This is a genomic window from Microcoleus sp. D2_18a_B4 (assembly GCF_036702475.1).
GTDB lineage: Bacteria > Cyanobacteriota > Cyanobacteriia > Cyanobacteriales > Microcoleaceae > Microcoleus.
This window is the reverse complement of sequence record NZ_JAUBTL010000020.1, coordinates 1-103,006: the sequence shown is the minus strand read 5'-3', so window position 1 is coordinate 103,006 and position 103,006 is coordinate 1. Positions and strand designations below refer to the sequence as shown.

78 protein-coding genes, 1 tRNA gene and 4 pseudogenes are annotated in these 103,006 nt (G+C 45.3%); 46 read left to right on the top strand and 37 right to left on the bottom strand.

All coding sequences use genetic code 11. The annotated features are described in order from the left end of the window. Positions 1 to 114 precede the first annotated feature (114 nt). Positions 115 to 1,308: an NAD(P)/FAD-dependent oxidoreductase gene (locus QUB04_RS14275; protein WP_333285177.1), complete on the bottom strand. Its 1,194-nt coding sequence runs from the start codon at positions 1,306 to 1,308 to the stop codon at positions 115 to 117. Positions 1,309 to 2,037: 729 nt separating this feature from the next. On the opposite strand from QUB04_RS14275, the gene QUB04_RS14270 reads away from it, so the two are divergent. Together QUB04_RS14270 and QUB04_RS14265 are read left to right on the top strand one after the other, a co-directional pair. After that, the gene (locus tag QUB04_RS14270; protein WP_333285175.1) at positions 2,038 to 5,127 is read left to right on the top strand and encodes a PAS domain S-box protein; all 3,090 of its coding nucleotides are present in this window, start codon (positions 2,038 to 2,040) and stop codon (positions 5,125 to 5,127) included. 145 nt (positions 5,128 to 5,272) lie between these two features. Next, complete coding sequence (locus QUB04_RS14265; protein ID WP_333285193.1) at positions 5,273 to 5,698, top strand: DCC1-like thiol-disulfide oxidoreductase family protein; 426 nt, start codon at positions 5,273 to 5,275, stop codon at positions 5,696 to 5,698. A gap of 41 nt (positions 5,699 to 5,739) precedes the next feature. Here QUB04_RS14265 and QUB04_RS14260 read toward each other — a convergent pair whose 3' ends face one another. From QUB04_RS14260 to QUB04_RS14250, 3 genes are all read right to left on the bottom strand, one after another. After that, positions 5,740 to 6,165 (bottom strand): hypothetical protein, encoded by a 426-nt coding sequence (locus QUB04_RS14260; protein ID WP_333285173.1) that lies wholly within the window; start codon positions 6,163 to 6,165, stop codon positions 5,740 to 5,742. Positions 6,166 to 6,441: 276 nt separating this feature from the next. Further along, entirely contained in the window at positions 6,442 to 11,901 is a 5,460-nt protein-coding gene (locus QUB04_RS14255; protein ID WP_445301057.1) for a trifunctional serine/threonine-protein kinase/ATP-binding protein/sensor histidine kinase, read from the bottom strand. A 439-nt stretch (positions 11,902 to 12,340) separates the two neighbouring features. After that, on the bottom strand, positions 12,341 to 14,722 hold the full coding sequence (locus QUB04_RS14250; RefSeq protein ID WP_333285171.1) for a GAF domain-containing protein: 2,382 nt from the start codon (positions 14,720 to 14,722) through the stop codon (positions 12,341 to 12,343). A 521-nt stretch (positions 14,723 to 15,243) separates the two neighbouring features. Between QUB04_RS14250 and QUB04_RS14245 the strand changes: the two genes are divergently transcribed. The 5 genes from QUB04_RS14245 (at position 15,244) to QUB04_RS14225 (ending at position 19,411) form a co-directional block, all read left to right on the top strand. Then, complete coding sequence (locus QUB04_RS14245) at positions 15,244 to 16,026, top strand: calcium-binding protein (RefSeq protein ID WP_333285169.1); 783 nt, start codon at positions 15,244 to 15,246, stop codon at positions 16,024 to 16,026. A 145-nt stretch (positions 16,027 to 16,171) separates the two neighbouring features. Beyond that, entirely contained in the window at positions 16,172 to 16,777 is a 606-nt protein-coding gene (locus QUB04_RS14240) for a Uma2 family endonuclease (protein WP_333285167.1), read from the top strand. A gap of 182 nt (positions 16,778 to 16,959) precedes the next feature. Beyond that, positions 16,960 to 18,453, top strand: coding sequence for a tetratricopeptide repeat-containing serine protease family protein (locus tag QUB04_RS14235; RefSeq protein WP_333285165.1), 1,494 nt, complete (start codon positions 16,960 to 16,962; stop codon positions 18,451 to 18,453). A 170-nt stretch (positions 18,454 to 18,623) separates the two neighbouring features. Further along, complete coding sequence (locus tag QUB04_RS14230) at positions 18,624 to 19,040, top strand: hypothetical protein (RefSeq protein WP_333285163.1); 417 nt, start codon at positions 18,624 to 18,626, stop codon at positions 19,038 to 19,040. A gap of 14 nt (positions 19,041 to 19,054) precedes the next feature. Continuing rightward, entirely contained in the window at positions 19,055 to 19,411 is a 357-nt protein-coding gene (locus QUB04_RS14225; RefSeq protein WP_333285161.1) for a hypothetical protein, read from the top strand. Positions 19,412 to 19,568: 157 nt separating this feature from the next. Here QUB04_RS14225 and QUB04_RS14220 read toward each other — a convergent pair whose 3' ends face one another. Together QUB04_RS14220 and QUB04_RS14215 are read right to left on the bottom strand one after the other, a co-directional pair. Next, positions 19,569 to 20,348, bottom strand: a complete 780-nt coding sequence (locus tag QUB04_RS14220) for a Tat pathway signal protein (RefSeq protein ID WP_333285159.1) — start codon at positions 20,346 to 20,348, stop codon at positions 19,569 to 19,571. A gap of 3 nt (positions 20,349 to 20,351) precedes the next feature. Further along, positions 20,352 to 20,867 (bottom strand): hypothetical protein, encoded by a 516-nt coding sequence (locus QUB04_RS14215; protein WP_333285157.1) that lies wholly within the window; start codon positions 20,865 to 20,867, stop codon positions 20,352 to 20,354. Positions 20,868 to 21,021: 154 nt separating this feature from the next. On the opposite strand from QUB04_RS14215, the gene QUB04_RS14210 reads away from it, so the two are divergent. Then, complete coding sequence (locus tag QUB04_RS14210) at positions 21,022 to 22,437, top strand: NB-ARC domain-containing protein (protein ID WP_333285155.1); 1,416 nt, start codon at positions 21,022 to 21,024, stop codon at positions 22,435 to 22,437. 281 nt (positions 22,438 to 22,718) lie between these two features. Then, positions 22,719 to 24,167: a signal recognition particle protein gene (gene ffh, locus QUB04_RS14205; protein WP_333166674.1), complete on the top strand. Its 1,449-nt coding sequence runs from the start codon at positions 22,719 to 22,721 to the stop codon at positions 24,165 to 24,167. A 260-nt stretch (positions 24,168 to 24,427) separates the two neighbouring features. On the opposite strand, the gene QUB04_RS14200 is transcribed toward ffh, so the two are convergent. From QUB04_RS14200 to QUB04_RS14165, 8 genes are all read right to left on the bottom strand, one after another. Next, the gene (locus QUB04_RS14200) at positions 24,428 to 26,332 is read right to left on the bottom strand and encodes an EAL domain-containing protein (protein WP_333285153.1); all 1,905 of its coding nucleotides are present in this window, start codon (positions 26,330 to 26,332) and stop codon (positions 24,428 to 24,430) included. Position 26,333: 1 nt separating this feature from the next. Beyond that, positions 26,334 to 29,132 carry an ATP-binding protein gene (locus QUB04_RS14195; RefSeq protein ID WP_333285152.1) on the bottom strand — a complete coding sequence of 933 codons (2,799 nt, stop codon included), beginning with the start codon at positions 29,130 to 29,132 and terminating at the stop codon, positions 26,334 to 26,336. Between the two features lie 897 nt (positions 29,133 to 30,029). Continuing rightward, positions 30,030 to 31,229 (bottom strand): LPS export ABC transporter periplasmic protein LptC, encoded by a 1,200-nt coding sequence (lptC, locus tag QUB04_RS14190; RefSeq protein ID WP_333285151.1) that lies wholly within the window; start codon positions 31,227 to 31,229, stop codon positions 30,030 to 30,032. 176 nt (positions 31,230 to 31,405) lie between these two features. Next, positions 31,406 to 32,011 (bottom strand): LabA-like NYN domain-containing protein, encoded by a 606-nt coding sequence (locus QUB04_RS14185; RefSeq protein ID WP_006631885.1) that lies wholly within the window; start codon positions 32,009 to 32,011, stop codon positions 31,406 to 31,408. A gap of 105 nt (positions 32,012 to 32,116) precedes the next feature. After that, positions 32,117 to 33,709, bottom strand: coding sequence for a methionine--tRNA ligase (gene metG / locus QUB04_RS14180; RefSeq protein WP_333285149.1), 1,593 nt, complete (start codon positions 33,707 to 33,709; stop codon positions 32,117 to 32,119). A 642-nt stretch (positions 33,710 to 34,351) separates the two neighbouring features. After that, complete coding sequence (gene hrcA, locus QUB04_RS14175) at positions 34,352 to 35,494, bottom strand: heat-inducible transcriptional repressor HrcA (protein WP_445301058.1); 1,143 nt, start codon at positions 35,492 to 35,494, stop codon at positions 34,352 to 34,354. Between the two features lie 301 nt (positions 35,495 to 35,795). Beyond that, positions 35,796 to 36,665: an alpha/beta hydrolase gene (locus tag QUB04_RS14170; protein ID WP_333285145.1), complete on the bottom strand. Its 870-nt coding sequence runs from the start codon at positions 36,663 to 36,665 to the stop codon at positions 35,796 to 35,798. 974 nt (positions 36,666 to 37,639) lie between these two features. Next, positions 37,640 to 38,365 (bottom strand): hypothetical protein, encoded by a 726-nt coding sequence (locus tag QUB04_RS14165; RefSeq protein WP_006631881.1) that lies wholly within the window; start codon positions 38,363 to 38,365, stop codon positions 37,640 to 37,642. A 148-nt stretch (positions 38,366 to 38,513) separates the two neighbouring features. Here QUB04_RS14165 and QUB04_RS14160 point away from each other — a divergent pair, with 148 nt between their 5' ends. The 7 genes from QUB04_RS14160 to QUB04_RS14130 all read left to right on the top strand — a co-directional run bounded on the left by QUB04_RS14160 (position 38,514) and on the right by QUB04_RS14130 (position 43,708). After that, positions 38,514 to 38,666: a hypothetical protein gene (locus QUB04_RS14160; protein ID WP_333285144.1), complete on the top strand. Its 153-nt coding sequence runs from the start codon at positions 38,514 to 38,516 to the stop codon at positions 38,664 to 38,666. Between the two features lie 205 nt (positions 38,667 to 38,871). After that, on the top strand, positions 38,872 to 39,423 hold the full coding sequence (locus QUB04_RS14155) for a GNAT family N-acetyltransferase (RefSeq protein ID WP_172187348.1): 552 nt from the start codon (positions 38,872 to 38,874) through the stop codon (positions 39,421 to 39,423). 426 nt (positions 39,424 to 39,849) lie between these two features. Further along, positions 39,850 to 39,923 (top strand) — tRNA-Pro (locus QUB04_RS14150). Between the two features lie 152 nt (positions 39,924 to 40,075). Next, on the top strand, positions 40,076 to 40,930 hold the full coding sequence (locus QUB04_RS14145; protein WP_333285142.1) for a Tic22 family protein: 855 nt from the start codon (positions 40,076 to 40,078) through the stop codon (positions 40,928 to 40,930). A 275-nt stretch (positions 40,931 to 41,205) separates the two neighbouring features. Then, positions 41,206 to 42,093, top strand: coding sequence for a peptide chain release factor N(5)-glutamine methyltransferase (gene prmC / locus QUB04_RS14140; RefSeq protein ID WP_333285140.1), 888 nt, complete (start codon positions 41,206 to 41,208; stop codon positions 42,091 to 42,093). A gap of 60 nt (positions 42,094 to 42,153) precedes the next feature. Continuing rightward, positions 42,154 to 42,747: an L-threonylcarbamoyladenylate synthase gene (locus QUB04_RS14135; protein ID WP_333285138.1), complete on the top strand. Its 594-nt coding sequence runs from the start codon at positions 42,154 to 42,156 to the stop codon at positions 42,745 to 42,747. A 25-nt stretch (positions 42,748 to 42,772) separates the two neighbouring features. Continuing rightward, positions 42,773 to 43,708, top strand: a complete 936-nt coding sequence (locus QUB04_RS14130) for a sensor histidine kinase (protein WP_333145144.1) — start codon at positions 42,773 to 42,775, stop codon at positions 43,706 to 43,708. Between the two features lie 349 nt (positions 43,709 to 44,057). Here QUB04_RS14130 and QUB04_RS14125 read toward each other — a convergent pair whose 3' ends face one another. Together QUB04_RS14125 and hemB are read right to left on the bottom strand one after the other, a co-directional pair. Continuing rightward, the gene (locus QUB04_RS14125; protein WP_333285136.1) at positions 44,058 to 44,546 is read right to left on the bottom strand and encodes a GNAT family N-acetyltransferase; all 489 of its coding nucleotides are present in this window, start codon (positions 44,544 to 44,546) and stop codon (positions 44,058 to 44,060) included. 499 nt (positions 44,547 to 45,045) lie between these two features. Then, positions 45,046 to 46,029: a porphobilinogen synthase gene (gene hemB / locus QUB04_RS14120; protein WP_333285134.1), complete on the bottom strand. Its 984-nt coding sequence runs from the start codon at positions 46,027 to 46,029 to the stop codon at positions 45,046 to 45,048. Between the two features lie 374 nt (positions 46,030 to 46,403). Here hemB and QUB04_RS14115 point away from each other — a divergent pair, with 374 nt between their 5' ends. The 3 genes from QUB04_RS14115 to QUB04_RS14105 all read left to right on the top strand — a co-directional run bounded on the left by QUB04_RS14115 (position 46,404) and on the right by QUB04_RS14105 (position 48,281). Beyond that, on the top strand, positions 46,404 to 47,396 hold the full coding sequence (locus QUB04_RS14115) for a DUF1517 domain-containing protein (protein ID WP_333285132.1): 993 nt from the start codon (positions 46,404 to 46,406) through the stop codon (positions 47,394 to 47,396). Between the two features lie 61 nt (positions 47,397 to 47,457). Further along, positions 47,458 to 47,688: a hypothetical protein gene (locus tag QUB04_RS14110; RefSeq protein WP_333285130.1), complete on the top strand. Its 231-nt coding sequence runs from the start codon at positions 47,458 to 47,460 to the stop codon at positions 47,686 to 47,688. A gap of 38 nt (positions 47,689 to 47,726) precedes the next feature. Then, entirely contained in the window at positions 47,727 to 48,281 is a 555-nt protein-coding gene (locus tag QUB04_RS14105; RefSeq protein WP_333285128.1) for a cyclic nucleotide-binding domain-containing protein, read from the top strand. A gap of 364 nt (positions 48,282 to 48,645) precedes the next feature. Here the strand turns inward: QUB04_RS14105 and QUB04_RS14100 are convergent, their stop codons facing one another. Together QUB04_RS14100 and QUB04_RS14095 are read right to left on the bottom strand one after the other, a co-directional pair. Beyond that, positions 48,646 to 49,092, bottom strand: a complete 447-nt coding sequence (locus QUB04_RS14100) for a hypothetical protein (protein WP_333145148.1) — start codon at positions 49,090 to 49,092, stop codon at positions 48,646 to 48,648. Positions 49,093 to 49,445: 353 nt separating this feature from the next. Then, entirely contained in the window at positions 49,446 to 50,216 is a 771-nt protein-coding gene (locus QUB04_RS14095) for a hypothetical protein (protein WP_333285126.1), read from the bottom strand. Positions 50,217 to 51,251: 1,035 nt separating this feature from the next. On the opposite strand from QUB04_RS14095, the gene QUB04_RS14090 reads away from it, so the two are divergent. From QUB04_RS14090 to QUB04_RS14050, 9 genes and pseudogenes are all read left to right on the top strand, one after another. Further along, complete coding sequence (locus QUB04_RS14090; RefSeq protein ID WP_333285124.1) at positions 51,252 to 51,950, top strand: class I SAM-dependent methyltransferase; 699 nt, start codon at positions 51,252 to 51,254, stop codon at positions 51,948 to 51,950. Between the two features lie 194 nt (positions 51,951 to 52,144). After that, a complete protein-coding gene (locus tag QUB04_RS14085) occupies positions 52,145 to 52,771 on the top strand; it encodes a 7-carboxy-7-deazaguanine synthase QueE (RefSeq protein WP_333285122.1) in 627 nt (208 codons plus the stop codon). A 299-nt stretch (positions 52,772 to 53,070) separates the two neighbouring features. Further along, complete coding sequence (locus QUB04_RS14080; RefSeq protein WP_333285189.1) at positions 53,071 to 53,514, top strand: retroviral-like aspartic protease family protein; 444 nt, start codon at positions 53,071 to 53,073, stop codon at positions 53,512 to 53,514. Positions 53,515 to 53,587: 73 nt separating this feature from the next. Then, positions 53,588 to 56,551, top strand: coding sequence for an excinuclease ABC subunit UvrA (uvrA, locus tag QUB04_RS14075; protein WP_333285119.1), 2,964 nt, complete (start codon positions 53,588 to 53,590; stop codon positions 56,549 to 56,551). 116 nt (positions 56,552 to 56,667) lie between these two features. After that, positions 56,668 to 57,270, top strand: a complete 603-nt coding sequence (locus QUB04_RS14070; RefSeq protein ID WP_333285117.1) for a hypothetical protein — start codon at positions 56,668 to 56,670, stop codon at positions 57,268 to 57,270. A 16-nt stretch (positions 57,271 to 57,286) separates the two neighbouring features. Then, positions 57,287 to 57,760 (top strand): hypothetical protein, encoded by a 474-nt coding sequence (locus QUB04_RS14065; protein ID WP_333285115.1) that lies wholly within the window; start codon positions 57,287 to 57,289, stop codon positions 57,758 to 57,760. 149 nt (positions 57,761 to 57,909) lie between these two features. Next, on the top strand, positions 57,910 to 58,230 hold the full coding sequence (locus QUB04_RS14060; RefSeq protein WP_333285113.1) for an element excision factor XisI family protein: 321 nt from the start codon (positions 57,910 to 57,912) through the stop codon (positions 58,228 to 58,230). A 190-nt stretch (positions 58,231 to 58,420) separates the two neighbouring features. Beyond that, positions 58,421 to 58,639, top strand: a pseudogene (locus QUB04_RS14055) (type II toxin-antitoxin system HigB family toxin); the annotation flags it as partial. A gap of 14 nt (positions 58,640 to 58,653) precedes the next feature. Then, on the top strand, positions 58,654 to 59,031 hold the full coding sequence (locus tag QUB04_RS14050; protein WP_333285111.1) for a transcriptional regulator: 378 nt from the start codon (positions 58,654 to 58,656) through the stop codon (positions 59,029 to 59,031). Positions 59,032 to 59,122: 91 nt separating this feature from the next. Here QUB04_RS14050 and QUB04_RS14045 read toward each other — a convergent pair whose 3' ends face one another. Continuing rightward, the gene (locus QUB04_RS14045) at positions 59,123 to 59,617 is read right to left on the bottom strand and encodes a GAF domain-containing protein (protein WP_333285109.1); all 495 of its coding nucleotides are present in this window, start codon (positions 59,615 to 59,617) and stop codon (positions 59,123 to 59,125) included. Between the two features lie 139 nt (positions 59,618 to 59,756). On the opposite strand from QUB04_RS14045, the gene QUB04_RS14040 reads away from it, so the two are divergent. Together QUB04_RS14040 and QUB04_RS14035 are read left to right on the top strand one after the other, a co-directional pair. Next, a complete protein-coding gene (locus QUB04_RS14040) occupies positions 59,757 to 59,957 on the top strand; it encodes a hypothetical protein (protein WP_333285106.1) in 201 nt (66 codons plus the stop codon). 47 nt (positions 59,958 to 60,004) lie between these two features. After that, a complete protein-coding gene (locus tag QUB04_RS14035) occupies positions 60,005 to 60,877 on the top strand; it encodes an alpha/beta hydrolase (RefSeq protein ID WP_333285104.1) in 873 nt (290 codons plus the stop codon). A gap of 153 nt (positions 60,878 to 61,030) precedes the next feature. On the opposite strand, the gene QUB04_RS14030 is transcribed toward QUB04_RS14035, so the two are convergent. Then, complete coding sequence (locus QUB04_RS14030; protein WP_333285102.1) at positions 61,031 to 61,480, bottom strand: pyridoxamine 5'-phosphate oxidase family protein; 450 nt, start codon at positions 61,478 to 61,480, stop codon at positions 61,031 to 61,033. Between the two features lie 822 nt (positions 61,481 to 62,302). Between QUB04_RS14030 and QUB04_RS14025 the strand changes: the two genes are divergently transcribed. The 3 genes from QUB04_RS14025 (at position 62,303) to QUB04_RS14015 (ending at position 69,712) form a co-directional block, all read left to right on the top strand. Beyond that, a complete protein-coding gene (locus QUB04_RS14025; RefSeq protein ID WP_333285100.1) occupies positions 62,303 to 63,670 on the top strand; it encodes a hypothetical protein in 1,368 nt (455 codons plus the stop codon). A gap of 295 nt (positions 63,671 to 63,965) precedes the next feature. After that, positions 63,966 to 64,220 carry a hypothetical protein gene (locus QUB04_RS14020; RefSeq protein WP_333285098.1) on the top strand — a complete coding sequence of 85 codons (255 nt, stop codon included), beginning with the start codon at positions 63,966 to 63,968 and terminating at the stop codon, positions 64,218 to 64,220. After that, positions 64,220 to 69,712, top strand: a complete 5,493-nt coding sequence (locus tag QUB04_RS14015; RefSeq protein WP_333285096.1) for a response regulator — start codon at positions 64,220 to 64,222, stop codon at positions 69,710 to 69,712. Before QUB04_RS14020 ends, QUB04_RS14015 begins: the two co-directional genes overlap by 1 nt. Positions 69,713 to 69,927: 215 nt before the next feature. Here the strand turns inward: QUB04_RS14015 and QUB04_RS14010 are convergent, their stop codons facing one another. Together QUB04_RS14010 and QUB04_RS14005 are read right to left on the bottom strand one after the other, a co-directional pair. Beyond that, entirely contained in the window at positions 69,928 to 70,635 is a 708-nt protein-coding gene (locus QUB04_RS14010) for an ABC transporter ATP-binding protein (RefSeq protein ID WP_006631855.1), read from the bottom strand. A 61-nt stretch (positions 70,636 to 70,696) separates the two neighbouring features. Continuing rightward, positions 70,697 to 71,476 carry an ABC transporter ATP-binding protein gene (locus QUB04_RS14005; protein WP_333285093.1) on the bottom strand — a complete coding sequence of 260 codons (780 nt, stop codon included), beginning with the start codon at positions 71,474 to 71,476 and terminating at the stop codon, positions 70,697 to 70,699. 293 nt (positions 71,477 to 71,769) lie between these two features. Here QUB04_RS14005 and dpdE point away from each other — a divergent pair, with 293 nt between their 5' ends. The 5 genes from dpdE to QUB04_RS13980 are packed head-to-tail and all read left to right on the top strand — an operon-like array spanning position 71,770 to position 82,385. Continuing rightward, positions 71,770 to 75,138, top strand: a complete 3,369-nt coding sequence (dpdE, locus tag QUB04_RS14000) for a protein DpdE (RefSeq protein WP_333285091.1) — start codon at positions 71,770 to 71,772, stop codon at positions 75,136 to 75,138. Then, positions 75,138 to 77,684, top strand: coding sequence for a protein DpdF (gene dpdF / locus QUB04_RS13995; protein WP_333285089.1), 2,547 nt, complete (start codon positions 75,138 to 75,140; stop codon positions 77,682 to 77,684). The genes dpdE and dpdF overlap by 1 nt, the downstream gene beginning before the upstream one ends. After that, positions 77,681 to 78,568 carry a protein DpdG gene (gene dpdG / locus QUB04_RS13990; protein WP_333285087.1) on the top strand — a complete coding sequence of 296 codons (888 nt, stop codon included), beginning with the start codon at positions 77,681 to 77,683 and terminating at the stop codon, positions 78,566 to 78,568. Before dpdF ends, dpdG begins: the two co-directional genes overlap by 4 nt. Then, entirely contained in the window at positions 78,565 to 81,672 is a 3,108-nt protein-coding gene (dpdH, locus tag QUB04_RS13985) for a protein DpdH (protein WP_333285085.1), read from the top strand. Before dpdG ends, dpdH begins: the two co-directional genes overlap by 4 nt. A 5-nt stretch (positions 81,673 to 81,677) precedes the next feature. Beyond that, positions 81,678 to 82,385, top strand: coding sequence for a hypothetical protein (locus QUB04_RS13980; RefSeq protein ID WP_333285083.1), 708 nt, complete (start codon positions 81,678 to 81,680; stop codon positions 82,383 to 82,385). A 119-nt stretch (positions 82,386 to 82,504) separates the two neighbouring features. Here the strand turns inward: QUB04_RS13980 and QUB04_RS13975 are convergent, their stop codons facing one another. Next, on the bottom strand, positions 82,505 to 83,341 hold the full coding sequence (locus QUB04_RS13975) for a class I SAM-dependent methyltransferase (protein WP_333285081.1): 837 nt from the start codon (positions 83,339 to 83,341) through the stop codon (positions 82,505 to 82,507). A 143-nt stretch (positions 83,342 to 83,484) separates the two neighbouring features. Further along, positions 83,485 to 85,050: an ABC transporter permease subunit gene (locus QUB04_RS13970; protein ID WP_333285079.1), complete on the bottom strand. Its 1,566-nt coding sequence runs from the start codon at positions 85,048 to 85,050 to the stop codon at positions 83,485 to 83,487. A 311-nt stretch (positions 85,051 to 85,361) separates the two neighbouring features. Here QUB04_RS13970 and QUB04_RS13965 point away from each other — a divergent pair, with 311 nt between their 5' ends. After that, a complete protein-coding gene (locus QUB04_RS13965; RefSeq protein ID WP_333285077.1) occupies positions 85,362 to 85,934 on the top strand; it encodes a Uma2 family endonuclease in 573 nt (190 codons plus the stop codon). Between the two features lie 630 nt (positions 85,935 to 86,564). Beyond that, positions 86,565 to 88,187, top strand: coding sequence for a glycosyltransferase family 39 protein (locus QUB04_RS13960; protein WP_333285075.1), 1,623 nt, complete (start codon positions 86,565 to 86,567; stop codon positions 88,185 to 88,187). 327 nt (positions 88,188 to 88,514) lie between these two features. Here QUB04_RS13960 and QUB04_RS13950 read toward each other — a convergent pair. The 3 genes and pseudogenes from QUB04_RS13950 to QUB04_RS13940 form a co-directional block, all read right to left on the bottom strand. Further along, positions 88,515 to 88,730 (bottom strand): annotated as a pseudogene (locus QUB04_RS13950) (IS701 family transposase); the annotation flags it as partial. Positions 88,731 to 88,843: 113 nt separating this feature from the next. Further along, positions 88,844 to 89,920, bottom strand: a complete 1,077-nt coding sequence (locus tag QUB04_RS13945; protein ID WP_333285073.1) for a branched-chain amino acid ABC transporter permease — start codon at positions 89,918 to 89,920, stop codon at positions 88,844 to 88,846. Positions 89,921 to 90,158: 238 nt separating this feature from the next. Further along, positions 90,159 to 91,520, bottom strand: coding sequence for a branched-chain amino acid ABC transporter substrate-binding protein (locus tag QUB04_RS13940; RefSeq protein ID WP_333285071.1), 1,362 nt, complete (start codon positions 91,518 to 91,520; stop codon positions 90,159 to 90,161). A gap of 328 nt (positions 91,521 to 91,848) precedes the next feature. Here QUB04_RS13940 and QUB04_RS13935 point away from each other — a divergent pair, with 328 nt between their 5' ends. The 3 genes from QUB04_RS13935 to QUB04_RS13925 are packed head-to-tail and all read left to right on the top strand — an operon-like array spanning position 91,849 to position 93,083. Continuing rightward, positions 91,849 to 92,145 (top strand): DUF1778 domain-containing protein, encoded by a 297-nt coding sequence (locus QUB04_RS13935; protein WP_333285069.1) that lies wholly within the window; start codon positions 91,849 to 91,851, stop codon positions 92,143 to 92,145. Continuing rightward, positions 92,136 to 92,648, top strand: a complete 513-nt coding sequence (locus QUB04_RS13930) for a GNAT family N-acetyltransferase (RefSeq protein ID WP_333285067.1) — start codon at positions 92,136 to 92,138, stop codon at positions 92,646 to 92,648. The genes QUB04_RS13935 and QUB04_RS13930 overlap by 10 nt, the downstream gene beginning before the upstream one ends. A gap of 39 nt (positions 92,649 to 92,687) precedes the next feature. Beyond that, complete coding sequence (locus QUB04_RS13925) at positions 92,688 to 93,083, top strand: nucleotidyltransferase domain-containing protein (protein ID WP_333285065.1); 396 nt, start codon at positions 92,688 to 92,690, stop codon at positions 93,081 to 93,083. 83 nt (positions 93,084 to 93,166) lie between these two features. Here QUB04_RS13925 and QUB04_RS13920 read toward each other — a convergent pair whose 3' ends face one another. The 9 genes and pseudogenes from QUB04_RS13920 to QUB04_RS13885 form a co-directional block, all read right to left on the bottom strand. Continuing rightward, positions 93,167 to 93,655 (bottom strand): hypothetical protein, encoded by a 489-nt coding sequence (locus QUB04_RS13920; protein WP_333285064.1) that lies wholly within the window; start codon positions 93,653 to 93,655, stop codon positions 93,167 to 93,169. A 129-nt stretch (positions 93,656 to 93,784) separates the two neighbouring features. Further along, positions 93,785 to 93,916, bottom strand: a complete 132-nt coding sequence (locus tag QUB04_RS13915; RefSeq protein WP_333285062.1) for a hypothetical protein — start codon at positions 93,914 to 93,916, stop codon at positions 93,785 to 93,787. Then, a pseudogene (locus QUB04_RS13910) lies at positions 93,903 to 95,172 on the bottom strand (RNA-guided endonuclease InsQ/TnpB family protein). The gene QUB04_RS13915 and the pseudogene QUB04_RS13910 overlap by 14 nt, the downstream one beginning before the upstream one ends. Next, the gene (locus QUB04_RS13905; protein ID WP_445301056.1) at positions 95,163 to 95,636 is read right to left on the bottom strand and encodes an IS607 family transposase; all 474 of its coding nucleotides are present in this window, start codon (positions 95,634 to 95,636) and stop codon (positions 95,163 to 95,165) included. Before QUB04_RS13905 ends, QUB04_RS13910 begins: the two are co-directional and overlap by 10 nt. A gap of 4 nt (positions 95,637 to 95,640) precedes the next feature. Beyond that, positions 95,641 to 95,763, bottom strand: coding sequence for a hypothetical protein (locus QUB04_RS32530; protein ID WP_445301055.1), 123 nt, complete (start codon positions 95,761 to 95,763; stop codon positions 95,641 to 95,643). 43 nt (positions 95,764 to 95,806) lie between these two features. Beyond that, on the bottom strand, positions 95,807 to 96,721 hold the full coding sequence (locus QUB04_RS13900) for an AAA family ATPase (protein WP_333285060.1): 915 nt from the start codon (positions 96,719 to 96,721) through the stop codon (positions 95,807 to 95,809). After that, complete coding sequence (pnuC, locus tag QUB04_RS13895) at positions 96,718 to 97,389, bottom strand: nicotinamide riboside transporter PnuC (RefSeq protein ID WP_333285058.1); 672 nt, start codon at positions 97,387 to 97,389, stop codon at positions 96,718 to 96,720. The genes QUB04_RS13900 and pnuC overlap by 4 nt, the downstream gene beginning before the upstream one ends. Positions 97,390 to 97,410: 21 nt before the next feature. Then, positions 97,411 to 98,862 carry an NAD(P)/FAD-dependent oxidoreductase gene (locus QUB04_RS13890; protein WP_333285056.1) on the bottom strand — a complete coding sequence of 484 codons (1,452 nt, stop codon included), beginning with the start codon at positions 98,860 to 98,862 and terminating at the stop codon, positions 97,411 to 97,413. 128 nt (positions 98,863 to 98,990) lie between these two features. Next, a complete protein-coding gene (locus QUB04_RS13885) occupies positions 98,991 to 100,022 on the bottom strand; it encodes a glycosyltransferase family A protein (RefSeq protein ID WP_333285054.1) in 1,032 nt (343 codons plus the stop codon). A 609-nt stretch (positions 100,023 to 100,631) separates the two neighbouring features. Between QUB04_RS13885 and QUB04_RS13880 the strand changes: the two are divergent. Together QUB04_RS13880 and QUB04_RS13875 are read left to right on the top strand one after the other, a co-directional pair. After that, a pseudogene (locus tag QUB04_RS13880) lies at positions 100,632 to 101,096 on the top strand (glycosyltransferase family 2 protein). 14 nt (positions 101,097 to 101,110) lie between these two features. Further along, positions 101,111 to 101,734 (top strand): hypothetical protein, encoded by a 624-nt coding sequence (locus QUB04_RS13875; protein WP_333285052.1) that lies wholly within the window; start codon positions 101,111 to 101,113, stop codon positions 101,732 to 101,734. A gap of 232 nt (positions 101,735 to 101,966) precedes the next feature. Here QUB04_RS13875 and QUB04_RS13870 read toward each other — a convergent pair whose 3' ends face one another. Beyond that, positions 101,967 to 102,506: a Dps family protein gene (locus QUB04_RS13870; RefSeq protein WP_333285051.1), complete on the bottom strand. Its 540-nt coding sequence runs from the start codon at positions 102,504 to 102,506 to the stop codon at positions 101,967 to 101,969. A gap of 185 nt (positions 102,507 to 102,691) precedes the next feature. Between QUB04_RS13870 and QUB04_RS13865 the strand changes: the two genes are divergently transcribed. Next, positions 102,692 to 102,898, top strand: coding sequence for a hypothetical protein (locus QUB04_RS13865; RefSeq protein WP_333285049.1), 207 nt, complete (start codon positions 102,692 to 102,694; stop codon positions 102,896 to 102,898). Positions 102,899 to 103,006: the final 108 nt, after the last annotated feature.

Sequence of the window (103,006 nt, the reverse complement as noted above, 5' to 3'; positions counted from 1 at the left end):
TCCACAAGAACATTGAATTTTTTTGGAACGGGCAAGATGCCCATTCCACAAGAACATTGAATTTTTGTGGAACAGGCATCTTGCCTGTTGCCAATCTATTTGAAGAAGCATCGATTAACTTTTAAGCAACTCCTGAATCGGCCTGCTAATCCAATTGAAACCAACTTTTAGTTGATGGTCAAATGTTGGCATCCGATAGAGATAAGCTAAGCGGCGAGCAATGTGGGCTAGTTGTCCGTCGAGTTTAATTCCTAAACCGGCCAGGGTGGCGTTGTCAATTCCTAATGTCATCATTTCTCCTAGCGGCTGATAGCGGAAAGGAAGTAAAGGACGGCCGGTGAGGGATGCCCAAATGTTCCATGCGGTGTAGTCAGCTTGCTGGAAGGCTGTTTGGGCTGTTCCGGGGACTTTTTGACCATTTGCATCGTGACATTCTGCTAAGTCTCCCAAGGCAAATATATCTGGATGGTCGATAATTTGCATTTGCGAATTGACTGTTAATTGACCGCGCTGGTTTTGTTTGAGGGGTAGCGATCGCACTGCTTGACTGACTTGAGTTCCTACTGTCCACAGCACTATGTCTACGGGGAGAACATCTAATTGTCCTTTGTAAAGTAAGGATATTGTGTCGGCTTCGATCGCCTCTACTTCTGTTTCTAAGTCGATCCACACTTTCCGTTTTTCTAATGCTTGGGTGGCGGCTTCGCGGTTAAACTCCGGTGATGTCCGCAGAATCATGTTCCCTTGCTCGACTAACCGCACGCGACCTTTTTCTCCGAGTCGATCGGCTAATTTACAAGCTAATTCTACTCCCGCATAACCGGCGCCGACGATCGCCACCCGAATTTTGTCGGTATTGCTGGCTTCTAAAAACCGCAATCTTTCTTCTAAGCGGTAGGCGTCGTCGAGAGTGCGAAATGAGTAAGCGTATTCAACGGCACCTTTGACCATATCTAGGGGGGTTTCGCCGCCTAAAGCTAAAACAAGGCGATCGCACGGAATTTCTGGCCCGTCGTGCAACTTCACTCGCTTTTCCTCTACATCGATGCCGGAAACAGTACCTTGACAAAAGCGCACGCCTGTGTTTTCCAAGAGTTCGGCAAACGGTGGGGCAATTTCCCAGGTTTGGAGTTCGCCGGTCAGGAGTTCGTACAGCAGGGGAACGAACAAAAATCGATCGCGGCGGTCAACTAGGACTATTTCGGGTTTTTCGGTTTTGGAGAAGGGTAACTGACTCAAGCGCAGGGCTGTGTAGAGTCCGCCGAAGCCTCCGCCGAGAATGCAAATCCGGGGTTGTTGTTGAGTCATCAGAACTATGGGTTTGAAACCCCGTCCTTTTAGGACGGCTTTACATTGAATTGAATCCCCTCGCGGGGTGGAGGGGTATGGTTGCCCCAAGGCGTGAGGTATGGTTGCCTCAATCTCTTTTCGGAGTAAAGTTAGCACGCGCCTTTGTTTAGTGAGCTTGTTAGGTTGAAAGCACTGTTCCTGTTACCTGAGAACTGTTTAACTCTCAACGACAGAGCAAAGGACTAGCTACGCATCCCAGGGTGTCATGACTCGAAAAACGTAGTCAGTTAAGACTGAGGCCCGTCAGAACGGCTTGTTAGATTTCTCCTTCAAGCCTCATGCCTAAAGGCTGAGGTTCCTGACGGTGTTTTGTTTGAGGGGCGATCAGTAACAAGGCCACTTATCTTATTGTAACGAGAGTGAGGGAGTGGGGGAGTGGCAGAGGGAGAGATGGGGAGAGAGGGGGAGTGGGAAAACGAGAAAGGGGAAAATCTTCCCTGTTTCCCTCGAACCTCAACATACATACGTTAAATGCGTTCAATCCGTTAGATAATGCGTTTCCGAACTGTTTTCTATATCTATAGCCTTGATTAGCTTTACCTATTACCCGCCCTCAAATTTTCTGAATGTTCGCAGAACTAATTTTGTACTATATTAGTTTATAACGAATTATTTCGCAAATTTAATTCACTTTTTATAGGGCCATCTACTCTAACACTTGCCTCCGCACTCACAAGTGAAAAAATCATGCAAATTTCCTCGAATTCTTCTAAATTTAAGAACGGCGATCACAATAACGAAGACGGCTCATCTTTGTTAAAAAGCGAAGAAAAATATAAAAATTTAGTAGCTAATATTCCCGGTGCTGTCTACCGCTGTACCTGCGAGTATACGGAGGACGGGGAATTAACACGGACAATGGCGTTTTTGAGCGAGGCGGTTCAAGAAATATCAGGCTATCCATCTTCTGATTTTATCAACGATCGCGTCCGTTCCTTGGCAAGCATTATCCATCCTCAAGACCGCAAAAATGTGGATGCTACTGTCAAAAAAAGTGTAGCAACTAGAACTCCGTACATCCTTGAATACCGGATTGTCCGGGCTGACGGCGGCATTAGCTGGGTTTACGAAAAAGGCAAAGCTGTTTGCTGCGAGGCGGACGAGGCGAGAGGAAGACAAGAGGGACAAGGGCAAATTGAGGACTTTTTGTCGGCTGTGGTTTCGCCGGTTTCGCCGGTTTCGCCGGTTTCGCCGATCGCAAATTCTCTGTGTCGGGTTGTCTATCTCGACGGAGTAATTTTGGATATTACGGAACGAAAGCGAGCTGAGGAAAATTTGCGAAACACTCAAGATTTTCTGAATGCGGTACTGCAAAATCTGCCGATTAGCGTCTTTATTAAAGATGCTGTGGAACAAAAATTTATTTATTGGAATACTGCTAGCGAAGAATTGTTTGGCTATTCCAGGGATGAAGTGATCTTAAACAATGCTGCTGACTTGTTCGAGTCAGATCATGCCAATTACTTGCAAGCACAAGATTTAGAAGTGCTGGCCACGAGAAAAGGCGTCGATTTGCCCGAACAAACTATCGAACTTCCGCACCGAGGAAAGCGGATTTTGCACACGAAAAAAGTTCCTTTGTTTGACGATTCGGGCACACCTAAGTACATTCTGGGTATTGCTGAAGATATTACGGAAAGCAAAAAAACTGAAACAGAATTGTCGCGCTTGGCCATTGTGGCTCAAAAAACGCAAAATGGTGTGATTATTACTGATGCTCAAGGCTGCATTGAATGGGTGAATGAAGGATTTACTCGGATTAGCGGTTATGTGCTCGCAGAAATACAGGGAAAAAAACCGGGTGATGTACTGCAAGGCCCTGAAACAGACCCGCTAACTATTGCTCAACTGCGATCGGCTTTGGCTGCAGGCGTGCCGTTTAATCAGGAAATTTACAATTACAAAAAGGATGGAAGGGGTTATTGGGTGGCGCTTTCGATTGCCCCAATTTATCAAGAAAATGGGGAACTCGAAGGTTTTATTGCGGTGCAAACTGATATTACGGATCGCAAGCAAGCAGAGGCAACAGTCAGGGAGAGGGAGAATTATTACCGCTGCATTGTCGAGACGGCTTCGGAGGGCGTTTGGATGTTTGACAGCGAAAGTACCACGACTTTTGCTAACTCTCGGATGGCCGAAATGCTGGGGTATACTGTGGAGGAAATGCTGGGGCGATCGCTATTTGAGTTTATCGACTGCGAGTCTAGGGAAATAGCAGAAAGTTATGTCCAGCGCAGGCGGCAAGGCCTTCGGGAACGCCACGATTTTAAGTTTACTCGCAAAGACGGATCTCACTTGTGGGCGATCGTGTCCGCGACGCCGATGTTCGACGGTGAGGGCGAATTTTCCGGGGTGTTGCGGATGATTACCGATATTAGCGATCGCAAACAAGCAGAAGCAGAATTGCGCCAAACTCTCCAAGAGTTGGAATTTGAAAAATTTGCTTTGGATCAATCAGCAATTGTCTCGAATACCGACGAATTCGGAGCCATTACCTATGTCAACGAGCAATTTTGCGAACTCTTTAAATACTCCCGAGAAGAACTGCTCGGCCAAACCCACAGAATTGTCAATTCTGGCTATCACCCAGCCGATTTTTTCAAGCAGCTTTGGTCAACAATCCGCCAGGGAAAGGTTTGGCGGGGAGAAATGAAAAATCAAGCTAAAGACGGCACATTATTTTGGTTGGATACTACCATTGTACCTTTCTTAAATAGCAGCGGAGAACCCCATCAATATGTAGCAATTCGCAAAGATATTACCGATCGCAAACACGCAGAAGAAGCGGTGCGGCTTTCCGAAAGTCAATTGAGGACTAAAAATGAAGAATTGGCAAAAGCCCTGCGGGACGTGCATAAAACTCAAAGCATGATGGTTCAAAATGAAAAAATGGTAAGTTTGGGGCAATTAGTCGCTGGGGTTGCTCACGAAATCAACAATCCAGTTAGCTTTATTTACGGCAATGTCATGCACGCTGACGATTACTTTCAAGACTTGCTAAAAATTCTGCAACTTTACCAGCAGGAATACCCGCACCCAACACCGATTATTCAACAAGAGATAAATGATATCGATTTGAATTTTCTGCTCAGAGATTTGCCGAATCTGCTAAATTCGATGAAAATGGGAGCCGAACGAATTCGCCAAATTGTGCTGTCACTGAAAAATTTTTCGCGATTAGATGAATCCGAACAAAAGCAGGTGGATATTCACGAAGGGATTGAAAGCACTTTATTGATTTTGCAGCACAGGTTGAAAGAAACGGCAGGGCGTCCTAAAATTGTGCTGCTCAAAGAGTTCGGGAATTTGCCCCGCGTACAGTGTTATGCAGGACAGTTGAATCAGGTTTTTATGAATATTATTGGCAATGCAATTGATGCTTTGGAAGAGGCAATGGAGACTGGACAGTGGGCAGAGGGACAACTGGCGCCTATTCCTTATTGTCCTTCCCCGACGCTGCGGATTTGTACGGATGTAAAATATGAACAGGATGCTTTGATGCAAGCAGATTCTGCTGTTTCTGATGATTCAATGCCACATCCTTCTCATATTGTGATTCGGATTGCTGACAACGGGCCGGGGATTCCGATAGATGTTCACAAAAGGCTGTTCGATCCGTTTTTTACTACGAAAGAACCTGGTAAAGGTACTGGTTTGGGGCTGTCTATCAGCTATCAAATTGTGGTGGAAAAACACGGCGGGCTGCTTAAGTGCGATTCTGCACCGGGTCAAGGGACGGAATTTGCGATCGAGATTCCTGTGGGGAATAGTCAGTAGTCAGTAGTCAGTTGTCAGTTGTCAGTTGTCAGTTGTCAGTTGTCAGTTGTCAGTTGTCAGTTGTCAGTTGTCAGTAGTTATTTACTACCAATTACCCATTTCCGATGCCCAATGCCCAATGCCCAATTCATTATTCCCCCTAACCATGAAATATAGCGTAATTTACGACGGCAATTGCAATCTCTGCGTTACCTTGGTGCAGTTACTAGAAAACTTAGACCAAGGCAAGAATTTTGAGTATATTTCCATGCAAGATTTAGAGCAATTAAATCGCTTTGGGATTACGTCGGAAGACTGCGAAATGGGGATGATTTTGATAGATGGCAACACCCCGGAACGCCGCTGGCAGGGCAGCGATGCGGCGGAGGAAATCGGACGGATATTGCCTGCTGGCGAGGTGTTTGTGGCTGCTTACCGCGCCATGCCGGGGATGAAGTGGATGGGCGATCGCGTGTACGAACAAGTCCGCGATAACCGCTATACTTTGTTTGGCAAGCGATCGACTACTTACAAATCTGTTTATCCAGTTGGCTGTAAGTCGATCGACAATTGCGATAATAGCAAGGAATAAAGTCTTTACTACAAACAGGAGATCCGTGAAAACTGAAGTCCTCAAAAAGATTGATTAAACAAACCGAATATCTCGCGGCAAAAGTCTTTGAGTTTTTGGGCTGACTCCGCAGCGGGTTCGGTTTGACCGAAAAAACTCCAATTTTCCACGGTGGAAAAGCGCCACTGCTGACCAGTATGATCGTAACCGGCTGCCTCAACGCCGATCGCCCGACGGCTTCCTTCTACCGGATCTTGGTAAAATCGGATTTGAATCAAGATGCTGCGGCTTTGCAACAAGCGGCTTCTACCGGGGAAATGGAAGCCAATGTCGATCGAATCTGGATCTACAAGTTCTCTGGTATCCTGGTCATTCATCCAAGGTTTCAAATCGACTTTTGTATCCGGGAATTCCGACTTGAATAAATTAACAACCGCAGCAATTTTGCTGGCAACTTCTATATTTTTGGCTTGTTCGGCAGCGTTCACTCGAAAAACTCCTATCAAATATAGTTATTACATTTAGCTAATAATGTAACTGCATAGTGCCGAATGTAGACTGTGAACAGCGGACTTTTTCCGAAATAATTAGGCATTGACAAATTTTAATATATGTGTTATGCCGTTTTTAGCCGAGTCTCGATCCCCCTAAATCGCCCTTAAAAAGGGGAGTAGGGGTTGACTTTGAGGATGCTCTTGTCCCCCCTTATTAAGGGGGGTTAGGAGGGCTCTCCGGGTTTTAAAACACGCCATAGTTCCATAATCTTAATTCAGGGGAAGGGCGATCGCAAATTCCGAACCTTCTCCCAGCACCGATTCGCAAGTTAGTTTACCGCCGTGGGTTTCTTCCACAATTTGCCTGCTGATAGACAACCCCAAACCCGTACCTTTCCCTACTCCTTTGGTAGTAAATAAATGGTCAAATATTTTCGACTTGACCTCCGATGACATCCCTTGACCGTTATCTTTGATTTTAATCACCACGCTGTTGCTATCCTCGGAGACTTGAGTGATAATGGCGATCGTATTCGGTAAAGCTTCAATTTCAGCGTAAGTGCGACCCTGATTGAATTCGTCAAAACACTCGATCGCATTTGCCAGCAAATTCATAAACACCTGATTCAGTTGCCCAAAATAACATTTAACTGGCGGGATATCTCCGTATTCTTTAATAATTTTAATCGCGGGGCGAGTATCTTTAGCTTTCAGACGATACTGTAAAATCATCAAAGTGCTGTCGATGCCCTCATGAATATTTGCTGATACTTTATTCGCAGTATCAGCGCGGGAAAAAGTCCGCAAAGACTTGCTAATATTGCGAATGCGCTCTGTACCTGATTTCATAGATAAAAGCATTTTTGGCAAATCTTCGATCAAATATTCTAAATCAATCTCCGATGCTTTATCTTCTAACTCATCTCCAGGATTAGGAAATTTTTCTTGGTAAAGTTGTAAGCAATCAATCAAATCTAAGCTAGCCTCAGCAGCAGCATCAAGATTGCCCGCAATAAAACCCAGCGGATTGTTAATTTCGTGAGCAACCCCTGCAATCAAGTTGCCGAGAGCCGACATTTTTTCGCTTTGAATGAGTTGCAGTTGCGCCTGTTGCAGTTCATTGAAAGATTTTTCTAACTGTTGAGATTTTTCTTTTTCGCGCGCGTACAAACCAGCATTTTCTACAGCAATAGCAACTTGAGAAATTAACACTTTGAATACTTCTACTCTCTCTGCTGTAAAAGCTCCTACTGTCAAAGCATTTTCTAAATAAATTATTCCGCGCCGCTGAGATTGATAAATAATCGGCAAACAGAGAATTGATTTGGGTTGATATTTCTGAATGTAGGTATCTACGTTAAAAGGTTCGGCAACAGTAGCATTGTCTAAAACCAGATGCTTTTGACTGCGGTGTACGTAATTAATCACAGACAGGGGTACATCTTGACGATTTTCTACGGGAATAGAGGGTAAAAGTGTCACTGTATCATCCGCAAAAGTGCCAGTAGCTTCTATGCAGAGGATCTCGTTTTTCAGCAGCAGCAGCACTACTTTTTGAGCCGCCGCATTTTCTAAAATAATTTTGATTAATTTGGTCAACAATTTTTCTAGAACAATTTCACCGTTAAGGGCTTGCGCCGACTTAATAAAAGTAGCTAAGTCTAAGAAATCGCCTAAACTACTACTGGTAGTATTTCCCGTGGCAGTGCGGGTGACATCGAGGGTTGGGGTTGGAATTGTGCGCGTCTGTGCTGCTAAGAAAGGATGTGTTGATTCTAAGTGTTTAACTTTAGCTATGGCTCCCCAATGGATATATCCATAATAGGCTTTAGTCAGATATGCTTGAGAAACTATCTCTTTACCCAAAGCTTGATAAAATTCTCCTGCTAATTCACAGGCTAATGCTTCCTCGTGAATGTAACCGTTTTTGGCGGCTCCATCAATTGCGCGATCGTACAAATCCATTGCTTGGCTATTTTGCCCCAATACTCGCGCTTTCTCGGCTGCTACCAAATCGTATTTGTGTTGATAATTCATCGGAGCATGAACTGCCCATTTTTTCATCTTATTTTGGTTTTGCAGCACTTTTTCCAGATATTGCTTTTGTTCCCCTTTGCCACTTGCTGGATACAAAGCTATGATACTGAGAGAGGAGTAAAAGTTATTCAGAGAAACCACATAAAAGCCGGCTACGGACTCCTCATGTTTCTCAAATAACCTTGAATTTTCCAAGGCTTCCGCATAGTTCCTGAAGAGATAATTAAGCTGAGTTTTGGCATAATAAACCACACCAACTAAAACAAAATTTTTAGTTTCTATTAAAACGGGGAGCATTTTTAATTCATTAAATCTCTCGCCGACTAAATGGCAGGGTTCGACAGCTTGACCGCGCAAATTGAGGGCTGTCTGCCTGCCTATACTTATATGCTGTACAGCTATTTCTAGTTGAGATTGCTGCATTAGTTTCATATATTTACCAGTCTCCTGCTCCACCAAATCTAGAGGCTCTCCTATCGACAGTTTTTTGAAGCAATATTCAGTTATAGAATAACCAGCATATTCCAACTCTCCAGTTTCGATACCAGCTTGAAAACCTTCTTTGAGCTCGTCTAATCCTGACTTGACAGAGGCGTTCCAGTGGTTAATAAAAGAACCAAAGGCTGTATAAACTCTACTTTTGATTGAACGGGAGGGAAATTTGTCTAACATCCTAATTGCCAGTTGACCGAATTGGTATGCCAAACTAATGTCCCCTAGCTTGTACATAACTACGCCATAAAAAACGTAGGCAATACTCGCATAAGGCGAATTACCATATTTAATGCACAGCTTGACCATCCTAAAGGCCAGCAGCGGTACCAGTGGGGGCTTGGCCTGAATAGCACTGCTGAGAATCCCTGATAAAATCCGCATGGCTGCTTGTTTTTCGGGATCAATCATTTGTGTCAAGTTAGCTAAATCCTCAATTCGTTTCAATCCCAAGCTCAGTTTTGTATTAATCAGTCCCGGCACAATATTTAGCGCGTTGGGGTTTTGAGGAAAAGAAATACCTAACATTTTCAGCACTTCCAGTCCTGTATTGAGTGCTTCTACAAGTCTATTTTGAGCGTTATAAGACTGGATTTGAAGTTCATAAACATTCACTTTCTCCAGTAAACTTTTAGCTTTTTGCACGACAATATCAACCAGTTTTTTTGAATCTTCATAGTTGATGTTTAAGTATTCAGCTTCTGCCGTTGACTCGTAAATTGCTAAGGTTAAGTCATAGTGGCTTTGCCAAGAATCCGCAGGCAATAGTTCCATAGCAACCCGCAAATACCTAACAGCAGCTTCATAAGCAGCAGCCGCTTTAGCCTTGCGTCCAGCAGTTAAATTTAATTGTGCCAACTGAGTTTTTTCTGAATGTTGGCTAATTGTGTCAATTCCGACATTCAACTGATTGACGATATCAAATATGTTTTCTTCTAGCTGGTCGGGGGGAGTATTCTGTAACAGTAATTGACCGATTTTTAAATGGGTGGATTGCTTTTGGTCTTCGGGAATTAGCGAATATGTGGCTTGCTGAACGCGATCGTGCAAAAATTTGTATGTTACCCGCGAAGTGTCTAACTTGAGATGGATTGATTCGGCTCGAGCGAAAACTAATGGAATGCGATAGGCATCGCTCAAGGGCAGAATTAACCCTGCTTGCAAAGCTGAATAAAGTTCAGTTGCTGTAGTATTAGCTGACTTTTCGCTAACAAGTGACAGCACATCTAAAGCAAATTTATCACCCACGCAAGCTGCTAGCTTCAACACTTCTTGCGTGGGTGTCGGCAGCTTTTCAATGCGAGAAGCTACCAGTTCCACCACACTTTTATCGGTGATTCCAATGGCTTGGATTTCATCGATACTCCAATACCAGCCCGTTTGACTTGCGTCATTTGTAATCTGATTAAATTCAAATTTCAAAAGAGAGTCTTGATAAAGTGCTTGGAGTAATTGGGTCAAGAAAAAAGGATTTCCGCCCGTTTTATTCCAGATCAAATCGGCTAGATTTGTTACTTTTTCTGGGGAAGTGTTAAGTGTTTCAGTGACTAACTCCGTCACATTTGCTAAATGCAGCGGTTGCAACACGATATTGTTGACTATTGTACCAGTTTTTTCAATTTGTTCTACAGTCTGGATTAAGGGGTGGGTCGGACTAACTTCATTGTCTCGATAGGCACCGATTAGCAACAAATATTCCTGGTCAGGGTCAGTTATCAGTATTTGCATCAACTTTAATGTTGCTGAATCTGCCCACTGCAAATCGTCTAAAAAGATAACTAGGGGGTGTTCTTTTTGGGCGAAAACGCGAATAAATTCTTTGAATACCCGATTGAATCGATTTTGGGATTCTACAGGGGCAAGTTCTGGGACTTCTGGCTGTTTGCCGATAATTAATTCAACTTTTGGAATTACGTCGGCAATTACTTGGCCGTCTGTTCCCACGGCTGTTAAAATTTTAGTGCGCCATATTTCTAATGAAAGTGTACTTTCTGTTAGCAATTGCCGCAGCAAGGAGTTAAATGCTTGGATTAATGAGGCATAAGGAATGTTGCGTTTTAATTGGTCAAATTTGCCGCTGATGAAGTAACCTTTTGACCGGGTAATGGGTTTGCTAACTTCGTTGACTACGGCTGATTTACCGATGCCTGAGTAGCCTGATACTAGCATTAATTCGCTGCTTCCTGATGGGGGCGGGTTTTGTTCTAAGGTTGTGGGTTTTTCTAACAAATTGTTAGCTAAACCCGCTCTTACACGTTCAAATGCTGCTAGCAATTCATTAACCTGATTTTCCCGACCATACAATTTTTGGGGAATTAACAATTGGCTGAGAATATCTAAGCGTCCGGGGATGAAGTCGGCAATTTGTCCGGTGGTTTCTAACTGATGCAAACAAATTTCTAAGTCTGCCAATAACCCGGACGCACTTTGATATCTATCTTCGGCATTTTTTGCCATCAATTTCATCACTATTTCTGAGATGGCGACAGGTATCTCAAAATTGATTTGATGGGGATATATGGGTGGAACTGCGATGTGGCTATAAACTATTTCTAAGGGGTCGTTGCTGCAGAAAGGCAATTTTCCAGTCAGCATTTCATATAATGTGATACCAAAGGAATAAAAGTCTGTGCGGTAGTCGAGGGTGCGGTTCATTCTCCCGGTTTGTTCGGGTGACATATAGGCTAAGGTGCCTTCGACTGAGTTGGGATTGTTAAATTGCGGGTTTTCTTTGTTGAGTTTTGTAGCAATGCCGAAGTCGGTGAGTTTTACTTGTTTTGTTTGCGAGTTAATTATGATGTTGCTGGGTTTGATGTCTTTGTGAATAATGTGCTGAAAATGCAGGTATTGTAAGGCTTTGACTATTTGGATGGCGATGTTTAAATTTGCTTGCAGGCTCAAGGTTTCTCTTTCCAGCAGTTTTGCGAGGGATTCGCCGCCAAAGTCTTCTAAAACGATTCCTAATCGGTGGTCCAATGTTTCGAGACTGATGGCTTTGACGATTTGTTCGCTGTCTAAATTTTGGCGGATTTGATATTCGTGTTTGAGCCTGGTAATGGCTTCGAGGGTGGGATATTCAGCTTTGAGGACTTTCAGAATTGCTGGGGGCGCGTCTGTCGGTGTTTGTCCGCGATAGACTATTGTTTCGACGCCTTCGTGCAGAGTAGAAGTTATTTGGTATTCTGATAAGTTTAACATCATTTAAGTTAGAAATTACAGGAGCTAATTCTCATGAGATTAACATTACTTAATCTTGATTTTGTGTGATTGCGATCGTGTATTTGGCGATTTCCAATCACACGGAATATACACTAAGTGAAAATGTGGGCTTGATCGTTGGTGTCGGGAGCATCTCAATGAAAGCCGCCCAGCTATAAATTGGAGTTTTGAGGCAGGAGGCAGGAGGCAGGAGGCAGGAGGAAAGAGGAAGAAGGAAGGAGCAAGAAGAAGTGTTTTTACAAATATGAGATGCTCCCTTGGTGTCAACAAACATCATAAATGTAATATTGGTCTTGTGTGTGAGTCCCGAATGCTTTGGCTGCACAGTTTTTCAGGGGCATGGGAGCGATCGCACTGGGCATAAAACAGCCGGAGATGGGAGCGATCGCACTCCGCCTAAAACAGGCAATTGAACGTGTCCTCAATCGCTGACTACTGTAACTTCACAGATAGTAGAAATAGATTCCGGTTCAGGCAAAATACGCACGCGGGCGAATTTTAAACCGCTGACTCCTTGCAGTGATTCTACCATGCCCGTCTGAACTTTTGGCTCTACCCAACCTTCGCGAGACAAGTAGCGCAAGTATTGTTGGTACTCTTCCCATTCGTCTTCCGCTGAATAAACTACCGTTAACATTCCGGGCTGGGTAATTCGCTCTTGTAAGTCTTTGTCAACAGCTTTTTCGATCCGCTTTTTGACAAGTTCGTAGCGGATGTCGCGAGTGCCTTTGACATCAAACATTTTTTCGGTGTTTTCGTTGTGAAAAATGTCGATCGTGGTATTCTGCACTAAGACTAAATGTGCGAGTTCCATGTTGATTTGAGACTCGGCTTGCAGGCGAAAAACTGTGCGGCCACAATCGCAAATTGCTCGCAGTTGTTCGTACCGCAAACTGTGCAGGTGAAACTGGCTGAATTTGGGGTCGATCGATTTTCCTACATAAATCATGTGATCGATGCCGTCGGTGCATTCGATGTCGCAGTAGTGGGGCAAAATTTGCTGCATTTTTTCTTGCCAGCGGGCCCAGGTTTCTTGGAGTTTGGTGCTGATTAAGTTCAGCATTTGGTCGTAGCGGGTGCGATCGCTGTAAACGCAGTTGTGTTCATTTTCACAGGCTGCTTGGTAAGCTTCAACGGCTGCCTGAACCTTGGACCCGCACTGCACAAAATAGTCAAAATATACTTCTAAATGCTCGTTTAAATACTCGGCTGCTCGCACCTCCATATCGACTGTTACTTTTTGTTTTAAATGCTCGATGTAGTCGAGCAAGTCGAGCCGCAGTTGCTCACCGAGGTGGGTAGTTTGTGTTTCGCAAACGGCATCAGCTATGACTAAACCTAAGCGGAATTGTTCGAGCAAATCAGTTTGAATGGCTCGGTTTCTTTCGTCGCTAGAACCGCGAATGTCCGAAATTCCGTACAGCGGATGAACGTCAGCAAATACGATTGTTTCTGGAGGTAGTCCCCAACTTCGCCTTTCTGCTTCTTGGGCGAACCGCCACTCGACTGCGGGATGGATGTTGTGAATGTGGGTAAACCGCTCCTGGATGGCTTGCCGCAGGGCTGCAATGAAGGCGGGAATGAGTTCTTGGGCGTGTTGAGCGTCAATGCCGTTGAAGTGGTTGGGCCGATCGCACAACAGCCCCACAACACCCAAAATCCGCTGCCCGCGCCCCTCGCGGGTGACGGATTTGACTACCAGGGGCACCAGCAGCATCGATCGAGTTCCCATTCTCCGCAAAGTTCGATCGCACTCGGTTTCGCACTCCCTACGCAAGTCTGGCACGTTCCAAACTTGATTTGCTGCTGTGGCCTTCAAAAAGTGAGAAGCTTCTAGGGAGTGCATTGAATAAAGAATCGGCTGCAAATGTTGGCCGTCTTTTGCAACTAATAGCTGTACCTGATCGTCGTCGGGCCGCAGCAGCAAAGTGCCGTCAGCATTGAAGAGCGATCGCAAACACCGATCGATTTTCTCAAATTTGTCGGGCCGCAGCATCGAATCTTGATCGATCAATAACTGAGTCAGCCGCCGAATTTGCTCCTGCACTGTGACATCAAAACCTTCTAGCAGCAGCAAGCCTTCTACGCGGTAATTATCCAACTGCAATCGATCGGCTAAATTTTCCAATTGATTCGGCTGCATCAGCCAAGCTTCCCGTTCTGCAACAGGCATTAATCTTAAAGAAACATCCGCAAATTCATCTATTTTTGAGTCAATTCGAGTAATTTTTAACTGTTCTGAACCCAGCCAAAATTCTATAAATCTGGGTTCTCGGTGTTTGGGGTTTTTTACACTCGCCGTGGCAGGTTCGTCTAGCACCCGCAAACCGTCGATGTCAATTTGATAATATTGCTTAAATACCCAGTGCAAAAGGTGGCGGCGATACAATTGTTCTGCTGTTTTGCCGCCCCACTCCTCGAACAGTTGCAGCAGAGTGATGTCGGTTTCTGCAAACAAACCGTTGGTAAATTGAGTTGCCAAGGGCGTTTCCTCCCAACCGGCCAACCGGCAAAATGCCGCGTTAGCGTAACGCAGGGCAAAAGTTCCCGGTTGCATTACTGCGATTAAAACGCGGCGATCGCCGAGAAATTGAAACAGTCGCTGTAAATCTTGTTTCCACGTTTTCAACGGTTCAATTTCAGCAGATTGACTGGGTACTTTGCCCGCCAAAGCTTCCAGTAGCTGTTCTATACTTGGTTCGCTGGGCAGATTGTTACTGTCTTGCTTTGTTGGGACGATATCTGTCGCGGGCGATTTTACGGAGTTGTTGTTTTGATGGGAAGACGATTTAGGAGTAGACATGAGTAAAACACCTGAAAGCAGTGGATTTTGCCAAAAAATGTCAGCGATCGGCGATTATGGCTTTGTAAAAAGCTTAGATCCTGTTTGTAAAGTTTGTGTGTGGGTATCGGAAACTGGGTGTTTTCTCGGAGGATGGGCCCAGGGACTTTTACTTTTATTCACAAACAACCTCTCAGTCTCGACGTTATAGGTGATATTAACGTGTTTACCACCTGGCGGGTAACACCCATTATAAGCGGTAGACAGTAGCGGATAGTGTAAGCAACTAATGCTATTTGACTCAAAGGCGAGATATATAGCCGCTTTGGGTTGAATGAGGCGTAGCCCTGGTAATTGGTAATTACCAATTGGTAATTACCAATTGGTAATTACCAATTGGTAATTACCAATTGGCAAGCAGGTTGCTGGTCACTAATTTAGTAAATAAAGTTGCGATAGAAATTACCATATAACTTGCTATTTGGCAAGGCGAGAATTAACATATATAATACAGATAACATGATTTGTGAAAGGACATAGTTATGGCTTTAACGGTTAACAATCTCATCGCGGATTCGACAGGATTTCCTGTATTTGCTGGCGGCGGACCACGTCTTTTGGGATTCGCTACACCCGATGAGATTAACGTAGCGAATGGAAATTTGGCGTCTTTTCCCTGGGGAGTTTGGGGACTCGACGGCAACGATACTATGGGAGGTTCGTCGGATTCCAACGAACGTCTGTTAGGAAATAACGGCAATGATATTATCGGCGGTGGTGGCGGAAATGACATAATTTACGGCGGGAAAGATAACGATCTCCTGGATGGAAATGATGGCAACGACGTAGTTAGGGGCGACGCCGGAAATGACCTTATCTTCGGAGGGTTCGGGAACGATATCCTGCGGGGAGGGCAAGGAGACGACGATTTAGATGGCAATGAGGGCGACGATTTCATCGCGGGCGATCGGGGAGTTGACGTGCTCACGGGAGGCCTCGGTGGTGACATATTCGTCCTCAGAAGCAACGATGAAGCATTTGGTATAGATGGAGCAGATGTCGTTACCGATTTTAACTTTGACGAGGGCGATCGTATCGGTTTGACGGACGGTTTAACAGAACAAGACCTTTTCTTTGAAGACGACAATTTGATTGCTTACGATAACGACGGAATTATCAACGACATGGTGATTCAAAACCAAATTACCGGAGACATTGTGGGGGTAGTTTTAAATGTGGATAACTTTGAACTTGTCGGTGCATTTGAACAGGCAAGTCCGTTTGCTTTGGCAGTTAACGGTTCTCAATTCCAGTTTTTGACTTAATTATTTGTAGGGAATGAGACGGGCTAGATCCCCCCTAACCCCCCTTAACAAGGGGGGGACAAGAGCGCTCGAAGTTCCCAATTTCTCCCTTTACATATTTTTATGCTAATCTAAAAGTAGAAATTCCAACTCGGGGAAAGTATATATGACCATTGCCACTCACCCCAAATTAACGGCACTCCCGGAACAGCGGTTGATTTTGCCGCTATCAATGACTTGGGAACAGTTCAAAGCTTTGGATTCATTGCTAGAGTACAGTCGCAGTGTTCGCTTGTCTTACCTCGACGGATATGTGGAAATTATGACACTTTCGCCGGAACATGAAACCATTAAATGCCTGCTGGCAGGAATGTTAATGACCTTTTTCGTAGAAAAAGATATTAGTTTTAGACCGACGGGTAGCGCTACACTCCAAGGGGAAGCAAAAGGCAGCAGCAAGGAACCAGATTTATCTTACTATTTTGGCGAAGACAGACGGCAGCGAGAAACACCCGATTTGGCGATCGAAGTTTTTTTTACTAGCGGAACTATTAATAAACTGGAATACTACCGCAGATTTAACGTAGCAGAAGTTTGGTTTTGGGAAGACGGAGTATTTTCGATTTACCAACTGAACTCGGAGGGTTACAACCTGGTTTCTCGGAGTATGCTGTTGCCGGATTTGGATCTAGAAGTGCTGGGGAGATGCCTGCAAATGTCCGAAGAAAAAGACGCTTTGAAAGTGTTTCGGGATGCAGTTCGAGCTGGTTAACCTACAAGATATACAAATAAAATATGGCCTAGTAATGCCGGCAATGGCGGAAATATACGAAATGTACGAAATGTCATAAAAATCGCAATCATCTGAAAACATCAGGGTTTCGGGTTTTCAGAAATTTTATTTTAATCTATACTATTCGGAGTATAAAAATTTTTACTCTTCAGCAATCACCTATGAATAGGGATTATTCGCGCTTTGATTCCCTCACCAGCATCCTAGCAGGAACAGTAACGGTAGCAGGAATAGTTGTTTTTGCAGCAGCACCCGTTGTCGCAAAAACTCCCCAAGAAATTGCCAAATTAGCGATTTCTGCCACCGTTCAAATTAATGGAACAACTGGTCTAGGTACAGGATTTATTATTGCTAAACAAGGTACAACCTACACTGTCCTGACAGCTAACCATGTTGTAGATGATACCAAAGCTACCTATACGATTCGCAGTCATAGGGGAAAAGACTATCCAGTAACCCGTAGTGTATTATTACAGAAAGGCCAGAATGCTCCCGATTTAGCAGTCGTAACATTTAACAGTACGGAATCTTATCCTGTTGTAACTTTAGGCGATTCCGAACAAGCGACAGTTGGAACCGAAATTTTTGTGTTTGGTTATCCAGGTATTCCAGATAGCAGAAACTACCAAAAAGAGCGCAATTTTGAGTTTGTACCGGGCTTTGTTACCAGCCGGATTTCAAGTCATCCCCAAGGGTATAATTTGCGCTACAATACTGTTACGAAAGGGGGGATGAGTGGCGGGCCTGTATTTGATGTTGAAGGGCGTGTTGTTGGGATTCACGGAGAAGCCGATCGCGATTACGATCGTGTCACAGACGGAAAAGTTATGACAGGTTTAGCCATTACTAAAACCGGGTTTAATTCTGCGATTCCTATTAACACTTTTATAGCTAAATTATCGGAGGCGGGCTTAAATCGATCGGCACTTTTAATTAATACCTCTCCAACAGCTACTGCACCTCTCAAACTGAACAATCCGCAAGATGCTAAAACTTATTACGTTCGCGGTTTAACTCGGTTTGATAAGGGAGATTTGTCAGGGGCTGTTGCCGATTTTAACCAAGCAATTCAAACTCAATCTGATTACGCGGAAGCTTATTTCTATCGAGCCCTCGCTTATTCCGATTTGAGACAAATGCCCAAGAGTATCGCTGATTATAGCAAGGCGATCGCCCTAAATGCCGGTTATGTTGAGGCTTACTACAATCGGGGGCTGGTTTTGTCGGCATTGGGAGATAAACCGGGGGCGATCGCAGATTATACTCAAGTCATCCGCTTGGATAGAAACTTTGCAGCGGCTTACAACAACCGAGGATTAGCACTTTCGGACTTGGGCGATCAAAAAGGAGCGATCGACGATTTCAATCAAGCGCTGCAAATTAATCCCGGTCGCGCCAACACTTATTTTAACAGAGGATTAGCGCTGTTTCGCATCAATAACGATCGCTCTGCATTAGCTGATTACACTCAAGCAATTCAACTCAATCCTAATTATGCAAAGGCTTTTGCTAACCGAGGAATTACGCTGGTGAGAATGGGAGATAGACAAGGGGCGATCGCAGATTTGCAACAAGCGGCTCGTTTATTTAGGGCTCAAGGAATGAATGCAGATGCTCAAAAAGCATTAGATTTGATTGGTCAACTGCAAAGGTAATAAAGTTTATGATATAGCAATCCTGAATCATTTGTAAAAATATGTAGGGGTAGTGCTACCCCTACTCCCCGTGCCTACCCCAGTCAAGGCGGGGCAACCACGGGGGGTTTGCCCCTACAAGAATTACACGAATCATTTAGGATTGCTATATATATGATATAATAGAAAATATGACCATTCTAAAAACCATGTATCAAGCAACATTAACTGATGTTTCCTTAGATCCAATATTAGAGCGCTTAACGCAACTTGCCCAACTAGAACCTGACTGGGATTCTTATGGTGCATTAGCAGTTTCGCCCGTTGCTTTTGTAAAAGCCTGTCAGTTGCTCATTCATGTCAAATACTCTCTGGCGCCTTTAGTTGGCGATCGAATTTTACCCTATGATGCAGCACCAATTGCTAATGGTAGCCTACAACTGGAATGGCGGAGTCCACAGGGCAATCTAGAAGTGGAAATTAAATCTGATATGAGTTTCAGCTATCTACTAATTAAGGGAGAGGGAAGCGAGAGAAAATTTGAGGAGAAAAACGATCTATCATTATCTGAAGTCCTGAATGTATTGTCTCAGCTATTAATTCAATAAGTCAGGATGAGATAGTGCTAGAAGAAATTGCAGATAACGATATCCTTTATCGTCGGATTCCGAATGTACATCTTTATGAGGATGGTACTGTAAAATCAGTGGCTTTCCAGGTTAGAGGAAAACCTGATAACAGCATTTCAGTTGAGTTGGCGAGGCTAACAACTCCCCAGGAAATTTTAGCTCGTGCGAGAAATCCTGACACTACTAAAGTGGGTGTTTTGGTAGCAGGATCTGCCCGTTCTTTAGGCTTCCTTATCCGGCATGACCCTTTGCAGGATAATCCCGCTCATTGTCTTATTGAGGGGGAAAACAACAAAGTCAAGTGTAAACTTTTGGCTGAGGCTACAACTATTTTAACTTTGCCTGAGTAAAGGCGATCGCGCTTTTTGACAAATTGGAATGTAAGGGCGATCGCTACTGTTAGTATAATACCAAATCCGGGTTAAATACCCCCTTGATTCTTCAGTCTCAAGCGAGAGGGACTTCGTTTGACAAGAAGCGGTTTCAACCGCCGAATTTGATTTTCCCCTAAAACCTCACCGTCACCAAAATCACCCGCCGAGGCTGATCTTCCGCTTCAATAATATACTCAACACGCCCAAAACCTTTCGGCCCCGGTTCAACTAAATCGTAGCGAGATGTCACCGTACCTGCGGCTGTATCGTATTGAGCAAAAACAGCACCGGGATTCCTCCCAGCAGACGCATCCGCATCTCCTCCCCAAGATCCCCAATCATCCAATCGCGATCGCGTTGGCAAGATAGAAGCCGCGATTTCTGGAGGCGTTAATCTTTGATCTGCTAAGACTTGTTGAGCGTTATGAATAGCGCACATTGTCGGCCCGGAAATTTTGGCATCGCTATATTGATCTTCCCATTTTTGTACAAACCCAAAACCAACATTCGGGCCGACTTTATCCTGTCTTTGCCGCCCCCACAGCCGACTGGTATCTGATGCAAAATTAGAACCGCTGCCCGTTACCGCTAATTCGGTTCTTTTGCTAGTAAAATTGCGGTTAACAAATTCTTTGTCTGCGGTGCGAATGGCGTTAGCGGCTGCTGGTTCTATTTTACTGCTAACATTAGTATTGCCTTGTACGATTGGTGAGAGAACGCCGGGGATGGGCTGTGCTCCGCAATATTTTTGAATACCGTTGAAAACGCGATCTGCGGATAAGGCACTAATCGGAAATTCTAGGGAATAAGCTTCGGCAGGTTTGGGGAAAAAGATGCCGGATGTTGCGGAAGCAGCAAAAGAAGCTCCACCCCAGATTACGATCCGGTTAAATTGACGGCGGCTAATACTCATAATTTATCTACTCCCTGGAGAGCCTGCCCCTGGTATAATAGCGAGCCAGAAGAAGTAGTACCATTTATTGCTACAATTTGTTGCCCTAGAGCAATAGATATCAACAGCCACACTTTTTCCGTTACTAACATCGACCAGCATTGTATTGACCCTTCCATCTTTTCCTACTTGGGAAGCTACTTGATTTCCATCTACATAAACATCTATTTTCGCAGGGGGTAGACCATCCCCATCCGCAACTCCATACTCTATTCGGAGAGAGGCGGGACCACCAGGAAGTTGACAAGTCCAACCAGCACCGTTACTCGCCCATATCAACAAACGACTGGTGTATATTTCTCTACCTATGGAAACATCCCGAGCTTGTTCTTGATAATTGGGAAACCCTCTATGAACACAGTTGAGTTCGAGCAAAAAGATCGGGCGCTGGGCCTGAGCCACTTGTGCGCCAACTGTCGCTAAACTAAAAGACAACACCCCAGCCGACAACAAACCGCTGAGCCACCGCACTCGCTTCATATAAATATCCTGCTAATACCTTAATCAATTAATATAAAGGATGAGCTGTGTAGGAAAAGTCCTGACTTTAGATAGATGACAAAATCCAAAATGTCACAAGTGTACGAAATGTCAGGTATAATGAATCGCGTAAACTCCAGCTTCTCCCTAATCTATGGATATTGCCGAAGTTTTGACACTGGCAGATGAGCTAATTTTTGCTAAGACGGGGAAGCATTTAGATTACGTGCAAGAAGCTATTCTGCGGGGAACTTTACAAGACACAACTTACACGCAAATTGCTCAAGAAGTTTACTCAAGTCCAAGTCATGTCAGAAATGTCGGATCACAACTTTGGAAACTACTTTCTAAGGCATTGAAAAAAAATATTACTAAAAACAATTTTAGGACTGTATTAGAAAAGGCAAGTTTTTATAATTATCAATTGGCTATTGTTGAAAATGTAACAGGGGAGAATATAACTGTTAATCATAACGTTAACATTTGTCAGGAAAAAGCCCGATCGCCCAAAACTCCCCAAAACCCCCAACCAACAGCAAAACAGCCCCGCATCGACTTAGGCGACGCACCAGAAATCTCGACATTTTTTGATCGCACATCCGAACTTTCCACCCTCAAACAATGGATTTTGGAAAACCGCACCCGTCTCATCAGCATCTTAGGATTAAGCGGAAGTGGCAAAAGTGCGATCGCCCTCCAACTAATCCAACACATTCAATATGAATTTGACTGTATAATCTGGCGAAGCCTCCGCGACGCGCCACCCCTCCAAACACTCCAAACCGACTTAATTCAATTCTGTAGGGGCGGTGCCCCCGTGCCCGCCCCCGAAGAAAGGGCGATCGCCGCCCCCGAAGAAAGGGCAACCACGGGGGGATTGCCCCTACAATATTTGCGATCGCACCGCTGTCTGATCGTCCTCGATGACGTACAAACAATTTTCAGCAGCCAACAACTAGCAGGAAACTACAAACCAGGCTATGAAAATTATGGCACTTTCTTCAAACAAATAGCCGAATCATGTCACAACAGTTGCATAGTTTTGATTAGTTGGGAAAAACCCAGAGAAATTGCAGCATTAGAAAGCCACCCGAAAAATTGTCAAACCTTGCAACTCAATGGTTTAGGCGAATCCGCGCGAGAAATATTCACAGAAAAAGGTTTACTTGAATCGGAAAACTGGTCAAAATTGATAGACATTTACCGAGGAAATCCCTTGTGGTTAAATACCGTAGCTGCTGCTATTCAAGACTTATTTAGTGGCAAAATTTCTGAATTTTTATCCTATGATAGCCTAGTTTTAGGAGACTTAGAATATTTATTGCACCAACATTTTCAGCGTTTGTCAGACTCCGAAAAACAAGTAATGTCCTGGTTGGCAAATCAAATCAAAGCAGTCGAAATCTCCAAAAAGCCAGCCCTTCTGGAATTATCCCCTTCAGAATTCCTCAAAGCCGTCGAATCCTTGAGACGGAGGTTATTAATCGAAAAAGTCCAAAAGGGCGATCGCACCCTCTTCCAACTCCAACCCGCGATCGCAGAATACATAAAAACCAACATGATCTTATAGCAGTTTTAAGAACAGGCAAGATGCCTGTTCCACAATAGATGAATTTTAGGGCAGCAGTTTTAGGAACAGGCAAGATGCCTGTTCCACAATAGATGAATTTTGTGGCAGCAGTTTTAGGAACAGGCATCTTGCCTGTTCCACAACACATTAATTTGCTTGTGGGGAGTAGGGGTTGGGCTTCTAGCCCGCCCTGAAAGGATTATTCAAAAATTAGCAAAACATTAATCCAAACAGCCCCATTTAGCCTAAAATTAAAAAGACTGACTAGCCAACAATGCCCTATGTTTGAAGCCCTTGCCGATCGACTCGAATCCACCTGGAAAAAACTGCGCGGACAAAATAAAATCTCCGAGTCCAACATCCAAGACGCGCTCAAAGAAGTTCGCCGCGCCCTCCTGGAAGCCGATGTCAACCTCCAAGTCGTCAAAAACTTCATCTCAGAGGTAGCGGCAAAAGCACAAGGCGCAGAAGTCGTTTCAGGCGTCCGTCCCGACCAACAATTCATCAAAATCGTCCACGACGAACTCGTGCGCGTCATGGGGGAAACCAACGTACCCCTCGCCACCGCAGACTCCGGGCCCACAGTGATCCTGATGGCAGGTTTGCAAGGAACCGGGAAAACCACAGCTACCGCCAAACTAGCGCTGCACCTCCGCAAACAAAATCGTACCGCACTGCTAGTCGCAACCGACATTTATCGACCAGCCGCGATCGACCAATTGCTAACCCTCGGCAAACAAATCGACGTACCCGTATTTGAATTAGGCAAAGACATTGACCCCGTAGAAATTGCCCGCCAAGGCATCGAACACGGCAAACAAATCGGCATCGATACCATCATCGTCGATACAGCAGGCCGCCTGCAAATCGACCAAGACATGATGGCAGAATTAGGTCGCATCAAACAAACAGTACAACCCCACGAAACGCTGTTAGTTGTTGATGCCATGACCGGCCAAGAAGCAGCAAATTTAACCCGCACCTTTCACGAACAAATCGGCATTACCGGCGCAATCTTAACCAAATTAGACGGCGACAGCCGCGGCGGTGCAGCCTTATCCGTGCGGCAAATATCCGGCGCGCCGATTAAATTTGTCGGCGTCGGCGAAAAAGTGGAAGCCTTGCAACCATTTTATCCCGATCGCATGGCATCCAGAATACTCGGCATGGGCGATGTCTTGACGCTAGTAGAAAAAGCGCAAGAAGAATTCGACATCGCCGATGCCGAGAAAATGCAAGAGAAAATGCTCACGGCAAAGTTTGACTTTACCGACTTTCTCAAACAAACCAGACTGTTAAAAAATATGGGTTCCCTCGGCGGCATCATGAAAATGATTCCGGGGATGAACAAACTTTCAGACGAACAAATGCGGCAGGGAGAAGTGCAGCTAAAACGCACCGAAGCCATGATTAATTCGATGACAGTTGAAGAACGCCGCAACCCCGAACTTTTAGCAAGTTCTCCATCCCGCCGCCGCCGCATCGGCAAAGGCGCAGGCTACGCAGAAAACGACGTAACTAAGCTGGTGAGCGATTTCCAGAAAATGCGTACAATGATGCAGCAAATGAGTCAAGGCAACTTTACAGGAATGGGAGGATTGCCGGGAATGCCGGGAATGCCCGGAATGGGTGGCCCCGGAATGCAGCCCGGTTCCCGTGGCTATATGGGTGCCCAGCAGAAGAAGAAAAAGAAAAAAGATAAGCCTAAAAAAGGTTTCGGACAGTTGTAGAAAATATCAAAAATATTGCACGATTGTCAAAATTTTGTAGGGGCGGGTTCACCGATCATAATTGCCTAAAACACACAATCTCGTAAACCCGCCCCACCCCGTGCGAAAGTCCTTTAACTTTTTTTTGTTGCCGAGTTCAAGCTAAAAAAAACCGGAATTAAATATGGTACAAACAATTACTCAACATTGAGTTAGCATGATGATGAGAGTAGGCTCTTGGCCCTGTCCCACAAGAGTTTCATAAAATTTGTCGCGGCAAACTAGATGTCAGGCAAGCTTGCTAGCCCTACTTTTAAGCCTAATAATTCGGTTGCCTTTTCGCTGTCTACAGGCTTAGAAAATAAATATCCTTGCCCCAACTCACACCCCAACTCTCGCAGTTTCTGTAGCTGTGTTGGCGTTTCTATGCCTTCTGCCACGATATCCATACCTCGGCTGCGAGCCAGCGTTACAATTGTCTGGATAATTTCTACGCCACTGTTGTCTAACCCAATGCGGCTCACAAAAGAGCGGTCAATCTTTAAGGTATCAATGGGAAACTCGTGTAAGCGGCTTAAAGAAGAGTAGCCCGTGCCAAAGTCGTCGATACACAACATAAGGCCTAGAGCTTTTAGCTGCTTCAACATCTTTTCTTCTCTGGATACAGTTTCCAAAATGCAGCTTTCAGTAATCTCTAGTTTTAGACAGTAACTTGGAAAGCCAGTCTGCTGCAAAATCTCCTCAATTCGATTCAGTAGGTTTGCTTGCTTTAGCTGCACGGGGGAAAGATTGACATTAATCGCCAAGGGAGGTGTGTGGGGAAACTGTTGCTGCCAAATACTGATCTGGTGACAAGCTTCCTGCAAAACAAACCACCCCAGTTCATTGATCAAACCAGTTTCTTCAGCCACAGGGATAAACTCAGCAGGCGGGTAGATTCTGCCAGATGGGTGATGCCAGCGCACCAAAGCTTCAAAGCCACTCAGTTGCCCCGTAGAAAGCGAGACAATTGGCTGGTAGTGAACGCAAAATTCTTGTAGCGCGATCGCCCTTCTCAAGTCGTTCTCCAACTGCAAGCGCGTCATCGCAATAGTTTGCATAGCTGGATCGAAAACTTCGTAACGCCCTCTACCTTGAGCTTTAGCATAATACATTGCGATATCCGCATCTCTGAGCACGTCTTCTGGGCGAGCGTAACCCATTGTGCTAACGATAATTCCAATGCTGATATCGGTAAATACTTCATAATCATTCAAATTAAACGGCTGCCTTAATTGGTTTTGGATGCGTTCAGCCGCCCTGGTTGGTTCATCAATATCTTTAATATCTTCCAGCAATATCACAAATTCATCTCCTCCAAACCGCGCAACTGCATCTGTGTGGCGTAAACAAACTTGCAGTTGACGAGCAACGCTTTTTAGTAATTGATCCCCAACCAAATGTCCGAGGCTATCATTCACTACTTTAAAGCGATCTAGGTCAATAAATAGCACCGCATATACATAATCTTCACGTCTGTACGACAAGTCGATCGCCTGTTGCAGCCGATTCATAAACCAAGCGCGGTTAGGCAACTCCGTTAGCGCGTCGTGAAAAGCATAATGTCCTAATTTTTCTTCTCTTTCCAACAACTGAACTTGAGCCTGTTGAAGCTCGTTGCAGGCTTGTCTAAGTTCAGCCGTTTGAGAAGCCACCCGTTCCTCTAACTCAGAAGTGAGTTTCTGCAAGGCCGCTTCCGCCTCTTTTCGCGCTTCAATTTCCTCTTTGAGAAGCACATTTTGCTCTTCCAGCGTCTTGGTCAAATTTCGCAGTCTCAGGTGTAGTTGCACGCGGGCTAGGACTTCCTCTTGCTGAAAGGGTTTGGTGATATAATCTACTGCTCCCATTGACAGACCTTTAACCTTATCGACGCGATCCGTAAGAGCTGTCATAAAAATCACAGGGATATCTTTCGTTGCCACCGATGCTTTTAAGCGGTAGCAGGTTTCAAAGCCATCCATCCCCGGCATCATCACATCTAACAATATGATATTTGGCGAAACTTCTTGTAACTTCTCAATAGCACTTTCCCCATCCTTAGCTACTAAAACCTTGAAGCCTGACTCCTTCAAAAAATCGAACAGAAGTTTTAGGTTATTCGGGTTATCGTCAACAATTAAAATTACATTGTCTTTTTGGTTGAGCATTTTATTCCCCCAAATGTTTTTTTACAAAAGCTAGTAGTTCTTTTTCTTCAAAATTTTTGGCAAATTGCAAGATTTTATTAGCAAAGGGTAGATAGTTACCGTCTATCTGCTTGAGTCTATTGGCTTCCTGCTCAACCACTTCAATATCGCCGATCCGAGCTGCATTAAACAGCGCTACCAGCTCTGCTGATGGCGGTATCACAAGCTCACCACTCTGAACCTTTAATAAATCAGTGAAACCTTCCTGCTGTGCGATCGCCAAATCCGCAGGTTGGTCGTAAATCCATTCTATTTGTAAGTAATTTTTTAATACTTCTAGCAATTCTTCTACTTGGATAGGCTTTGACAGGAACTCGTTACAACCTGCTTCTTGGCTATTTTGGCGATCGAATTCAAACACGCTGGCGCTGGATGCTATCAATATTACATCCTTAAAGTCTGATGACTTTCGGAAGCGCCGCGACATTTCAAATCCATCCATTACTGGCATCACTAAGTCTGTGATAATCATATCTGGTTGAAAATCACTGGCTTTATTTAAACCCTCTTGTCCATTACAAGCTTCCATGATTTTAAAACCTAGTGGTTCTAAAAAGCTTCTAATAAAACCTCTATTTTCTAATCGATCGTCTACTAACAAAATTTTATTTTTATTCCCTTTAAAACCTGTTAAATTAATTGAAGTCTTTGGCGAAGGTTGAGTAATAAATTCAGATGAGGGATTCAACTCTAAATCAAAAGAAAAAATGCTGCCTTGACCGAGTATACTTTCGACTTTTATTTCGCCTCCCATCAGTTGAACAATTTTCTGTGCGATCGCTAATCCCAACCCAGTGCCTTCTGCCTTCTGCTGGCTATTTCCGACTTGTTCAAACGGTAAAAATATTTTTTCTAACTGTTCTGGTGCCATTCCAATCCCCGTATCTTGGATATGGAAACGAATTTTAGTAAGTTGTGATTGGTCAGAGTCTTCCCCCGTACCTATTACGCCTACCTTAAAAATAACACCTCCTTTTTCTGTAAATTTAATAGCATTTCCCAAAAGGTTAATCAAAACTTGGCGCAGTCGTTTTTCATCAGCATTTACAGCGTTAGGAAGTTGATTTAATACTTGATAACTAAATGTAATTTCTTTTTGTTCAGCTCGGATGCGACACATTTCCACAACCCCGATCAAAAAGGAAGAAAAATTAAAACTTGAGCTGTCAAGTTCCATTTTACTGGCTTCAATTTTAGAAAGGTCTAAAATATCGTTAATCAGCGTGAGTAAGTGCGAACCACACTGGTGAATAATGTGGATAGCATCTTTTTGTTTAGGAGTGGTAGTTTTATCGCGCTCCATAATTTGAGAGTATCCTAGAATTCCGTTCAGGGGTGTGCGAAGTTCATGGCTCATGTTGGCGAGGAATTCGCTCTTGGCATGGTTAGCAGTATCAGCGGCAATTTTTGCCTCTTTTAGCTCACTTGTTCGTTCTTCTACTCGAGTTTCTAGCTCTGAGTTGGTCTTTTCTAAAGCAGCAAAAGACTCGCGCAATTGCTGGGCCATTTGGTTAAAAGATTGAGCGAGAACTCCCAGTTCATTTATCCCATTTACGTCTACTTTTTGGTTTAATTGACCGCTAGCGATCGCTCTACTCGCTTTACTCAAAAGAAAAATAGGATGGGTAATCCAGCGGGAGGCGAGGATTCCTAACAACGTCGCTAGCACTAACGCTAAAATGCAGAGTAGGATAGTGCTACGGGTATTGGCATTGATTTCCTCCATAAAGTCGGCTTCTGGAACGACTACAACAATCAGCCAATCAAGACCTCTACCATCTTGGAAGGGGGATACTTGCACGAATTCCCGCTGACCATCTAGCATGAAGTCTAGTTGCTGGTTGCTGTCAATTTCGGTAAAGTTACCAAAGCGTTCTATTAAATGTTGCGCTGTACCCTCGATCAAAGGTACGCTGCTCTCAATCGCTTTTAATCGTTGCGTTTTTTGGCGATTGTTGCTCTTGATAAATGGCTTCTCGGCGGTGGAAGAAGCCACTAGCAAGCCAGATCGCTCGATGATGAAAGTCTTTCCCGATCTACCAATTTTTAAACTTTGGAGAAAGTCGCTGATTTTTGAGAGAAATAGATCGGTACTTACAACTCCTCTAAAAATGCCATTTTTATCGTAAACAGGTTGGCTAGCGGAGATTCCTAGGCTAGGTTGAATATAATATTGATAAATTTTATTCCATTGGGGTTTGCCTGCAACTTTTGCAGCTTGATACCAGGGTCGAATGCGGGGATCGTAGTCTGGGTGCGTTTCCTTAAACTGAGTCGGGTTGCCCTCTCTATCTACCTTGACGATCGTATTGAGAAAATTAGTAGAGCGATCGGTTATTTCAATAACCACACTGCCATCATCCTTATATCCAGCACCCGCGTATTCTTTTTTTTCCCCTCCAAAACTGATGTAACTAACAGTGGAAAATTGCTTGAGCTGCCAGTAGAAGTAGCTTCTCATAGAACTCATATTGTCTGGATTCCATAATCCAAAGCGGCGAATGGCATCGACGCTGATGGCATTGACCAAATGGGGCGTTTCCAAGTAAGTGTTTAGTTGTTGATTGATGCGGGCGACTACCTCCGTTCGTAATTGGGTAGTAACGTTGTTGACGGCAGTTTTGCCGTTGCGTAGCGAGAGCCAACCTGTCAGTCCCACAGCGGCGAAGATTTGCAGGACGAATGGTACGACTAAGACGAGGCGCAGCGGGATTTTTTGAGGCCTTTTTGCAACTTCGTCCTCACTTGCGATTAGTGTCATGGCGGAGTCATTTTAGTATTTGGATTATTTCAATAACAACAGTCGCTCACCCTTGGTCATTTAAAGCGATCTCTATGGAAATTCTTGATTCCCTCTATATTGAGGACACCTCCATTTACTTGTAGGTCTTGACCTTAATATGAAGTGATCTAAGCATACAATTATATTCAGGGCTTACGCACTATACGGTCTGAAACCCAGAGCCATCCTGACCCCCAGAGCCACCCTTAATAAGGGGGGAACCACTCCCGGGGGACACCGCTTCAAAAAAGGGGGAACCGCTGCCGGGAGCCAATTGAAAGCCCCTTGGTCAATGCGTTTGGGGGATTTATGCGTAAGTCCTAATACTGTAGAGTGCATAGTGCCTAAATCAACCCTAAACTCAACATTGCCATTAGTTCAGGTTGAATCAGATGCGAAGCTGAAAAAGATTTGGCTGCACGGGCTCGCCGGAAACGCAGCGGGCTGAGCGAGATAGCGTTGAAATCCGCTGTTTGGCAGTTTCGTTTTTTCTTCCAGGCACACGTCTAATATCATTTCCGGTTACACTCATACATGATGTTGACGGTTGACGGTTGACTGTTGACTGTTGACTGTTGACGCCGTGAACAGTGAACAGTCAACAGTGAACAGTGAACAGTGAACTCGGATTTACTATTCCGATGCTAACGGATTTGATATAATCTCCAACACCCCATCTAAAAACGACAGCCGCACCCCCGGACACGAGAGAAGCGGTTCAACAGCCTTAAACCCTCTCCAACTTAATCCGTCAATTAAGATAGGTTCATCAAGCCTTTCTAAAGTTGTTTCTAAAGTTGTTGTTATCCCAACCCCTGCTTACTCAATCTAATCTTAATTAGATTTGCGTTTATGGGCGCTCATCTGCGATCGCAATTATTGCTGTCCCAAAGTTCCCTTATACTCGTCCGGTACAAATTCCGTAACCACTTGGCCGCCGCCACCGTCGCCTTTGACAATCACAGTTTGATTTTTCAACTCTCCCGCCGCCCTCGGCCCTGTCAAATTAAACACCGGATTTAGCTGCCGATATACCACATTTCCTTCTGCATCAAAAGTCTGGTTAGTTAAATACCACGTTACGCGATCGGTATTTAATTGAGCTTGACGTTTTTCCCCAATTCCTACCACATTTCCCGTCAAATAAAAAACTTTTTTCTCTAAATCTCCCCGCCCCGTATCCCCAGTCATCGTCACCTTTTCTACGCGGTGAAAAACCTTCACAGGTCCAGGCGATACCACAGATTGCGCCGGAAAATTCCAACTCATCAAACTGCTTTCTATTTGCAGCGGCGGGTCTGATGGCATCAACTGAGCGTTTTTTGTCAGCGTCGCAATCTTGGTTTTTAAGTCTACATCTACTTGGTCGGCAAAACCGCTGTCTGTGACTATTTTATCTTTGTATCTGTCAATTTGAGTCGGTTTGGCGCTGTTTACCTTTTGTTGATCCACAAACCACACTAAGTGTTCGGTTCGCAATTGCAAAGCCGGATCTTTAACATTCGCCACCACAGAACCGAATAACTCCATCCTCTTAGCCCTACTGAAAACCCGCGCTTCCTTCGCTGAAGCCGTCACCTGTTTGTTCTCTCCCGTCAAATTATTGCGGACAACTAAAACATCTTCCTTCGGCCGCCACTCCAACTCATTTCCCCGCAATACCACTCCATTTTTCAGGTCTTTAGCGACTATGTTACCTTTGAGAAAAACCTGATTTCCTTCCTGAAATACCTGCCCGGTTTCTCCCTGAATATCGTAAATTTCTTTGCCGTCCTGAAACAATTTGCCCACTGGTTTCTGAACGTTAACTATCTTTTTGTCTTTGCTGTAAACGGCATTTTGCGAGTTTACTTTCCAGAACGTCTCGCCCTTTTCGTTTGCTTGTTCTAGGGTTACTTTGTTTAAAGTTAAAGTGCTGTTTGACTGTTGAGCAGTTTTGAGATCCTCAGCTAATTTGTTTTTTTGAGTCTCTTGCGGAACCGCACAAGCACCAATCCCCAAAATCAGTGCTGCTAAAAATAGCAGCATCAATTTTGGGGATTTGAAATTGGGAAGTGGGGATTTGAGATTAATCATTGGTTATTGGGAATTGGGAATTGGTAATTGGTAATTAATAATTGGCTCTTGAAAAACACTTAATCAAAAATTAAAAATGTGTCATGTTTGGTCTAAATTTTTAACTTTTAATTCTCAATGATTCAACCCATTAACCATCACCCATTACCCGTTACCCATTACCCATTACCACATCCCTATCTGTCGTCGTGTTCCTCCATCAAGCTCAGACCCGACAAAGGGCGGTAAGCATAATTAGGGCGCGATGTTTTTTGGATGTCGTCCTTAATCATTTCCAAATCGATATAGCGATCGGCTACATTAATCAAACTGTCGCTCGTCATCGATCGCAAACTCACCACCTCAACCCGCACACCGCGATAGCTCACAGCGTCTACAGCATAAGCCAAATCGCCGTCACCGCTCACCAGTACCGCCGTGTCGTAAGACCCCACTAAAGCCATCATATCCACAGCGATTTCTACATCCAAATTCGCCTTCTTAGAACCATCTGGCAACTGTACCAAATCCTTAGAAATCACGCGGTAGCCGTTGCGGCGCATCCACAGCAAAAACCCCTGCTGTTTCTCGTTAGTGCGATCGACACCCGTGTAGAAGAAAGAGCGCAGCAGCCGCGATCCCGCAGTTAAACGGCACAGCAGCTTAGTGTAATCAATCTCAATTCCTAACTGCAAAGCCGCGTAAAAAAGGTTAGAACCGTCAATAAAAATTGCCACTCTACCCCGATTTTCTAGAACCTGTTCCGGCGTAAAAAGGTCGTTGCTTTCTATTCTATTCAACATGATTGTTATGCCTCGATTTTTATGAAAGATTGGTAAGGAAATAACTGCTAATTCGTAGTCTGTCATAACACCCAGAGCGCTGGCTGCCAACTATGAAGGTACTGTTTACAGCAGCTCGATCCGCTTAAAAACAGGTTGGGGTTCCCCCAGAGTTTGGTTTGCAGGCAAAGCGCCCCAGGCAGCATGAGCTGCAAAATTCGCTAAAGTGTTAACTGTAACTCGATCGTTAAAGTCAATTGAAAAACCTAGCTGTTGATAGATAGCGTTGCTGATATTGGGAATAATCGGCGATAAAAGGTAAGATGCTAGTCTAACAGATTCCAGAACAGAATATAGCACCTGTTCGACACTTTCGAGCTGTCCCTGCTTGTACAAACTCCAAGGTGCTTGCACGTCAATAAACTTGTTCCCGGCTCGCACTAATGCAAGCACGGCTTCGCAAGCCTTGCTAAAAGCCAACTCTTCGTAAAAACCCGCTACTCGATCGCCCAAATCCAGGCTCATAGCCTTGAGAAGGTTGTCGCCCTCAATGTTTTCTCCCAACACATTTGGTACGCAGGCACCGCAATATTTGCGAGCCATGTTTAACGTGCGGTTAAGCAAATTTCCCAAATCATTTGCTAGCTCAGCATTCAATATATTGATAAACCGAGTTTCGTTAAAATCGCCGTCCTCTCCGAACTCAATTTCTTTGAGGAAATAGTAACGTACTGCATCAGCGCCGTATTTGTTGACCAATTCGACAGGGTTTAAAGTATTACCCTCCGTTTTCCCCATTTTTTTGCCGTCTTTGGTCAAAAACCCGTGTGCGAAGACGCGACCCGGCACCTGCAGATTCGCTGACATCAGCATTGCCGGCCAGTAAACTGCGTGGAAGCGAAGAATATCTTTGCCGATCAAATGCAAGTCAACCGGCCACCATTTAGATAAAGCATTCTCCAACATCGGGTCGCTGTCCGGATCTAGCAATGCCGTGACGTATCCCAGCAAAGCGTCAAACCAGACGTAGATGCTGTGACTGGGGTCAACTGGCATTGGCAGACCCCATTCGAGATTCACTCTAGAAATCGAAAAGTCTTGCAGTCCAGAGTTGACGAAACTGAGAACTTCGTTGCGTCGGCTTTCCGGCGCGATGAAGTCGGGACGTTCTGCGTACAAGGCCAGCAGTTGGTCTTGATACCGCGACAGACGGAAAAAGTAATTTTCCTCGTCGCGCCACTCCACTTCCTTGCTGGTGTGGACAGAACACCGATTTCCCGGCAACAATTCCCGTTCATCCTTGAATTCTTCACAGGAGACGCAGTACCAGCCTTGTTGCTGGTTCAAGTAGATGTCGCCGGAGTTCCAGACGCGCTGGAAAAATTCTTTGACAATGTACTCGTGGCGCCGCGAAGTTGTGCGGATGAAGCGATCGTACTGGATGTCGAGTTGCTCCCACAGCGCCTCAAACGCAGGAACTACTGAATCGCAGTGAGCTTGGGGCGATCGTCCCAAACTCTCGGCTGTCCGCTGAATTTTCTGCCCGTGTTCGTCCGTCCCCGTAACCAGCAAAACAGATTTGCCCCGCAGCCGCTCAAATCGGGCTAGGGCATCCGCAGCCATAGTCGTATAAGCGCTGCCAACGTGAGGTAAATCGTTTACATAATACAGAGGCGTTGTAATCGCAAAGGTATTCTTAGTTTTATCGGTCGATTTCATTGAATGCTAAAAGAAAATTCCCTAAATTTCGTTTCGATCTTAACTCAGCGGTTAAATTTTTTATGGAGTGGCAATCAAGCCAAATTCACTGCAAGTTATTTGCAATTGTCTAACCCGGGCTATTCCCAAAAGAAATATTGCTTTCATATCAACACTAATCTTTTTTAGTTGTTTTTGACCAACTCTCTAAAATGTCTTAATATTTTGACATTCTGCTGCCTTGGGAAGCGACGCTCCTGGGGTACGCGCCTCCTCTATTCATTGGTCGTAGCCGCATCCCTAGAGCGGGTTTAGCAGCCCACCCGGTTGGCAACAAAACTCGTCAGTTGGGCTGCTAAACCCGCCGTTCGACTAACGCTCCGCGATCACTTTCTGTGAATGCCCGATCGCTCACCATCGCCATCTCTTTCTCGCGATCGCTGGAAAGTCGATCGCCCGCCACTCCTGCCACTTTCCAAGCCGCTCATGGACGCAGAAACCGGGTTATTTAGGAAACTCTCTTGTCAAGCGCGATGCTTTACTTTCTTGGCCCAAGAAGAGTATAAAAGCCTAGGTTTTTTATCACAAAACCAGGTTTTTAAAGGTTGCGAGTACATCCACAGACAATAAAACCCCAAGCCAGTTAAGCTTGGAGCTATCAAATTAGGGTGCATCTAACAACGGATTATCCGATCGCCCTCGATCGCCATCAGGAAAACTCACTCGATTTCCGCCAATAGCTTCTGACAAATAATCCGCCGCAGCTTCCACCACCGCGATCGCATTTTCGTAAACCATCCGCGTCGGCCCCAAAACCCCAACACTACCCACCGGCACTGATCCCCGGCGGTAAGTCGAAGAAATCAGAGTACAGCCACGAATTGGTTCTAAAGAATTTTCCGAACCAATACGCACCGTTACCCGCTTGCCGGGGATGTCCAACTCAGGCGATTCAAAAATCAAAGGCCAAAGCAGTTCTTGCTCTTGTTCGAGCAGTTGCACCAGGGTTTGAACTTGCTGCAACTGCGAAAACTCAGGCAAGCGCAGCGCTTCTGCTAAACCGCCGATCAGAATCCGCGTGTAGGTTGGATTGGTTTGGCGGCTGCTCAAAGCAGTCAGCATGGTTTCCATCCACTCAGCGTACAGCTCAAAGTCCCGGTCTAACTCGCTCCAGTCTACAGCCGAGAGTTCCGAGAGCGATCGTCCCCGCAACTTGCTGTTCAAAAAATTCGACAAAATCTGCAATTGGCGATCGACAATTTCGGCATCAGGCCTGTTACCTTCTGCGTCTGAAGGCAACTGCACCAAAACCGACTGAGTTTCGTAGGCATCCGTCACCACGATCAGCATCACCTTTCCCTGCTCTAGCTGCACCAGTTGCAAGTGGCGCAAGCAAGCCATATTGGTTTGCGGTATGGTGATCATTGCTATGTAACCGCTGATAGTTGCCAGGATTTGAGCAGCGCCACGGAGTGCGGCGTCCATGCGACCATCCGACCAATTGAGCTGGTCTAGTACCTGTTCCACCTTGCGGGCCAGCGTATCAGACGGCTGAATCAACTGGTCTACATAAATCCGGTAGCCGGAGTCAGAGGGGACTCGTCCGGCAGAAGTGTGGGGCTGATAAAGCAGTCCAGCTTTTTCAAGAGTCCCCATCGCATTGCGAATTGTAGCTGGGCTGACGCTGAGGTTGAATTCGTCAGCCAAAGCTTTTGAGCCAACGGGTTCCGCTGTTGCTATGTAGTGGCGAACCGTTGCCCAAAGGATGTGTTGTTGCCGATCGGTGAGGTTAACGCGCACAGATATTTAAGCAGAATTAGAATTTAGAGTTGAAAGCCACTATTTAATCGAAACGTCTGTCCCAAGAGGGCGATCGGGCAGAGTTATCTATTTAAGATAACAGATTTAGGCGAAGGAAGTTCAGCAACAGATTGTGTACGGGATTTTACGGATTGTGTACGTGATTTTACGGAGCGATGTTGAGGGAATGAACAGGGAAAAATGTTTTAACTTTTAACTTGTAACTTTCTATTTGGGAAGCTTCGCTTCCCCGAACCGGATATCTGCCCAATGCCCCATTCCTTGGTTTCGCTTTACGCAATGCCCTTTAAGTGTGTTGTTTAAGAATATTTTGCAGGTAACTAGCCACTGCATCCGGCTGTTCCACCATTGCCAAATGGCCACAATCGGGAAGCTGAAGGACATTCTCGCCACAACCTTGGAACATCCAGTGAAAGCTAGCCAAATGCAGCACGTATTTTGGTTGCATAATTTTGTCTTTAGTACCGGCAATAAAATAAACAGGCTGCTTGAGTTGGGACACAATTTGTGGCAAGAGGTGAATCTGGGCTTCTGTGGTGGAGTCCAACAAAGCCCCCAAAGCTGCCTCTGGATGAGCTCCCACGAAATCTATTAAGCGCTGCCGTCCCCAGGATCTGCCGATCGAGCGGGCTACAGAATCGCGGGCAAACACGTAATCTGCTAACGGCAAGCGAGGCAGCCAGCCGGGACGCATTGTCACTAGCTGCTTGCCGACCGATCGAAACCGCTCGAATTCTTCCTTAAGATAGATGCCGCCCCCTGCATTGATGCAAACCACGCCTTTAACGCGATCGGAGAATTTGCTGGCTCCCCAAAGGGCGATCGTACCGCCGAGAGAGTGTCCCACCAGCCAAGCAGAAGATATATCGAGTTTTTCGAGTAAAATTTCCAAATCGCGAGCGTAAGCTACGGGAGTGTAGCAGGAATTTAGCGGTTCGGAATGCCCGCGATCAACCCCACCGTCCGATTGAGAATCGCCAAACCCCCGCAAATCGTAGGTAAGGCACTGATAGTTTGATGCCAAGCGATCGGTCAAAGGTTGCCAGTAGTGGCGGCTTAACAGCCAGCCGTGGACAAATACCAGAACCGGGGAAGTTGCAGTCGGAGCCGTCAAATCGTAAGCGTGCCGAACCCCTAGGATGTCGATTGTTGCCATACTTTTATCCTACCCGCTCCATAAGACCGATGTAAACCTATGTATAGCCTTTCTCAGAAAGAGGGAGTACGCCGAAACCCTGTGTTCTCAAGTTTTTTCAGTTGAATTGTTTACCTCATCTACCCAAGAATCGCTATAAGTAAGCCAAAAATACTCAACTTTATCGATTTACCGCATACTTCCTGCTGCAACACGCGGTTTTAAGTTGACGCTACAAGATTTTTGTCCACTGCACGGGCAATATTGGCATAGCTTGCCCTTTTATGCGATCGGTCTAGAATAAATATTCCTTCAAACCAGCTTTCTATATTTTTTGCAGTATTCAAATTTCTGTCTGCTGTATGAGCGCAATTGCGACATAAATCAACGCGATTTTTTAAGGGTCTTTTGCGGCAATAAATTTTCCAAACTTAGCCGATTTGAAAGTTGTCAACCCTCGGTATTCCAGTGTCAAATTAGATATTTTTTTGTAGGATAGTTACAAACAAATTAAATTCGTACCTCCTACCTTCAACTATTAAACCAACTAAATTGTTAGCATTCAACAATTATTTAATCTCTTAATTCTCTAGCTAGCGTTACCTATCCCTAGTTTTGGGCGAGGTGAGACGTAATTTTATGGAGCGCATTTTTGCGGATATTTGCGACTTTTGCGTGTAGTCCCGCGAGCTTATTTAAGTAAGTAGGCGCTGTAAAACTTAAAAAGCTTGACAACATCGTTTCGGCGTGTCCCATGTTTATGAAAACCGCTAAGCTGTTGCACATTTAAACTGTGAACTAAAATTTGATAAAGTTCGTGTGGGGTTAGCCAGAAATCCCGCACAAAAAATACGATTTAGATGCAGAACAGCTTATCTACACTCGCTTGTAGGAACAATGTTGCCGAGCTTTTTATCCTATCTCACTGGAAAACTTCTGCAAACTAATGTCTACTTATAGAAATCTAGTTATTTAGGGAGGATCGGCAGCTTGCCCTAAAATCGCTCGCCCAGCAATCTTTGTCGCACCCCCTCAGCGATTTTCTGCCCCAGATATTCGGGAATTAAACTTTCATTGGGGCCCAACAAATAGAGAATCAGGCGAGTTCGCCCCCGCCAAACCAGCAAATTAGCATTTACGACCAACAAATCCTCTTGCCAGATGGCATACATAACTTTGTAAAAAAGTCCAGGTTGATTATCTGCTTCAATCAGCAAAGCTGGCAAGTGGAAAACTGGATCGACGTAGAATTCAGTTGCCACATCTTCTAAACCCGCGTCTAAATTAAATTCCACCGCCAACATCTCTTCAACCTCAAAATGTCCCGCCAATGCCTCTCGAACCGCCCTACAGACGTTTTCTGCTGTTTTATCTGCCAGTACCTTGCCACCGCGAGATACGACCAATTTGATAAATACCAGCATCGGCGGGTAAATTTGACCGTACAGACTCAGACTGTGAATTGTCAGTCCGTAGGCCGCGAGCACTCCAAAAATATCGCTCAATAGAAAAGACTGGTTCCGGTAAGCAAAATGCAGGGCACTTTTGTTACCTTCGGCTCGGATTTCGATGACTGCTTGCCGAGTTTTGTAAAGCTGGTAAGCTAATTTGAGGTTTTGCAACTGGATTTCGCTGCTGACAAATTGCTCATAAAACTGCGGAAACGCTCGGTTAAAGCGCTTGAGAAGTTCTAGTGTGGATGGTTTTAAACCCGAAGCCATAATTGAGGAGAAGGTGCGGGAGATATACTGGTATTGACTCTTCCATGCCTTATGGCAATGGGATTTTCGATTCGACGATTCGACTTAAATTGTGCCCGTCTCCTCACTAAAAGCAAAACTCAAATCTGTCTGAGAACTTATCACGAGAATGTCACGTTGCGCCATTCCAGTGGTATTTTCCACCAAGGGTATAAGTTCCGGCGCGATCGGCGGCACTCAAAAGAAGCATTTCCCAATATGCCTCTGTCCTGGTTCGGCAACAAATTTTACCTTAAAAGCGGGTTGTGCGGGCACTGGCTAGCAGAACAGTTCTACCAAACTTGACAGAATCAAAAAAGCGCAGACTCAATGTTGGACGACAAATCCCTGTTTTCGGCGTAAGATGAGTGTACCGTAAACTGTTCCTCAAGAGGCTACCGGCAATTGATCCTACGCCGATCGGAGTGGGTTTATCTGTCTGGTTCTCTTTCTCGTCGTCCAACTTCTACTACCTTAACCGCGCCTGCATGGGTTTTTGGAAAAACTTATTTAGTAGTTCTGAGTCTGCCTCTGTACCCCAAACAGCGGATTTTGAGGAAGATGTGGCTGTTGGGTTAGGCGATCCGCTTTCCCCAACGTTTCGCAAGCCCGCCAGCGGAAACGCTCGCATCTTTTTCAGTTGCGATCGGGACATTGACCTCTACGAACTCGAAGAACTTTGTAATGCAGTGGGTTGGTCCCGCCGTCCCCTGCGTAAAGTCAAAAAAGCTATTCAGCACAGCTTCCTAGTCGTCTCTATGTGGGAGATGCGGGGCAGCCAGCGACGGCTGGTGGGTTTCGCCAGAGCGACTTCAGACCATGCTTTTAATGCCACGCTTTGGGATGTGGTAGTTCATCCTGACTACCAGGGCAAAGGCATGGGCAAGGCGCTGATGAAATACATCATTAAAAAACTCCGCAGTGAAGATATCAGCAACATTACCTTATTTGCTGACCCTCAAGTGGTGGATTTTTACCGCAATTTGGGCTTTATGTCCGATCCAGAGGGGATTAAAGGTATGTTTTGGTATCCAGATTAGCGAGCGAGGTGCATGTCGGCGTTGATTTGTTGAGGATATACAATAAGCTGTTCTACATTTAAATTGTCTGTTAAAAAACAATCAAGGTCTTGTGGGGTGGGCGTCCCGCCCGCCCTGAATATACAATTTAAATGCGCGACAGCTTACAATATTGACGCTGACAACACCGAATGCACCTGTACCCTGCGGTCAGTTACGCGTGGATGTATCTCGCCATCAGGGCCGTTATGAAGCTGTGCAAGTATTGTCAGTCGATTTGAGCAGAGCACGATAGGAGTCAGGGGCTGGTATAGGTTTTTGGGTGGGGTCAAACCGCACAACCTGAAAAAACTTCGCCTTAGCTGCATGGAGAGCTAAATATTTAAAAAAGCTTGACAAGCTAGCGGTTTTGTGCGTTAATTGTTAGAGGTTAGCTAACTATAACACCGGGATGTAGCGCAGCTTGGTAGCGCGCCTGCTTTGGGAGCAGGATGTCGCAGGTTCAAATCCTGTCATCCCGATCGCACAATGTTAAATAATAGATTGAAGCAGAACTGTCTCTGATGTTTACATTTCGTCAAAATGAAAACAAATTGAGGCAGTTTTTGCCGATCGTGTTAAGTCGCCAGTCTTTGCGTTAATGTGTTTCAGGATCGCTCCTGATGGAAAAAACATGAAATCATTAGTTCGTTTGGGCGCAATATTGGGAATTGTCGGCTGCACTCTGCTGGGCCCCTCCCCAATTGGCAAGATGTCTGCACTGGCACTGCCGGAGCCGCAAATTTTGGAAAAATTGCGCTCGGTGCCGGTATTTACGATTACAGACGCTCAGGGTGCGCCCCTGATCGCTTCTGTTCCCAAGCAGGGTCAGGGTCAAACTGGTAATGCTTCCGTGGCGGGAATTTTCATCAGCCAGAAAGACGCTCAAGCTTTTGTCGATCAACTGAAAACCAGAAATCCTCAGTTGGCGGCCACGGTGCGCGTGATGCCCGTGTCGCTGGGGGAAATTTATCAGCTCACTCAAGCAAATAAAGGCAAGCCGGAGGAAGTGCAATTTGCTTTCGTTCCGGCGCAGCAGCAGGTGCAGTCGGCTAAAACTGTACTTCAGCAGACTGGTCAACAAGTTAACGAGTTCAACGGTGTACCTCTATTTTTGGCAAGAGGCGGCGCCGAAAATGGTTATTTGACGATTCAGCGGGGTCAGCAAGAGGTGATTCCCTTGTTTTTTAACAAGGAGGATTTACAGGGAATGGTCGATCGTTTTAAGCAGCAGCAGCCGAACGTGACTGCCACAATTAAGATTGAGGTGGTGAACTTGGAGAGCGTTTTGGAAGCTTTGCGTACTGAGAACGACCCGTTTTTGACCCAAATGATGTTGATTCCCTCGCGGGAGTCGTTGGAATTTGTGCGATCACTCCAACCTGCCGGTGCGGGCCAAAATCCACAGGTTGCTCCAGCTCCAGCTCGGCCGGCTCCAGCCTCTCCGGCTCCAGCTCGGCCGGCTCCAGCTCCGGCTCCAGCTCGCTAATAGTTAGTCAGTTGACAGTTGACAGTTGACAGTTGACAGTTGACAGTTAACTGTTGACTGTTGACTGTTGACCACGAATTTCAAAGGTGGTATCCGCCACGTGATTTATCCGTGGAATCAATCCAAAATCGAAAATCGAAAATCCTCAAGCCCCCGCATTTATCCGTGGGGTCGCCTCTAAAATCGAAAATCGAAAATCGAAAATCGATTGACTGTTGTCATTAGTTACCAATTCCCGATGCCCGATGCCCGATGCCCAATTCCCAAAAAGTCTTATGTTTGTTTCTGGTTTAGAGCTTTGGGAATGGGCGAATCAAGCTAAAACCGAGGCGAGAGCCTCTGACATTCCCCTAGCAGAAATCGACTGGCTGCTGAAAGAGCTGGCTGGTTTGGATAGGTTGGCTCTGCGTTTGGAGTCGTTTAAAGATTTGCCAAAAATTGAATTAAAGTTGTCTTTATCTGAACTTGCTCAATTGTGGCAGCGGCGCTTGCAGGAACGGGTGCCGGTGCAGTATTTAACGGGAGTTGCACATTGGCGGCATTTTTCGCTCAAAGTAACGCCGGCGGTGCTAATTCCGCGTCCTGAAACGGAATTGCTGATCGATTTGGCTGTAGAAGCTGTTAAAAGCTATGGTGTCAATCCCAAATCGCATTGGGTGGATTTGGGGACGGGCAGCGGGGCGATCGCGATCGGCTTGGCTTCGGCGTTGACAAATGCTAGGGTTTATGCGGTAGATTGCAGTTCGGAAGCTTTGGCAGTTGCTCGACTGAATGCTGAGAATTTGGGCTTTGAATCGCGAATTAATTTTTATCAAGGTTTGTGGTGGGAACCGCTAGAATTTCTCAAAGGTCAAGTCAGCGGCATGGTGTCTAACCCCCCTTACATTCCCAGCAGCACGGTGCTGACTCTGGAACCGGAAGTTTTGAAGCACGAACCTCATCTGGCCTTAGACGGCGGTTTTGACGGGTTAGATTGCATCCGGCATTTGGTAGAAACGGCTCCCGATTATTTAGAATCCGGGGGAGTTTGGTTGGTTGAGATGATGGCGGGGCAAGAAACGGCGGTAGCTGATATGCTGCAAAGTCACGGGAGTTATGGCAAAGTTCAGATATTTTCGGATTTAGCAGGAATCGATCGGTTTGCCTTAGCCTACCGTCTGTAGGTTTCAAGAATATGTCGTACTTCTAAAATCTAAAATCTAAAATCTAAAATCTAAAATGGCATGACACAAGTTTCGATCGATGCCCTAGTTCAAGGGGCAATTTCTGGTAATCATATCGTCAGTTTTCCTACAGATACTGTACCCGCTTTGGCTGCGCGTCCCGATCGCTCGGAGTTGATTTTTGCAGCTAAACGCCGCAGTCAAGACAAACCGCTGATTTTGATGGCAGCATCGGCCAAGGCTTTATGGCCTTACGTGCAGGGGAGTCCAGCAGAGTTAAAGTTGTGGCAGCAAGTGGCCGAATCCTATTGGCCGGGGGCGTTAACTTTGGTACTGCCGGCTTCGCCAAAAGTCCCGGCGGCCATGAATTCGATCGACCCAACTACAATCGGACTACGAGTTCCTAACTTTCCCCTTGCGATCAAGATTCTAGAGCAGACAGGCCCTTTGGCTACTACCAGTGCTAATTTATCCGGCCAGCCGCCTCTGGAATCGGTGGCAGAAATTGAGGCTCAGTTTCCCGAAGTCTTGACATTAGTTCCTTCTGAATTAGCAACAGCGACAACAGCTTCGAGTTTGCCTTCGACTGTGGCTAAATGGACGGGCAGCGATTGGGAAATATTGCGACAAGGCACGATCGAGTTAGAATGCTAAAAGCTAAACTCCAAGGCAAAGCAATATGGCGCCGATCGGCTGGAGCAACTTTATATATTTAGGTATGGGACTGGGGCTGGGTTTGGGAAGCAGTTTGATTTGGCGCCTGCGGCAAAAAAGCTCGCAACAGCCCGAACCGGCGCCCAAAGTAGCCCCACCTCCTCAAGAAATTCACTTAGAGAAGTTTGATGCTCTTTCCGAGCAACTTAAGCAAACTCAATTGGCTTATCAGATGGCATCGGAGATGAGCCAATTTAAGGCGGGTTTTTTGGCTCGAACTTCTCACGAGTTGCGATCGCCCCTGAGCACTATGATTGGTACGCTGCAATTAATTCTCTCGGATTTGTGCGACGATCCTGCTGAGGAACGAGAGTTTGTCGAGCAAGCTCACGTCGCGGCACTCAAGCTGGTGAAATTAATAGATGAAATTATCTCTGTTGCTAAAACTGAACACGGCACTGAAAGGATGGATATTGAGCCGATTCAGTTAGCTAAGGTTTTTGACGAGGTTGATGATTTAACTTACTTGCAAGCTGCTAATCGCGGCATTCGTTTGGAGATATTGCCGCCAGATCCGGGGATTTATGTATTGGCAGATTTGCCGAGGTTTAGGCAAGTTTTAGTCAATTTGGTAGATACTGCTGTTGCTCAGATGGAGGAGGGGAGTATTTCTGTTTCAGCGCATTCTTCACCGGAATCTGGATACGTTCACATTTGGGTGGACGATCAGCGTTCAGTGAGTGCTTGGAGCGAGTCTTGGGATTTGCTGAAGCACGATTTGGAGTGTGATATTACTAAGAGCAGCGATAATTCTCAGGTGTCTTCGGGAATGAGGTTATTGATGAATCAGACTCTTTTAAGTTTGATGAGCGGAAAGTTGGAGGTTCTGGCCGTGCCTTCTGAGTCCGAAGAGTGCAATTTTAACCGGACTCAGTGTTCTATTCCTTTGGCAACTTTCTGATGAAGGAAGAAGGAAGAAGGAAGAAGGAAGAAGGGAGAGAACATTGTAGGGACAGGGCACTGCCGTGTCCTCCATTTAGATCGTTGCGATCCTAACGGATTTAATATAAAAAGCCTTTGAAAAAAAGGAAAAAGAAGCCTGCGGTCTAACTGTACTCAGTTGACCGTCAGGTTTGTTCACTATAACTATCCCTCGATTAATTGTAGGGAAACGGCACGGGTATGTCCTGATTGCCGGAATTGTAGGGAAACAGCACTGCTGTGTCCTGATTGTGGGTAATTTATAAGTAGTAAGGTGCGCCGAAGAGCACCCTACATATTATAGATTTTGGTGCCAATCTTGTGATTATTTAACAATTAGCAGTTAGCAATTCGCCGTTGCTAATTTCTAATTCGAGATTCTCTTCGAGAAGCTGATTTTCAAGTACCATTGTGGTGCTAGCGTTTTGCTGAAAACCGATGCGCTCGTAGAAGCTTTGTTTGTAAGTTGTCATCAGGTAAACTCGCTCTACTCGGCACATCCGAGGGTGACTCAAGACGGTTTGCACTAATTTGCGGCCGAGTCCTGCACCTTGGTAATCCGGGTGAATGGCGACATCCCAGATGGTAGCTCGATAGATGCCATCTGAGGTGGCTCTGGCAAAGCCGATCGCTCGTGAGCCGTCCCAAACAGTAACAACTGGTTCGCTGTTGGCGATCGCAATTTCCCAATCTTCTATCTTGCGTTCCCTCGCCCAAAAGGCGGCGGCTTTAAATAGTTCTTGGATCTGTACGATGTCGGCGCGATCGCGACCTATACAAAATTGAATGTGACTGGAATCCCTAGTCGTTGATTTCATGCTCAATCTGCCTTCAAGTTCTATCTAAAGTGTGTTACTTTTACTGTCTTAGCGGGTATAGTTGATTTTGCTTGGGAACAATCAATGATTTAATTCCCGATTTACAAAACTATTTTTATTGATACATATTCTCTAACTAATTTCGGTGATTATTAATACTTTTTGGGGTAAAATTGTAAAAAAGTCTTGCACTCAAAATTCCCAAATTACAACTCATACCATAGTGAGATTTTAGATTTTAGATAAGGAAGGACTGATTTTGTAGGGTTTGGAGTTTGTTTACAGAGAAACCGGGTTTTTTCATACCAATAGTTAGTTACAGCCCACCGAAACGGTAAAAACCTGGTTTGGAGGCGTCGTCGATCGGTAAGCGAGAGCTTTTAGGGTGCGAAAGGGCTGCTCAAAAATCATCTATCGAGAGAGGTATTGACTCCACGAAAACACCCGAAGATTGTGCTGTGGAGTCAATTCTTTAATCTCTAATCTCAAATCAAGTGAATCAGTTTTGCAGCCAGCGGGCGGCGTCTTTGGCGTGATAAGTCAAAATCAAATCACAACCAGCACGCTTGAATCCTGTCAAAGTTTCCATCACTACTCTTTCTTCGTCTATCCAACCGTTGAGGGCGGCGGCTTTCACCATCGCGTATTCCCCAGAAACGTTGTAAGCAGCAACTGGCAGGTTAGTTGCTTCCTTCACGCGCCAGATGATATCCATGTAAGCTAAAGCGGGTTTAACCATGAGCATATCTGCGCCTTCGGCAATGTCGAGAGCAATTTCTTTCAGAGCTTCGCGGCCGTTTCCTGGGTCCATTTGATAGGTGCGTCGATCGCCAAATTGCGGAGCAGACTCTGCTGCATCTCGGAATGGGCCATAATAAGCTGAGGCGTATTTTGCCGCGTAAGACATGATGGGAATATCTTCAAATCCAGCGGAGTCCAATCCTTCGCGAATTGCTCCGACAAAACCGTCCATCATTCCCGAAGGTGCGATAATATCTGCACCGGCTTTAGCTTGAGCAACGGCGGTTTTCTTCAGCAATTCTAGTGTGGGATCGTTCAAGACGCGGCCGCTTAAATCTCCGACTTCCAAATAGCCGCAGTGACCGTGACTGGTATATTCGCACAGACAAGTATCGACCATGACGATTAAATCTGGTACAGCTTTTTTAACTGCTTCCGTCGCTTGTTGAACGATGCCGCAGTCGTGCCAAGCACCTGTCGCGTCTGTATCTTTGTCTGCGGGAATGCCGAATAAAATAATAGCCGGAATGCCGAGGTCGTAGACTTCTTTTGCTTCTTCTACTATTTTGTCTACCGATAGCTGGTAGACTCCCGGCATCGATGTGACTTCTTTGGCAAAAGCTTCCCCCGGTACGGCAAATAGGGGGTAAATTAAATCGCTGGTTGTCAAGATATTTTCGCGTACCATCCGGCGGAGTTGGGCATGGTTGCGGAGGCGGCGGGGGCGGTGAGTTGGAAACATAATGTTTTTTTTACGGTAGATAAAGCCCTGTTTTTGAGGACTCGCGGCGCTTCTTTAAAAGTCTAGAGCTTATTGTTGGCCGATCGCCCTTTACATAAGTAAACTTCTGTAAAACCCGCGATGTCGATTAGACCTAGAAGTGAAAATCAAGTCTTGAACAGGCAAGATGCCTGTTCCACAATAATTATTCCAGAGGTCTATTGTTCTCCGCATCGGAATGCAAGTCCTTTCTAGCTTTTCTCGTTTGCAGACTCAGGCATAACTGTGGTGGGATCGGTTGGTACGGATATCTCGCTGGCTTCACACCTATAACCAGGCTGCCCAGAAGCGAGGATAGACTGTAAATTATAAATGTATCGAATAGTAACGGTCTTATGTACAAGCAACTAATTTCAAAGATGAAACCGCTTTTGAAATCACTATTTGCGATCGGTCTGGTACTGACGCTAGCCCTCGGTAACGCTGATGGAGCTCTGGCTGCTCGCAGCGGCGGACGCATCGGCGGCGGATCTTTTAGTGCTCCGGCGCGCAGTTACTCGTCTCCTAGTCGCACTTACGCGCCGTCGGGAGGAGGCTACTACCCCGGCGGCTATGGTGGCGGCTTTGGCGGTGGCTTCGGTTTCCCGTTCTTGCTGCCGTTTTTTGGCTTTGGGGGCGGGTTTGGCGGCCTGTTCTCGATTTTGATTTTTATTTCGATCGCTAATTTCCTCGTCCAAAGCTTCCGCCGCGCCGGGGGCGGAACTGACGAACTGGGCAACAGTGCCCCTACTACCACTGTATCTGTCGCCCGCTTGCAAGTTGGTTTGCTAGCAGAGGCCCGTGGTTTGCAAGCCGAACTCGACTCCCTAGCGCGAAAAGCGGATACCGATACAGCAGCCGGTCGCGCTCAAGTGCTGCAAGAATCTACTCTGGCGCTGCTGCGGCATCCTGAATACTGGGTTTACGCGGGTGCTGAATCTGTGCAAACTCGCTTGGAAGCAGCCGAAGCTAAGTTTAATCAACTTTCTTTGGCAGAACGCAGTAAATTTACTGAAGAAACGCTCTCGAATTATAACAATCAGCTCCGGCAAGCAGGGAGCAGCAATATCCTGCCAGGTTTGCAGGAAAATGGGGCGCTGGTGGCTTCTGATGTGAATTCAGATCCTGGGGAATTTATTGTGGTGACGGTGATTGTGGGTACTCAAGGCAAATTGCAATTGCCAGCAGTGAAAAACTCTGAAGATTTGCGCCAAGCTTTGCGTCAGATTGGGGGAGTATCGAGCGAGCAGTTGCTGGCGGTTGAGGTGCTGTGGACTCCTCAAGCCAACGGGGACACTCTGACTGCTGACGATATGTTGGCCGGCTATCCTGATTTGCGATCGATTTAGTGAGCAAGACTGGGCGCGGAGCATTGTCTACCGCGCCCCATCCCGCCGCCAAGCTGGGCGGGTGAACCCAATTGCTTTTGAGACGGGAATTTCGCGGGATGTTGGGGAGGTCGATCGAGTTAAAAAAGATTGTTTAACAAATGCTAGTATTGAGAGATCATGCTTGAGCATGATTCATCTGCTATTGGCAAAGCCGGCCCGATATGGGTTTTGCGAAGAAGTTAGGCAGGATAAAAAAAACTCTATTGAGCGAGGACTGCTTCGGAAGAAGTTGCGATCGCGCGCCATCTAAATTTTATATAAAGAAGAAGCGATCGAGAGCTAAAACTTATGGCCGACAGCAGCAGAAAAAAAGCACTTTTTATTTTGAGCCAGTTAAATAATGACGATATCAACTGGATCGTCCAAAAAGGCAAAAAGGAAGTTCTAGATCCGGGCGGGATTTTGATCCAGGAAGGGAGACAGATCGATGCGCTATACATTGTTTTGAATGGGAGTTTGAGCGTTTTGATCGAGGCTGAGCACACTAGAGAACTCGCTAAAATAGCCAGCGGAGAACTGGTGGGAGAAGTCTCTTTCATTGACGCTCGCCCTCCTTTGGCAACGGTAAAGGCGATCGAAGAAACTCACTTGCTGGCAATTCCCAGGCGACAGTTAGTAATCAAACTTGATCAAGATATGGGCTTTGCTTCGCGGTTTTATTATGGAATTTCGCTGTGTCTGGCAGACAGGATGCGCGGTACGATCAGACATATAGAATATGGGCGCAATATTGAATTAGATCAACCAGAATTTGAACGCGAGGATATCAATCCTAACGTCCTGGAAAATTTGGCGCTGGCTCAAGCTAAGTTTAATTGGCTGAGGGAAAATGTTAAAGCTTGAGTAATTTTAAGAAGTTTTTGCGCTGGGTGTGAAAACTGGCCGGTTGATAGGGTAATTGAGAGGTGTACGATGTAACTCACATCTTGCACGATTCTCAAGAACAGGCAAGATGCCTGTTCCACAAAGAATGAGTTTTATTGTGAGGAGTAGGGGTCGGGCAGGAGACCCAGCCCAAAAAAGGATTATTGATATTGGTGCAAGATGTACGCTGTAAAGTCTCAACTCAAAAAACAGATGTGGAAAACAAAATAGGGGCGGGTTTTACCGGAAATATCGATCGATAATTGCCGGAACTATAAAAACCCGCCCCTGTGCTTTGCAGTTGCAACCTCGCGCGCTGAAACGCAACTACCAACCACACAATCTAGATAATGCCCGGCCCTTTGCCGCGGGTATCTGCATCCATTGTCAGTTTTCCTTCTTCGCCTTTTTTATCTTTGATTTCTGCGAGAATTCGAGCGCGTTCTGCTGCTTCGGCTTCTTCTTTTGCTCTCAAATCGCCCGGTTCGTTGATGTACATTTCCGGTTCGACCGCGTAATTGTTAACCAGGCCTTCTCGGTCTACTGTATAACCATCTGTGGTGTGAATGCTTTCGTCATCGGTTTGGTCATCAGTTTTTGCACTTTTCTGCTTCGCTTCGGTGGTTGTGTGCATGAAGTTAGCGCCTTCGCGGTCTTGCCGCGCTGCTGTCTCCGCAGGAGTAATGCCCCTGTCGTAGTGGGGGGCTTCCATATTGGCTTCGATTTGTTCGTCGGCCGGTGTTGATTTGCTAACTTCTTCTTTGGGGGGTATTGGTTGGCGATTAGTCATGATTTATTCCTGAGTTATCTTTTCAAAAAGGTCTTTGGCTTATGTTTAAATATTAATCCCAAGCTAGCTCATTCACAAACTATCTTTGGTTATAGTTTGCGAAAAATTGCGGTTAGGGAAAATACCTTTATTGAGTCTTCCTCAAGAGTGAGAAAATTCTGTTTTTATTAAAATTTTCACTATTTGCGACTATTTGGCATCTATCTAAAGATTGGGAATTGGGCATTGGGCATCGGGCATCGGGCATCGGGCATTGGTAACTAATGACAACAGACAACAGTCAACAGTCAACAGTCAACAGACAACTGTCAACAGTCAACAGACAACTGTCAACAGTCAACTATCAACTGACTTTACGATTCTTTAAAGAAGCGGATGATTTCGCGGACGTGGTTGAGAAATTGTCCGTCATCGGTGAGTTGGGCGATCGCACTTTCTGCATCTCTTCTCAGTTTAGTGTGTTCTGCCTGATTTGTTACTTGCAAAGATTGTAGAGATGCGGATAAAGTAGTTAATTCTCTTCTGATAGCTTCCCGTTCCCGATTTTGGACAGCCACCCGCGAAGTCGGATTGTCTGAACTTAATTGATTGCTCAAATCTTTAACTGTAGATTCTAATACTGCAAAGCGGCTGCGGAGTTCGACAATATCTTCACGGGGGTACAAAAATTGGCGGCGGATAGTTGTCAGCCGTTGGGCTAAATACTGATAACCTCGGATAGCTGGACGCAGTACAGTTAACAGCAGTGCAGCAGCGGAACTGAGATAGCCAATAGCACTAATTCCGGCGGCGGCTAGGGCGTAAAGTGCGATCGCGCTAAACAGATGAAGTGCGATCGCCGCAAAGAGCGATCGGCTAACTAATACAGTAACGTATTTGACTTGTTCCTGATCGACAGCAATGTTTTTTTTAGTCGATTCTGCGGCTTGCGCTAAAACTTCTTTAGCTTCAAAGTGGATATTCCAGGGAACTGTAACAATCAGTAACAGCCATTCAAAAATAGCAATGGCAATTACCCAATCAATAAAACTGCCGGCGGAGACGTGCAGCCATTGCAGAATGGCAAAAACTAGCAGCAAAAATATGCCTGTGGCGGCACCAAAACCTGCGAAAGTGTAATACATAGCGATCGCCTTGGTAGAATGTTGTTTTGATTGTGGGTAGGTGGTTTAGGTCTGGAGTAATAAACTGTGACAGTTAAGTGAGCGTCCTATTAATCCCGGTTCATTAGTTATGAGTAAAAGTGCAGGCCAAGGGTTGCGATAAACCTGTTTTTTCCCACAAATACTTGCTCTACCTCAATCGTGCAAGGTAGTTGAGATTTGGGGTAGGTTGTTTAGGTATGGATTCATAAGGTGTGACAGTTAAGAAATCGTCCTATTGAACCCAGTTTATTAGTGATTAGTAATACTCCGGGAGACAATGGTTTCCAGACGCCTGGTTTGTTCCAGGAACATACACGGGCTTGAACCCATCCATAATAGTTAAATGAAACGGTTGGTTTGTTTGGGAGTGCGTAAGTCCTCAATAATTAGTCATTGGCGATTAAGTAGATGGGCACAAACCAACTTGAGAATGTAACAAAATGTAAACGAATCACAACCTCTGGGATTGCTTCATTTCACTCGCAATGTCATACTTATGTTTTTCGCAGTTCATCTAGTTAGTAATCAGGATGAAGTCAATCGATTTTAGATTTGAGATTTTAGATTGAAGCATTGACCCCACGGATAAATCCGGGGGCTTGTATCCTGGATGCTTTAGGTCACTTTCTCCCCAACTCATACCATTTGAGATTTGAGATTTGAGATGGGGAATGGCTGATTATGTATGGGTTTGCAGCTTGTCTACAGTTGCATTCATTTTTTGAACTCGTATCACTAACGGCGTTACGCGGTGCTAGAAAAGCAGGAATCTCAAAACGCTCCCCTCTATCCATTTTTATTTTCCAGAGCGGCTATTTCACCTGTAGCTGAGATAAACTGATTTGGAAGTAGAGCGCGCGTTTTGCAAGTTGCCTCTGTGTAACCGAGACACTGCTACTGCAACCTGCCATCAGCCACAGCAAAATAGATGCCAAAATTAACTCTACATTCTTCGATTTCTATTAACTGCGCGTCTACAATCTCAAATCAAAAGTCAGCAGCAAGGACAAACCTATGGCGAACTCAACTCTTGGCTTAGAAAATCAACTTTACGATTATCTGTTATCTATTTCTCTGCGGGAGCCAGATATTCTCGCTTCACTACGGGAAGAAACTGCTAAGCATCCTATGGGGATGATGCAGATTGCTCCCGAACAAGGTCAGTTTATGGAGCTCATGGTGCAGCTTATGGGAGCGACCAAAACCTTAGAAATTGGCGTTTTTACTGGTTATAGCTCGCTTTGCGTAGCTTTAGCGCTGCCTCCTAACGGTCAAATTATTGCCTGCGATGTCAGCGAGGAATATACTACGATCGCACGACGCTATTGGGAAGCTGCGGGCGTGGCTAATAAGATTTCGTTGCAGTTGGGCCCAGCAATAAATACTCTCGACAAACTAATAGCCGAGGGACAAGCTGGAACCTTTGATTTTGCCTTCATCGACGCCGATAAAGAAAATTATGAGGCTTATTTTGAGCGATCGCTGCAACTTGTACGCAATGGCGGTTTAATTGTAATTGACAATGTTCTGTGGTCTGGACGAGTTGCTGACCCTCAAGTACAAGACGAAAGCACCCTCGCCATTCGTAGTTTCAATGACAAATTGCGTAACGATCCCAGAGTTACTCTCAGTGTTGTCCCCATTGCTGACGGGCTGACTTTGGCATTGAAACGTCGCTGGGCTACTATGATGGAACCTGAACAGCATAATTAAAGAGTTGTTTGCGGTTTGCGGTTCATTTTTAAATTGCCACAAACTGCTAATTATTCAAGAATATACAAGTCAGTTTTATATATAGACTAAGGTGTGCGGGGCGCACCCTATAAACTCAAAATTATAGAGTAAGGTGCGCTGGGCGCACTCTACAGAATGATGTATTTTTTAGTTAATCAGAGGTGTAACTTCGGGTGTCTAATTTACAGGTAAAATTACCAATTCACGAAACTTTTCAGTGTACCGTTCAAGGCGAAGGTTACTGGACGGGGACTTTAGTTGATTTTATCAGATTGGCCGGTTGCCCTGTGCGGTGTCCTTGGTGCGACACAGGCTACGCAAATGGGGGCAAAGGTTTGCCGTCTGTGCCGCAGTCGATCGCACAATTGCTCGCTCAATTGCAGTCTCCGAGGGTGGTCATTACTGGCGGCGAACCTTTCATTCACCGCGATTTGCCTGAGTTAGTTGAAGCTTTGTTAGAAGCTGACAAGCAGGTGAGTATTGAAACTTCGGGTGCTTGCTGGCAGGATGTTTCCCCGCAGGCTTGGATTACTCTTTCTCCGAAGGAACACGTCAATCCTAAATATCCGGTGCAAGAGCTTTTTTGGACGAGAGCCAATGAAATCAAGTTAGTGATTAGCACTGGCGAAGAAGTTGAATTTTATCACAAGCATTTGGAAAATAATGTGAATATTCCGGTTTTCTTGCAACCAGAATGGAACTCAAAAAAATCCGCAATTCCCATTATTTTGGAACTTCTGAAACAAAATCCTAGTTACAGGCTATCTTTGCAAACTCACAAATTTATTGGGGTGCAATAATTTGATGATTTAGCTAGAGCTATTCGTCAGGTGGGCGGTGCCGAATGGGGAGTGCATCGCCCTACAATACAATAGGCTTCAGTTAAGCCCGATCCCCCCTAGCCAAGGGCGGGCACGGGGGCACCGCCCCTACGAAGGGGGGGACAAGAACTTACTCAAAGTCAACCCCTACTCCCCTTCTTAAGGGGAATTTAGGGGGATCTCCGGGGAATAAACAGTTTTAAATGAACCGTATTGCCCTAAAATATGTGGAACTATGTGCTAAAATTAAACCAGCAATTTATGATAATTTGAACGTAATGGAAACAACTACGGAAACCCCAATGGGAAAAGTTATCACAACCCTAGTAATTACGAATCGGATCGATGAAGCTAAAGCAGAAGATAATCTGATTCCAATCGAGCAAGTCAGGTCTGTTACTCTAGAAAATGTTTTGGTGGATACGGGCGCGACAACTTTGTGTTTGCCTAAAGATGTCATCGCCAGACTGGGTTTGAAAATCCTCAAGCAAGTAGTTGTGGAAACAGCCACGGGCATTAGTGAGGCGAGGATTTTTCGGGATGCTTCGATTTCTCTGTGCGGCCGCGAAGGGACTTTTGAGTGTTTGGAATTGCCAGAGGGGAAAACGCCACTTTTAGGCGTGATTCCGATGGAAGCGCTGGGAATTGAAGTGGATTTGAAAAATCAAAGATTGAAGGTTTTGCCCGATGGGCCGACGGAAACTTATTTGACTATTCTTTGATATTCTTGAGTTTGGATGCCAGCTATTCGATCGGCAGCGCTAAGATGGTTAAGCACTGTTTTGCACTACTCTCATGTCCCAACGCGCCGAAACCTCAAACAGCCAGCCAAGTGCATCCCGCAACGGGCATAATGTGACGAATTCTCACTCTAACAACCAAAATACGATTCGGGTTCGCGGTGCGAGACAGCACAACCTGAAAAATATCGATCTGGAACTGCCGCGCGATCGCCTGATCGTTTTTACTGGTGTCTCCGGTTCTGGCAAGTCTTCCCTCGCTTTCGATACAATTTTTGCCGAGGGACAGCGCCGCTACGTCGAGTCTCTCAGCGCCTACGCGCGCCAGTTTTTGGGACAGTTGGACAAACCCGATGTGGACGCGATCGAAGGCTTGAGTCCGGCTATTTCGATCGACCAAAAGTCAACTTCTCACAACCCGCGATCGACTGTTGGCACTGTTACAGAAATTTACGATTATCTCAGATTGCTCTACGGCAGAGCCGGCGAACCGCACTGTCCGATTTGCGATCGCTGCATTGCGCCGCAGACAATTGATGAAATGTGCGATCGAGTCATGGCACTTCCTGACGGCACTCGCTTTCACCTTCTGGCACCAGTTGTGCGCGGAAAAAAAGGCACTCACCGCAAATTATTGTCGAGTTTAGCTGCGGAAGGGTTTATTCGCGTCAAAGTTAACGGCGAAATTTTAGAACTTTCGGAAAATATCGAATTAGATAAAAATCATACGCACAATATCGAGATAGTTGTCGATCGGTTAATTAAAAAACCCGGTTTAGAAGAACGTTTAGTTGATTCTCTGGCAACTTGTTTGCGCCATTCTGAGGGGATTGCGATAATTGAAGAGTTACCGACTGAAGAAAATTCCCAACCACAGGGGCCGATCGTATTTTCCGAAAACTTTGCTTGTCCCGAACACGGCGCGGTAATGGAGGAACTTTCACCTAGGTTATTTTCTTTTAATTCGCCTTACGGCGCGTGCCAGAACTGCCACGGTTTGGGGAGTTTGCGGACTTTTGCGCCGGAGTTGGTAGTTCCCGATGAGAAAGCGCCTCTTTATTGTGCGATCGCGCCTTGGTCAGACAAAGACAATTCCTATTATCTCTCTCTGCTTTGCAGTATTGCTGATACTTGCGGGTTTGATATCGACACTCCTTGGTATCGATTAAGGCCCGAACACCAGCGAGTAATTTTGTACGGCAATGAGTCCAAGGGTACTTCAGAAAGTAAGAAGCGAGACGGCAACACCACCGATTTGAGGAGAGATTTTAAGGGCGTGATTTCCATGTTGCAGCGCCAGTACGACGATACTGGTTCTGATCTGATTAAGCAGAAGTTGGAACAGTATCGCGTCGATCGCTCTTGCGAGGTTTGTCACGGCAAGCGCTTGAAAACCGAGGCGCTTTCGGTGCGGTTGGGACAGTACGGAATTGTAGATTTAACCAGTATTTCGATTCGCGAATGTCGCGAACGAGTAAATAATTTGGGATTGAGCGATCGGCAATTCCAAATATCCGATTTAGCCCTCAGAGAAATCAAAGCAAGGCTGCAATTTTTGCTCGATGTCGGGTTAGATTACCTAACTTTAGACCGCGCAGCAATGACGCTTTCTGGCGGAGAAGCCCAGCGAATTAGGCTAGCGACTCAAATCGGTTCTGGCTTGACTGGTGTTCTCTACGTTTTGGACGAACCCAGCATTGGGCTCCACCAAAGAGACAACTTTCGCCTGCTGCAAACCTTAACAAAACTGCGCGATTTAGGCAATACTTTGATTGTCGTAGAACACGATGAAGAAACCATGCGAGCGGCCGACCATATTGTCGATATCGGGCCCGGCGCTGGCGTGCACGGCGGCAAAATTATATCGCAAGGAAGTTTAGAAAATTTGCTGGCGGCCGAAGAATCTTTGACCGGGGCTTATTTGTCGGGAAAGCGAGTAATTGAAACGCCTAATGAAAGGAGAAAAGGCAACGGCAAAGCTCTCTCTATCATAAATGCGACGCGCAACAATTTAAAAAATATCGATGTAGAAATTCCCCTCGGAAAACTTGTCTGCGTGACAGGCGTTTCCGGTTCGGGAAAATCCACTTTAATCAATGAATTGCTGTACCCGTCGCTGCAACATTATATCACCAAAAAAGTGCCTTTACCACCCGATATGGACGCCCTCAAAACTAAAGGGGAACGCTCTCTAGAGGATGTGATTGATAAGGTAATTGTAATTGACCAATCTCCCATCGGTCGTACTCCGCGCTCTAATCCTGCTACTTACACGGGAGTCTTTGATGTGATTCGGGATTTGTTTGCCGAAACCATTGAAGCTAAGGCCAGAGGTTACAAAGCGGGGCAGTTTTCTTTTAACGTGAAAGGGGGAAGGTGCGAAGCTTGCGGCGGCCAAGGCGTGAACGTGATTTCGATGAATTTTCTGCCGGATGTTTACGTGCAGTGCGAGGTTTGCAAAGGTGCACGGTACAACCGGGAAACGCTGCAAGTGAAGTATAAAGGCAAGTCGATTTCTGATGTTTTAAACATGACTGTAGAGGAATCTTTGGAGATGTTTAAAAATATTCCCAGGGCGGGCGTCAGACTGCAAACTTTGGTTGATGTTGGTTTAGGTTACATTCAGTTGGGACAGCCGGCGCCGACGCTTTCTGGGGGCGAAGCGCAGCGCGTAAAATTGGCAACGGAACTGTCGCGCCGCGCTACTGGGAAGACGCTTTATTTGATCGATGAACCGACGACTGGTTTGTCGTTTTATGATGTTCACCATTTGTTAAATGTGCTGCAAAGATTGGTGGATAAGGGGAATTCAATTTTGGTAATCGAACACAATTTAGATGTGATTCGGTGCTGCGATTGGGCGATCGATTTGGGGCCTGAAGGGGGAGATAAGGGCGGCGAAATTATTGTGGCGGGGACGCCGGAGGATGTGGCGGCAAATCAGAGGTCTTATACTGGGAAGTATTTGCAAGCGGTTTTGCAGCAGCATCCTTTGGGGGAGGCTGTAGCTGTTAGCTAATATTAAATTTGGTAGGACTTACGCACAGGGATCTAGAAACCGGGTTTTTTCCGAAAATACGCATTGTAGCCGACATAAAAGGTAAAAAACCCGCTTTTTCGACATAAATAGTGACAATGAATGAAGGTTTACTTTGGGATTACATCCAGAAAAGGAACAAGGGCATTCGGTTGGACGAGTGGTTATGGGGGTTCGCCAACTTCGGGAAACCAACGCAAGTGCGAGTCGCGTTGGCCGCGAGTTGGGCATCGTTGCCGATATGGGAGTCCTACTCGGAGAAATGGGACGAGAACCACGCGGTATTCGGCTCACTGACGCTGCGTGAATTGCTCGTTGTCATTGAAACGGAGCTTACATTACCCAGTAGCTTTAGTAGCGCGATATACGGAGCGTTTGGCTCGGCACAGGAGGTAGAAGAGAAGGCCTATTTCAATGCTAATGAAGGCAGTGTCACCTACGACTATCAACTACAGCAGTTACACGCTGTCTATGCAGCAAGTGCCGTTGTGTGGACGGGCAAGGCAGCTTTATGGACTCCTCCGAACGAACTTGCGTTCGACGTTTGTTCGGACGCTGCTGAATTGTCGGCTCGACGAGCTGCAGGACCCGGCTATGAGGTGTTTGAGGCGGTTTGGTACGCAAAGCGGGCATTGCAAGCAACTGATGCGGACATGATTGAGTGTATTGTCTCCTCACTTGAAGGTGTCATAAGGACGTAACAATTAAAATATAAAAATGAGTAAGCATATCAACTTCTTGGGATATACCTTGTGGGTTTCAGATGATAGGAAGCAACCTCCTGATGAAGCAGTATCTTTAAGTCGCTGTTTTTACAGCCCTGGGGTCTTAGCTGCTTACTGTCTTGTCAGCAACTTTTCTGTGGGAATATTTTTGTACAGTATAAATTTATCTCGTCGAGGCTATGTGTGGCGAGGTCGATTATTAGCTATCTTGTCAGCGTCATTCCTGATTTGTCTAGCTTTTCGAGATTTTTTTGCTGATAACTTCTTTGAATATCGTTCAAAACTACTCATCAATGCGTTGGTTGCGATAGCACTTTATGGAAGTGAGAAATCCCACTTCGATCGAGCAATGCGAAATGGTGGTAAGCCAGCTAGATGGTGGATGCCATCGATCTGGATTGCTATCATTGTGGTAATACAGTGGTTACTAAGTTTTGTGCTACAGATATCGAAACCAGCATCTTAGGCTACCCCACTGCTCAACCGAGCAGGAATATTGTCCTAAATTTAGAGAGTATTGAAGAGTTGCTTCAGATTTGAACCCGCAAAAACTGTCATCTAACCTTATGAAATCCGACTAATTATTTACCATCCAACTCGTGAGGCGATCGACCAATGGATAGACTAAACGAATACCGCAAAATTGTTTGTGACTTTCTCGAAGACTTTTCTAAAAATGACGCAAATGCTCAGTTAATCTTCGATATCGCCCGCGATCGATACCTCGTCATGCACAACGAATGGCGCGACGAATATCGCATCTATGGCTGTGCCATGCAGCTTGATATCATCGAAAATCAAATCTGGATTCAACACAACAGTACCGAAATCTACATCGATCGAGAACTGATTCAACGCGGTGTGTTTTCTCAAGATATCATTTTTGGGTTTCGCTCCCCCAGCATCCGAAAACTCCTTGCCACCAACTATTCCTAGAGACAAAGATTCTGTGATAAAATGATGAGATAGCACGTTATTCTTTGCCCTCTGACAATGGCAGAACCGATATTTCAATTGTCTCGTGTTTCGGGAGTTCCAGTCACAAAGTTCTATGCGTATTTTGTCCCGCAGCACCTTGCGAAACTTCTGGGAAACTCATCCCGATGCCTCATAAGCACTAAAAACTTGGTACTACGAAGCGTCTCACGCCGATTGGCCGAGTCCAGTCGATGTTAAGTCCGCTCATCGTAATGCCAGCATCATTGCCAACAATCGTGTTGTGTTTAACATCAAAGGCAATTCCTATCGGCTGATTGTTGCCATTCGTTATGACATGGGCATTATTTTTATCTGCTTTATAGGCACTCATGCCGAGTATGACAAGGTAGATGCAGAAACAATCTAAACACAAATTGATATATGGAAATACGTCCAATTAGAACCCAAACTGACTATCAGGAAGCCCTTCGAGAGGTTGAGTTGCTGTTTAATGCACTTCCTAATACACCTGAGTCCGATCGCCTAGATGTGCTCAGTACCCTAGTAGAAGCTTACGAGAAGGCACACTTTCCGATCGCAATACCCGATCCAATTGCAGCCATTCAATACTACATGGACGCCCGCGGATGGTCTGGTAGCGATTTGGAACAATGTATTGGCAGTCGAGTTAAAGTTTCTGAGATATTATCTCGCAAACGATCCTTGACTCTGGAAATGATTCGGAAGCTGAATCAAGAGTTAGGAATTCCCGCTGAGATTCTCATCCAGCCCTATGAGTCGCTACAAACCTCCGCCTAACAATAGAACACCATATTTTGGTTTGTTGGTAATTTTCCATTGCACCGACAATGCACCCGAATAGTCACAAACCAGGATTTTGGATGAAAGATTAACTATCTTGAATTGTGGGAGACATTGCCATATATTGTGCTTGTTGCTGCATGAATTCAATGTCCGATCGCAACCAAGTGCGGGGCCCGCTGCACTGATGAGCAATTAACAGCCCCCACAGTCCTTTGTTCGTTAAAATTGGCACGACTAAATTGGCGCGAACTTTCAGGCTACGCAGAAAATCTCGGTGGCATGGGTTAATTGGTTCTACTTCAATATCTGCAATTGCTTTAACTCTGCCGGCTTCGTACAAAGCAGCGTATTCGTCGTTAAAACATTCATCTGGCCCCGTTGAACCCAAGATTGAGAGTTCGATCGCACTTAACATCTCGTAAGTCACTCGACCTTGCCACTGTCTGTAAAAATAGTACAGTACGGCGCGATCGCTCTGCAAAACTTCTCGGATGTCGTATAGGGATTTTTCAACTAATACATCGCGCTTTAGACGATCTGTCAAGCGGTTAACAATGTTTTGCAGCCGATCGCCAGACATGATATTAACTCCTTTAATTCCTAGTACACTCGCCCGATCTTAATTCTTGAAGTTGCACAATCACCACACCTCAAATTGTTGCGCTTCGGGATTTTTGCGCGCTCGAAAATGAGTAATTTTTGGCTTAACAGTTGTCGGGATGCGAGCAACATTATACTATTATTTTGACAGAGATAGCAATATTTTCGGGAAACGGGCGATGGCGTCGGGCCCCGGAAGCTACGGCTTTTTTTGCGCGAAGAACCACCGGCGGGACGCCTGTTCCACAAAGGAAGAGAAAAGGAAGAGTTTACAACTGCTGGGAGAATTGCTAGATATGCCTAAAGTTGGTTCCTCTTAAAGAGAGGAACTGCTAGGATATCTCGATATCTAGAGGAAGCATCAAATATGTCTGTGCTAGAAGCTGCTTGGAAACACGAATTTATCGCTACGAACGGCATTAAACTGCACTATGTCACTCAAGGTTCTGGGCCGCTGATGCTGATGCTGCACGGATTTCCTGAATTTTGGTATTCTTGGCGGCATCAAATCCCGGAATTTGCATCAGATTATAAAGTCGTCGCTGTGGATCTCAGGGGTTACAACGACAGCGACAAACCTCACGATCAATCTGCTTACGTGATGGCAGAGTTTGTTCAAGATGTCAAGGGCATTATTCAGGGTTTGGGATACGAAAGTTGCGTCTTAGTTGGTCACGACTGGGGAGGCGCGATCGCCTGGAATTTTGCTTATGCTTATCCCCAAATGGTGGATAAATTAATTGTGATGAATCTACCCCATCCGGCCAAGTTTGCTGAAGGGCTACGCACTCCCCAACAATTGTTGAAAAGTTGGTACATCTTTTTGTTTCAGTTGCCAGTTTTGCCGGAGTTGTTAATTCAATTGGGCGACTATCAGGCAATTTCGGCTGCTTTGGAAGGTATGGCGGTTGACAAAAGCACCTTTAGCCCCTCAGATATCGAAGCTTACAAAGATGCGGCTGCCAAACGGGGCGCTCTGACTGCTACTATCAATTATTACCGCAATATTGCTCGCGGATTTCTCGATCGCCAGAATTGGAGGGTTCTGGAAGTTCCCACGCTGATGATTTGGGGAGAAAATGATGCCGCCCTCGGCAAAGAGTTAACCTATGGAACCGCAGATTACGTGCGGGATTTTCAGATTCACTACATTCCTAATTGCAGCCACTGGGTGCAGCAGGAACAGCCGCAGTTAGTGAATCGCTACATGAGAGATTTTTTGGCAAGCAAAGCTGTTTGAGCTGATATTTGGCACTATTTTCCCCGGTAGCACTTTTTAGGAATTTCTAGTCTTGGAGGCGCTCTGACGCTCGTAAACCGGGTTTTTGACCGAGATTGAAAATCTTAATTAAGTATTTTCGTAAAAAACCCGGTTACAAGTGAGTCTCGACGTTCACCGACTGCTGATTCCCTCCGTCGTGCGCCCGCTCATTTCCCAGGGCTGAATGCGGTAAATTGCGATCGCCTCCGCACGCCCCTGCGAGTCAATCCAGGTGCGATTGATGGCGGGCGAAAGTTTGGGGTTGTGTTCTTTGACCAATTCCATCGCGCGATCGATGTCTTCCTGCTGCGTAAGGCGTTCTGCTCGCCCGTTCACGACAACGCTGCGCCAGTGTTCCATATCGCGGATTTCTTCCACTTGCAAGCAGACTTCTGGATTGCCGTCCATATACTTCGTTTTCATCCCGACTGTTGTGAAAATGTATATGTCCGAATCTTGGAGATAATAGTGCATTGGCAAAACGTAGGGATGCCCTTCAAATACACAGCCGAGGTGTCCGTGTCCTACTTGCTGCAAAAGTTCTTGTATTTCTTTTGAACTCATTTCATCAATATCTAACATTTTTATGCTCCTTTAAGACTTACTCTAGAGAAATCCATCGATGTTTTAGGTTGCTTCACCAGTGGGGCTTTGGGTCTAATTATTGCGCTTTTGATGCGCCTGTTCTGTGGCTATAAACAATTATAGAATTTCACTATTATAAATAACCTGGGTTAGTCACAAATATCATCTACCTTTAGACCGAGATATTTTTTGTCAGAAAATTTGTATGATTTTGAGAATAAACCCTCGGCAATTGCTGAGGGTTTAATGTTTTTATTAAATGGCGATCCTCTAATTAATTAATTAATAAAAGCGTTTTTTCCTAACGGGACTTAAACAAACTTTCAGCCCATATCAAGCCCAAACTCGCTTTATCTGTAGCTTGGGCGTCCCTGTTTTCTTGTTACCCGCGAACAAAAGGCGATCGTCCCTTGGAATGCTCTGACCTATCTTTTTTAACACAAGTCGATCAAATATGAGCCCTGGCTGGGTTTCCGGCGGCGTTGTCACCCCGCCAGATATTTAACGCAATTTATAGGGTTAATTGTTATACCCAAATATTTTACTGTGGTTGTTCGAGGTGAACCTTCACTTTTGACTGCTACCCGTGCTATTTTACTTTATGTATTAATTATTGAAATTGGTATAATAGTTAATGCTTTTTTATTACAATACCTAACAAACTCGATCGCCCGTCGATTTAGATTAGCGATGGGTTCCTTTACTTCGGGCATAAAATAACCTAAATCAGTAGTGAATAGTCAAGTGTTATCAAAAACTAGAATTCTGAATTTGTTTCTAGGGCTTTTAATGGCCCTCAGCCTAGGGTTGTTCATCGGAATGACAACTTTTGCTCAAAACATCGAAACAATTAAAATTTCCGGTACTGCTGCGGGTGTCAGCACTCGCTACATTGGTGCAGTGGAGGGCAATATCAATTTCGACATCAAAGATTTGCAAGATTTGGGGATTAATACCTACCGCATTTACGGCGGGATGTCCCGATGGGAAGCCGAAGACGATGATGGTAAATACGGGTGGCCGGAAATATCCCAAATTAAGGCAAATCCAAATATAATTAATTGGGCGCATTGGGATCAGATTATGACTAATCCGCCCCAGGGTAGCGATTATTGGTGGTCGGGACGACCAGGTAGGGTTTGGCAAGGCAATGCCAGGACTATTTTTAATAGTCTCAAACAAGCAAATATTCGCCCGGTTGTGAGTATTCGGAATGTTGATAATAACTGGAATCCGAGTTGGGCACTACAACTGAATCCGCCGCGCACAGGAGAAGATTGGAACGAGTGGTGGGAACACGTTTTTGCTACGGTTTATTGGCTGAATGTTCGCAATGATTACCGCGTTGATGATTGGGAAATTCACAACGAACCGGACAATCGCGATCAGGGTTGGGGCGGGACTAGGGCTGACTATTTTGAATTGGTTAAGGTGGCAAAAGATGCGATCGACTTTGTTTATAAAACTTATTTGCCCGATCGCACTTACCGCATCCACGGCCCGAAAACCATAGGCGGCAGCAATTGGCCGGCTAGTGCTTTGCAAGAAATACCGAATTATTTCGATACAGTCAATGTCCACAACTACGATGCAGATATTTCTAACTACACCCGCAAAGTGCGCGGCTGGATGAACGGTACTGTCCGCGCTAACTCGCAGCTTTGGGTAGGAGAATGGGGAACTTACAACATGAGCTACGGCGATTTATCTTTAGCTTTAAATTTGATTAAGAATTTGATTCGAGGTTCTCAACCGGGGGATAATTATATTGACGGCAGTCACATATTCTGTTTGTACGACTGGGGCAAGCCTGCAGGGGCGGAAGGTTTGCTAGGGGACGGGGGAAAACGGCGCGCAGGCTACTATGCTTTGCGGATGGGAATTAGGGCTTTGCAGGGCGGGAAAGCTACCTTTTTTCCTATCACTAACAGTTCGGATTTAATGGCAGTTGCAACTACCGATGCTAGCAAGAATGTTTACTTGCTGGTTGTCAATGACCGAGCAACATCTTACACTGTTAAGGCTGATATTTCGGAGCTGATAAAAACTGGTAATGGCACGGTACGGGAGTTTAGTTCTAAAACAATGGATGAGGTTGTTGGTAGCTTAACGCTCAAGGGCGGCAATGCGAGTTTTGCAGTGGCGGGGAACAGCGCTATTCTCATCAAGTTCGATCGCCAGAATTGAAGCTCAAATCCTCTGGGTCATAATTGGGATAAGATAGAATTAGTTATGCTCAGAATTATTTATTTTCTGCCTGTTTGGCCCTGGAGCCCTGGAACCCTTGAACCCTCGAACCCCTAATTGCACAGTTGCCATACCTAAGTCGTCCTGTTGTGATTCCCCTCCTGTCGCTGGTAAATTGGTAGCGTGCAGGTATCTGGCCTCAAACAGAATGCGAGCGAGAGTTCCGTTGAGGGGCAGAAAGTAGGGTGCAGTCTAGACAATCGCAGAAATTCTTGCTCGTAAACCCGCAGCAGTTATGCTAAGCGAGGAATTGCCCGCCAGCCTTAATGTCCGCCCTCTGGCAGATAGCATTGGTTCTGAAAGTCAGAAGCCGTCAATTATCAGGATATGGCACGGAATTAATTTTAAATGCCAAGATGCTGGAAGTATGGGTGAGTCTAATCGTACAGAAACTTTGAGGGCGCTGGGAAATCTCGCGGGTAAAGCCTCTCAATCAACCTGCTGCTCGCGATCGGGTTTTTCCAACAAATATCACTTTTATGCCCCCTGATGTTTATTCCCTCCCTCAGTCAGGTCATCAACCGCAATCCCCTCACCGTCACCCCTGAGACGCCCGTAGAAAAGGCGATCGAGCTGATGAGTAGCACAGGAGCCAGTTACGTCCTCGTGGTAGAACCGCGCGGGAATTCTCAATTCGGAAATCTCACGAACGGGACTTCCCCACAATTGCGGGAACAGTCGGGTTTCTACAACGGCATACCGCGTGCGGTACACGCAGGAGGCAACGGGCGGCCTCTCAACGGCTCAAAAGCTCCCTATGCGGGCGGCCAGACAGTGCTGGGGATTTTTACAACGCGAGATGTCGTACAGCTAAATTCGATCGGCGCTGCTTTGAGCGGATTTGCGATCGAGCAAATCATGATCAGAACCGTAACTGTAGCCCGAGAATCGGAAATTCCCGACTTTTTTGCCTTAGCTAATCTGCTGGATAAAAATCAGATCAGCCATTTGCCCGTCGTCAGCGAGGCTGAAGAACTTGTCGGTTTAATTAGCTCTCAAAGCTTGGTGCAAATGTTGCAGGGAATTGGGGAATCCACACCAAAAGCAATTAGCAGCGCTTCGCCACCTGCGGCTTTCGCGTTCCCTCCGCCGCTGCCAATTGTGCATCAGAAAGTAGAGCTACCTGCAAGTTTAATTAAACTTTATCAAATCCCTCAAATAGCAGCTTCACGAATAATTCACGCTCCTTCTAATTCTTCGGTTCGCTATTTGGCGCAACTGATGTTTAGACACAATGTTAGTTATGTATTAATCACTGAAACCCCCGATCAACACTCGACAGGTGCGGCTCACAATTCCAAATTTACAAATCCCAACATTCACAAACTGGTTGGGGTGGTAAGTTCGCGGGATATCGTGCAGTTGCAGGCCTTGGGAAGAGACTCTAACAAAATTAGAGCGGGAGCAATTTGCAGCAGTTCGCCGCCGCTGGTGCGATCGCACTCTAGCCTCGAAGCAGCCGTCGCGCTGCTGCAAAAACACTACTGCCAGTTGCCTTTATTAGTCATCAACGAAACAAATCACCCGATCGGGATTGTCAATCCTAAAACTATCCTTTTACAAGCGCTGGATTCAAAATCTCTGCATTCTGGCTTAATCGCTTTGCAGCGCCAGCTAGAATCTAGCAACGCTCAATACAAAAAACTCTCAGCAGAAATACACCGGACAGCAGCAAATAGCCACGAGATGGCTGAAATTTCTCACCACAGTTTCGTAGAGCGGCCAAATCTCCCCCCTGCAGTCAACAATCAGGGGATTTGGGACTGGAATCTCGAAACAGATGAGTTTTTTTATTCGGCGCGGTGGCAAGAAATGCTGGGCTACCAAGAAGGGGAAATCTCGAATCGCCGATCGGAATGGTGGAGTCGCATCCACCGAGATGATATTGACTCGGTAAAGGCAGCTTTAGAAGAACACTTCGCCCAAAAGACACCGGATTTTGCAGCAGAATATCGGATGTACTGTAAAGACGGCAGCACTGTCTGGGTGCTGAACCGGGGTCAAGTTTTACGCAGCGTTACTGGCAAACCGCTGCGGGTAGTAGGAACTCATACAGATATTACTCTAAACAAGCAGTTTGAAGTCAAAAACCGCGAGCATGATCGAGAACAATTCCATCTATTTGACTCTTTGAAAGCAACAGTAATTTTCCACATAGATGCGGCGGGGGTTTGGAAATTCCTCAACCGCGCTTGGACGGAAATTACGAATTATGCGGTTTCCGAAAGTTTGCAAACTAATTTTTTAGAGTGGGTGCATCCAGATGAGCGCGAGCAATGTGCAAATTTATTGGAGTCTTTGCTGTCCGGGAAGTCGGAATTTGAACGGCGAGAACTGCGATTTAAGTCCAAGTCGGTTTCGGAGAAAAACTCCTTGGGAATTCACAGTAATTCCGGCTTTGTTTCCGTAGAACTATTTGCCCAAGTCCGCCGCAATTCCCAAGGCGAAATAGCGGGAATTTTCGGGACTTTGCACGATGTCTACAACCGCCTCGAAGGAGTTGAGGAACTGCGGGAAAGCGAGCGGGCAATTCGATCGCTCTACGAGGTAATGGTGAGCTCGGAAGGCTCTTTTGACGAGCGAACGATGCGGTTGCTGGCAATGGGCTGCAGTCAGTTTGGGATGGATATCGGGCTGTTGGGCAGGGTTTTGGGCGATCGCTACGAAGTGATTGCGGCTTATGTACCGGAAGATTTTCCCTTTGGATTTGCTAAAGGAGACGGTTTTGCTTTGAGCAGAACCTTTGAGCGAGAGGTTTTGCGATCGAGCGAACCTATTTCTGTGGAATCAGCCGGCACTACTCAGTGGCGCAACCACCCTGCTTACAGCGTCCGCAAGTTGGAGGCTTTTGTGGGGACGAGGGTAATAGTGCAAGGGCGAGTTTATGGTACTTTGAGCTTTACCTCCCGCACCACTAAATCTCCTTTTAAACCGCTGAATTTTGAAATTTTAAAGTTGATGGGCAATTACATCGGCGCTGAAATTGCCCGCGAAGAGCGAGAGCGAACTTTGCAACGTCAGTACCAGCGTGTTTTACTACTCAAACAAATTACTCAAAAAGTGCGATCGACCTTAGACACTCAAGAAATTTTTCAAACTACCGCCACCCAAATCGGCCGCGTATTTGGTGTCAATCGCTGTACAATTCACACCTATCTTTCCGAACCTTATCCCCATCTTCCTTGCGTCGCGGAATACTTAGAACCCGGTCACGAATCCGCTTTAGATTTAGAACTTTCTGTCACTTATAACCCCTACACAGAAAAACTCCTCGCTGAAGATATAGCCCTGGCATCTCCCGATGTTTTTGCCGATCCTTTGCTGGAATCTTCGGGGCCGATGTGCCGTCGCATCGGATTAAAATCCATGTTGGCTGTTCGCACTTCCTATCAAGGAGAACCGAATGGAATTATTACTTTGCACCAGTGCGATGCAACTCGCCAGTGGAATCCAGACGAAATTGAACTATTAGAAGATGTTGCCGCTCAAGTTGGCATTACCTTAGCTCAAGCACAACTTTTAGAAACCGAAGTGCAGCGACAGCGACAGTTAGCAGAGCAAAATGAAGCTTTGGATCAAGCGCGACAAGCGGCGGAAGTTGCTAATAGAGCTAAGAGCGAATTTTTAGCGACTATGAGTCACGAAATCCGCACTCCGATGAATGCGGTCATCGGGATGACGGGGTTGCTGCTGGATATGGAACTAACTCCTGAACAGCGGGATTTTGTGGAGACCATTCGTACCAGCGGCGATGCTTTACTGACTATTATTAACGATATTCTCGACTTTTCTAAGATTGAATCTGGAAAATTGGATTTGGAACGCAGCCCCTTCGAGCTGCAAAACTGTATAGAAGAATCTCTGGAATTACTGGCTCCGAGAGCCTCAGAAAAAGGTTTAGAGCTGGCTTACTTTATTGATGATTCTGTTCCGAAAAACATTTTAGGAGATGTCACGAGACTGCGCCAAATTTTGGTAAATCTGCTGGGCAATGCAGTTAAGTTTACAGAATCGGGAGAAATTGTGGTGTGCTGTACGGCTAGGCAAATTGAACAGGTAGCTGCTAACAGTTCGCCCGATAAAATTAATATTCTAGCGCCACAACCCCTAGCAATTAACCAGGGAGAGTTGGCACGTAGCAAACAATACGAGATTCAATTTGCTGTCCAAGATACGGGAATTGGTATTCCGCCAGACCGGATGGATCGCCTGTTTAAAGCTTTTTCGCAGGTGGATGCTTCGACAACGCGACATTACGGCGGGACGGGTTTGGGACTGGCTATCAGCCAGCGTTTGAGCGATATGATGGGCGGTACAATGTGGGTCGTCAGCCAGGTAAGTCCGGGGAGTTCTAAGTCTCATCCGGGAGTTTCTGCGATCGGACAAAGTATCGCTGGAAGGTCGCCTGCAGAATTTACTCCGCCGTCGATGTCGGGTTCGGGTTCGATTTTTTATTTCACGGTGACTGCTGAAGCCAATGACATCCGGGCTGAGGAAAGAAGACCCGAATTCGCCGCTGGTAAGCGCTTGTTAATTGTTGAGCATCATGCCATTAACCGCCAAGTTTTGATCCGTCAGGCAGAGTCTTGGGGAATGATACCCGTGGCTGTAACTTCGGGTGCTGAGGCTTTGGAAATCATCAAAGGAAACTCGCCGCTCGATTTAGCTATTTTGGCGATGAATCTACCAGATATGGACGGTGTGGCTTTGGCTGTGGAGATTCGGAAATTTGAGCTGAGCAATTTCTCTGGCGACGAGGGTCTAAATCCGAATGTCAGCGTTAAAAACCCTCGCAAAATAGCACTACCTTTGGTGCTGTTTACTTATTTAAGTAAGGCGGAAGTTTGGAAAAAACTTGAAACTACCGAAGTACATTTTTCGGCTTTCTTAACTAAGCCTTTAAAACAGTCCCAGTTTTATAATGTGTTGCTGCAAGTTTTTGGATATGTTACTGGCAGAAGCGGTAGGGGAGAAGCTTCAAATGTGGTGACTTTGACTTCGGGATTGAAGTATTTTGAAAATTCTCAAGAACAACACCGCGTGCAGCGGACGCCTGCTGTTTTGAGGCAGGCTGCGGGGAATTCTGCTGGACAGGATGCAACTAATTCTAGTCAGATTCGGATTTTGCTGGCTGAGGACAATGTGGTGAATCAAAAAGTTGCTACGCATTTACTCGACAGGATAGGATATCGGGCTGATATTGCGGGTAATGGGTTGGAGGTTTTGGAGGCGCTGAAGCGGCAATCTTACGATGTTGTGCTGATGGATGTGCAGATGCCGAACATGGATGGGTTGGAAGCGACGCGCCGCATTTGTCAGGAATGGCCGGCTAACAAGAAGCCGAGAATTATTGCGATGACTGCTAATGCGATGCAGGGCGATCGCGAAAAGTGTCTGGAAGCAGGTATGGACGATTATATTACTAAGCCGGTACGCCGGGAAGAGTTGGCGATCGCCTTGAGCAAGTGTTCACCTCTGATTCGGGATGAATTGGATGCGGTAACAGAGGAAAACAATCAAGATATTTCTGATGACATTGACAGTGATACTGCGGCATCTTCGAGCGTTCAACCGGGAGCCGATTCGCCGATTGATTTTCATATTTTGCAAAATCTCCGCGAGCTAGACGATGATGAAGACCCAGATTTTTTGGGGGAGTTGATTAAGATATATTTGGTAGACGCACCGCAACATTTAGAAACTATTAAGGAGGCTATTTTTCTGGGCGATGCTGATAGTTTGAAGCTGGCTTCTCACACGCTGAAGTCGAGCAGCGCCAATTTAGGAGCCGTGTCTTTTTCTGCGGTTTGCAAGGAGTTGGAGTATATGGGTCGCGCGGCGGTTGAGTCTGGAGGGGAACAGGTTTTTGATGTGAGTACGGCGCGCGATCGCCTGTTGCAAGCCCAAGCGGAGTGGGAAAAGGTGCGGGCGGCTTTTGAGACGGAATTGGAAACGGGGAAGTTGCGATCGCAAATAGGGTAATTTTTTATATCAATTCCGGTTGCACTCCTCCGGAATTGTTGACTGTTGACTGTTGACTGTTGACTGTTTGAACAATACCGATGCAAGCGAAAACGATATTATTTGTTATTTGTTGGTTTTTGGTTGTTAGTTGTCAGTTTCAATAACCAATAACCAATAACCAATTACCAATGCCCAATGCCCAATGCCCAATGCCCCATGCCCAATGCCCATATTTAACTTTCACCTAAATACGCTTTGCGAACAGTTTCATTTGACTGCAAATCACTAGCAGTACCAGCGACTACAACCTGACCAGTTTGGATGACATAGCCGCGATGGGCTACACTTAAAGCCATGCGGGCGTTTTGTTCCACCAGTAAAATAGTTGTTCCTTCAGCATTAATATCGCGGACGATCGCAAAAATTTGACTGACTAACATCGGTGCCAATCCCATACTCGGCTCGTCCAATAATAACAAGCGGGGGCGCGACATCAAAGCCCGGGCGATCGCCAACATTTGCTGTTCGCCGCCGCTGAGAGTTCCCCCTTTTTGACTAATTCTTTCTCGCAAACGAGGAAATAAATTTAATGCTTTTTCCATATCTGACTTGATACCGAGAGTATCGTTGCGGAGATAAGCACCCATTTCCAGGTTTTCTTGCACCGTCATGCGCGGAAAAATCAACCGCCCTTCGGGACTTTGAGAAATCCCCAAACGGACGATCGCCTCTGTAGATAGTGCTTCTAAAGGCTTTCCCTCAAATAATACAGTGCCTTGGCGCGGGCGCAGCAGTCCTTGAATCGTGCGGAGAGTGGTAGTTTTCCCCGCCCCGTTGCTGCCGATTAATGTCACAACTTCTCCCTGCGACACTGTTAGCGATACTCCTTTGAGAGCGTGGATATTTCCGTAGTACGTGTGAATGTCTTTAATTTCCAACATTATTGCTCTTTGTGGGCTATCTTTACCTAAATCTTAATCAAAATATGGAGATATTTACCCATTAACCATGTCCATCTTCTTCTTTTCCCAAATATGCCTCAATCACGCGGGGATCGGCGCGAACTTCTGCCGGAGTTCCCTCAGCAATTTTAGTACCGTACTCCATAACACTCACGCGATCGCTAATTCCCATCACCACTTTCATATCATGTTCAATCAGCAAAATACTCAAATTCAACTCATCGCGAATTCGGTAAATAAACCGAGTTAAATCAGCCGTTTCGTTCGGGTTCATCCCCGCAGTTGGTTCGTCCAAAAGCAGCACTTTCGGATCGGAAGCCAAAGCCCTGGCAATTTCCAATCTCCGCTGGTCGCCGTAGGAAAGGTTTTTTGCCAACTCCGGCGCTTTCGCAGCACCTAAACCGACAAAATCAAGCATAGTGAGGGCTTTTATTTTAGCTTCCCGCTCCTCCAGATTCGCAGTGGGAGGGCGGAGGATTGCACCCAACAAACCTGTTTTCAATCGGCAGTGTCTACCTACTAAAACATTATCCAGCACAGTCATGTTGTTAAACAAGCGGATATTTTGAAAAGTTCTAGCAATGCCGAAAGTTGTCAGGCGATCGGGCGGTAAACCCGTTATATTCTTCTGTTCTAGGAGCAACTGACCGCCACTCGGTTTGTAGATACCTGTCAGCATATTAAAAAAAGTAGTTTTGCCCGCACCGTTGGGGCCGATCAAACTGGCGATCGAGCCTTTTTCCAATGTTAAACTAACCTGGTTGACGGCAGTCAAACCGCCGAATCGCATTGTAAGTTGCTGTGCTTCTAATAATGACATTTTGGTGGTGATTCCTAATATTAGTTAAGCGGTTATAGCTCGGATTCTATATAATACCAAATCGGCTCTGTTAAAGTGCGTCAGCTTGGCTGTGGTGGGATGCTCGTTACCACACGGAAAGATTTGGGGATCGGAATGCGTTACAGAAAGTCTTGGGCTAAGCTTCATGAGTGCGTTTCGGTTTAAGGTTTCCCCTGGAGAGTAAGGACAAAAAGGGTGGAAAATTAAATTACACTGCTAGTTTTTCATGGGGATCGGCTACTCTAGTAAGAGGGAATGTAGAGGCGGGAACTATGATAAAGCTTGGTTGGCTGGTGCGATCGCGAAGCGTCTCCGCAGAAAAATCGCCAAACAACGACTTAGGAATCGGAAAAGTTACCGAGCTATCTTACTCTACAGCAACAGTTGAATACTTCTGCTCAATTGGGCAACGCCTTGAAAAAACCTTACCCTTAACTTCGCTTGATAGAGTTCAACTCCCGCCTCAGACACGATGCTACATCCAGCCAGAAAGCCAGGATACATGGATAATTGGCAGAATTTTTGACTGGGATGAAGACAAAGGTCAGTATCGAATCGACCTACCCGATAAAAAGATAGCATTAGTTGCGGAACAGGAAATTTACGTTCGTTGCAACCTACCCATCGATGACCCCATCGAAACTCTAGCGATGAAAGGTCAGGAAACGCCCTACTTTCACGATCGACGTTTAGCTTTTGTCCAGTGTCTCATCGAACAACGCGCTGTCAGTCGCGGGATGACAGGGCTGATTTCTGCCAATATTGACCTTTATCCTCATCAAGTTGAAGTTGTCCGCCGCGTACTCGAAGACCCCATTCAACGTTACCTCTTAGCTGATGAAGTTGGACTGGGAAAGACGATCGAAGCAGGTGCTATTCTTCGCCAGTATCTCCTCGATCGACCGCAGGGACGCGCACTGGTGCTAGTACCGCAATACCTGCGGGAACAGTGGCTTCAAGAATTAGAACATAAATTCTATCTCTCTGACTGGGACAATCGTGTCCAGGTACTTGCAGTAGAGGATGTCGATCGAGTCAGCCCGAATGCCGATTTGGGCTTCCTGATTTTAGATGAAGCACATCATATTGCAGCAATGGCGACCTCTTCAGATTCGATAAAGCGTAGCCGTTTCCAGACTTGCAAACACCTCGCTCATAAAAGCGATCGCCTACTTCTATTATCTGCAACTCCAGTTCTCAATCACGAGCAAGATTTCCTGGCGATGCTGCACCTACTCGATCCGAGCACCTACCAACTTGATGATTTAGAAGGTTTTCGTGCGAGGGTGAAAAACCGCCAACAAATTGGTCGAGTTTTACTCTCATTTAAAGAGAAAGCAAACAATTTTGTGCTTAAAACTAACCTCAACCAACTGCGAAACCTTTTTGCTGAAGATAAATATCTCCTCAATCTTGTAGAGGAATTACAAAATTGTTTGCTTTCTCCAGAAACACTCCCCGCCGATCGAGATCGAATTGTGCGATCGATTCGCACCCACATCAGCGACACCTATCGGTTACACCGTCGAATGCTCCGCAACCGTCGCGCTGCGGTGGAAGATGTAATTTTTGCCCGAAATGTGACACCAAAAGTAGAGTATGACTTAGATGAGCGATCGCCCCAACTTCACGAACTCATCGACGAATGGCGCACAATCGCCCCCAAAGAACAGCAATATCAGCATATTTTCCTGCTTTTATTCCGTGCTGCTGGTACTTGGCTGGGAATCTTACAACAGATAGTTGCAGTCCGTTTAAGTTGTATCTCCCATCCTGACATCATTCGGGAGTTTGGGATTGATAGCGCCAGAATTTTGACGGAAACCCCTAAATTTTCAGGAGAAGCAGAAATTCTGCAATCTTTGCAGCGAATTATTCAAGAACCTTCGGAAGAAGGCGATCGCATCGAATTACTCAAGATAGTTCTACTTTATCATCTGTCAGAATGTTTGAAACTTCAATCTTATCGCAGCAACCTTGATAGATTGCTGGAACAGGTGCAGCAGCGAATTCGCCGCCCGATACCGGGAGATATCCTACCAAAAATTATCATTTTCACCAGTTTTATTCAAACCGGTGCTGAGATTGTCCGGTGCTTATCAGGTACTTTCGGTAGCGGAACTGTAGCTAGCCATCAATTAGGGATGAAACGCTCTGATGTTGAAAAAAACCTCGATGGCTTTAAAAATGACCCCAATTGTTTTATCCTAGTGTGCGATTCCTCTGGTGAAGAAGGCCGCAACTTCCAATTTGTGAACTGGATGATTAATTTCGATATTCCCTGGTCGCCAAATCGTTTAGAACAAAGGATTGGCAGGATCGATCGCATTGGTCGCCCTTTAAATGTTCAATTTACAGTATTCGCCGGCTCAGACTTAGAGGATAGCCCTCACGATGCTTGGTATGAATTATTAAAAGATGGTTTCGGCATTTTTCATCAATCAATTGCCAGCCTTCAGTTTTATGTAGATGAAAAACTGCCGGAACTAGAAACAGTCCTGTTTCAATCTGGTGCTAGCGGGCTATTAGAAAAAATCGAGTCAATCCGGGAAGGAATCGCTGGGGAACAAGTGAAAATTAGCGAACAAAATGCTTTAGATGAAATTGATGCTCAGGATGAAAATGCTACCGAATATTTTAAAGCTTTAGATGATTGTGACGCTCGCCATCAGGAAATCAAACGAGCAACAGAAGACTGGATTTGTCAAACGCTACAATTCAAGGCAATTGACGATATGAATTTAGCAAAAGTGCAGCATTATAAACATACTGCGCGCACTTTAATTTCCATTCACGATCTAAGAACTCACTTTGCTGATTGTGGAAAACTCTCTGGTACTTATAACCGGAGAATATCAACTCAACATCCTGGTGTCAATCTCTACCGTATTGGGGAAGGATTTGTGGAAGCGCTAGCCTCTTACATTCATTGGGATGACCGAGGTCAATCCTTTGCGATGTGGCGGTGCGATCGCTCTTGGGATGCTGGGGAAGGGATGGAATGGTTCGGTTTTCGCTTTAATTATGTAGTCGAGGCTGATTTGGAATTAGCCCAGCAAGTTTCAACAGATTTTGAGCTGGAGCGAAGTAGATTTGTATCTGTGAAACGGCGCGCTGATGCGTTATTTCCTCCAATCCTAGAGACAATTTTTATTGATGCTCGCTACGAACCAATGAGCATTGTTGAAGATGAAGCTGTTTTAAAGATTCTGCAAGGTTCGTACAAGGGTAAAAGTTCTCATCCCTGCCGAGATTATAATTTAGCAAAAAGTCGATTATCGGTTCTCAATGAGTTTGTTGATGAGAGTAAGTGGCCTGATTTGTGCAGTCAGGCGCGTGAGACTTCGGAAATACTGTTGCGCGATCGCACTTTTTTCATCTCGCTCTGCGAACAGCGCGCCCGAATCGCCGACCAGAAACTAGGAAATAGACTAGACCAACTGCGGCTGCGCCTCAACCGAATGGCTGAAAGCGAACAAACTTCGCACTCTTTACTAGCAAAAGAAGTCAACATAGAAACTGCGTTAAGTCAAGCTATTTTAGAAGGAATTCGCCATCCGCGAATCAAGCTTGATTCTGTAGGATTCATTGTAGTTTCTGGGCGACCTCCGGTTGAATCTCAGGAAGGGGGAGATGAGTGATGGCTGATTCTTTTCAAAAGCTCAGAGAAATTATCCAAACAGGTAAGATTCCTGCCGATACAAGTCAATTTTCAGAAGTCGGTTACAGGCGCTTGCTGGAAACTTTGGATGCTGCGGGAACTTCTTATGCGCCGGGAATGGGAGATATTGCGGCTCTGATCCGTCAGGTTCTGCGGCGAGAATACGAGCAAAAGGGTGGGATACCCCCAACTTTGAAAGTACCTCGGACTTCTCTTTTTCCAGATCGCGAAATGTGGCAACAAAGCGGGATCGATATTTTGATCGAAGGTGCGGATTACTATCTGATTAGCGCTCACCCTTGGCAGCCTGATTGGCTAGATTTTTCCGCACAATATCCCCCAGATAAACCCGTATTTGATGAGAAAAAACGCCGCAATTACGAGTCAGTAGAGGGAGATCCGTTTCTGGAATTGGTGGATAGGAAAAATTACCGGAGTGTGGGACAGCGCGAGGCAATTCGTGCTGTTTTAACTGCTCCTGACAATTCGACACTAGCGATTAATCTGCCTACTGGATCGGGGAAAAGTCTTTGCGCTCAACTGCCGGCGCTGGTGCGATCACAAAATGCTGGTGTAACAGTTGTTGTAGTACCAACTACAGCACTAGCCCTTGACCAAGAACGAGCTTTAAAACCTTTTGTGAACCATGCCACTGCCTATAATGGCGACGAGTTTGGGCAAGAACAAGAGAGACGACAGGAAATTCGCGATCGCATTCGCAAGGGCACCCAGCGAATCGTTTTCACCTCACCCGAAAGCTTGATGAATTCTCTCGCACCTGCTCTTTACGAAGCAGCAAAATCAGAAATGCTGCGGTATTTCGTAATAGATGAAGCGCATATCGTCGAGCAGTGGGGCGATAAATTTCGCACAAAATTTCAAGAACTTCCAGGCTTGCGAAGAGATTTGTTGCGCTGGACTTCTTTTACAACTTTATTGCTGACAGCCACCTTAACAGAATCCTGTTTAGATACCCTAGAAACTTTTTTTGGGCAACCCGGCCCTTTTCAAGTAATATCTGCCGTACAGTTGCGGCCGGAACCGTCTTACTGGTTTGCTTTGTGTCAAAGTGAAGAAGTCAGGAAACAGCGATTAATTGAAGCAGTTTATCATCTTCCCCGCCCTCTGATTGTTTACGCCACCAAACGCGAAGATGTCCGGCGATGGCAACAGGATTTATTGTTTGCTGGATTCAAACGGTGTGCGATTATGACCGGGGAATCCAGCCCAGAAGAACGCTCTCAACTGATTGAAAATTTGCGCGAGAGACGAGTTGATATAGTTGTTGCTACTTCTGCCTTCGGATTGGGTGTGGATCAGTCAGATATTCGAGCCGTGCTTCATGCTTGCATTCCAGAAACGATCGATCGCTTTTATCAAGAAGTGGGTCGAGGAGGTCGAGACGGCAAAGCAGCAATCTCGCTCACCTTACATACCAATGAAGACTTAGAGATTGCCAAATCGCTTAATGACAAATCTGCCATAACGATCGATCGGGGTTTTCAGCGGTGGAAAAGTATGTTTTTGAGGAAAGAAATTCTTCCCGATGGGCGGTTTCGCGTTCCCGTCAATATTCCTCCATCCTTACAATCAGGAGACATTGACATGAACAGCCAACAGAATCAGGCTTGGAACATCCGCACTTTAACGCTGATGAGTCGATCGGGTTTAATCGATATTGATGCCGAGGAACCGCCGCGAAGAAGAAATTTTAAATCGGAAGCAGCTTATAACGAAGCTTGGGAACTGCACAGAGAGTCCCGGTTCATCCGCATCCGAGATGAATCACATCTGAATCGTCAAACTTGGGAACATAAAGTAGAGCCAATTCGCCAACAGCGCCAAAACTGGAGCTATAAAAACCTGCAATTGATGCGTGAGGTTTTGCGGCCGAAACGCTGTATTTCCGAAATCTTTGCTGAAGCTTACACTATTCCCGCCCGTGTACTGCCAGAACCGAGAAAACAGGTGATAGTTTCTCCCGCTTGCGGTGGATGTCCTGTTTGCAGAAAAAACAGGGAACCAGAGTTTTCGGGAATTATACCCGCGCCATTACCTGTATGGCAAAAACCGAATTTTTTTGTAGGTGAAAAACTCAAATACTTGCTGGGAGAAGATAAGTTAATGCTCGTTTTCTATGAGTCTCTTGAATCTCAAAGCTGGAAACTCAAAAGCTCTAAATTTTTTAACTGGTTAATCGAGCAGGGAATTAATAATCTGGTGGTGGCTGATGAATTTCAGAGTATATTGATAGCAGAAACAAATGGAATTGCCGATGCTTGTATATTTGTGTTTGGAAAATACGAACCCATGCTGATGCCGCGCATTCCCACCCTGATATTTCATCCGCCCGGAAAGGCTATCCCTCACAACTATCTGTCACTCAACAGAACTTCTCAAGCTCCGCTAATCATTATGCTTCCCGTAGATACACCCGATCCGAGCCGCGATGACCGCAAGCTGATTAATATTTTTTCAGGCAGATACTTGATGTTTAACCATTTTTGCAGGGAGGTTAATTTATGAGCGTCTTAAAAACTGCTTTGGCTACTCCTAGCAGAATGCGAGGAATATTTAGATATTTACTTGAAGCACCCAAACAGCGCGAAAACAAGGAAAAACTCACTCGGCTGCTTTCTCCAGATGAATTGTCAGAAGGGAGAAACAAAAGTGCCGAACATCCGATGTTTGATGCTGCACTGCGAGAAAGCATAAAATGTCGCTTATTAATCGCAGACAATGATGATATTGCTATAAATTTTGAGCTTCCCGAAGCATCTCGACATCCTAAAATGGGTGATAAATTGTTACCCGATACGCTGGTACAGCTATTGTTTGCTTCTGATAACGAAGATGAAGAAGATTTAGGTCGGTTAATAGCATGGTATTTAGCACAGGATATTTATGATGCTCCCGGTACATGGCAAGAAGTAGAACAGCGTGTCGCAGAGCAGGGAGTTGCTGAGTCTTTAGATTTGAAAATATCCAGCAATAGTTTGTTTGGTCAAGTCGAGGACTGGATGTGTTATTTAGGGTTTGCTTGGGGTCATGCTTCAGATTCCAACAAAAAACTTGTTGTGGCTGAGCCAACTGCTTATCTCAGAAGAAATTTAAATAATTTATTTCAAGGAGAAGCAAAAGCTAAACTTTCAATCCGAGATTTTCTCGATCGCCTAGCTCAAAAATGTCCTCTGTTTGAAACGGGAAAATTTCGAGAACAGGTAGAAGAAAAAATTGGTTTTCGCTTACCAAATCACTTATCAACTAGCACGGCTTTTGCTTTATTTCGCCTTCAGGATGATGGTTGCATCCAGCTTGTAAAAGAGTCGGATGCCGATTTATTCATCTTTCCAAGTGGTGACAAAGAAGCAGGATATTCTCATATTATTTGGACGGGAGTAGAACTATGACTTTTACAAAATTTGTTTGCTGGGATGTCGATCGCGTTCGCCGCGTAATGGGTGTGGAGGCTACGCAAACTCCAGATAGTATATTTCTGGCAACTCACCATCCAATTGCCATGTACCGCCAGGAACTTATCGATGCACCGTCGCGAGTTCCCTACAGTGAGGAACAATTTCTGAAAGACTTTCTCGCTGAAAAAGATTTCGCTTTCGTGCCAGTTTTAGGCAGTTCGGGGACGGGAAAATCTCACCTGATTCGCTGGCTAGCTGCGAATATTGAATCGACCCAAAAGCGCCGAGTTTTGCTCATACCCAAAATAGGAACGAATCTCAAAGATATTATCAGTTTAATATTAGAAGGGATGGCAGGAGCAACTTTTGATGAATACCGGCAGCGTTTAAATCGAGCCACTAGCAGCTTGACAGAAGCGCAAGCGCGGGAACAACTTCTGAATCAGCTTGCGGCTGCTGTTGGCCCAAACGGTCGGGGCGATCGCAATAAACTTTCTGATGTGGAATATTACCTAGTTGGTGCTGTTGATTCTTTCCTATACGATCCATTTTTCCGAAAAGAATACTGGCTAAAGGATGGAGGTATTATCCATCAATTGGTTATCCACATTCTCGGACAGCGAGATACGGTAGAAGTTGTGGAAGAACGGAGGCAGTTTTCGCTAAATGACTTGCCTCTCAATGTTTTAAACTTGCAAAAAGCTGGGCAGTCGGCGCGGGATTTTTATAGCTTACTCATCGGCGATGAGGATATTCAAAGGGCAACTGTAGATTGGTTGAATCGACATTTAGATGAAGCCATAGCTCAGGTTTTGAGCCTGGGGCGCGCAGATTTACAAAGATTAATGGGGGAAGTTCGTGAAACTTTAGCAGAACAAGGAATAGAGTTAGTTTTGCTGATTGAAGATTTTGCTAAATTGCAAGGCATCGATCGCGAAGTTTTAGAAGCTGTTTTAGCACAACCTCAACAAGCGGGTGGCAAACATTTGTGCGCGATCCGAACGGCGCTAGCTTGTACTACGGGCTATTTTGACAGTCTGAGGTTAGATACTGTAAAACAGCGGATTACTTTTAGCGTTAATCTTGACCTTGGCACAGTTGGCGAACAATCTTTAGTGAATTATGCAGATATCAAACAATTTGTGGGTCGATATCTCAACGCCGTGCGTTTGGAGGATAAAACAATTCAAAATTGGTGGGCTGACTCTCGCAATCGCGAAGGTGCGGATCGAGAATCTCTACCTAGTGCTTGCAATGAATGCGAACATAAATTAGCTTGTCATGCAGGTTTTTCAGAAGCAGACGGTTTGGGTTTGTATCCTTTTACGCCTGAAGGATTAGAACAAATGCTTTCTAGAGTCAATCCCGGCAATTTTAACCCTCGGATTTTGATTAAAGATGTTCTTAAGTGGACGCTAGAAAATTCTGCTGCTGATATCGAGGGCGGAGAGTTTCCTGCTATTTCTGTGCGAGAACACTTTGGCAATAGGTTGCTGGATACAATGTTTCAGAAAGATATTAAAGCCAAAGACCCACAAAATTGCGATCGCCGCCAGATTCTCCTCGATTGGTGGACGGATAGTAACGATATTTGCGATTTGCACCCAGAAGTTCACTCTGCATTTGATATTCCGGCGCTGGGCGTGAAGGTTCAGCCTACAAAAAAATCATCATCTATTTCGGGTGCTAAAGAGTCTAGGTCTTCTGTTAGTAAGTATCAAGTTGAGTCACAATCTCAAACTAAAAAAAATCTGACAGCAGCCGGACAAGTTCCCGACAAGCTGACTAGGCAAAAAGAAAGTCTTGATAGGTGGAACAATCAAGAAATTCTCCCGCAAGATATCGCTGGGGAACTGCGGCCGTTGATTTACTCAGCTATCGGCGAGCGGATCGAATGGGATACGGAAATGCTGCTTAAGGGGGTTTTTGCTAGTAGTGGGACGACATATTTTAAAAGCAGAAATATTACTTTTTTTAGTCCAAAAGTGACGAGGGAGACGATTTCTGGAGTTAAACTATCTCTTCCTCTGAATCCTGATGATGCAGATGAGTTTCGGGAAACGGCGATCGCCTTCCAAGGTATGTTGCAATACAGCCATTACAAGCATTGGAGGTTCCCCGATGGATCTCGCTACTTCCGCACCTACGCTAAACAACTGGAAAAATGGAGTCAGTATGTAGTTGAGCAAATTCGCCTGTATCCCCGCGAGTCTGGGGAACCCTGGAACCCTGTACCTGCTGCTGTTGAGCTACTGGCGATCGCCGCCACAATGGCAGGACATTCTACCAATTCTACTGAAGATTCGATCAATGCTTTGTTTCTCAAACTAGAGCCCAAAGATTTAGAAAATCGTTCAGCTACTTGGAAAAAGCTATTTGGTACTTTACAAAAACACCGCCAAGCTTTACTAGACATTGTTAGGAGTCGAACCGCTTGCACGAAAGGAAGTTCTACACAATTTCAAATTATTGATACTGTTCAAATTTTGGAACCTTTGAAGCAGGTTAGCAAATCTTGGCAGCCTCAATCTGAAATTCCGGCTGATGTTCGGGAGAAGTTCTCGGAAATTGATAAAGCGCGTCAAGCGGTGGATGAAATGCTAGAAAAAGCGATTCAAGAAGAGTGCGATCCGCAACTCGCTGTTTATTATTCTTTAGTATCTGAACTAGGAGAACATATCAATAAAAAGGATGTTTATGATGTTGTAAAACAGGCAATGGATCGAGCAAGCGACGCTGCTGTATTTCGGGGAAGGAAGAGTTTCGATGACCTAACATCTGTCTTGAAACAGTTTAAGGCTATCGGGCTTTCTAGCTATCTAGATACCATGAAACGCTTGCAAATTGAAAAAGATAGTCCAGACATTCAACCTGGGAAGCTGCTGAAGTATCTCAGCGAAAATCATCAAAAAGCAATGACAGAATCTTCTGAATTTCTCAATAGTACCAATAATTTTCTTGATGCTTCTCTAACCGAGGTCAATAACCGGATTGAGGAGTTAGAAGTGTCAGGCGGTGGCACAGTAGAATCGAGCCATAGAGCTATTCAAGATGGATTGGCTAAACTGCGGAATCTAATTACTGAGGTTAAAGGATAGACAATATGCTTCTAGAAAAATCCTATCAATTGAGTGAGTTGTCTCAAAAGACAATTAATCTTCGGAAGTATGCAGAGCATTATCAAGGGTTTCAATCTCGACAAAAACAGATCGAGCAAGCTGTCACTGGAACTCTACTTTTTGTGCAATCTTTGAGAGCTTTTCGCGAAAGAGAAATTGCCAATTTAGATTTAAATCAAAAGGCTGACAGTCTGCTGAAATTTATTGCTAATGTTGAAGCAAAATTTCAGGAAGATCCTGAGTGGATTATAGACAATGAAAATTTCAACAGAAATAATTTTGATTCTAAGGTAAAGGACTTACAAAAAGCTCTGAGAGAGCAATTGAGTCAAGCTTGGTGGCTGTACCGAATTCAAAAGATGCCGAGCACGAATAATGAAATCCTGAATGTGCTGGATAAAGTTTCGGCCTTTAAGCCAACTATCCAACGAATTAGAAATTTAGATGGGCAAATTCGGGAGTATAACTCAATTCCCCAAAGCAGTGAGGATTTTGATAAAGTCGATCGGCTAATTGAGGAATTAAAGCAGTGCTGGGATGGCTTAAATGCTGATGAGGTTCCTGAAGCAGTGCTTCGTTTTCTGAGAGTGGCTGCTAATGAGGGTGCTACCCGGGGACTTTTAACGCCAGAGGTAGAAGATTGGTTGACTAAACACCGTCTGATTGATTCTTTACGAATTCGCTTGACCTAATAAATGGTTTGCGATTGTCCAAGAAATCACTGACGCACCCTCCTGCATTTTCTAGGGTACCGACAAAGTGCGATCGTCTGTACTCTGCGGTGCGTCAGCAGCAAATTGTGTGAGTTGACTCAAATCTCTTGACTGACGCACCCTACTGCATTTTCTAAAGTACAAACAAAGTAAAATTTTAAAAGATTAGATTCTAGGGAACGGCGAGGCCGATATTGTGCGTGTAAATCGGCAGTCGAAAAGTTTTCAATAACTTTGAGATTGAGTTCGTCAGCCAAAGTTGCAATGTTTTCAAACCCAGTAATCCACGGTGCATACATACTTTCGTATTTATCTATGTAATCATTGATATCTTGGTAGCCCGTCGTCCTCAAAATCACCTTTTCCGACATATAATCAAAGGACAATCGGAAATTATGAACATTGTCGCGAATTTGTTCTAATACAAATATTACATCTTTTTTGTCAACCAAAGTAGTGTTGCCTTCCCACAAAAAATATGTCGGTCGAGCGAAATCAAATTCACTCTGTTTCAGCAAGGGGATTAAACCGTCTTTTACGTAATCGCCGGGAATATAGCGAACATTGGCAGTAACTTTGTTTGCTTTGAGAGTTTCTGCTTTTAATTGAAGAGTCGCGCGATCGTCTATTTCAAAATAAATCACTCCTTCTCCATTAATTCTAGCAGCGCGAGTATCCAAGCCTGAACCTAAAATAACTACTTGCTTGCAACCTCCTAAAATTTGATTTGACAAAACATCATCAAAATATTTAGTCCGCAACTTAACCATTTCTTTAGCGGCGGGAGAGCTTTGAGCTATGTGGCTAGCTACTTTTTTTGTTTCCTCATTTAGCCATATTTTTACTACATGATCAGTATACAGAGGAATTACCTCTTCATTCTCTTCTGCTCTAAATTCCGCAACGATAAAAGCAGTACCAGTTACATTTTTCATGGCTAATTTTTCACCCTTACTAAGTAGTTGGTTACAAATAAACATTAGATGGGGACGGGGTTTTTACACCCCTAAACTCCCTTGCATCCTAGATTCTTAGCTAAACCCGCCTACAAAATACTAGGGTTTTTGCCCTTACCTACTTATTGACTTCTCGCATCGGCTAAAGACTCATTGCTCGCTTCAGCATCCGAATGCAGTTCAGCTTGGTGTATTTTATCAGGAATCAGTCCCTCCGGCCGCACGAGCATCATGACAACAAGAGTTAGGCCGAATAGAAATAAGCGCATTTGAATCGGGTCTAAACTGGTTGCCAGAAAGTCTCGCAACTGGGGAATTGCAATCCTGGGGAGTACAAAAGTATTCAGAAAACCCTTGAGGACTTGCGCTAATTGTGGCAGATAAAGCCGATCGGCAGACATGATAATGATAGCCCCCAAAATCACCCCCGTCATATTCCCCAAACCGCCTAAAATCACCATACACAGGATGATTACCGACACCGAGAAATCGAAAACGCTGGGAAAAATCGCGCTGATATAGGCGGCGTAAAATGCGCCTGCAAAGCCCGAAAACGTCGCTCCCATCGCAAAAGCCGAAAGTTTGGTTTTGACCAGGTTAATCCCCATCGCACTCGCCGCTAATTCATCTTCGCGCATGGCATTCCACGCCCTCCCCAAGCGGGAATCTCGCAGCCGCGAAATCATGAAGTAAGCGAAGACAACTAGCAGCAAAATTAGGTAGTACCAGGGAAAGTAGTTGCCGGTGCTGAAAGTACCGACGATGGGGAGAGATGGACGGCCGATCGGGTTTATTCCCGCTTCGCCGCCGGTGAGGTTAAAAGGTCGATCGCACCCAACCAGACACAGCACCAACTCCGGTTTACCCAAAACCGCCGCAACAATCTTCGAGACTGGTTCGTCGATGCGAATCGCCGTTAAATTCCTAAAGACAACCGGGATAATTTCGCCAAAACCGAGGGTAACAATCGCCAAATAATCGCCCTTGAGCCGCAGTGTCGGAATACCGAGGATTACGCCCGATATGCCAGCTACAGCAGCGGCGATCGGCAATACCACCCAAAAGTTCCAAGCAATATTTAACTGCCCAGAAGATAGCAAAGCTGTCGTGTAAGCGCCGATCGCAAAAAACGCCGCATATCCCAAATCCAACAAACCCGCAAAACCCACAGTAATATTCAAACCCAGCGCCAACATAATAAAGATTTGAATCTGTACTACAGTAGCAATCCAGCCAGTCTGAGCCTGAATGTCGATAAACGGAAACAGAATTAGAATAAAAGCTAATGTCACCAGAGTTGCCAGTCGCTGGCGTTCCCCCTGCAAACCCTGCAAAGCACCCATTAACGTAGCTGTCAAAATTGCGATCGTCAAACTGCAAATCCCGTACAGCAGCGTCGTCGGCAAAGCAACAGCAGGTTGACCAGACAAAGGTCTAATCAAAACCCCTTCTACCACACTCGCAACTAACAGCCAAACTCCCAATCCCAAACCCGCTAAACTGCCGATCGCAGCACCCATTTTCGGATTGTAAGCTTTCTGTTCCTGACAAGCGATGAAGCCCGCCGCCGTGCCCATTAGCCAGCCGATGACAGTGCCACTCCAACCGCCGAATAACAAAACCGTCAAAGAGGCGATCGCCCCTAAAATACCAGTCGATTTGATCGCATTAATTATTTTTTTTGACATAGGAAGAAGTTATTAGTTATTAGTCATTAGTCATTAGTCATTAGTCATTAGTCATTAGTCATTAGTCATTAGTTATTAGTCATTAGTTAGATGAAAGAATGCTAGGAATCCCAGTTATAGATGCGACTGACGCGGGTAGTGCGAACTTCTGCCTGACCTCAAGCAACTCGATCGAGCGCTGGCTCTGGAAACGGTCGATCGGGCTAGCTACAGTTTAGAGTCTTTTGAGTTCGATTATTGCACCAAAAGTGACGAAACTTCAAATATACTGGAACTGTTACCGGAACACACTTCAAACGGGCGATCGCTATATGGTACAAGCACCTCAAAAAACTATCACCCTCGACGAGTTTTTGCAACTCCCAGAAACCAAACCCGCTAGCGAATACATCAAAGGTGCGATCGTCCAAAAACCTATGCCGCAAGGAAAACACAGCAAACTACAAGGAAGACTCGTAACAGTCACCAACGACATCGCAGAGAAACCGCAAATTGCCCTAGCCCTACCAGAACTTCGCTGCACGTTTGGTGGACGTTCTATTGTGCCCGATGTCGCGATTTTTGTTTGGAATCGCATTCCCCTAGACGCTGACGGCGAAATTGCCAATACATTTAATGCTCACCCAGACTGGACAATAGAAATTTTGTCCCCAGCCCAAAGCCAAACCAAAGTTACAAACAATATTTTGCACTGTTTGAATGCCGGTTGTCAGATGGGTTGGTTGCTCGATCCCGATGAAAAAAACATTTTAGCCTATCCTGCAGGGCAGCAACCGATTGCATTGCAAGAACCAACAGATATACTCCCGATGCCCAAATTTATGCCGGAAATGCAGTTGACTTTAGGCGAAGTTTTTGGCTGGCTCAAACCAGGGAATATTTAATTGGGCGTACAGTATTCCACTCAATTGAGAAGCGCTATCTTATACTTGGAAATAAAAAATCAATGTGGGCGATCGCCCCATTAAGTATTTTTGGCGTTGCTTAATCCAATACTCCGGACAGTTTTTGGAACGAGACTACAAGCTTACGCGGCGCAAGGATCATAAATAAAGTCCAATTAAATGCAACGAGCGGGGAGGATCTGACATTGATTTAATTATCCACAGGGGCTGCGAAGTCAACCGAGAATAAGCCATTGGGCTATATAAAAACTGTCCGGACTATTCTTAATCAGGGTATGAAAAAAATAAGTTGAAAATCCCTAAGCTTTGTGGATACAGGTTTCTATGATTTGCATATTTAGTCTTTCATACCGTAAATCAGCAACGCCGAATTTTCTAGCACAACTCGATATCAGACAATTAAAACAAGAATTAGGCAGGAGAGAACCTGCAACCTTTTGGGGGAGCAGGCTGTGAAGGCTCCCCCTCTTTGCTGGTTAGCGTACTCCACTTGACCAAGATATCTTCCAAGGTGTAAAGTTAGTTAGCTAGCGCTGCCCTTGTCTAGGTTCCACTAGCTTACTGCGTAGCTTTACAGGTCAGATATTTTTTTATATCATCAGATATCCAATGAAAATTCCAATTTATAGGAACACCACTTATCTCCTGATATCAATTCTTGTAGTGGCAGCTATTTTGCGAGTGATTAATATCAATCAGCCATTTATTGATAGCTTTAGTTGGCGGCAGTCAAGCACAGCCATGATGGCAGAAAATTTCTATCGCAGAAATTGGAATATCTTCTACCCTGAAGTTAGCTGGGATGGGCCTGGGCCTAGCTATAATGGACGCGAATTTCAAACAGTTACTTATATTACAGCTTTTCTCTATACTTTATTGGGACAGCATGATTGGGTGGGACGCAGCGTCGTTGTCCTGTTTAGCTTGTGGGGAATATTTGCCTTCTATCAGTTAGTTTCGCGTATTTGGGATCGGGATCGCGCTCTTATGAGTGCTGCAATTCTCGCAATTTTTCCAGGAAATATATATCTGGATCGGTCTTTCCTTCCCGACCCGGCAATGGTTGCATTGGTTATCACAAGTTTCTGGATGCTGATTGCTTACCTACAAACTGACCGCTGGTACTATTTATTACTTGCCACCCTCTTTGCAATTTGGGGCTTTTTAACCAAACTACCAGGTTTAATCATTGGCATTCCGATGCTCTATACAATATTGGTTGTCCTGGGTCATCGAGGATTACTGCGCCCGAAAAAGCTGATAGTAATTGGAGTAGCTGCTATTTCCATCCTCCTGCCAGTAATTGCCTATTATTTGTGGGCGAGGCATCTTGCTCTCACCTATCCGCCTTACCACTTTGCTGGCAGTGGGAACTGGCTTTGGGATAGTCAGTTACGTGAATGGTGGCAACAAAAATATTTCTTTCCTAAACTATATAATCATATTTATAACTGGCTTTGGACATATCCCATCATGATCCTTGTTGCTATTGGTTTCTTCCTTCCTCCTCATTATACACTTCCTACCCAGGAATCTGAGGAGCAATCAAGTAATGTAGCTGTACCAGTACCAGGGATGTTTCATTGGTGGATACTTGCTTTTGCAATTTATTACTTCATTGGCGCTCAACAGCTCGTCGCAAATCCTTCTAACTTAAATATTGTCAACCCAGCCGCCGCCGCTCTAGCAGGAAATGGTTTGATGGCACTGGCTTCCTTCGCCAAGCGAGTCGGAGGTTCATCTTCCACATTAGCCCTCATAACGGCAATACTACTAATCATTTCTGGAATTGGTTATAAACAGTTAAATAAATCGTGCTATTATCCTTGGGCAAAAGATGGCTACGAACTAGGGATAGCTTTGCAGCAAATAACTCAACCAAGTGACCTTGTGGTTACCATAGCTAATCGTGGAGGTGGCGATCCCGTCGCTATCTATTATAGTCAACGACGTGGCTGGGTTTTTCCTCCTCAGAGGTATCAAGGCAGCATTGGAAAAAATAGGGTGGGTTGGGAAGATAAAATAAAAGATGATACTTTAATTGTACTCTTGAAAGACCTGATTATCCTGGGAGCAGATTGGATGGGAATTGTTAAATATGACAATAATCAAATAGCAAAAGATAACCCTAAATTGGTTGCGTACATTCAAAAAACGTTGGAACTCTATCAGGAAACACCCAACTGGGTTATTTATCGAATTCCTCCCAAAATTAAAACAACCAAGCGCTAGAACCATGAGACTTTGGGGTCTTATTTGTCGGGAGTAGATTGTTGAGATGGCATGAGTGAGTGGGTCAATCCAAAATCTAAAATCTAAAATCTAAAATCGAATGACTTGCATTCCATGCCAACTCCCTCCGCAACGCTCGGCCCAACATTGACCATATAATCCAATTCAAAAACTACTATGGCGACGTATGGATAGCCCGTATTCAGTTAACCTACCCACCGATTTTTGAATTCCCCTTGTCTTGATTTTTTGACCTTGAATCACAGCGCAACTTTAAGCAATGGCTATCAATAATATCAAATTGCTGATCGGTTGACAACCCCGTCAGGGCGCAGCAGTTAAAAAATGGTGTAATTTGTGGTAAATTACTCCGACGGCCTTTGTCGCGATCGGCGAGAGGTTTTTTCGCTCCCGAGCTCCCAATAATCCGCCTAAATAGTTCCTAAACTCCCATTTTTGGGCTTGATGACCAAAGATATCGTCAAATCTTTGACACCATTTATCAAAGCAGGGGGGCATCGCGGCGGGGGTCGTCTCTTTCATTGCTCATTCTTTAACGTTATATGCTTGCTCTTCAAGCATTAGAACTCATTTAGCTCGTATTTTTTGTTTAAGTCCCGATAAGTATCTCTTGCCATTATTTCACCCGTGCAACTTCAAACCTTCTCCTGAACATTCTCGCCCAACAAACCGCCCGGCCGAAAAGCCAAAATTACCACCAAAACCCCAAACACCCAAGCATTAGTCCAGCGACTCGACAAATACTGATCGCTCAAAGACGACAGCAACCCAATCAAAACCCCTCCTAACATCGCCCCGACAATATTGCCAATTCCCCCCAAAACCGCCGCCGTAAAAGCCCTCAAACCTGCCGTAAACCCCATCGTAAAAACAATAGTATTGTTGTACAGACCAACCAGAATCCCAGCCGAACCCGCCAAAGCTCCCCCAATCAAAAAAGTCAGAGCAATAATCTGATCCACATTAATTCCCATAATTTTAGCAGCATCGCGGCTTTGAGCAGTTGCCCGCATCGCCTTTCCCAGACGAGTGTATTGCACAAACACATGAAGCAAAACCATCAATACCACCGCCACCACCAACACAATTAAATCTTTCGTAGTAAATACAATACTCGTTTGAATTCCCAAAGCTTTGAAAATATCAACTCGCGGCAACAAATCGGGAAAGCTTTTCGGCGCAGCAGAATTAGAACCCATCACCGGAATAAAAGCTTTCAATCCTCCCCAAAACAGCCCCATATTTTGAAAAATAAAAGAAACTCCAATTGCCGAAATTAAAGGAGCTAAACGAGGAGCATTTCGCAAAGGTCGATAAGCATACTTTTCCACAACAATATTGAGTCCAGCACAAAACACCGAACATACAATTAAAGCAACTAACATCACCGGTATAGCAATAGCCAAAGGTGCGCCATCTTGCATCCCAAAAGCCCCGAAGACGGTTAGGGAAGCAAAAGCACCCAACATATACAAGTCGCCGTGAGCAAAATTGATTAACTCAATAATGCCATAAACCATAGTGTAACCCAAAGCAATAATTGCAATCAGCGCACCGTTGACAAGACCAACTAATAATTGTTGGATAAAAACTTCAGGATTGCTGACTATTTCTCCTAAGATTTTTGGTAAATCAAATCCTGCGATCGGGCCTAATAGCAAAACTATATAAACTACACCTAGATATAAGAGAATACTTTTCCAGTTTTTCATAATTATTCGTAATTGGGAATTGGAAATTGGGCATTAGGAACATTCATTCTACTCGTTTCTAGGCAGATATTAGAAACGCGGATTCGGAGGCTCTACCTCCTATTTTTCGGATCGGAAAGCCCAGCAGACCAAGAGTGACATTGGTTCCTAGGCTCTGCTTAGGAACCAGTTAAAATCACTACTGACAACAGTCAACAGTCAACAGCCAACAGTCAACTGACAACAGTCAACTGATTAATTATTCGGTCTTGAGCGCATTCACGAACTCCCACTTGCCACCTTTAACAACATTTCCTGACATTGTAGTCAAGCTCGTGTCGCCGTTGGTGTCAAAACTCCAAGTGCCGAGTACCCCGTTAAAGTCTTTAGTTGCCAAGACAGCTTCGCGGATAGCAGCGCGGTCATTTTTGCAAACTGTATTAATTGCGCCGATCGCAACTTTAGCAGCTTCATAGGCATAAGCTGCATAAGCTTCCGGTTCAGCATTATATTTTGCCTTGTAACTTTCGTACCACTTCGCGCCCGCACCAGTCAATTCTTGAGGAGGCAAGCCGCCAAAAGTAGCGTAAATTCCTTCGGCATCTTTGCCAGCCGCGTCAATTAAAGCTTGCTCTTTAATGCCGTCGGGCCCCATGAATTTAACTGCATCAGGCGTCATTCCGACATTTCTCATGTCTTTAATTATTTGTCCGGCATTGCTCTGAGTAGTGCCACCGAAGTAAATCATGTCGGGATTTAAAGCTTTGATCTTATTCATTAACGCCTTGTAGTCGCTAGCTTTAATATCAATTCCCTCTCTTCCGAGGACTTGAATCCCCAACTTTTTAGAAGTTGCTTCAAAAACATCAGCGATGCCTTTGCCGTAGAGTTCTTGGTCGTCGAGAATGTAGACTTTTTGTACGCCTAAAGATTTCGCCCAGTTGCCAGCTACAGCCCCTTGAAGGTCGTCAGCGGGGACAACGCGGGTGAAATTACGAGTGCCAGCGGGATAATAAACGTTAGGTTCTTTGGCTTCGCCTTTTCCTGGTTTAGTCAGTCCCGGATAAGTGTTGGCCGGACTGATCATGACGATGTTAGCTTGGTTGAGCACGGGAATGGAGAGTTTGGCGGCACCGGAGTTATAGTGACCGATGACGGCAACTACCGAAGCGTCAGCGACGGCTTTGTTGGAGTTCGAGGTTACTTGGGCGGGGTCCCATTTGCCGGCCGCGGCGGTGGCGTCATCGTAAACTTCGTATTGGATTTGGATTTTGCCGTCGCAAGCTTTGGAGTTGGTTTCGGCGAGGGCTTGTTGGATGCCGTTGACCATTGTTTGAGCTTGACCCAAGGCGCTGCCTGTCATCGGCAGCATGGAGACAATTTTGACAGTATTTGGGTCTCCGGGGCTGCTGACTGCGACGGGAGTGGCTGCGGGACTGGTTCCGGGGCTGCCTCCGGGAGTTGTGGCGGTGGGTGCTTGAGGATTTTGACAGCTAGCGCACAGAGAGGCTATTCCGGCGGCAAAAAGTAATTTCCGCAATCCTCCGACGCCGAGATTGTGTGTTGAGTTGATTTTTGGGGATGTGGCACTTTTGCCCCCTGACTTCTGGGAAAAGTTCATAGGTTGGTTTGTTTGTTGCTTGCGTCTTAGCATATTTTCACTGTTTTAAGTATGTAGTCAAGGGTTAGCACAAGTTTAAAAAATTTGTGTCAACTATCAAAAACAGACCTAGAAAGGCAACATCAGGACTTAGGCCGAGCGATCCTGTATCAGCGGCGGCGGGGGCTGCCCGTACAATGCGTGAGTTCACGATTCCCTCGCGGTTAACTAGATCCGCGATCGCAGATTTCAGTATATGTGTTGACATTGTGTATACAAAAAATCATAATATAAATATGCTAGGGCTACTAGCTCAAATTACTACTGTGTCTAGCCAGAGGTAACTGTTATGCACCCGCCAGCATCTGAAGAATCAGTCACCCAGACCCGCGATGTGACAATCAACATTCGAGCTAAGCCGAATCAACGCGCTGTAATCGATCGCGCGGCCCAATTACAGGGAAAGAGCCGATCGGAGTTCATGCTTGAATCAGCTTACCAAAAAGCTCAAGATGTTCTTCTAGACCGCTGTTTTTTTGGGTTAGATGAAATTAAATTTAAGCAATTTTTGGCGCTGCTGGATGCACCGCCGACGCCAAATCAGAAGCTAAACGCATTACTAAAAACAAAATCTCCGTGGGATTAGATCGAGATTTAGGCCAACTCTGCCCCCCTGAAAAACTGAACTCGTTACATCAAATTGAGACCTTTGATTCAGGCAACAGTCAGTTAGATGAATGGCTCAAGCGCCGCGCTCTGAAAAATGAGTCAGAGGGGGCTTCACGGACTTATGTTTTGTGCGATCGCCAAGCAGTCATTGCGTACTATTGTCTTGCAAATGGAGCAATAGCACAAACTACTGCAACGGGTAAAGTCCGGCGCAATATGCCCGATCCGATTCCTGTTATGGTGATTGGACGGCTTGCCTGCGATCGCAACTGGCAAGGCCTCGGCATCGGACGCGCTTTGCTGCGGGATGCAATTCTTCGCACTTTGCAAGCTGCTGAGATTGCAGGGATACGGGCAATTCTCGTACACGCTATCTCCGAAGATGCGAAGCAGTTTTATCAGAAGTGCGGGTTTACTGTTTCGCCGATCGATCCGATGACACTCATGGTGAAAGTTAGCGATGCCATTGCTTCACTTTAGCTCAGACATTATTTGCTCTCGTTGGAGGTTGACTCGCGGATGATTGAGTTGCAATCAGATTTAGAATATGTAGTGACCGATCGATTAAAAGTCTCTCTGGATGCGATCGCGCAATTTTGCCAGCGCTGGAACATTGTCGAGTTTGCCCTGTTTGGCTCAGTGCTGCGGGATGATTTTCGCCCTGATAGCGATGTGGATGTATTAGTTACTTACGAGCCATCCCACCGCCTCACGCTGTCTCATTTATTGAGTATGCAGGAAGAGATAGAGGATTTATTTCACCGTTCTGTAGATTTGGTGGAAAAAAAGCTGTTAAAAAATCCCTATCGGCGATCGAACATTTTGAAAACCTATCGAGTGATTTATGCAAGCGGGATATCATGCCCGGTCAAATTCCTCCGCTTAGCGCTTGAGGGCGATCGATCCGGTTTGTAGTGAGGACTTTAGTCCTTCGATCCTGCGGACTAAAGTCCTCACTACAAACTAATCTTAATCGAGCTCATTCAATCGGACATCAACTACGGTAGCTGACCTAATTTTTGAGTAAGAATCCCTACAGCCACTTCGTAATCCTTTCCGAGGAGGTAAGCGAAATGATAATAGCTGGCAAGATAGAAATCGCAACCAAACTTCTGATAGCGATCGCATATCGCCAGAAATCCATAACGGGCATCGCTGGGCTTTGTGAACCAATCACGATGGTAAGAGTCCTGAAGAAACAGGGTGAGTGTCTGTTGGTCAGCACTCGGAATCAATCGAATGGGATGGATGCTGGCATGGTGCGATCGCGGCACTGGCAGCAGCAGGTTATACTCTTGGACTGTGAGAAAATCTGCCAGACTATCTTCGGATATCTCAAAGTAGGATTGCTGCGGTAACTTCAGAAAATGGTGCCACGCCATCCAAAATTCGTGTTTGCTGTCAAATCCTGGATCGATATCTAATCGCCACTGTCGATCCTGACATAAATCATCGAGAACATCTTGGGGCAAATCCGTGAGTTTCATGAGTCGTTTCCCTGCAATCCTTTGAACCGCCTAGTTCGACTATTCTAATAGATATCTAGAGAAGCAAGAGATATTTCAAAAGAGCGATCGCCCGCAAATAAAAGGTGCGCGCTCGCACTCCACTTATTCCTAATTCTCTCGCTCCTTTAACGGTTCAAACACCAACAGTGAATCGATCGCCCGTAGAGCCTCCGACATTCGCAACTCGTGCGTTCCTCCCACAGTAATATAGCTGGTAAAAGTATAGTCATTTATAGACATGAGAGGCTTCAAGTCCCTCTCCCTTTGCTTTTACTTTAAGCGGATTGACCCTTCTTAAGCTGAACTACGCAGCTCCCTATCCCATCGCTGAACGCATTTGGGATTGCTTTTCTGAGAATATTGTAAGCACCATTCACGTCAGAATTGATCAACTGACCAGTCGAGGTTTTGTACAAACCTCGCTTAATCCGTTTCCCGGTAAAGACAGGTTCTGTTTCTGTCTCCCCATAAACAGGAATTGAATCTAATCCTAAAAAATTCGCTCTGGATGTGTATGATTCCTCCTGCACAATTACCTTAATTCCAACTAGAAAAGCTTTGTACTCCAACATCTCAATTAATCGAGCGTGAGGAATACTGACAAAGTTTTGGTTAGTCTGCTTTCCGAGATTAATATCGGTTTTCCACTGTACATTCTTACCGATTACTAGCGTCCCAATTTTTTGCGCGACCAAGACATCGACAATCGTGCGACTTGCTTGATGCAAGTAATTGTCTACTTTTTGATTGCGGCAGCGAGTTAATCGCTGAATACGAGGTGAAGTCTTGCGGTTCCCTTTCAATTGTGATTGCAGTTTTGAAGAACGCTTATTATAGAACTGGTTGATCGATTTCAATGGTCGCCCGTTAATCAACAGCGGGACAAAACCCGGTCGATTTGAAGTTAGCGCCGCTAAATTATTCAGTCCTAAATCAATACTGGCTGCAAAGTCATTCTCTTGGGTGGCGGACTCCGGCTCGTCATAAATTACCTCCACTACATAAGAATCACATTTTGGAACCAACCTAATTTGACAAATCCGGTTAGGGTTGACTTTAGTCTTAATTGAAAGTTCAGTACCGGAAAGTTTGATAATTCCGCTTCTCAACTGCTTACTGCTAATCGCCTGAATCGTATATACAAGAAGGTTTCGACCCTTAAGCTTATCTTTGTACTTTGGTAGTTTTGGCCGACCAGTGAATTTAGAAGAGTCGGCTTTGTAGGCTTTAGCTGCTTCAAAAAATGACTTCCAATTCTTATCTAGCACCATCAATATTTGTTGACTCACTTTGGCAGGTAAAGCCTTGTATGCCTCGTGAAACTTCATCAATCGATTCATCTCGTTGTAACCGACATAGCCCCATCCATAAATAAAGTTCTGGCGAATGACGTAGTTAGCGGCATTGTACAGATTCTTGGATTTAAAAGCTAGTTGGTCAATTTCGGCAAAACGGGATTCTGTTGATTTAATGATATGCCTTTCTGCTAATTGCATTCAGCACCTCCATCTTTCAACTCGGCAATTATCTTTTCCGTTTTTCTGCTAGCGCGTCGCTCTCCGTAAAGTCGAGCAGCAAAGCTAGTAACTATAGCCACTAAGTCTTGCATTAACTCATCTTTTCCATTTTCTGCTAAGTTGACTATCTCTAACCTAACTCCCAACCGTAGTAATAAAACATCTAGATAATTTGTGCCAAAGCGAGCCAAACGGTCTTTGTGTTCAACTAATAAAATGTCGTAGTCATCTTGTTGCAGTAGGGACTCTAACTGTTTTCGGTGGTCGTTCAATCCGCTGCCCATTTCTTTGACATTTTTAACAATTTGATAGCCGTTAGCAATGGCGTACTCAGTTAACCTCTCCGATTGACGGTTGAGGTTATCTTTGTTTTCTGAAGATGAGACTCGACTGTAAATAGCGACTCGGTTCTTCTTGACCTGGCTTGATGGCGATTGTGGCAAGTAGTCAACTATAATCAGGCCGCTTTCCGTTTGCCGTGCCGGATGTGGCAGTTTGTTTGCCTTCCACGCCTAGCCATGCTGTTGTGTAACTTATGCCTATTGCCTTGGCGTAGTCAGGTAGTTTCATTTTGACCTCCTGACTACATAATACTACCATCGCCCATTACTGCTTATAAACTTAATGAAGTTTTACAATACCGCTTTCCTTTCTTCTGAAGAATCTCAAAAAACCACTGGTGCATAGTCATTCGTAAATGTTCGCTTTCTCGCGTTCCATCCTGAACAAACCCGAAATCTGGCTGAGTCAAAATATACAAATCGTAGTGGCGGCTGTCTGCTATTTGCTCGACCATCGGGTGTTCTGAACCAAGGTAACGGTTGTGCCAAATACAAGTAGCTAAAGAATCTGTATCGCAGATAACGACTTTGTTAGCGCGAGTAGCAATATCGTCTTCTATAGCAGCTTGTTTCTTGGCAATTTCTACAAATTCATAGCTGTCCCAAATTTCAGGATCGGGCGAATATTGCCTACCTTCCCAGTAACACCTGCCGTATTCGGGAACCCAAGCAGTTTGGTAGTGCTGTGCGAGCGATCGTGCCAGGGTAGTCGTGCCGCTCGATTCTACACCCAGCACGCAGACTCGTTTGGCAAAGTAGGCTTTGGCTGGGGGAGTCAGCATTTGCCAGTGTTCGGCTAAGTGCGATCGCAATTGCGTTCCCGAAATCGGGAATTTGAGCCGTTCGCGATCGACTGCACAGTGTTGAGATCCCATCAGTTTTGCCCAAGGTTCGCCGTAATCTTCTGAAGAAAAAGCGATATCGGGTTTTCGCCCAGAAAGCACCTCAAGAGTCCTCTGAGCCCAAGGTTCGGGGGCTTCCGGCAAATCGTCGAGCACTTCGATAACTTCTGCATCGGGATGCAAAAACCGAATCCAGTCGGCTCTAACGCTTCCTGCAACTGCTTGATTTGTTTTATAACAGGCGAGAACGATTAAACGGTCAACCTTTTTTTTAGCTTCTCGAATTAAGTAGTCGTGTCCTTTGTGGAAGGGGTAAAATTTGCCTACAGTAACACCGAGTATCATAAAGATTGCTGCTGTTTTAACTTTTGTTCCGAGTAAATCCGCTGAAAATTTTGCAGTCCCAAAATTGCCATCAAGCAAAATATCGCGTACAAAATACTCGTCAGATATAGCCCGCGCGAGGCATACAAGGGAACGTAAATCGTGTCTGCAACAATCCACAAATACCAGCTTTCGAGATAGCGTTCCATCAGATACAACTGGGCGATCGCGCTTAAGATGGTGGTCAGGGCGTCCCAAAATGGTGCCGCACCGCCCAAATATACTAATACTGTTCGCAAGCCAAATACGCCAACTGTAACTAAGACTGTGGTGAGGATGAGCCAGCGTTGATCCATGCGAGATACAGGTTTTTCTTTGCTGTTTTCGCCACCCCGCAGCCAAATATAAATTGCTTGGAAGCTAGTGATCAAATAGAAGGATTGAAGCGCAACTTCGCCGTAAAGTTTAACTTGATAAAACACCGCAGCGTAGGCGATAACTCCGATTAAGCCGATCCACCAGCCTAGGGGATTGTTTTTAGCAAGCAGCCAAACGCTCCAAGCAGAAGCGATCGCGGCTATCGCTTCGATTAAGTCGAGTTGGATAGGGACAAACCACTGCACTGAAAGCAGGAGCACGAAGATGCTTGCTGCGAAGCCGATTAAGTTTGGCAGGTTCCCTTTTTTCATGGCAATCCCTATCTCGGCTGGCTATATTGACTGCGAAATCAAATCCGAATCCTTTTTGTCCTTGGAGCGATCGACACTAAAATCTTCATAGTACGATCGCTCAGTATTCACATCCCACAAATCGTGCTTTTCGCCGAGAATATTTCTCACAGCCAGCATCCCCGTCAGCATGGAATGGTCTTGGTTGTTGTATCGGTGCATACCGTTTCGCCCGATCGTCTGCAAATTCTCAAATCCCTTCAAAAAACCTTCAAGTACCTGCAAATGTCCTCGATATTCCCCATCATAAACGGGATAAGCTTTAAGTTGCCGTATGACAACTCCATCTTCCACCTCAGCAGTGGTTGCTAACCCCAAACCCACCAACTCGCGAGTTGCTAATTCGATAAGTTCCGCGTCCGACATTTCCCAAATCTCGTCGCCTACGCTACAGAAATATTCCATTCCTAAACAACTTTTGCTGGCATCGGGAACTAAAGCGGCGCTCCAATTTTTAAAGTTTTGAATTCGTCCAACTTTGGCTTCGGGGGAGTGAATGTAAATCCAGTTGTCAGGAAACAAATCCTTGCGATCTACAATCAGCGCTACAATCAAAAAATCTCGATATTTGAGCGATCGCGCGGCGTGCAATACCTCTTCGGGGGGCTGCGGTTTCATTCTTGCTACCAGCGCCGATATCGGCATACTCGTAATGAAATTATCAGCAGAATATTGAACTAATTCTCCGTTTTGCTCCGCAGTAATACTTTTAATCGTATTACCTTCACGCTCAAAGCTAATCACTTTAGTATCGAGATAAACCTTGCCGTCTTTATTCTCCACAGCTTCCGCGAACTTTTCCCACATCATCCCCGGCCCCAAGGCCGGATAATCAAACTCTTTGATTAATGTTTTAGTGTCGTTGCTGCCAAACAAAGCATTAATAATTGCTGTCGTCAGCGACAATCCTTTAATCCGCTGCGCCGCCCAATCTGCTTGAATTTCCGAACAAGGAATGCCCCAAACTTTTTCAGTGTAAGTCTTAAAAAATGTTTTGTACAAGCGTTCCCCAAAACGATTGATCACCCATTGTTCAAAAGTTTTTTCTTCCGTAAGTGGCCAAATTTTCACTTTCAGATAGCTCAAAATAATGAGCGTACTCTCAATTATCCCCAAATTAAAGAGAGTATTGAAGGCACTGATTGGATAGTTAAAAAATTTACCTCGATAAAAAATTCGCGACAATCGTGGCACTTTAATAAACTCATTTCCCAGCACCTCTTGCCACAACTGCTGCACGGCTTCAACTTTAGTATAAAAGCGGTGGCCGCCAATGTCGAAACGATAGCCTTTGTAGGTTTCTGTGCGAGCTATTCCCCCAACTTTATCACCTTTTTCTAGTACAACAGGGATGATGCCTTGCTTGACTAGCTCGTAGGCAGCAGTCAAGCCCGCAGGGCCTGCACCGACGATCGCAACAGGATAATGTTTCACTCAGCCTACCTCCAGCTTTTTTATCCAAACTATACAGTTATTTATAACTTGTCACAGTGATAGATGCACCCGTGAATACCCTGAGAAACTCTCGATCGACCTGATGTTTAAGCACAATTTGCCTTGATTTATTGAGCGGATACCGGCAAACTAACTTTGCCAGTCACAGGCTTTTTTTGGTATAAGTAGCGACCCGTGCCGATCGCGAATGCCAGTCCGCTGTAAAAGTAGAAAAGCCAGTGCCACGGAATAGTTTTCAGGGCAAATAGGATACCGTGTTTACGGTGAAAAAATCGGTAAAGCGGTGCATTAATTGCTACCAGCGGTATTGCCAGCAAACCAGCCAGTAGGAGAAAGCTCAGCGACCAGCACGTCCCCAAAATTGCCAGCAGCACTGCATAAGTTAAAATCACGCTGATGCGGTTTGAAACTTGCAAGTTGAGGTCGTTATTCAATTGGCGATCGCGCCAAATCAGTTCTGTCCAAGGCAGTGCTCGGTAGAAAAAGTCAGCTTTCACCATACCCATAGGTTTCCACCGCTTTAAATGCTTCACCTGCAATGTTTTGCACAGCCGAATGTTATAACCTGCTTGTTTCAAACGGTAGCCGAACTCAATATCTTCGATCGAAGCTTGGCGGTAACTCTCATTAAAGCCGCCCATCTGCAAAAAAATTTCCCGGCGAATCACTCCGCAAGCGCCCCAAAAAGTCGAAGCTTCTTCGTTACCTGTTTGGTGCACGTAGTGGTGCAGCAAGTTCCTGTACTGCGATAGAAAATCAGGATCTCCGGGAGCATCGTCGTAAGAGCCGATGAAAGCAGCTAAGTAGGGATTATTTTTGAACACCGATATCGCATAGCCCACAGCTTCTGGACAAACAGCGACATCAGCATCCACAAAAAACAGAATATCTCCCTTTGCAGCCTGGGCACCCAAATTCCTGGCTCGCGCTGGCCCTCCGCATTCGGGAATCCTGATCACTTTGGCGCCGAATTCCTGGGCCAGACGCCAGGAACCGTCGCTTTCGCCATCTGCTACTACAATAATCTCGATCGGCCTGGGCACAGTTTGAGCCAGTTTTGACAAACAGGTGCGGAAGTAAGCGCCCCCGTTGTGGACTGGGATAATAACGGATACAGTGGGGTCGGCGGTAGAAATCATTACCTAAATTGTTTAAATTGCAGGGTCTAAAATTTGCTGGATTTTTATTGGTGCTACTTTACGAAGGGTAAAATTAGCTCTACTTTTTTATTTATAACTCGATTTCTGTTTGTCTTCAACTAGATTTTTTGCTGGTATTCTCGATTTGATTTTTCCCATTCTTACCTCTATTTTACGCCATATCTTGCTGAGACTGACCTGATGTAGACAACAGCTTTACAAAATCTTTATATATATCATTGTTTGTGTAAAGTTGGGAAAAAGCCCCAGCAGCATTCTGGTGCGGCTCTGTTGCAATGCACAAGACTTTGATTTTATAAGTAGGCACACCGTATAAAATCAAACATCGTTTATACGGATACCCGCGAACTGTCAAAACTGGCGCGGTACAATTTCTTTTACAGACCTCATCAGTGAGTGACTCCTGCACCAAGTCTCGATCGCGACTGCGGACTCAGTGCACACTTTATGGCTTTTGGCAATATATATTTTTAAATATACGTCTTAAAATTTCCGACGCTGTACGATCGAGCTTTCGTAATTTGCTAACATACCCTTAGCTAGCTCCCTTTGAGCCAAAACTTTTACCTAAACCATTTTTTATATTACATGAACACCTCCCAAAACACTTTAAATCAGCCATTAGTTTCAGTCATCATACCAGCTTTCAACGCTGAAACTTTTATTGCTAGAACATTAGAATCTGTTTTATCTCAAACTTATCAAAACATAGAAGTTTTAGTAGTTGACGACGGCTCTACAGATACAACAGCCGAAATCGTCCAATCTTTTGCTCAAAAAAATAGCTGAGTCAGCTTATTCCAACAGTCAAATGCCGGCGTCGCCGTCGCTCGCAACCTAGCAATTGAGAAATCAAAAGGCGAATATATTGCTCCCATCGATGCCGACGATATTTGGTATCCGCAAAACCTAGAAAAACAAGTCGAATGCTTAATTAAATCAGAACCATCCGTAGGAATAGTCTATTCCTGGTCACTTGATATCAACGAAAAAGACTTATTCACAGGGGGTTTTACAACTCCACTGTCGAAGGAGAAGTATACAAAGCTTTAGTTTATAAATATTTTATGGGTAATGCTAGCTCATCTCTGATCCGCCGTATTTGTTTCGAGAGAGTCGGCGGCTACAATTGCCAATTGAAAGCCGAAAACGCCCAAGGCTGCGAAGACTTGGAACTTTTTATCCGCATCGCTGAGCATTATCAATTTAAAGTAGTGCCAGAATTTTTAGTTGGCTACCGACAGATTTCCAGCAGTATGTCTTGCAACTATGCAGCAATGGCAAAATCTCACTCTATAATTATGGCAGATGTCCGGGAGCGGCATCCTGAAATTCCTGCCAATATTTATCGCTGGTCTAGCAGCAGTTTTTATATATACAATTTAGCCGTTAAAAGCAACCGTAACGGCAACCATCGCAGTACATTATTCTGGCTATATCGAGCTTTTAGAGAAGATTCATTGATGACTCTTTTACGCCACAATTTGTACATTTTATCAATAGAAAGTATATTAAAAATAATACTTCCACCGCCAACTGGATCGGGGTTAGAGTTAAAACAAGCATCAGAATCGAGTGAGGGGACGACACTTGCTAGGATTGAGACGCGAACCAAAGTTCACAAAATACTGCCGTCGCAGGTATATGAAAGAATGCGGTTCAATAGTTTAGCCAATCCAAAATCTAAATAAACCCAACCTTGAAAAACCCGGTTTTTTGAATAAACCGGGTTTTTGAGGAAGCTAGAGGGCGCTTAATTCTGCCTGCTTGGTCGCTCAAGAATCAGGAAAGAGGGTTAAATAAAAAAATCTCAATTTTCCATGCTTCCTTCTTCCGACAGACATCGGACTGACATCCGTTACATCCGTTACATCCGTTACAAAATCCGTTGCCGAACTTCCTTCTTCCTTCTACTTAATCTCTCTAAGCGTGAGAAGCTGTAGCAGTTTGAGCTTTCGGCTGCTGACCGTCTGGCGAAAGGGACTCCCCTTCAATAAACGATCGCAACATCCAAGCCATTTGCTCGTGCTGTTCCATCAAACCCGTCAAAAAGTCTGCGGTTCCGTCATCCTTAAACTCTTCACCGCACTGTTCGACGTGTTGGCGGAGATTGCGAATAATCAGTTCGTGGTCGTCAACTAAACGCGATACCATTTCCGTAGCCAAAGGCAAATCGCCGATATGTTCTTGAATCGAGCCGTACTTCAGAAAACCCTCAGCAGTACCAATTGGATAGCCACCTAAAGTTCTCACCCGTTCAGCCATAGCATCGATATTTAGTGTTAACGCCTGATAGTGTTCTTCCCACAACTGGTGGAGCGATCTAAACTGTGGGCCAACTACATCCCAGTGATACTTTTTGGTTTTGATTAACAGCAGATAAGCATCTGCCAGGTCGTGATTCAATAGTTCGATAACGCCTGCACGTTGCTCGTCAGATAGACCTATGTTTAACTTACGCATTGAAAATTGTTCCTTCAAATCTAACTTTACATTTATTAGAACAAATTACGCCAGCAACTTACATCAACCCAGAGGACGATCGAAGACGATCGCACTTTAGTAAAATATCTGCATTTAAGGTTAAAGTAATCGCAATATAGATACCCTTAGATAGATGCCATGAAACTTATTGTTCTGGAGTGCCTTTGGTTGGCAAACACAGGGAGGGGGCTGCAGGTAATCCCCCGCTCAATCCCGCTAGAGAAAAAGGCTGCACTCTGATTGCTAGTAAAAATCAAGGAATTTATGTCCCAGTTAACCAACATCCCACAGAATTAAGTGTGTGGGCTGCTTTAATTGACGGCATAGGGGACTTGGAATTAAATATAACCCCAGTTATCCTAGAAGGCTAGGAAACAGATTTTCTGACATGAGCGGTGCTGACCGACACTTTTTCGCTAACAAATGCTAACAAACGTATAAGTTAAGAGAGTCTCTCAACAAAGGCGTGTCAACCAATG

Excerpts from the sequence above, each read along its gene's own strand:
- QUB04_RS14155 (WP_172187348.1), top strand. The coding sequence starts at position 38,872 with ATGGGTTTTTGGAAAAACTTATTTAGTAGTTCTGAGTCTGCCTCTGTA.
- QUB04_RS14250 (WP_333285171.1), bottom strand. The coding sequence starts at position 14,722 with ATGTCTACTCCTAAATCGTCTTCCCATCAAAACAACAACTCCGTAAAA.
- QUB04_RS14015 (WP_333285096.1), top strand. The coding sequence starts at position 64,220 with ATGTTTATTCCCTCCCTCAGTCAGGTCATCAACCGCAATCCCCTCACC.
- QUB04_RS14010 (WP_006631855.1), bottom strand. The coding sequence starts at position 70,635 with ATGTTGGAAATTAAAGACATTCACACGTACTACGGAAATATCCACGCT.
- dpdH (WP_333285085.1), top strand. The coding sequence starts at position 78,565 with ATGACTTTTACAAAATTTGTTTGCTGGGATGTCGATCGCGTTCGCCGC.
- QUB04_RS14160 (WP_333285144.1), top strand. The coding sequence starts at position 38,514 with ATGTCACGTTGCGCCATTCCAGTGGTATTTTCCACCAAGGGTATAAGT.
- QUB04_RS14025 (WP_333285100.1), top strand. The coding sequence starts at position 62,303 with ATGACAACTTTTGCTCAAAACATCGAAACAATTAAAATTTCCGGTACT.
- QUB04_RS13970 (WP_333285079.1), bottom strand. The coding sequence starts at position 85,050 with ATGTCAAAAAAAATAATTAATGCGATCAAATCGACTGGTATTTTAGGG.
- QUB04_RS14005 (WP_333285093.1), bottom strand. The coding sequence starts at position 71,476 with ATGTCATTATTAGAAGCACAGCAACTTACAATGCGATTCGGCGGTTTG.
- QUB04_RS14265 (WP_333285193.1), top strand. The coding sequence starts at position 5,273 with ATGAAATATAGCGTAATTTACGACGGCAATTGCAATCTCTGCGTTACC.
- QUB04_RS14105 (WP_333285128.1), top strand. The coding sequence starts at position 47,727 with ATGGCCGACAGCAGCAGAAAAAAAGCACTTTTTATTTTGAGCCAGTTA.
- QUB04_RS13925 (WP_333285065.1), top strand. The coding sequence starts at position 92,688 with ATGATTGAGTTGCAATCAGATTTAGAATATGTAGTGACCGATCGATTA.
- hemB (WP_333285134.1), bottom strand. The coding sequence starts at position 46,029 with ATGTTTCCAACTCACCGCCCCCGCCGCCTCCGCAACCATGCCCAACTC.
- QUB04_RS14275 (WP_333285177.1), bottom strand. The coding sequence starts at position 1,308 with ATGACTCAACAACAACCCCGGATTTGCATTCTCGGCGGAGGCTTCGGC.
- dpdF (WP_333285089.1), top strand. The coding sequence starts at position 75,138 with ATGGCTGATTCTTTTCAAAAGCTCAGAGAAATTATCCAAACAGGTAAG.
- dpdG (WP_333285087.1), top strand. The coding sequence starts at position 77,681 with ATGAGCGTCTTAAAAACTGCTTTGGCTACTCCTAGCAGAATGCGAGGA.
- QUB04_RS14135 (WP_333285138.1), top strand. The coding sequence starts at position 42,154 with ATGACACAAGTTTCGATCGATGCCCTAGTTCAAGGGGCAATTTCTGGT.
- uvrA (WP_333285119.1), top strand. The coding sequence starts at position 53,588 with ATGTCCCAACGCGCCGAAACCTCAAACAGCCAGCCAAGTGCATCCCGC.
- QUB04_RS14145 (WP_333285142.1), top strand. The coding sequence starts at position 40,076 with ATGAAATCATTAGTTCGTTTGGGCGCAATATTGGGAATTGTCGGCTGC.
- QUB04_RS14220 (WP_333285159.1), bottom strand. The coding sequence starts at position 20,348 with ATGAGTATTAGCCGCCGTCAATTTAACCGGATCGTAATCTGGGGTGGA.
- QUB04_RS14040 (WP_333285106.1), top strand. The coding sequence starts at position 59,757 with ATGCGAGCAACATTATACTATTATTTTGACAGAGATAGCAATATTTTC.
- QUB04_RS14165 (WP_006631881.1), bottom strand. The coding sequence starts at position 38,365 with ATGGCTTCGGGTTTAAAACCATCCACACTAGAACTTCTCAAGCGCTTT.
- QUB04_RS14130 (WP_333145144.1), top strand. The coding sequence starts at position 42,773 with ATGGCGCCGATCGGCTGGAGCAACTTTATATATTTAGGTATGGGACTG.
- QUB04_RS14210 (WP_333285155.1), top strand. The coding sequence starts at position 21,022 with ATGGATATTGCCGAAGTTTTGACACTGGCAGATGAGCTAATTTTTGCT.
- QUB04_RS13940 (WP_333285071.1), bottom strand. The coding sequence starts at position 91,520 with ATGAACTTTTCCCAGAAGTCAGGGGGCAAAAGTGCCACATCCCCAAAA.
- QUB04_RS13875 (WP_333285052.1), top strand. The coding sequence starts at position 101,111 with ATGGGTAATGCTAGCTCATCTCTGATCCGCCGTATTTGTTTCGAGAGA.
- ffh (WP_333166674.1), top strand. The coding sequence starts at position 22,719 with ATGTTTGAAGCCCTTGCCGATCGACTCGAATCCACCTGGAAAAAACTG.
- QUB04_RS14080 (WP_333285189.1), top strand. The coding sequence starts at position 53,071 with ATGGAAACAACTACGGAAACCCCAATGGGAAAAGTTATCACAACCCTA.
- QUB04_RS14090 (WP_333285124.1), top strand. The coding sequence starts at position 51,252 with ATGGCGAACTCAACTCTTGGCTTAGAAAATCAACTTTACGATTATCTG.
- QUB04_RS14215 (WP_333285157.1), bottom strand. The coding sequence starts at position 20,867 with ATGAAGCGAGTGCGGTGGCTCAGCGGTTTGTTGTCGGCTGGGGTGTTG.
- QUB04_RS13935 (WP_333285069.1), top strand. The coding sequence starts at position 91,849 with ATGCACCCGCCAGCATCTGAAGAATCAGTCACCCAGACCCGCGATGTG.
- QUB04_RS14255 (WP_445301057.1), bottom strand. The coding sequence starts at position 11,901 with ATGATGTTAAACTTATCAGAATACCAAATAACTTCTACTCTGCACGAA.
- QUB04_RS14270 (WP_333285175.1), top strand. The coding sequence starts at position 2,038 with ATGCAAATTTCCTCGAATTCTTCTAAATTTAAGAACGGCGATCACAAT.
- QUB04_RS14240 (WP_333285167.1), top strand. The coding sequence starts at position 16,172 with ATGACCATTGCCACTCACCCCAAATTAACGGCACTCCCGGAACAGCGG.
- QUB04_RS13975 (WP_333285081.1), bottom strand. The coding sequence starts at position 83,341 with ATGAAAAATGTAACTGGTACTGCTTTTATCGTTGCGGAATTTAGAGCA.
- QUB04_RS13965 (WP_333285077.1), top strand. The coding sequence starts at position 85,362 with ATGGTACAAGCACCTCAAAAAACTATCACCCTCGACGAGTTTTTGCAA.
- QUB04_RS14235 (WP_333285165.1), top strand. The coding sequence starts at position 16,960 with ATGAATAGGGATTATTCGCGCTTTGATTCCCTCACCAGCATCCTAGCA.
- QUB04_RS14095 (WP_333285126.1), bottom strand. The coding sequence starts at position 50,216 with ATGTATTACACTTTCGCAGGTTTTGGTGCCGCCACAGGCATATTTTTG.
- QUB04_RS14060 (WP_333285113.1), top strand. The coding sequence starts at position 57,910 with ATGGATAGACTAAACGAATACCGCAAAATTGTTTGTGACTTTCTCGAA.
- QUB04_RS14115 (WP_333285132.1), top strand. The coding sequence starts at position 46,404 with ATGTACAAGCAACTAATTTCAAAGATGAAACCGCTTTTGAAATCACTA.
- dpdE (WP_333285091.1), top strand. The coding sequence starts at position 71,770 with ATGATAAAGCTTGGTTGGCTGGTGCGATCGCGAAGCGTCTCCGCAGAA.
- QUB04_RS13900 (WP_333285060.1), bottom strand. The coding sequence starts at position 96,721 with ATGATACTCGGTGTTACTGTAGGCAAATTTTACCCCTTCCACAAAGGA.
- QUB04_RS14195 (WP_333285152.1), bottom strand. The coding sequence starts at position 29,132 with ATGACACTAATCGCAAGTGAGGACGAAGTTGCAAAAAGGCCTCAAAAA.
- QUB04_RS14050 (WP_333285111.1), top strand. The coding sequence starts at position 58,654 with ATGGAAATACGTCCAATTAGAACCCAAACTGACTATCAGGAAGCCCTT.
- QUB04_RS13945 (WP_333285073.1), bottom strand. The coding sequence starts at position 89,920 with ATGAAAAACTGGAAAAGTATTCTCTTATATCTAGGTGTAGTTTATATA.
- QUB04_RS14245 (WP_333285169.1), top strand. The coding sequence starts at position 15,244 with ATGGCTTTAACGGTTAACAATCTCATCGCGGATTCGACAGGATTTCCT.
- QUB04_RS14170 (WP_333285145.1), bottom strand. The coding sequence starts at position 36,665 with ATGGCAACAATCGACATCCTAGGGGTTCGGCACGCTTACGATTTGACG.
- QUB04_RS13885 (WP_333285054.1), bottom strand. The coding sequence starts at position 100,022 with ATGATTTCTACCGCCGACCCCACTGTATCCGTTATTATCCCAGTCCAC.
- QUB04_RS14035 (WP_333285104.1), top strand. The coding sequence starts at position 60,005 with ATGTCTGTGCTAGAAGCTGCTTGGAAACACGAATTTATCGCTACGAAC.
- pnuC (WP_333285058.1), bottom strand. The coding sequence starts at position 97,389 with ATGAAAAAAGGGAACCTGCCAAACTTAATCGGCTTCGCAGCAAGCATC.
- QUB04_RS14100 (WP_333145148.1), bottom strand. The coding sequence starts at position 49,092 with ATGACTAATCGCCAACCAATACCCCCCAAAGAAGAAGTTAGCAAATCA.
- QUB04_RS14200 (WP_333285153.1), bottom strand. The coding sequence starts at position 26,332 with ATGCTCAACCAAAAAGACAATGTAATTTTAATTGTTGACGATAACCCG.
- QUB04_RS14070 (WP_333285117.1), top strand. The coding sequence starts at position 56,668 with ATGAATGAAGGTTTACTTTGGGATTACATCCAGAAAAGGAACAAGGGC.
- QUB04_RS13960 (WP_333285075.1), top strand. The coding sequence starts at position 86,565 with ATGAAAATTCCAATTTATAGGAACACCACTTATCTCCTGATATCAATT.
- QUB04_RS14065 (WP_333285115.1), top strand. The coding sequence starts at position 57,287 with ATGAGTAAGCATATCAACTTCTTGGGATATACCTTGTGGGTTTCAGAT.
- lptC (WP_333285151.1), bottom strand. The coding sequence starts at position 31,229 with ATGATTAATCTCAAATCCCCACTTCCCAATTTCAAATCCCCAAAATTG.
- QUB04_RS13870 (WP_333285051.1), bottom strand. The coding sequence starts at position 102,506 with ATGCGTAAGTTAAACATAGGTCTATCTGACGAGCAACGTGCAGGCGTT.
- QUB04_RS14230 (WP_333285163.1), top strand. The coding sequence starts at position 18,624 with ATGACCATTCTAAAAACCATGTATCAAGCAACATTAACTGATGTTTCC.
- QUB04_RS13920 (WP_333285064.1), bottom strand. The coding sequence starts at position 93,655 with ATGAAACTCACGGATTTGCCCCAAGATGTTCTCGATGATTTATGTCAG.
- metG (WP_333285149.1), bottom strand. The coding sequence starts at position 33,709 with ATGAAATCGACCGATAAAACTAAGAATACCTTTGCGATTACAACGCCT.
- QUB04_RS14020 (WP_333285098.1), top strand. The coding sequence starts at position 63,966 with ATGCTAAGCGAGGAATTGCCCGCCAGCCTTAATGTCCGCCCTCTGGCA.
- QUB04_RS14030 (WP_333285102.1), bottom strand. The coding sequence starts at position 61,480 with ATGTTAGATATTGATGAAATGAGTTCAAAAGAAATACAAGAACTTTTG.
- QUB04_RS14185 (WP_006631885.1), bottom strand. The coding sequence starts at position 32,011 with ATGTTGAATAGAATAGAAAGCAACGACCTTTTTACGCCGGAACAGGTT.
- QUB04_RS14045 (WP_333285109.1), bottom strand. The coding sequence starts at position 59,617 with ATGTCTGGCGATCGGCTGCAAAACATTGTTAACCGCTTGACAGATCGT.
- QUB04_RS13915 (WP_333285062.1), bottom strand. The coding sequence starts at position 93,916 with ATGTCTATAAATGACTATACTTTTACCAGCTATATTACTGTGGGAGGA.
- prmC (WP_333285140.1), top strand. The coding sequence starts at position 41,206 with ATGTTTGTTTCTGGTTTAGAGCTTTGGGAATGGGCGAATCAAGCTAAA.
- QUB04_RS14125 (WP_333285136.1), bottom strand. The coding sequence starts at position 44,546 with ATGAAATCAACGACTAGGGATTCCAGTCACATTCAATTTTGTATAGGT.
- QUB04_RS32530 (WP_445301055.1), bottom strand. The coding sequence starts at position 95,763 with ATGAAACTACCTGACTACGCCAAGGCAATAGGCATAAGTTACACAACA.
- QUB04_RS13980 (WP_333285083.1), top strand. The coding sequence starts at position 81,678 with ATGCTTCTAGAAAAATCCTATCAATTGAGTGAGTTGTCTCAAAAGACA.